Genomic DNA, 113,999 nt, shown 5'->3' on the forward strand with positions numbered 1-113,999 from the left:
CATCCTTTAAAGATAGCGTAACAGCTCACTGGTCTAAACAAGAGGTCCTGCGGCGAAGATGTAACGGGGCTCAAGCCACGAGCCGAAGCTCAGGGTGTGCACTTTGTGCACGCGGTAGCGGAGCGTTCTGTCTATAAACCCTATGTCTCTTCATGGTCCTGCAAGGGATCATGCGAAGACAGAGGGTTTGCGATGAAGCCGGCGCGTAAGCGATCCGGTGGAGCATTCAGAAGCGAGAATGTTGACATGAGTAGCGACAAAGAGTGTGAGAGACACTCTCGCCGAAAGTCCAAGGGTTCCTGCTTAAAGCTAATCTGAGCAGGGTGAGCCGACCCCTAAGGCGAGGCCGAAAGGCGTAGTCGATGGGAATCTGGTTAATATTCCAGAGCCAGGAGGAAGTGACGGATCGCGGCTGTTGTCTGATCTTATCGGATTGATCAGGCCTCGAAGTGGTTCCAGGAAATAGCCCTCCATAAGATCGTACCCGAAACCGACACAGGTGGACTGGTAGAGCATACCAAGGCGCTTGAGAGAACTGCATTGAAGGAACTCGGCAAAATGCCTCCGTAACTTCGGAAGAAGGAGGCCCCGTTGGCGCGCAAGCGTTGGCGGGGGGCACAGACCAGGGGGTGGCGACTGTTTACTAAAAACACAGGACTCTGCGAAGCCGCAAGGCGACGTATAGGGTCTGACGCCTGCCCGGTGCCGGAAGGTTAAAAGGAGATGTGCAAGCATTGAATTGAAGCCCCGGTAAACGGCGGCCGTAACTATAACGGTCCTAAGGTAGCGAAATTCCTTGTCGGGTAAGTTCCGACCTGCACGAATGGCGTAACGACTTCCCCGCTGTCTCCAATGCAGACTCAGCGAAATTGAATTCCCCGTGAAGATGCGGGGTTCCCGCGGTCAGACGGAAAGACCCCGTGCACCTTTACTACAGCTTCACACTGGCATCAGGCGCGCAATGTGCAGGATAGGTGGTAGGCTTCGAAGCGGGGACGCCAGTTCCCGTGGAGCCACCCTTGAGATACCACCCTTTGTTCGCTTGATGTCTAACCGCGGACCGTTATCCGGTTCCGGGACCCTGTGTGGCGGGTAGTTTGACTGGGGCGGTCGCCTCCCAAATAGTAACGGAGGCGCGCGATGGTGGGCTCAGAGCGGTCGGAAATCGCTCGTCGAGTGCAATGGCATAAGCCCGCCTGACTGCGAGACTGACAAGTCGAGCAGAGACGAAAGTCGGCCATAGTGATCCGGTGGTCCCGAGTGGAAGGGCCATCGCTCAACGGATAAAAGGTACGCCGGGGATAACAGGCTGATACTGCCCAAGAGTCCATATCGACGGCAGTGTTTGGCACCTCGATGTCGGCTCATCACATCCTGGGGCTGGAGAAGGTCCCAAGGGTACGGCTGTTCGCCGTTTAAAGTGGTACGTGAGCTGGGTTTAGAACGTCGTGAGACAGTTCGGTCCCTATCTGCCGTGGGTGTAGGAGACTTGAGAGGAGTTGCCCCTAGTACGAGAGGACCGGGGTGAACGCACCACTGGTGGACCTGTTGTCGTGCCAACGGCAGTGCAGGGTAGCTATGTGCGGACAGGATAACCGCTGAAGGCATCTAAGCGGGAAGCCCCCCTCAAAACCAGGTCTCCCTTGAGGGCCGTGGTAGACCACCACGTCGATAGGTCGGAGGTGTAAGTGCAGCAATGCACTCAGCTGACCGATACTAATCGCCCGACAGGCTTGATCCGATCCAGTGGAAGAGAGGCACGTGCCCCTTCCCGGACAGGAAGCCCTTGACCCGGAATACGACAGGAAAGACAGTCTCGTCTCACCGAAACGCAAGCCCGAAAGACTTGCGCATACGGTGCGTTTTACTGGCTTGGTGGCAACAGCTGCGAGCGAAACACCCGATCCCATCCCGAACTCGGCCGTTAAGCGCCACGGCGCCGATGGTACTGCGTCCCAAGACGTGGGAGAGTAGGTCACCGCCAGGCCTGTAAAACGCACCTTTCTCTCTCTTCACCATGCCCTGCCGCGGGGTGGAGCAGCCCGGTAGCTCGTCAGGCTCATAACCTGAAGGCCGCAGGTTCAAATCCTGCCCCCGCAACCAAAATCCCAAACGCGTTCCCAAACGCTCAAACGCCGCCCTTCGGGGCGGCGTTTGCGTTTGAACTGAAAGCGGAAGAATTCCAGCGCGATCGCCGCATACCTCGACCTCCACCAGGAGACCGTTCGGGGCCTCCGGGTTGCCCGTAAGGACGACCTTGTCGATCAGGCCTGCGAGCCTCTCGTGGGCGCGCCGGATGAGATTGTCGCAGACACCAGCCTCTCCGGCGCAGGGGTTGCCCGAAAGCTGAGCGCCCTGATCCGGGTCTACGGCAAGCCGGGTTGCATCGTCAGCGACAACGGGACCGAGTTCACCAGTCTGCCGGTGGACTTGCCCCTGTTTCACCGGACAGTCAGGCGGTTTCGGTTCTGGCCCTGATGAACTCGCGAGGCGAGCGCCACTTCAGGCCTGAGTGCGGGTGGTTGTCGTTGTAATCCTCGATCCAGTTTCCAATCAACGAGAGAGCGGTTGCGGCGTCAGGTAGTGGCGTGACGCGGACATAGTCGCGCTTCAGCGTCTTCACGAAGGCCTCCGAGATGCCGTTCGACTGGGGGCTGCCCACCGGCGTGAAACATGGCTTGAGGCCGAGTTTGCGGGCGAAGATGCGGGTTTCCTTCGCGGTGTAGGCGCTGCCGTTGTCGGAGAGAACCTCGATGATCTCGGGAGCGCGATGTGTCCCGAACCGGCGCTCCACGGCCTCGAGCAGCATGTCGCGCACATCCGATCCGCTGATCCCGGCTCCAGTGAGCGCGCGCCAGGCAATCACCTCGCGGTCATGGGCGTCGATAAGGAAGGCGGCCCGGATGATGTCACCGTTCCAACAGATGAATTCCAGTCCATCGGAACACCATCTGAGGTTCGAGCGCAGCATGATCACCTTGCCGTCATGGGTGCGCTCGGGACGAGGGAGGCCGCTGCGCTCCAGGAGCAAGGCGTTGTTCTTCATGATCCTGTAGATGCGCTTGTGGTTGGTGGGGGAAAGTCCCTCCGCCCGCAGCTCCCGGTTCAGAACCGCGGTGATGCGGCGATAGCCATAGGTCGGGCGCTCCGCCAACAGGCGTTTGATCCGGGGCAGCAGCGTCGCGTCGCCTGCCTTTCGGTAGGCGCTCCGCGGCTTCGCGCTTCCCGTCATCCGTTCATGCAGGTTCGAGCGGGACACGCCCAGCGTCTCGACCACCGCCTTCATCGTGAACCGTCCTTCGGCAAGGACAGCGCATGCAAGGTCGGTTTTTTTGACCTCGATTTTTCGAGGGCTTCCTTGAGGATCTCGGCCTCAAGCGTCTTGCGCCCGAGTTGCCGCTCCAGCTCCCGGATGCGCGTCTCCATCTCGCGAACGGTCTTGTTGCTGGTCACGTCATCGTCGCCGGTCACCGCGACACTCCCTCCCTCCAGCATCAGCTTCCGCCAACGATACAGGAGATTGGGGGCCACGCCATGGCGGCGGGCGACCGCCGATATGCTGTCGCGTCCATCCAGTGTTTCTTCAACAATCCGGAGCTTCTCCTCTGCAGACCGGCGCTGCCGCCGGCCTCCATCAGTGATGATCTCAAATTCAGACATAAGTACGTGCCCAGGCATATGCCTAAGCCTCCATGGCTATGCCTGACTGTCCGGTCGAAACAGGGGCCAGTTCAGCCGGTCCGGAAATGGGCCGACGAAAACGAGGGGCCACGAAACGACATCGATCCGGGCAGGTCCGGCGTCTCGAGGACATCCTTCGCGACCCCAGGTCAGCACAGGGATAGGTTCAACCATCCGATACGCAAGCAAGCGGGTAGCGGGATGCTGTCTCAAATCGACTTCGTGCGGCAGCAGAAGCGGGACAGGAAAGCGTTCATAAAAGACGGGGCTTTTCACCGTAGTTCGCAGAACGTCCCGATTTCGGGACTCCCGGATCGCCTCGGAACACTGTGCGGGCATGCGCGTTCACAATGCATTCAGTCAGCCATAGGTCAAAATGGGACTCATCCTGGACATCCGGCTCCCCGATCGTGGAAATCAGCAAGGCAGGAGATGATTGATGAAGGGCGGACGGATTGGCAGCCCGGGACGTTCGAATGTGGCACCAATGTCGGATGTTGGAGAAAGCCCCTTGCCGGAGAGAAGCCGGCGGGGCCTCGTGGGGCGGCTCGACCCTGAACTGTGGGAGATGTTGAGCGCGGCGTGTTCCGGGACACGACACCTCGACGCCCGCGAGGTGCTGTCCGAAGCGGGAGAGAGGCTCGAGGCGAGTGCGCTTCTGCTGGACGGGCTGATGGGCCGCTATGTCCGGGGGGCATTCGAGGGCCGGACGCAGCGCGGGATTGTTTCCATCAGCGTGCCGGGGGATTTCGTCGACCTGCATGCCCTCCCGCTGAAGCAGCTGGATCATGATATCGTGGCCTTGACGGACGTGCGCATCGCGCTGTTTCCCCACACGGCGCTGAACCGGATCATCGACCAGTCCCACCGGTACGCACGCCAACTGTGGCGGCTGACGATGATCGACGCCTCGATCCACCGGCACTGGATCTATCGCGGAAGCCGGTTGCGCGCGTTGGCGGCGGTGGCCGATTTCGTGAGCGAGATGGACATGCGGCTTCAGGAAGCTGGGGAAATCGAGGGCGACTGCCTTCCCTTGCGCCTTCTGCAGACCGACCTTGCCGAGATCGTCGGGCTGTCCCCGGTCCATATCAGTCGCGTTTGCAGGGAGCTTCGCGAGAGCGGAGCATGCACGATCCGCGACGGATTTGCGCAAATCCACGACCGGGCGCGTCTGCATCGCCTGGCGCAATTCGATCCGTCCTATTTCTACGGGCCTGAGGGCTGATCACCGCCGCACTCGAAGACCGCTGCGATCCAGGAGGTTGCGGCGTCGCGGCGAATGACGTGATCCGGCCAGGCGACAGCAAGTGCTGTCAGCAGGCGGGTTTCGACCTCGCGGGCGGTAAGCGCCGTTTCGGTCGGGCCGAGGTAGCCCGCGACGAGGCAGGCGCCGCCGGGGGCGAGGCTTTGGACGATCAGCCCGATTGTCTCGTCCAGCGTGTCCGGGGGGAGGTAGTAGAGCACTTCGGACAGCACGATCAGGTCCCATTCGCCTTCCGGCCAGCCTTCGGGCACGCCGGCCACCTCGAATTGCACCTTCGGGATGTTCCGCGCGCGGGCGCGGTCGATGGCGGTCGGCGCGAAGTCGAGGCCGAGAAGGCTGTCGCAGTGGCGCGCGATCGCTTCGCTCATCACGCCGATGGAGCAGCCGACCTCGAGCGCGCGGGCGAAGCGGCGCGCAGGAAGGAGGGCGAGGCAGCGGGCGTATTTCTCCGCCTCGTAGGCGCTGGTTTCGTAGTTCCAGGGGTCGCCTGTCTCGCGGTAGAGACGGTCGAAGGATGCGGCGTCGCGGGTCATGCGGGGATGAAGATCTCGTCGGCCGCCACGAAATGCGCGGCGAGGTCCTGCGGCATCCGGAAGCCCTCCGGGTCGTCGTCGATCAGCCCGGTCATCTGCGAGACATGGGCGGCAACGGCGCGCGCCTTGAGGTCGCGGACGGCGGTGGTCCGAAAGCGTCTGAGGCCCTCACTGGACGCTCCGGCCACGGGCGACTGCACCCGGCCCCAGACGGGGCAGCCGAACATGGGGCATTCGACCCGATCGGCGATGTGCCGGGCGAGCCGCCAGACGCGCTGGTGGTCAGGATGCGGATCGCCGTCCCAGGTGGTCCAGATCGCGGTGACGCCGTCGAAATGGCCGGCCAGCCGCGCCTCGACCTCGGCGAAGGTTTCGGGATCGTCGGGCGCGGCCAGATCCGGGTAGCCCAGCCAGATCGGCGCCTCCCGTCCGGCGGTGAGGATGTCGACCGCGGTCTCGACTTCGGACTTGCGCAGGGCGGCGAGGGCGGCGGCCGGATAGGCCTTCGAGTTCCGGTGCGACATCGACCCGTCGGTGATCACGGCCACGTGCACGCGGTGAGCCGCGGCGGAGGCTGCGGCGATGGCCCCGCCCATGGCGAGCGATTCATCGTCCGGGTGCGGCGCGAGGACCAGCACGGCGCCGGGGCCGGTGAGATCCTCCAGCCGGGCGTAGGGCGCGGTTCCGGACTGCGCGACGATGGCGGTGAAGGTTGTCATTCGGACCAGATCTCTCCGATGGGGGCGTCGGCGGCGCAGAGGGCCTCGGCCACTTGCCGCAGCTTGCCGTCGAGATCGGCCTGCCGCAGGAAGAAGCCGAGGTCGCGGCGGACGAGCTCGACCCGGTGGCCCTTGGCGAAGGACCGTGTGCCGAGGGCGCGGTCGGCCAACGCGATGCCTTCGAGGCAGGCCGCCTCGACCTCTTCGCGCGCCGCAAGGCTGAGCGCGACGGCCTCCGGCCCCGCGCCCGGCGCCTCTGCCCGGGCGGCGGCATCCTCGACCATCAGCCGTGCGCGGTGGGCGAGGCCGGCGATGTGGGCCAGGCGGTGGAGCTGAGCCTCGCCGGGGGACTCCGTTGCGCCGACCGCGCGGCGAACCTCTTCGGCCAGCGCCTCCAGCCCGCCGGTGTGCAGAGCGGCATAGCGCCAGACGCCGCCCTGGAAATGCGGCTCGCGCATGTAGTCACCGGCCGCACCGAGGGGCTCTGCCGCGGCGCCGTTGAAATCATGGGAGCCCGACGCCGTGGCCCGCATGCCGGAGGTGTCCCACGCGGCGGCATCTGCACGTTGGGGGTCGCGGACCTCCGCAATGGCGAGGCGAAGGCCATCGCTCCCGCCCGCCGTCACCACGGCATGGCTGACGGTGCCGAGCCCCGAGGCGAAACGCTTGCCGCCGGAGAGGCGGAGAAGGCCGCCGGTGTCGGCGTCGATGCGTACCGGAGGGTCACCGTCGGCCCCCCAAACGCCGTAGATCGCCCCCTCTCTCGCAGCGGCGGTGTGGCGTTTCACCTGAGAGGGCGTGCCGTAAAGGCTCACGAGCTTCAGCGCGTTCATATGTCCTTCGGCGAGGCGCCCGACCGACAGGCTGGCCCGGCCGATGCGGCGCAGCAACGTGGCCTGTGCCCGCACCTCCCGCGGCGTGGCGGGGAAGGTGCAGAGCCGGTCCAGCAGGCCGGATGTCACGAGAAGGTGCATGTCGCTCGATAGGTCGCGGCGGCCTGCATCGGCATCCAGCGCACCCGCCGCGACGGCGTCGAGGGCGGCGGCTTCGCTCAGGGGCGGCGACAATCTTGCGGGGGCCATCGTCATGCGGTGAGCCTTTCCGTATTCATTTGCGCTGATGACACCGCCGCAGACAGCAGGGGCAATTCGCGTACCACGTCCGACAGACGCATCCGGGTGCGCGGCAGCCCGCCCAGTTGCGCGTCGATCCCGGCCACCTGCGGCGCGTCCGGTCCGAACCGCGATATGGCCCTGCGCCGTGCCTGCCGAAGCTGCAGGCGCAGGGCGGTTTGGCCGGCAGGCTCGAGCGCGCTGTCCACCAGCGGATCGTCCTCGGAGATGCGACCCGCCAGCGCTTCGGCCATGCCATTCGGCGCGCGCCCGTCCAGCCGGCACGAGGTCGTGACCCGCGCCTTCGGACTGTGACGCACACGCCAGCCGCGATCCTCTGCAGTTTCGGCAAAGGCGCGATCCTCGCTGTTCGGCAGCGCCGGAATGCCGCCGGTATCGGCATAGAGCGGCATCCGGAACGCAAGGCTGGCGCCGGCCGCGCCAAGTCCGCAGGGGGCGGGGTCGTGCGCGAGGGGATAGATCAGCGCGCGGAGCGCGAGGGTGAGCGCGACATACTCGCCCTCCGCCACGCCGCGCTGCGAGATGATCGGCGGCAGGCGGGCGAACTCGCCGGCATCCGGGAAGACGGTGCCGCAGATCAGGTCGGCCTGTTTCAGCTCCGCCAGGTTGGCGTCGAGCCAGTCGGGAAAGACCCGGCTGTCCGCATCGGTGGTCAGCACGACGCCATCAGGGGCGAGCCGGGGCACGGCGGCGGTCACGGCCTGCCGCCGAACCGCGCCGACACCCCCCGGCGGGCTGTCGGCCAGGTCCAGCAAAAGACCGGCCGTGCCCGTCGCGTCGAACCAGGTTTGCGCGCTGGCAAAGGTCGCGTCGTCCGAGCCGTTGACGACCAGAACGATCCCGCCTCGACCCCGCAAGGCCGTGTGCGCCGCCTCGAGGCAGGGACCGATCCGCTCCGCCTCGTTGCGGGCAGGGACGGTGATCGCCGCGGGCCACGGTGTGTCCGGGCCGAAGGCGAGGCTGCGCCGGGCGGGGGCGTGGCGTGTCATGCCGCCCGTTCCCAGAAGCGCAGGTCCTTGCAGGCGGCGATGAAGTCGTCCGGCGCGCCGTCGAGGACGAAGACGCCGTCATCGGCCTCGTCCGGCACCGCAGCCGACCAGAAGGCGGATTTCGCTTCCGCCGTCAGGGCAATGAACTTCTTGTGCGCGAAGGCGTCGGCCAGGAAGCTGCGCGCGCCGTGCATGCCCGCCAGCTTGGCCGCGCCGTCCCCGGACGCGAGGATCGCCACCGCATCGAACAGGACAGACGGTGCGCCATCCAGCTTTTCGTCCGCCTCGATGGTCTTGCCGCGCGCGGTGGTCACCCCGCCGACCTTCTCGGCCACGACCGTCACCTGCGCGCCCTCCGCCTCGGCGGCCGCTTTCAGCGCATCGAAGGCCCCGCCGTCGATGCCGTCGGTGAGAAGCACGCCCAGCTTGCGGCCGGCAAAGCTCTCGGGCGGGTTGGCGAGGATGCTGAGCGCGGGGGATGGCTCGGTCTCGACCACCTTGCGCGCAGGCTCGGCCGGCGCCGGCATCTCGGCAAGGCCCAGCCCGTCGGCGACCATCCGGGCCAGACCCTCGTCGACGACGATCAGGTGCCCGACCATCCGCTGCCGGATCGCAAGGCGTTCGACCTTGGAAAGTTCGAAGATGAAGGCGTCGGCGATGTGCCCTTTCTCGATATCCGTCTGGCTGAGGTAGAACTGCCGCGCCTGGCTGTAGTGGTCCGCGAAGGTCTCCGACCGGATGCGCTGTTTCGGCCCGGACTCTTCCGCCGGATAGGACGTGAACCCGCGCTCGGGGTCCTCGCGCGGGCCCTCGCCGAAGCTGTTCGGCTCGTAGTTCACCCGGCCCTTCGGGTTGTGCATCGCCATGTGCCCGTCCTGCTGCAGGTGGGCGAAGGGGCATTTGGGCGCGTTGATCGGGATATGGCTGAAGTTCGGGCCGCCGAGACGCTTGAGCTGCGTATCGAGGTAGGAGAAGTTCCGCCCCTGCAGCAGCGGGTCGTTGGAATGGTCGATGCCGGGGACGATGTTGCCGGTCTGGAAGGCGACCTGCTCGGTCTCGGCGAAGAAGTTGTCGACCATGCGGTTCAGCGTCATGGTGCCGACGATCCGCACCGGGACCAGCTCTTCGGGGATGATCTTGGTGGCGTCCAGCACGTCGAAATCGAAGCTGTCGGCGAAGTCCTCGTCGAAGATCTGGAGACCGAGATCCCACTGGGGATTGTCGCCCTTCTGGATCGCGTCCCAGAGGTCGCGGCGGTGAAAGTCGGGGTCCGCGCCGTTGATCTTGACCGCCTCGTCCCAGAGGACGGACTGCATCCCCTGCCGGGGTTTCCAGTGGAACTTGACGAAGCTCGACTTGCCGTCGGCGTTCACCAGCCGGAAGGTGTGCACGCCGAAGCCTTCCATGAAGCGGAAGGAGCGCGGGATGGTCCGGTCGGACATGATCCACATCGCCATGTGCATGGCTTCCGGCATCAGCGAGATGAAGTCCCAGAAATTGTCATGGGCGGTCTGCGCTTGCGGAAAGCCGCGGTCGGGCTCCTGCTTGGCGGCGTGGATCAGGTCGGGGAACTTGATCGCGTCCTGGATGAAGAAGACGGGGATGTTGTTGCCGACGAGGTCCCAGTTGCCTTCCTTGGTGTAGAACTTCACCGCGAAGCCGCGCACGTCGCGGGCAAGGTCGGGCGAGCCCTTGTTGCCCGCGACGGTGGAGAAGCGCACGAACACGTCGGTCTTCTCGCCGACCTCGGTCAGGATCCTGGCACGGGTGAGGTCGCTGAGGTCCTCGCTCAACTCGAATGTCCCGTGGGCGCCGTAGCCACGGGCGTGGACCACCCGTTCGGGGATGCGTTCGTGGTCGAAATGGAACAGCTTCTCGCGGAAGACCTGGTCCTCGATCAGGTGCGGGCCGCGCTGCCCGACCTTCAGCGTGTTCTGGTCGTCCGAGATCGGCATGCCGGCCTGCGTCGTCATCGTCTCGTGACCGTCACCGGCGACCTGGTGGATTTCGCCGGCGTTGCCTTTGCGGGGGGCCTTGTCGTCGTTCATGGTCGATCTCTTCCCTTTTCAGTCTTGCATGGCGTGGGTGCGGGGCCGGTCGGCCGTTGCGGGATGAAGCAGGCCCGCCCATTCTTCGGCCACGCGCGACAGCCGGAACTCCGGCCGCGCGGTGGCGAGGGGGCGCAGGCCCGTGGCCTCGCGCCATTGCATGATCCGGGCCGCGATGGCTTTGGGGTCGGCGGTGTCGATGCACTGACAGGGATCCGAGGCGACCTCGTCATTCGCACCAAGGCCCCGGTGCAGGAGCGCCGGGCAGCCGACGGCATTGGCCTCCGCGATCACCAGCCCGAAGGTCTCGGCGAAGTGGTCCTGCGGGGAGAAGAGGCAGAGCGCCCGGCGCATCCAGCCGATGAGTTCGGGCTGGTCGAGCCGCCCGAGTGGGATGACGCCGTCCGGGACCGGCCCGGTCGGCCAGGCGAGATAGCCGGGATCCGCCACGGCAAGGCGCAGCGACGGCAGACGATCCTTCAGCGCCTCGAAGCGGCGGAAGACCTGTCCGAGCCCCTTGTGAGGGGAGGAGGCGAACAGCAGCAGGTCGCGATCGCGGGGCGTGTCGTCGGGTTGAAGATCGTCGGCGATCGGGTTGTGGATGTGACCGACGGCGGGCGCATCGGTGCCGAGAAACCGGCGCAGCCAGTCGACATGGGCGGCGGAGACGCAAAGCACCTCCACCCCTGCCGCGCGCAGCGAAGGCGCCAGTGCCCGGTTGTGGCGGCCGGGGAAGACGTGCTGCCAGACGATGACCCGCGCCCCGGGATGCAGTCGCGCCAGCCGGGGCGCGACCTTCCAGGAATTGACCACGACAATGGTCCCCGGCGCTTCGGGCAAGGGGCGCCTGACGTCGAACCCGCCATACCGGACGCCACCGGAGAGCGTGTCCGGCCCCTGCCGCGCGGACTGGCGCGCTGTGACGCGGATGCGGGGGGCGAGGCTCTCGGCGATGCGCACCAGGGTCGCCTCCGTCCCGCCAAGCCCTGCGAGCTCTCCCCGCACGCCGCTGTAGGCACGGGGCGCCAGCACATCGACGAAGGTGATCCCGCCGCTCATGCCACCCGGTCCTTAAGGGCCGTCATCCGGGCAAGCGCCCCGCGCTCGCAGAGGGCCGGGTTGGTGCAGGACCGGATGCCGACGCCCGTCAGATCGATCGGCACCGGATCGACTTCGCGCGTGGCGAACCAGCGGCCGACCGCGTCCCAGACCCGCTTGCGATCCGCGATGCGCCGGGGGCTGTCGTAATCCGTCTCGCCCGCCTGGGTCAGGCTGTCGGCCGTCTCGATCTTCGTCAGCAGGATCTCGGGGATGACCCAGAGCACCTCGCCCGCCATGATCAGCCGGTTGCGGAACTCCCGATCCTCCTCGATGCAGTCCGAGAACCCGCCCAGCCGGTCGAAGACCGAACGGTGGAACAGGCCGGAATTCACATGCGTCCAGTCCCCCGGCACCCCCGCGGCCATCTGCAGGTTCGGGAAGAAATCGTCGACAAGGCTGAGCGTGCGGCGGATCTCGACCCGCTCGCCGTCGGGCAGGATCAGCTCGTGATGGGTCAGCACGCCGCCCACCTGGATGCGCGTCTCGGGCTCGCGGCCCGACAGGCGCCAGTTGAGGCAGGGATGCGCGCTGATCGTTTCGTTCCGGATCACGCGTGCCTGCCGCATGACCTTGTCGCGGTGCGGCAGGTCGTCGGAATCGTGGAAGGTGATGGCATCCGCGGAGCTGAGCGCGATGCCCACGTTCTTCGCCTGCGCGGTGCCGACGTTGCCGGCGAGGCTGACGCCGACGAAACGGGGATGATCCGCATAGCGCGCGATGACCGATCCGGTGCCGTCGGTCGAGCCGTCATCGACGACCATCACCGTGGTGTCGGGATGCGACTGCCCGAGCGCCGCATCGATGGCCAGGGGCAGGGTGTGGGCGCGGTTGTAGGTCGGGATGACGATCGTGACGCTGGGTGTCATCGGGTCTCTCCTCAAGCAGGGTGAAGCGCGGTGCGGTAGGCCACCAGACGGCGACGTGTGGCGAGGGCCAGCGGATAGGGCAGCGCGATAAGCACGGCGCCCAGCATGGCAGCGGCCGGCAGGTGCGGGACGGCCAGCAGGGCAACGCCGCAAAGGGCGAGCGCAGGCAGCATCGGCCCGACGGCATCGGAGACCTCGGTCACATCCTTCGCGGTGCGCTGGAACCTGCCGGACCGGCCCATGAGGGCGTCCACCGTTCCGAGCGCCGACGGCAGGATCATCGCAGTCCGCGCCGCCAGAGCCGCGAGGCAGGCGTTCAGCGGCGGGTGACCGCGGACGATCATGCCGATGACCATCGGCAGGCAGACCGACAGGTAGACGAACGCCAGACCTATCCCCGACAGCGTCACCAGCAAGCGGCTCACCCCGGCGTGGTGGCCAAGCGAGAGCGCGATCCCGCCGCCGATCAGCCCGGCTGCAAGGGGAAGCGCGAGGTTGGCCCAGGCGGTAAGCTGCGCGAAGACCTGAAGTGTCGTGCGCGCCGGCAGACAGCCCAGACTGCCGCAGGCCGTGTCCATGTTGCCGGCTGCCCAGCGGTAGCGCTGCAAGCTCAGTCCGCCGAGGTCGAGAGGCAGCAGGCCCCGTCCGACGATCCGGTCCACGAAGCGCCCGCGATAGCCCATACGGTGCAGGCGCAGGCCAAGCTCCGCATCCTCGGTGATGGTCCGGCAGCTCCAGCCCCCGGCGGCCTCGAGCGCGTCCCGTCTGATCACGCTGAGCGTCCCGGTCAGCAGCATCGCGCCCGCCACGTTCGCATGACGCGCGTGGCGCAGGAAATAATCCGCCAGTTCAAGCGACAGCCCCTGCGCCGATCCGCCATCGCCGCGGTAGGCCTGCGGGAACTGGACGAAGTCCTCGCCGCCGCGCCGAAGCTCCTGCCAGGCGATGGCAAGGAAATCCGGCGCGACCTCGTAGTCGGCATCCACTATGACGACATGGGTGGCGGCAGGATCGGTGCGGGCCAGAGCAATCTGGAGCGCGCCCGCCTTTGCCCCGGTGACGCCCTCCTCGTGGTAAAACCGGAATGCAGGACCAAGGGTGTCGCAGAGCGCCTCGATCGGCCGCCAGAGGGCCGGATCGGCGGTATTGTTGTCCAGGACGATGACCTCGAACTCCGGCGCGCCGACCTGCGAGGCGAGGGCCCGAAGCGTGCGCGCGACAACGGCGGGAGGTTCGTCGTGGGTCGCCACGTGGACCGAGAACCGCCGCCGGCCCGTCGCCGCGCACCGCGACCGCGCGTCGGGCCTGCCAGCCTTCAGGCCAAGCCCGGAATGCAGGTTGAACCCCCCGAGCACGGCCTGAACCAGCACGGCCAGCGCGACCACCGGGACAGCCACGGCGGGCATCAGGACGGCAAGCGTCATCAGTCCGAGGAAGACGCCTCGTCCGTCAGGTGCTGGCATGATGTGCTTCCTTGAACAGCGGGCCGGTGTCGGGGACCGCAATGTCAGGTTAAATGCCGGTTCGGACCATTCGTTCCGGCAACATTTGTTATGCCGCCCGCGCCCTTTTCCGCTTTGGCGACACCGCCGGACCCATCAGAGCAGAGCATCGCCCCGCTCGTGCCCGATGCTATTCGACGCAGGTAACAGGCGGTCTTGTCGTCCCGCTCACCGCGGGGACAATGGATCGGGGGCCGGGCCGTCAGTAGGAGCTTGCAATTGTGGCCTTCGCCGCCGTGTAGCCGATGACCACAAGGCAGGGCCCGTCCCATTTCGTCTGGCAGCCGACGTTGCGAAAGACATCGGGAACGCCCTTGCCAGAGCAAGCCGTCAATCCATTCCTGCTCCCGCCCCTCCGGCGGGGTTTTGTCGTTTGAACGGAAAGCGCAGGAATTCCAGCGCGATCGCCGCGAACGTCGACCTCCACCTTTTCATCCACCAGTGCCACCACGATGCCCTCCAGCAGCGGAATGGCCATGAAATCAATCGAACAATACCTTTTAACACCTCGTAATAAATAGGTATTCAGCTTTCCCGGGCATCTCGGCCGGCATCACCGCGCGCCAAGCGCGTCGGCGACCTGCTGGGCGAATTTTGCCGTGGCAACCGGCAGGGTCCGGCCCCGGAGCTGGCCGATCAGCAGCAGGCCGGGGCCGATGTCGGCCGGATCGATCGGGCGGATGACCAGCCGGGGATCGACCGGCGGGACGACGCCGATGGGGATCTGGAAGCTGATGACGTCCTCGTAGAGCACGTATTGCCGCATGAGCTCGAAGCTGTCGGCCTCGATCACCGGGTTGAGGTTCAGCGAGCGGCCGCGCGTCGCCTTCTCGAGCAGGTGGCGCACGCCGTATTCCACCGAGGGCACCACATGGGGGTGGGCGAGGCAGTCGCGCAGGCGCAGGATCTCCTGCCCGGCGAGCGGGTGGCTTGCCGAAAGCACGGCGGCGACCGGCTGCTCCACCGCGCGGATCACCTCGAAATCCACCAGGTAGACCGGTTCGAAGACGATGGCGAGATCGGTGGCGAACTGGCCGAGATCCCGCTCCGCCTGGGCGCGGTCGCGAACCCTGATCGAGAAGGTCACCCGCGGATGCGCCTTGCGATAGCGCGCGACCTCGCGGGGCAGGAAGATCGGGTTCACCGCCTGGGAACAGGCGATGGCGACATGGCCGCGCCGCTCGCCGCTGAGATCCGCGACCTGTCCGCGGACGCGTTCGAGATCGCTCACCTGGGTGCGGATGTGCTGCATCAGCAGCTCGCCCGCCGGGTTGAGCCGCACCCCCTTCGGCAGCCGCTCGAAGATCGGCCCGCCGAATTCCGCCTCGAAGCGCTGGATCTGCCGGGTGAGCGCCGAGCTGGTGATGTTCATGTCCTCGGCGGCGCGGCGGATCGATCCGGCGCGCGCCACGTGGCGGATCATCTCGAAGATGCGCAGATGACGCATGGTCTGGCCTGGTGCTGCATTTTATGCAGCACATTGGTGAAATCATAGCAGTATGAGTCAACATCAATTTGCCGCATGCTCTGCCCGTGAGCGACATATCGTGTTGGGGGTGGCGTTGCGGGACCTGGAATTCACACTGTCATCCTTGCGAGAGGTCTATGCCGCGGGGGCCAGCCCGGCGGATGTGATCCGGGAGACATATCGCCGGATCGAGGCGCATGGTGATCCGGGCATCTTCATCCACCTCGCGCCCCTTGCCGAGAGCCTCGCGCGCGCCGGGGCGCTCGGCGCCTTCGATCCCGAGCGGCCGCTCTGGGGGATGCCCTTCGCGGTAAAGGACAATATCGACGTCGCGGGCATGCCGACCACCGCGGCCTGTCGCGCCTTCGCCTACGCCCCGCAGGAGGATGCCCATGTCGTGGCGCGGCTGGTGGCCGCCGGGGCGATCCCGATCGGCAAGACCAATCTTGACCAGTTCGCCACCGGCCTCGTCGGCGTCCGTTCGCCCTGGCCGGTGCCGCGCAATACGCTCGATCCGGAAATCGTGCCGGGTGGGTCCTCATCGGGCTCGGCGGTCGCAGTCGCGGCCGGGCTGGTGCCCTTCGCGCTCGGGACCGATACGGCCGGCTCCGGCCGGGTCCCCGCGGCGCTCAACAACATCGTCGGGCTGAAACCGAGCCTCGGGGCGCTCTCCACCCGGGGCGTCGTGCCCGCCTGCCGGACGCTTGATTGCGTGTCGATCTTCGCGCTCACCGTCGCCGATGCCTTCGCGGTCTTCGAGACGGCCGCCGCCTTCGATCCGGCCGATCCGTTTTCGCGGAAACTGCCCGTCGGGCCGCTTTCCCCCGTGCCGCCGGGATGCAGGGTCGGGGTGCCGACGCAGGGATCGCTGCGCTTCTTCGGCGATGCGCAGCAGGACGCGGCCTTCGCCTCGATGATCGCGGCGCTCGGGGCGATGGGCTTCGATCTCGTGCCGGTGGATCTTGCGCCGTTCCACGCGGTGGCGGAGCTGCTCTACGCCGGGCCCTGGGTGGCCGAGCGCGATACCGTCGTGGGCCCGGTGATGGCGCAGGATCCGGAGGCGGTGCTGCCGGTCATCCGCGAGATCGTCGGCAAGGCCGAAGGCCAGAGCGCCGCGGATGCCTTTCGCGGGCTCTATCGGCTGGAGGAGCTGCGCCGCGAAGTGGCGCCGGTGCTGGAGCGCATCGATGTCATCTGCCTGCCGTCGATGCCGGGTTTCTGCACCCTGGCGGAGCTCGACGCCGACCCGATCGGGCCGAATTCCCGGCTCGGGACCTATACCAATTTCGTGAACCTGCTCGGCCTTTGCGGGCTCGCCGTCCCGGCTCCGGCGCGGGGCGACGGCCGGCCGGGGGGCGTGACCCTGATCGCGCCTCCCGGCCGTGACGCTCTGCTCGCGAGCCTCGGGGAGCGGATCGAGCGGCTGGGCGAACGCCAGCTCGGCGCGACCGGCTGGCCGGTGCCGCCCGCACCGCCGCGCCTCGCGCGGGCCATGCCCGGAGAGATCGAGATCGCCGTCTGCGGGGCGCACATGTCCGGCCTGCCGCTCAATGGCGAGCTGACCACGCGGGGCGGGCGGTTCCTGCGCGCCGCCGAGACCTTGCCGGAATACCGGCTCTATCGCCTCGCCGGCGGGCCGCCCGAGCGTCCGGGCCTCGTGCGGGACGGGCAGGGGGCGGCCATTGCCCTCGAGGTCTGGGCGCTCCCCGAAGCCGGGGTCGGCAGCTTCCTCGCGGGCATTCCGAGCCCCCTCGGCATCGGAACCCTCGCGCTCGCCGATGGCACGACGCCCAAGGGCTTTCTCTGCGAGGTCGCGGGCCTTGCCGGTGCCGAGGAGGTGACCGCGCTCGGCTCCTGGCGCCGGGTCATCGCCGAGAGCGCGGCGTGATCGGGGGATCAGTCCTCCGGGCCGGGCGGCGGGGCGCCGAGGCTCACATGCGCCGAAACGATCCGCCATCCCTCGGGGCGGCGCATCCAGACCTGGCTTTGCGCGCCGCGGCGGCCCGATCCGGTGCGGCGGTATTCGCAGGTGGCGATGCCCCAGTCGGGGCCGAAGGCGATGATCCGCACCTCGGAGATCTCGCGCGTCAGATCGCCGGTGTCGCGCCCCTTCCGGAAGGCGCTGATCCGGTCGTGGCCATAGAGGCCGCCGTCGGGCCCGAGCCGCACCACCTGCGGGTCTTCCCAGAAGGCCGAGGCCAGCGCCTCCACGTCGTTCGCCCCGAGAGCCGCCTCATAGGCCTCGAAGGCCGCCCGGATCTCGGCCCCGACCGCATCCGCATCGAATTTTTCCATGCCGTCCCTCTCGCGTGTCTCGCCCGCAGAAAGGAATGCCAGAAATGAGCGAAGTGCAACTCCCCGCCGAACCGGCGCCGCTCGGGTTCGACCCGGCACGCACCGCCGTCGTCATCATCGACATGCAGCGCGACTTTCTCGAACCGGGCGGCTTCGGCGAGACGCTCGGCAACGATGTCTCGCTGCTCCAGGCCGCGGTCGTGCCCTGCCAGACGGTGCTGGCCGCGGCGCGCGCCGCCGGCATGCTCGTCATCCACACCCGCGAGGGGCACCGCGCGGATCTCTCGGACGCGCCGCCCGCCAAGATCGCCCGCGGCGCGCCCTCGAAGCGGATCGGCGATCCGGGGCCGATGGGCCGCATCCTCATCCGGGGCGAACCGGGCCACGACATCGTCGCAAGCCTCTATCCCGCCCCGGGCGAGGTGGTGCTCGACAAGCCCGGCAAGGGCGCCTTCCACCAGACCGACCTCGCCCAGATCCTGCAGAACGGCGGCATCGACACGCTCATGGTCTGTGGCGTGACCACCGAAGTCTGCGTGCATACCACGATCCGCGAAGGCAACGACCGCGGCTACCGCTGCGTGGCGATCGGCGATGCCTGCGCCTCCTACTTCCCGGAATTCCACCGCGTCGGGCTCGAGATGATCAAGGCCCAGGGCGGCATCTTCGGCTGGGTGAGCGACAGCGCGTGCCTCGCCGGAGCGCTCGCCGCAGCAAAGGCCGCCTGACGCATCCCCCCCAGGCCCGGCCGCTCGGGCCGGGGCGTTCCCGTTGAAAAGGACAGATGAAGATGCATGAGACCAGGACACCTTCCCTCTGGACCCCGGGCGACTGGAACGCCCTGTTCGGCCTGGGAACCAACGTGCTCGTCAACCTGCTGGTGATGACGGGGCTTCTGAAGTTCGTCGTCGGATTGCCGGACGAGCTCACCTTCGGGCGCATCCTGCCGGCGGTGGGCCTGATGCTCTTCCTCGGCAACATGTATTACGCCTGGATGGGCTGGAAGCTCGCCAAGAAGGAAGGCCGGGCGGATGTCTGTGCGCTGCCCTCCGGCCCGTCGGTGCCGCACATGTTCATCGTGGTCTTCGTCATCATGCTGCCGATCCTCGGCCGCACCAACGACCCGGTGAAGGCCTGGGAAGCGGGCCTCGCCTGGGTGTTCCTGCAGGGCTTCATCCTGATCGGCGGCTCGTTCGTCGCGCCCTTCATCCGCCGGATCACGCCGCGCGCCGCGCTCCTCGGCACGCTCGCGGGCGTCTCGATCGCCTTCATCGCCATGCGGCCGGCGACGGAGATCTTCATGACCTCCATCATCGGGCTCACCTGCCTCGCGATCATCCTCGTGAGCTGGTTCGGCGGGCTGAAATACCCCCGCGGCATTCCTGCGGGCCTCGTCGCGATCGTTGTCGGCATGGCCATCGCCTGGGGGGCCGCCGCGCTCGGCATGCCGGAAATCGGCGGCATGAGTGCCGCGAGGCTCAGCGAAAGCTTCGCGAATTTCGGCTTCTCCATCCCGCTGCCGGCGCTCAACCACGTGTTCTCGGGCTTCGAATTCCTCGGCTTCATCCTCGTGACCGCCATTCCCTTCGGCGTCTACGATCTCGTCGAGGCCATGGACAACGTGGAAAGTGCCGAGGCCGCGGGCGACACCTACTCGACCACCGAGGCGATTTCGGCCGAGGGCTGCATCTCGCTCATCGGCACCCTGCTGGGCTCGCCCTTCGCCAACGCCGTCTACATCGGCCACCCGGGCTGGAAGAGCATGGGCGGCCGCATCGGCTACTCGGTCGGGACGGGCATCTTCGTGCTCTGCCTCGCCTGGTTCGGCATCCTCGCGGTGTTCCTCAACCTGGTGCCGGTCGTCGCGATCTCGCCGATCCTGCTCTACATCGGCATGCTGATCGGCGCGCAGGCCTTCCAGACCACGCCGATGAAGCACGCGCCCGCCATCGTGCTCGGCCTCGTTCCGCATCTCGCGGCCTGGGCCAAGACGCTGATCGACGGCGCGCTGGGGGCGGCGGGCGCCCAGGTCACGCCGGAACTCATCGCCGGCATGGGCCAGAACGGCGTGCTCTACGAAGGGCTGGGCGTGCTCGGCAACGGGGCGATCCTCACCGGGCTGGTTCTGGCCGCGATCGGTGTCTTCATCATCGAGCGCAAATACGAATGGGCCGCGGGCTTTGCCGGGGCGGGCGCGATCCTCACCTTCTTCGGCTTCATGCACGGGCCCGCCGTCGGCATCGCGGTCACCCCCTCGATCTCGCTGGCCTATGCGATCGTGGCGGTCTTCCTCGTCGCCTGCACCCGGCTGGGCTGGACCCATGACACGGAGGCAGAGCCCGAAGCCGTCGTCGCACAGCCGGCGGAGTGAGCGCGGTGGATCTCGACAGATACGTGGACGTGGCGGCGGAGGTCATCGACCTCCCCGTCACGCCGGACTGGAAGCCCGGCGTCGTCCGGTTCCTCGGCCTCGCCGCGGAAATGGCACAGCTCCTCGAAACGGTGGCGCTTGATGACGCCGAGCTGGTGATGGCGCCGGTCTACAGCCCGGATGCCTTCGCGGGAGGGAAGGATGACTGATCTTCCCTGGGCCCAGGCCCACGAGATCGCCGAGGCTGTCCGGAGCGGCCGGCGGACGGCGGCAAGCGTCATCGAGGCGACACTCGGGCGGATTGCCGCGGTCGATCCGCGGATCAATGCCTTCACCGCCGTGACGGCGGAGCGCGCCCGCGCCGAAGCCGCGGCCCTCGACCGGGCCATCGCGGCGGGCGCGGCGCCGGGCCCGCTCGCAGGTGTCCCGTTCGCGGTCAAGAATCTCTTCGATATCAAGGGCCTTCCGACGCTCTGCGGATCGAAGATCAATCGCGACCGCACGCCCGCCAGCCGCGATGCCCTGCTCGTCGAGCGGCTGCGGGCGGCCGGGGCCATTCTCGTCGGCGCCCTCGGCATGGGCGAATATGCCTACGATTTCACCGGCGAGAATGCCCATGACGGCGCGGTCCGGAACCCCCATGATCCGGAGCGGATGAGCGGTGGCTCGTCCTCGGGCTCGGGCGCCGCGACCGCGGCCGGCATGGCGCCGATCTCGCTCGGCTCCGATACCAATGGCTCGCTCCGCGTCCCGGCCTCGCTCTGCGGCGTCTTCAGCCTGAAACCGACCTACGGCCGGCTGCCCCGGACGCGGACCTTTTCCTTCGTCGACAGTCTCGACCACCTCGGCCCCTTCGCCCGGTCCGTCAGGGATCTCGCGCTGGCCTATGACGCGATGCAGGGGCCGGACGGGGGCGATCATGCCTGCACCCGGCGCGGCGTGGAGCCCGCGCTGCCCGCGCTCGCCGACGGGCCGGGGCGGTTGCGGATCGGCGTTCCGGGCGGCTGGTTCGAGACCCGCTACGGGCCGGAGGCGCGGGAGGCCGTCGGCCGCGTGCTGCAAGGGCTGCCGGGTTCCGGCCAGATCATGCGGGTCGATCTCGATGCCGCCGAGGCCGGGCGCGCCGCCGCCTATCTCATCACCAATTCGGAAAGCGCGGCCTTTCACATCGAGCGGCTCCGCAGCCGGGCGCAGGACTATGACCCGGACACGCGGGACCGCTTTCTCGCCGGCGCGCTTCTGCCCGCCGCCTGGGTCGCGCGCGCGCAAAGGGTGCGGGCCTGGTGGCTGACACAGGCGCTGGCCGCCTTCAGCGTCGCCGATGTGCTGATCGTGCCCGCGACCCCCGTTCCGGCCCCGCGGCGCGGCGAGACGGTGCTCGATCTCGCCGGCCGGAAGCTGCCCCTGCGCCCGAGCCTCGGCCTGCTCTCGCAGCCCTTCTCCTGCATCGGCCTCCCGGTAGTCACCGTCCCCGTCTTCCGCCCGGGCGAGCTGCCCATCGGGGTTCAGATCATCGCGCCCCCCTGGCGCGAGGATCTCGCGCTGAAGGTCGGCCATGCGCTCGAGGCAAGAGGCGTCGCGACCGCCCACGCGCCCGGCGGCGTCCGCGCCCAGGCCGTCGCCTAGATCAATGCAGGGCGCAACGCTGCCGGTCTCCCTCTGGCCGATGTCATGCGCCCGGTCCCGGCGAAGTCGCTGGGGCAGGGCGGGATCATCCCTGGGCGAGCTCCTCCAGCATGGTCTTCGCCGCGAGCTGGCCGAGCGGATTGGCGGCCATCGGGCTGTCGCCGGTCAGCAGCCGGCCATCCCGATGCACCGCCCCCGAGATGTCGTCGTTCACGAGCTCGAAGCCCATGGACTGCAGCGCCTCCCCGAACTTCCAGGTCAGATGGCCGGGCATGTAGCCGATATCGGGGGTCTGGGCGTCCATCGCATCGGGGAAGGCGCAGATCTTGCGGCCCCGGTAGATGCCGCTCTCGCCCACCGCCAGGAAGGCCGCCGGACCGTGGCAGAGCGAGATCACGAAGCGATCCTCCTCCTCCGCCCATTCGAGCGCCGCGCCGACATCCCGGCTTTCGGGCAGGCCGATCAGCGCGCCATGCCCGCCCGGAATGAAGAGCGCGGCATAGTCGTCGAGCCCCCCGGCGACCAGATCGGCGAGCTTCAGCGGCTGCCGGAACTGCGGGCTGTAGCGCGCGAAGAGGCCCTTGATCTCCTCATCCTCGGAGGGCATCGCCCAGAACTCGAATTTCACCGGATTGCCCGAAACCGTGGCCACATCGAAGGCAAAGCCCGCCTTGTCGAGATGATACATCGGCAGGAGCGTCTCGACGGGATGGTTGCCGGTCGAGAAGAAACTGCCGTTGTCGGTCAGCAGATAGCGCTCGTCGGCGCCGATCATCAGGATCTTCCGGTTGCCCGTGTAGGGCTCCGGATAGTCCGCGCCGGAAAGATCGGATTTCGGCGCGGTGAACTGGCTCAGCGAATAGGGCGAGGGGAAAAACGCGTTCTCCTCGGCCGGATCGGGCTGTGGTTTCCTGTCGGTTTTGTCCGTGTCGGTCATGGGATTCTCCCCTCAATGTTGGTCCTGGACCCTGAAAGCTGGGGGCTCCTCCGCGGCGTTCAAGACGCCGGGCGCCCCTGGCTAGGGCCCGGGCGGCGCGAGCGGAGGAAGCCGCTCCAGCATCCCGTCGAGCGTCAGCGGATACTCCCGCAGCCGGATGCCCGTGGCGTTGTAGAGGGCGTTGGCGATCGCCGCGCCGACGCCGCAGAGCCCCAGCTCCCCGACCCCCTTGGCCTTCATCGGCGAGGAGAAGGCGTCGGGATGATCGAGGAAGATCACCTCCTGCTCCGGCAGGTCGGCATGGACCGGCACCTCGTAGCCGGCGAGATCGTGATTGACGAAAAAGCCCGCCCCGGCATCGACCGCGAGCTCCTCCATCAGCGCCGAGCCGATCCCCATGGTCATCGACCCGATCACCTGGCTCCGCGCCGTCTTCGGATTGAGGATCCGCCCGGCATCGCAGACCGAGAGCATCCGGCGGAGCCGCACCTCGCCCGTCCAGGCATTGACCGCCGCCTCCACGAAATGCGCCGCGAAGGTCGCCTGCTGATGGGTCTCGTCGAGATCGCCGTATTCGATGCGATCCTCGGCGCTGATCGCCTCATCGCGCACCAGTTCCGCGAGCTCCACCCTGCGCCCGGCCCCGGTCACCGCGCCATCGGCAAACTGCGCCTCGGCCTCCGGCATCTGCAGCATCTCGCAGATCATCGCCCGCAACCGGACACAGGCGGCATAAAGACCGGCGGTCGCGTTGTTGGCACCCCATTGCCCGCCCGAACCCACACTGAGCGGGAAATCCGAATCCCCCAGCCGGACAGCGACCCGCCCGAGCGGCACGCCCAGCATCTCGGCGGCGGTCTGGGCCAGGATGGTGTAGGAGCCGGTGCCGATATCCGTCATATCGGTCTCGACCGTCAGGCTGCCGTCCTGTTCCAGCCGGATGCGCGCCGCCGACTGCCGGACCAGGTTGTCGCGATAGCCCGCGGCCATCCCCATCCCGAGGAGCCAGTCGCCGTCGCGCCGCGTGCCGGGGGTCGTGCTGCGCTCCGACCAGCCGAACCGCTCGGCCCCCGTCCGCAGGCACTCGACCAGATGCCGCTCGGAAAACGGCCGCTCCGGGTCGGCCGGATCGCTCTGGGTGTCGTTCCGGATGCGGAGCTCGACCGGGTCCATCCCGAGCGCCTCCGCAAGTTCGTCCATCGCGACCTCGAGCGCCATCAGCCCCGGCGCCTCGCCAGGGGCGCGCATGTCGCTCGCCTTGGGCAGATCGAGGATCGCCATGTGCATCGCCGTGAGCCGGTTTGCCCCGGCATAGAGCAGCTTCGTCTGGGAGACCGCCGGCTCGTGCCGCCCCTCGGCCAGATTGCCCGAGATGCCCTGATGCGCGATCGCCGTCAGCCGCCCGTCGCGCTCGGCCCCCAGCCGCACGCGCTGGAGCGTGGCCGAGCGGTGGGTGGTGTTGTTCATCACCATCGGCCGCGTCAGCGCCACCTTGACCGGCCGGCCGACCTTGCGCGCGGCCATGGCCGCGAGCACGGCATCGGACTGGATCGCGAGCTTCGCCCCGAAACCGCCGCCGACATAGGGCGCGATCACCCGGACATCGCTCTTCTCGATCCCGAACAGCCGGGCCAGCGACCGCTGCGCCCAGCCGACCATCTGGGTCGCGGTCCAGAGCGTCAGCCGGCCATCGGCCCAATGCGCGATCGTGGCATGGGGCTCCATCATCGCGTGGCTCTCGTGGCTCGTCTGGTAGCGCTGCTCGATCCGCACCGGCGCCGCCGCGAAGGCCGCCTCGAAATCGCCGACCGTGTCGCTGTCGACGGGCTCGAGCCCCTCGCGCGCCTCGTCCGGCGCCGGCCAGTCGCCCTCGGCAAGGGAAGGCAGCGCATAGCGCCCCGGCGCGCGGTCATAGCTGATCTCGAGCAGGAAGGCGCCGTCGCGGGCCGCCTCGAAGCTCTCGGCCACCACCAGCGCCACCGCCTGATGGTAATGCTGGATCTCCGGCCCGGCGAGATAATCGGGCGTGCCGCCGCCGGGATAGGTCACATCGCCGGCATTTTCCCAGGTGATGACCTCGATCACCCCCGGCAGGTCGCGCGCCGCGCGGCTGTCGATGGCCCGGATCCGGCCCCGGGCGATGCCCGCGCCGACCAGATAGCCGTAGGTCTGATCCGGCACCACATCGTGCTGCTCATAGGCATAGCGGGCCTGCCCGGTCGTCTTCAGCGCGCCGTCGATGCGCGACGTCGGCTGCCCGACGACCGTCTGATCGTCGATGGGATTGCGCTCTGCGGGTCTGTCGAATTTCATCATCTCAGCCTTTCGCCTGCGCCATGACATACGCCAGCGTGCGGGTGGCAAGCGGCAGCTTGAAGGCGTTCCCGGCCGTCGGCCGCGCGTCGCGGAAGGCGCGGTCGGTCACGGCTCGCGCGCCCTGCGGGAGAAGCTCCTCGGCCTCTTCCACCCGCCACGGCCGCGGCGCGACGCCCCCGAAGGCCACCCGCCCGGTCCCGTCGGGCCGGAGGAGGGCGGCCACGGACACCAGCGCAAAGGCGTAGGAGGCCCGGTCGCGGACCTTCTGGTAGAACTGCCGGCCCTCCGGCGGTGGCCCAAGATGGACCGCGGTGATGAATTCGCCCTGTTCCAGCACGGTATCGCGCTCCGGCGTGGTGCCGGGCAGGCGATGGAACTCCGCCAGCGGGATCATCCGCACCGCGCCCTCGGCATCCACCGTTTCCACCACGGTCTCGAAGAGCCGCAGCGCGACGGCCATGTCCCCCGGATAGGTCGCGATGCAGTGCTCCGAGGTTCCGATCACCCCGAGGCCGCGTGAAAACCCCTCGATCGCCGCGCAGCCCGAGCCGGGCGCGCGCTTGTTGCAGCGCTGTGCCGTGTCATAGAAATAGGGGCAGCGCGTGCGCTGAAGCAGGTTCCCCGCCGTCGTCGCCTTGTTGCGCAACTGGCCGCTGGCACCGGCCATGATGGCCCGGGCGACCGCGCCGTAATCGCGCCGGATGCGTTCATCCGTCGCCAGCGCCGTGTTCGAGACCAGCGCGCCGATGCGCAGGCCGCCGTCCTCCTTCGCCTCGATCCGGTGCAGGTCGAGATCCTGCACGTCGACCAGATGGCGCGGCGCCTCGATCTGGAGCTTCATCAGGTCGATGAGATTGGTGCCCCCGGCGATGAAGCGGGCTTCGGGATTGGCGGCGACCACCGCCGCGGCCTGCTGCGGGCTCCGGGCGCGTTCGTAGCTGAAGGCCTTCATGCCGTCTCTCCCTCCGCGATCTCCAGAATGGCGGCGACGATGTTGGCATAGGCGCCGCAGCGGCAGATGTTGCCGCTCATCCGTTCGCGGATCTCGGCCTCGGTGATCCCGGCCTTCTGCAGGAGGTCCTCCTGGACATGGCTCGGCACGGCGCGGTCGATCTCCTCCAGCATCGCCAACGCCGAACAGATCTGGCCCGGCGTGCAATAGCCGCACTGATAGCCGTCGTGCTCGATGAACGCGGCCTGCAGCGGATGCAGCGCGTCGGGCTGGCCGATGCCCTCGATGGTGGTGATCTCGTCGCCCGCATGCATCACCGCGAGGCTGAGGCAGGCGTTGATCCGCGCCCCGTTCACGATCGTGGTGCAGGCGCCGCACTGGCCGTGATCGCAGCCCTTCTTTGCCCCGGTCAGGTGCAGATGCTCGCGGAGCGCATCGAGCAACGTGACGCGCGGATCGAGCTCCAGCTCCCGCGGCGTGCCGTTGACCCTGAACGAGACCTTCATCGAGGTGGTGGAACTTGCTGGTGCCATTGCACTCCCTTCCGTTGCAAACGCGTGCCCCGAAGGACCCCGCGCGCCACCGATCGGGACACGCCCGGCAGTAAGCTTTGCGGGTCAACCGCCGAAGGAGGGAGAGGTTCCGTCACGCCGCGACCAAATCCGGTTCGAAGGCCTCGGCCGCGCGGCGCTCTTGCCGCCATGCCCGTGTCGCGGCGGCGCGCAGACCGGCCGGCACCCCGTCGCGAAGGTCGTCGCCCCAGCCCTCGGGCAGCGCGCATTCATGATATGTTAACTACGAAAATTCAATGAAATCAAAGGCGGTTTTCCATTTTCACGGTGAAACGCCCCATTTTCACCGCCGCCACACCATGGACGGCCCCCGCCTGAGGGCCTTTCCGCTCCCTCTCACTCGAAGGGCTTGCGCGCGACCTTCCGCGCGATCTCGACGAACGTGCGGACATGGACGCCCCGCTCGTCGAGCCGGTAATTCAGCGAAAGCTCCGTCGTGCCGAGCGCGGGGTCGAAGGGGAGGTAGCGGATGCCGTTCCGCGTGGCGCTTCCCACCGATTCCGGCACGATGGCGATGCCTTCGCCGATGGCGACAAGGCTCAGCGCGGTCTGGAGATCCATGGTGAAGACCCGCTTCCTGACCTCCACGCCCTGCCGCTCGCAACACGACAGCACGAAGTCCGCATAGCTTGGGCGGGGATATTCCGGATAGAGGATGAAGTTCTGGTCGGCGAGCGTCGCGAGGCTCACGGTCTTGCGCATGCCGGTGTCGATCGTGTCGGGCGCCGCGAGGATCAGCGGCTCGTCCCGGAGCTTGAGCTTGGCCAGCTCGGCATCCACCAGCGCGGGCCGGGCGACGGCCACGTCGATTTCGCGGGCGACCAGCTTGCGGTGGAGCTGGGCATTGTTCATCGGAATGAGGCTCAGCGCGATCTGCGGGAAGTTCGCCCGGAACGACTTGATGATGTTGGGCAGGATCCCGTAGGTCGAGGAGCCCACGAACCCGATCCGGAGCCGCCCCTCCGCGCCCTGGCCGATACGGCGGACCTCGAGCCGGGTATCCTCGATCAGATCGAGAATGGTCTGGCCGCGCAGGCGGAGCCGTTCGCCTGCCTGGGTAAGCGTGATCGCGCTCCGGCCCCTGTCGAAGAGGACCGCCTGGAGCTCTTCCTCGAACTGCTTGATCTGGCGCGAGAGCGGCGGCTGGGCGATCCCCAGCCGTTCCGCGGCGCGCCCGAAATGCAGCTCCTCGGCAAGGGCCATGAAATATTTCAGCTGTTTGAAGTTCATCAGCGTCGCCCTCCCGGCATGGGGAAGCCTACACGAAAAAAAGGGCGCCCGACATGCAGGCGCCCCATAACCGGAGAGGAACGCGGGACTATTCCGCAGCGACCTCCTCCGCGACCTTCTGTTCCGTCTTCTCCGCCTTCAGGACGAAGTCGAACCGCACGTGCAGGTCGGTGTCGAGATCCTCGCCCGCAGGCTCGAATTCGCCCACGAGGCTGTCCTTCACCGCAAACACGGAGTCGTTGTCGAGCCACTCGGAAGAGCTGTCATAGATCTGGCTGATCAGCGGGCGGTGTCCGTCCTTGCTCAGGATGAAATGCATGTGGCCGGGGCGGTTCGGATGGTGCCCCATGAAGCGCAGAAGCTCGCCCGCGGTTTCGTTGTCCGGGATCGGATAGGGCACGGGCCGCAGCGCGCGGAAGGCATAGTGCCCGTCCGCGTCGGTCTCGAACCGGCCGCGGAGGTTGTAGTCCGGCTGGTCGGGGTCGTGGTTCTCGTAAAGGCCGTTCGGGGCGTCTTCCCAGACGTCGAGGATCACGCCCTGAAGCGGGCTGCCGTCCGCATCGCGCACATAGCCCTCGAAATAGACCGTTTCCTCGCCCTCGAAATGCTTCTGCACGACCGATGCGCCCTTGGGCAGCACCGGCGGATTGTGGCGGTAGAACGGGCCGAGCACCGTGCTTTCGCTCTCGTTGCCGGAGACCTCGTTTGAGAGCATGTCGACGAGCACTTCGAAGCCGAGGATATCGCCGAGGAGGATGAATTCCTGCCGCTTGTCCGAGCAGGTCTGGCCGGCGCGGGCGAGGTAGTCGCAGGCTGCCATGAACTCGTAATGCTGCAGCTTCACGTCCTTGGCAAAGCCGTGCAGGTGCCGGATGAGCGCCGTCATGATCTCCCGCTGGCGTTCGGTGATCTCACCGTTCTGGCCGAGAGAGCCGATGACGACATCGGTGATATTCTCGAGTGTGACCTTTGCCATCACATTTCCTCCGCTATCGAGCTCGCCACGATTCCTGCGGCGCAGCCTGTTGTTCTGTCCGTGGACCATCCGCCCATTGCCGCGCCCGACCAATGCCTTTCTCGGTATCGCGCAATACTCTGGAACCGCCGCGCCGCAGGGCGCCCGCGAAGGTATCGCGGCATACCGGCCGGGACATTGCCGCGGGCGCCCTGAAAGCGCAGGTTCGGGAAAAGCGGACACCCGATGCGCGGAGGAAACATGATCGACCAACTGGCCATGATGCAGGCCCGGCTCAACGCCACGCCGCACCTGCTGCGGCTCGGGCGTCTCTTCTGCGAGACCGTGCTCCTCTCCGTCGATGGCGACGAATACTACCTCACCTTCGAGAAGGGCCGCCTGGAGGCGATCACGCCGGGCCCAAGCCGCAAGACACCCTACCGCTTCGCGCTCCTCACCGATGCCGAGGCGCTTGCCGAATTCTGGCGTCCGGTCCCGAAGCCCGGGTTTCACGACCTGTTCGGTCTGGTGAAGATGGGCCGCGGACAGGTGGCGGGAGACATTCTCAGCCTCGTGAAGAACCTGCGCTTCTTCAAGGAATTCATGGCGCTGCCGCGCGAGATGGCGAAGGAGGCCGCATGATGGGCATCGAGGCGATCACCGGACGCTATGTCACCGTCGAGGTCGAGGGCCGCGCGCTCCGGATCTATTTCGAGGAAGCCGGGCAAGGGCGTCCCGTGCTCTGCCTCCATACCGCGGGTGCCGATACGCGGCAGTGGCGCCATCTGATGAACGATGCCGAGGTCACCGCGGCGAACCGTCTCATTGCCTTCGACATGCCCTGGCACGGCAAGTCACTGCCCCCCGAGGGCTTCCAGACCGAGGAATACCTGCTGACCACCGAGGCCTATATCGAGACGATCCTCGCCGTGATCGATGCGCTCGGGCTGGAGCGGCCCGTCCTTGCCGGCTGCTCGATGGGCGGGCGGATCGCGCTCCAGCTCGCCGCGCTGCATCCCGGCCGCTTCTCGGGTTTCATCGCGATCGAGGCATCGGATTTCCAGCCCGCCTGGTATGACATCGACTGGTTCCACCGCCCTGATGCCCATGGCGGCGAGATGGGCGCGGCCCTCGTCTCCGCCAATATCTCGCCCCATGCCCCGGACGTGGAGCGCTGGAACACGCTCTGGATGTTCATGGCGTCCGGGCCGGGTGTCTTCCGCGGCGATCTGAGCTTCTACACGAAGGACGACAGCCTGATCGGCCGGCTCGGCCGGATCGACACCGCCAAGACCCCGGTCCACATCATCGTCGGCGCCTATGATCTCACCTGCACGCCGGAGGATGCGCAGCGCACGGCGGATGCGATCCCCGGCGCGACCCTCGCGGTGATGGACGAGCTCGGCCATTTCCCGATGAGCGAGCACCCGGAGGGCTTCCGGCCGTTCTTCATCGAGGCGCTGGCGAAGATGCCGGCCGGGAAGGCTCGGGCCGAGGCTGCAGCCTGACGGATCACGACACCAGACACCAGATCACCGGAGGAAGGCCATGAGCGGCAGCAGGTCCGGCGCACCCTGCGAAGGGTGCGGGAATCGCGAGGCCGGTCGTTGTCCGGGCCTCCCGGGCTTCCTCACCCGAGCGGAGCCTGCCTCTCCCGAAGAAACGACCCGCGTCGCGGCGCAGAGCCGCGACCGGCGTGCCGCGCATCCATGAAGAAGGCCCGATCATGACCAAGCCGACCGAGAAACCCTGCATCATCTGCGTTGCGATCACCGGCAGCCTGCCAACCAAGGCGAACAATCCGGCCGTGCCGATCACGGTCGCGGAACAGGTCGAGAGCACGCAGGAAGCCTTCGAGGCGGGCGCCGCCATCGTCCACGCCCATGTCCGCAACGACGACGGCACGCCTTCCTCGGATCCCGAGCGGTTTGGCCGCCTGCTGGAAGAGCTTCGCCGCCACTGCCCCGGGATGATCGTGCAGTTCTCGACCGGTGGCCGTTCGGGGGCAGGGCGCTCGCGGGGCGGCATGCTCTCGCTGCGCCCGGACATGGCCTCGCTGTCGGTCGGGTCCAACAACTTCCCGACCCGCGTCTACGAGAACCCGCCCGATCTCGTCGATTGGCTCGCGGCCGAAATGCGGACCCATGGCGTGAAGCCCGAGATCGAGGCCTTCGATCTCAGCCATATTCATCAGGCGGTGGCGATGCGTCGCGACGGGCGCATACCGGCGGCGCTCTACATCCAGTTCGTGATGGGCGTGAAGAACGCGATGCCGGTCGACCGGGATGTCTTCGACTACTACATCCGCACCGTCGAGCGGCTGGCACCGGACGCGGAATGGTGTGCCGCCGGGATCGGACCGAACCAGATCGTGCTCAACGAATGGTGCGTGGCGAGCGGTGGGCATGCGCGCACCGGGCTCGAGGATAACGTGCGCCTCGACCGCGACAGGCTTGCGCCCTCCAATGCCGCGCTCGTTTCCCGGGTCACCGCGCTTTGCGAGAAATACGAGCGCCCGGTTGCCACCTGGCAGCAGGCCCGCAGGCTTCTGGGCCTGCCGATCGCCGCACTCGCCGATGCGTGAGGACGTTGTCGGGGTGCCGGCCGGTCCGGGGCTGAACGGCGCCTCCCGGCTCCTTCGGGATGCGTCCGCGCCCGTGATTGCCGCCCGCTCGGCACCGTCGGGCCGGGCCTGCCGATGTCGGGCGTGGTTGCGGCCTGTATCGTTTCGGCGCCCGTCATTCGCGCGGTGGGCCTGACCGGGCATTTCGACAGGCTGCTCGCACGTGTCCCGAAGGCGGTTGCGAGCGGATGAGGGCGGGCGTCCGCTTCGGCACGGGCGCCCTTGGCGGGCCCGCCCGTGGGCCCGGATTGCTGCTCAGATCGCCTTGACGGGGATGCTGACGGGGGCGACGCGGCCGCGGGTGTAATGGGCAATCTTGTCCTCATCGAGGGCGACCCCGAGACCGGGCCCTGCGGGAAGGTGGACCTGGAAATCGGCGTATCGGAGCGGCTCGGCCAGGATCTCGTCCTTGAAAAGCAACGGCCCGAAGAGTTCCGTGCCCCAGAACATCGTCTCGACGGTCGAGAAGAGCTGGAGAGCAGCGGCCGTGCCGATCCCTGCCTCGAGCATCGTGCCGCCATAAAGGCCGATCCCGGCGGCTGCGGCAATCGAGATGACCTCGGAGGCCCGCGCCAGCCCGCCGGACTGCGCGATCTTCACCGCGAAGGCGTCGGTGCGGTGCCCCGCGGCATGCCGCATGGCATCGACCGGCCCCTGAAGCGCCTCGTCGGCCATGACGGCGATCTCGTAGGTGTCCGAGAGCATCCTGAGGCTTTCGCCCATGCGCGCGTCGATCGGCTGTTCGACCATCGCCACGCCGATCTCCTGCAACCCCTTGAGGCCCCATCGTGCCTGATGCAGATCCCAGGCTTGGTTCACATCGACGGTGATGCGGGCGCGATCGCCGATTGCGGCGCAGATGCGGCCGACATGGGCGATGTCCTCGCGCACCTCGCGCTTGCCGATCTTGAGCTTGAACTGGCGATGCCGGCGGCGGGCGAGCATCTCCTCGGCTTCGGCGACGTCACGGTCGGAATTGCCCGAGGCAAGGGTCCAGGCGACATCCATCGCGGGGTGGACGGTGCCGCCGAAGAGCTGGGCCACCGGAACCCCGAGGCGGCGCCCGAGCCCATCCCAGAGCGCGATCTCGACGGCGCATCGCGCGATCGGATTGCCGCGCACCGCCTTCTCGATCCGGCCGCGGGCGGCATTGATATTGTCGGCATCCATGCCCTCGAGGAGCGGGGCGATGTAGGTGTCGATCGCCGACTTGATGCTCTCGGCGCTTTCCGCACCATAGCTGAGCCCGCCGATCGACGTGCCCTCGCCAAGGCCCACGGAGCCGTCCGAGAACCGCACCCGCACGAGGACGATGGACTGGGAGACCATGGTGGTCATCGACAGCACGTGCCCGCGGATGGTCGGCAGGTCGATGATTTGCGTCTCTATCCGCTCGATCTTTGTCATCCGGATCACCTGAAATGTGCCTCGTGTCGGTATGGAAGTTGCCTGCCGCAAGCCGGTCGCGTCGATGACTGTTATGGTCTCACGCCATACCGGGGCCGGATCTCGAGGACGGCGCAGCCTGAGGAGCGGCTTCCCTCCGGGCCATCTTCCCAGGGTCGCCGGTGCGTGCCCGGCGCGGCGGGGTTGAGCGTGAAAAGGGGGCGTTTCACCGTGAAAATCCGGAAAGCGCATTGATTTTAATGGATTTTGGCAGTTAACATATCATGAATGCCCGCGGTTTCACGCCGCTGCCGGCTTGGCTGGCCCCTCGGTATCAACTCCCGGCCCGAGGGGCAGGCGCGCCTCGCCCCCACCGCTCAGGATGGGGCGGCGGGCGGTTCGGGGGCGTCCTCTCCGGCCTCGGCCGGGAGAGTGAGACCGGCGCGGCGGGCGATGCTTGCGAGGTAGCTCCGATAATCGGGTGTCGCTTCAACGGCGTAGTGGAAGTTCCTGAAATCGCTTGTCAACGCGGTGAAGAACGTGCGCGCCTCCGCCTTGTCCCGGAAGGTGAACGGCTTGTTGATGATCTCCCGCACCAGATCGAAGGTCAGCTTCTGCCGCGGGAGCGGGACGCAGGCATCCACCCTGTCGAAGGCATCCTGCTGGAGATAGACCATGTCGAGGAAGAGCGCCTTCTGCTGCGTCACGAAATCCTCCATCGTGATCCCTTCCTCGCCCGTGACCTGCATCATCTGGCCGACCTGGTTGCCGTGGACCAGAAGCTCCTGCATCCGGCGCACCCAGTCGGTCCAGCCGGGCGCGACCTCGCTCTCGTACCAGGGGCGGAGCTGGTCGAGATAGCGCGACCAGCTGAGCAGCGGATCGACGGCCGGATAAAAGCGCCGGTAGGCCCGCTCGGCCGAGAGGCCAAGGAAGCACTTCACGGTCGAGAGCGTCGCCTGGGTGACAGGTTCGTCGAAATTGCCGCCCGCGGGCGAGACCGTCCCGATCATGGTGAGGCTGCCGGTCGCGCCGGCATTCGTGGTGATGACGCCCGCGCGCTCGTAGACGCCCTTGATCCGGCTTTCGAGATAGGCGGGGAAGCCCTCGTCGCCGGGAATCTCCTCGAGCCTGCCGGAGGTCTCGCGCATCGCCTGGGCCCAGCGGGAGGTGGAATCGGCGATCAGCAGCGCGTGATAGCCCATCTGCCGGTAGTATTCCCCGAGCGTCAGCCCGGTGAAGATCGAGGCCTCGCGGGCCGCAACCGGCATCGAGGAGGTGTTGCAGATGATGATGGTGCGGTCCATCAGGCTGCCGCCGGTGGCCGGATCGCTCATCTTGGGAAATTCGGCGATGGTCTCGACCACCTCGCCGGCGCGCTCGCCGCAGGCCACCACGATGACGATATCGACCTGCGCGTTGCGGGCGATCAGGTTCTGCAGCACCGTCTTGCCGGCGCCGAAGGGGCCGGGAATGCAGGCGGTGCCGCCACGGGCGATCGGGAAGAAGGTGTCGATGATCCGCTGCGAGGTGAGCATCGGCTCGGACGGATAGTCGCGCCGGGAGAGCGCCTGCTTCAGGAGCGCCTCGGGCAGCGCGCGGCGCACCGGCCAGCGCTGGCTGAGCGTGATCTCGCGCCGGGTGCCCTCGTCATCGATCAGGCGCGCCACCGGGTCATGCACGCGCGCCGCGCCCTTCTGGATCCAGTCGACGGTCCAGCGGCCGCGCCAGTTGAAGGGCACCATGATCCTGTGGGCGATATGCCCTTCGGGCACCGTGCCGAGCACGTCACCCGCACGGAGGCTTTCGCCGCGGGTGACGGCCGGATCGAAGGACCACCTCGCCTCAGGATTGAGTGCGGCCACCTCGGCGCCGCGCGGCAGGAAGATGCCGAACTCGTTGGCGAGCGTCTTGAGCGGCGCTTGCAGCCCGTCATAGACCGCGCCGAGAAGCCCCGGCCCGAGCTCGACCGACAGCAGCTCGCCCGACTGCTCCACCGGATCGCCGGCCGCGACGCCCTGCGTCGATTCATAGACCTGTGCCTTGGCGCGCCGGCCGTCGATCCGCAGGATCTCGGCCTTGAGCCGCTCCTGCCGGCCGCCCGGGCCGGGGCGGGTGGGCAGGATGAAGATGACCTCGTTCATCACCAGCGGGTGCGGCGCGCCGTCGGGGCCGTCGAGGGCTTCGATTTCGACAAGGTCGTCCTGGACCGCGACAATCCGGGCCATGGGCGTGCCAAGCATGATCCTATCTCTCCGCGAAGATGTCTGTGCGCGCCCCGAGGGCGGCATCGGCCAGCGCATGGAACCGGCGGGCAGCGGCCGCGGCATTGGCCCGTGCCCAGCGATCGTGGATGTTCCAGATCAGCACATAGGCCGCGACGGCGATGAAATCGAAGTAGTGGCCTTCGGCCCGGCGCCGGGTGATCGCGCGGGATTCGGTCAGGACGAGCCGCTCGAAGCCCAACGCATCGCCACGCTCGAGCAGCCCCGCCGCCTCGCTGAGCCAGGGGTAGGGGCGCTCGAGGCCGAAGGCGGGCTCCTGCCAGTTGGCCGCGATCCGCCGGGCGATCCCGCCGAAACCCCATTGCGCCGGGGGTGGGCCGCCGCCCGCCTTCCTGCGGCGCAGGGCGGCAATCAGGGTGCGCATCTGCAGCCGGTCGCGCAGGATGCTCCGCAGCTCGGGCTGCGGCACGGCGTCCAGCGCCGCCCGGCCGCGGGCGAAGGCCTCCGCCTCGGTCGTCTCGAGCCCATAGGCGGGCCAGCTCAGGCAATGCTCGAGCGTCGCGAGGGTCGCGGCATCCTCCACCGACAAGGCCTTCAGGCGCATCTCCAGGCGGAGGCGGGAGAGGGGCGGCTGCTTCGCGACGAAAAGCTCCTCGTGGCGCGGAAGGCTGGTGATGAGGGCGACATAGGCATCCGGATCGGCCACGGCATCAGCCCCGGATCACGCCTTCGAGCACGGCGCGGAACCGCGGCTGCATATGCGCGAGCAGCAGCGCCGCGACCGCCTCGTCGGTCAGGTCGAGTTCGATGTCGCCCTCCTGGAACCGCACCCGGATGCCGCCCTGCCGGCCGTCGGCGGCGAGAAGCGTGACGCCGTCCCGCAGCATGTCGCTCGTCAGCCCCAGGACATAGCCGGTAAGACGGTCGGACTGGATGTCGCCGGCATTCTCGCGGATCTGTTCGGCGCCGACGACAGCGGCGGGGAGGATCACCTCCGCCGCCCCGCGGGTGTCCAGGCTGTCGCGGGCCCGGCCGACGATCTCCAGTATCATGGCCTTCAGCATCTCCTCGTCGGCGAGCTTCTCGCTCACGAGGCGCTGCATCTCGTCGCGGAAGCGCCCCGCCATCCCGGCCCTGAGGCGCAGCACCGCATCGCGGATCGAGGTTTCCAGCGCCTGCTCGCCGGCGGCGCGATAGGCATCGGCCTCCTTCTTCGCCTTGACCAGATAGCTGTCGGCCTCGGCGCGGGCCCTGGCCAGAAGGCGCGCGGCCTCGGCCTCGGCGTCGGATTTCAGGCGCGCGGCCTCGTCCCTGCCGGCGGCGACGCCGTCGTCCCTGAGCTTCGCGATCAGCTTGTCGACACCGCGCGATGTGATCCTCGAGGTCTCGGTCATTGGATCCCGCCGCTGATGACGAGGGCAAAGACGAAGGCAAAGACCGCGAAACCCTCGATGATCGCGGCCGGTGCGAGCGAGAGCCCGAAGATCTCGGGCTTTTCCTTGGCGGCATTGACGGCGCTGGCGCAGGCCCGGCCCTGCCAGACCCCGGTGACGAAGAAGGCGATCCCGGCCATGAAGCCGATCCCGAAGAGCGCGCCGGCGTTTTCGGGCGTCACCGCGCGGTTGAGCGAGAACATGATGACGATGCCGTAGATCACCATCGTCGAGGGGAGCGCCGACATGCCGACGAAGCGGCCGTAGCCGCCTTCCGTCTCGACCATGGCGCCGATGGCGGCCTGACCGGCGATGGCGCAGCCGATGGCGCTGCCGCAGGCGCCGAGCGCCACGGGGCTGTAGATCCCCAGCCAGCCCAGGGCCAGGACAAGCTCGTTCATTCCTGAACCTCCTTCCGGGTGAAGGGCCGGAAGGCCATGCCTTCGCCCGACAATCCCCAGTTGAAAAACTCGATGTAATTGAGCCGCAGCCCATGGACGACGCCGCTCATGATCGCGAGCGCGAAATTGAGCCCGTGACCGACCAGCAGGATCAGCAGCGCAAGCAGCAGGCCGAGCCCGTGCACCGCGTCGCGCGCCTGTCCGGCCAGATCGTTGAAGGTGAGTGCGAGCGAGGCCGAGGCGAGGCCGAGGGCGAAGAGCCGCATGTAGCTCAGCACGTCGCCAAACGCGCCCATGGCGCCGGCAAGCCCCTGCACCCCGCCGGCCAGCCGCCAGAGCGCGTCCGTGCGCGTGGTGAGAGGGCGGTCGCTGCTGAAGGCGAAGACGGCGGCGAGACCGAGCCCCATCAGCGTCCCGCCCGCCGCGGGTGCCCCGAGCCAGAGCACCAGCCCGCCGATCAGGGCGGCACACCAGCCGAGGCTCGCGAAGGCGGTGGTCCTGCCGCGGCGCATCCGCGCGGTCATCGCGTTGGCGAGCACCAGATGCAGCACGCCCACCCCCACCGAGAGCCGCATCATGGTGGCGAAATCGTCGATCGACATGAGCTGAAGGCTGGCAAGCGGGCTGCCCTTGGGCGGGCTCGCACCGAAATAGCTTCCGAGCAGCATGCCGAAGAGAATTGTCGCCCCGGAAATTGCCACCACAAGCCGCCGCCAGGACCGGCTGTGGGCGGAGCCCGCGAGCCGGCGCCAGAGCAGGAGCACGATCAGCGCGATGACGAGCCCGTAGCCGGCATCGGCGAGGATCATCGCAAAGAAGATCACGAAGGAGGCGGTGACCACCACGGAAGGATCCCAGTCGTCATAGCCCGGGATCTGGTAGAAGAGCCCGAGATCGACATCGGCCGCGCGTGTCTCCGGCTGCACGAGCAGGGTGGGCGGCCTGTCGTCCGGTGCGGGGTCTTCGACGAGCACGGCGCAGTCGAGGCCTTCGGCGGCTTGCGCGACCGCCGCCGCCTGGTCCGCCGGCACCCAGCCCTGCACCGCGAAGAGCGCATCGTCCGAGAGCACCTGCTGGCGGGCGAAGTCGAGCTCCGCCTTCGTCTCGGCCGCCGACATGCTGAGCCGCATCAGGTCGAGATAGCGCGTCAGCGCCTGGCGCTCGGCCTCGATCTCCTCGAGCGCGACCCGCGTGTCCTCGAGCTCCGCCTCGAGCTCGGTGATCGGGCTTGCACCCACATGCGTCCGCGGTACCGGCAGGAGATCGCGCGGCGGCTCGGCGGGCGAGAGCACGACCACATAGGCGAATTTCGTGTCGGTATGGACGATCTCCCAGGGCAGCTCGACCCGTTCGAGCGCCTCGCGATGCCGGACCGGCAGCCGGTAGAACCAGAGGTGATAGCCGGCGAGCTCTTCCTTCGGCGGAAAGACCAGATCGCCCCAGGGTCGCACCGCCTCGATCCGGTGTTCGAGGAAATCGCAGCGGTCGAGGGTTTCGCGCAGCCGCGCCCGGATCTCGAGAACCTGCGGCACGAAGGCGTGAATGTCGAAGCCCGCATCGCGCCGCACCTGCCGCCGCCGCTCCGGCGCATCGGCGAGAAACCGCAGCGCGACATAGGCGTCCTTCGCGGTCCGGTCCCGCGCCTCCTCGACATGCGCGGGCGGCGGGCCGAGCGGCAGGAGATGCATGCAGCCGAGCTCCTGCAGCGCCGAAAGCACCTCGGTTTCCTGCTGCGTCCGGCCGAGAACGGAGATCTTCTTCTGCCGCGCGATGCTCATGCCGCGGAGGCCTTCTTGCGCTTGGCGATCTTCGAGCGGACCACGGCCTGCATCTCCTCCTCGCCAAGCGCGGTGCGGATCTTCTTGATGTTGGCCTGCGCGGTCGGGATCAGGACATGTTCGAAGAGGTTGACGCGCTGGGTGATCGTGGTCACGGCGCGGTCGAGCAGCCGTACGCGTTCCTGCGCGATCTGCACCTTCAACCGGGCTTCCAGCATGTCGTGCAGAAGGGCTGCGACCGCGTCGACCCATTGCGGCCGGGCGAAGGCGGAATAGTCCCGCACCTGAACCTCGATGCGCCGGAGCGTCGGCAGCTTCGTCCCGACGACATTCTCGCTTCCGAGCTCGAAATCCGCGAGCTGCACCAGCCCGTCGAGTTCGACATCCTCGAGCGCCAGCATCGGCACCTCGCGGCCCACGCGCCGGGCCAGCGCCTCGACCGCCCCCTCGGCCTGCGCGGCTTCGGCGCGCGCCGCGGCGCGCGCGGCCAGGAGCTGCTGGCGCTTGAGATCCAGCGAGGGCAGGAAGCGCCGGAAGGTCGCAAGCTGCGTCCGTTCACGCGCGAGCGCGGACTTATTGAGCTGCAGGCGCGGCATCGGCAACCTTCGGGGCATCTCCGGGAAAATACTTGTCGACGAGCGCCTGACGCATCAGCAACTGGCCCGGCTGAAAGCACTCCGCCAGCGTCTGCCAGCAGAGGTCGAGCGCCTCCTCGAGCGGCAGGGAGACGTTGATGTCCATGAAGCGGCCTCGGAACAGATCGCCGAAGCGCAGGAGCTGGTGGTCGTAATCCGACAGCTCAAAGGCCATGGTCTGTTTCTGCGCGGCCTCGCGGCTTTCGGAATAGAAGCGGATCATGGTGTTCATGATCTGGCCGTGATCCTCCCGCGTCACCTTGCCGATCACGTTCTGCTTCAGGCGCGAGAGGCTGCCGAACGGGTCGATCACGCCGTCATGGAGGTAGAACTGGCCCTCGGTGATGTAGCCGGTGTTGTCCGGCACCGGATGGGTGACATCGTCGCCCGGCATGGTCGTCACCGTGAGGATCGTCACCGAGCCTCCCTTGGCGAAGTTGCAGGCCTTCTCGTAGCGGCGTGCGAGCTGCGAGTAGAGATCGCCCATGTAGCCGCGGTTGGAGGGCACCCGCTCCTGGCTGATGCCGACCTCCTTCATCGCATCGGCAAAGGCGGTCATGTCGGTCATCAGGACCAGCACCCGCCTGCCTTCCTCCACGGCGAATTTCTCGGCCACCGCCAGCGCCATGTCGGGGACCATGAGCCGTTCGACCAGAGGGTCGGAAGCCTGGTTCACGAACATCACCGTGCGGGCGAAGACGCCCGCGTCCTCGAAGGCCTGCCGGAAGAGGTAGTAGTCGTCAAAGATCAGCCCCAGCCCGGCGAAAACCACGACATCGGCATCGGCCTGAATGCCGATCCGTGCGAGGAACGGATTGTAAGGCTCTCCGGAAACAGAGAAAATCGGTATCTTCTGGCTCTCCACGAGGCAGTTGAAGACATCGATCATCGGCACATCGGTCCGGATCATGCGGGCCGGCACCGTGCGTTCGACCGGGTTCACCGAAGGGCCGCCGATGACCGCCTTCGGTTCGTCCGAAAGCTCCGGGCCTCCGTCGATCGTCCGACCCGAGCCATCCATCACCCGGCCGAGGATGTTTTCGGAATAGGGCACCTGCATGGGGTGGCCGAGAAACGTCGCCGAGGCTCCTGTCGAGATCCCCTTGGTGCCGGAAAAGATCTGCAACGTCACGGCGGTGTCGTCGATATTGATCGTCTGCGCCAGCGATTGCGTGCCGTCGACGCCCCGGACCGTTGCCAGATCGCCGAGCCGGACGGCCGCGGCGCCTCCGGCGGCCTCGGGCACACCCACCTTCAGCGTGTCGCCGACGATCTCTATCACGCGCCTGTAGCGGAGAAGACTCTGAGCCATGATCTCTTTCGCCGTCCGGCGCCTGCAATTCCATCCAGCCGGCGGAAAGTGCCGGGGTCACAAGGAGCACGGGGCGCAACCGGAAGCACGCGCCCGGCTCCGGGGCAAGGCTAGTCCAGCCGCCTCGGGCGGACAATCCGGAACGGGAGGTTTTTCCTTCTCTCCTGCCGGTTGAGGGGCGCCTGCCGGACACAGTTCGGTGATCCGATGCGGCTGCGACCGCGTGCGAGAGCCGGCTCGCCGAGACCGGCGGCATGGGGTGGCGGTATAGGCCACCGCCCGACTCGCGGCCACAAGCGCCGGGCTGGCTGCGGCCGCGTCAGTCGCGCAGCTGGCCGTTCCGGGCCAGAGCAGAGATCAGCGCGATCACGTTGCCCGCCCGCACATCGACCGTGCCCTTGACCACGAAGCCCATCTCGCCGCCGCCGAAATCGCGGAAGCCGCCGCTCCGGAGCCGCGTGTCGATGATGCGGAACTCCTCGGGCAGGTCGAGGCAGGCGAGCTTCTCCTCGATCGCGGCATTGACGCCCTCCCGCGCCCGCTCGGCAATCCGTCTGGTCAGGCCGGTGACATTGAGGATACGTGACCCGAAACCGCCTGGTTCCAGCGTCAGCTCCTCGAGCGATGCCTCGAGGCAGTTCTCCACGATCTGTCCGTCAAAGAGCGCATCGAAGCCGCTGGTGGTGCTGAAAAGGCGCTGCCGGGTCGCGAAATCCTCGGGATCCCTGCAGCGATAGGCGAGGATCTGGATCCGCCCGTGCAGCCGCACCTGATCGCCCTCGGCGCGCACCTGCTGCACCTCGAGGCCCACCCGGCGCTTGCAGGTGTTCTCCAGCACGCTCGAGAACATCGAGGGCAACGCGGCCTGCAGCGCGCCGAGGTTCCCGGCCACCTTCACCGCGATGACGGTGTCGCTCAACGCCGCCATGTAGAGTTCGCTCGCCACCGGCACATTGCGCCCTCCGGCTTCCACGACGTGCGTAAAGCGGATCGGCGTTTCGCCCTTCGCGCCGGATATCCCCGGCGCGACCAAGAGCGCAGTTGCGAGCAGAGCAGCTCTTCCGAAACGCAGCATCCGGGCCCCGTCAGCGGCATGACGACACGAAGCGTCTGCCATAGAATGCCCGCGGGGACCGCACCGATCAACGCCTGCCGCGCCGGGCGGCCTTGCGAAATTCCGCCGGAACCCGATCCGGCCTGCTGCGTTGGAAATTCGGACGGTCATAGAAGCGGGGATGGACAAGGCTCCCGGCCGCATGATTGTTTCGGCCATTGTCCCTCAGACGGAGCTTCGCCCCCGGCGTCGCTGATAGCTTGCTAGACACCCTCAAGAGATCCATCATTCCCATTGCCGCGGCGCTTATCGGGATCGCGGCCCTTGCCTCCGGGGCAGTGCTGCTCGCGCTCTTCTGCCTCGCCGTGGTCCTGCTCGGCGTCTACGACCGGATGCAGACCCACTGGACCATCACCCGGAACTACCCGGTCGCCGGGCGGATCCGCTGGCTCTTCTACAAGCTGCGCCCCTATCTGCGCGCCTATATCGTCGAGGACGACCTGCACGGCACGCCGTTCCCCTTCGAGGCGCGCAACCTCGTCCATGCCCGCGCCCGCGGCGAGACCGACACCCAGCCCTTCGGCACCGAGCGCGACCCGGATGACGAGGAATACCACTGGATCGGCCATTCGATCGCCCCGGAACCCGAGCCGGAGACCGATCCGCGGGTGATGGTCGGCGGCAGTCAGTGCACGAAACCCTACTCGGCCTCGCTGCTCAACATCTCGGCGATGAGCTTCGGCGCGCTCTCGGCCAATGCGGTGAAGGCGCTCAACCTTGGCGCCCTGAAGGGCAATTTCTACCACGATACCGGCGAGGGCGGCCTCAGCGACCACCATCTCGAGCATGGCGGCGATCTGGTCTGGGAACTTGGCTCGGGCTATTTCGGCGCCCGCGACCGTGACGGGCATTTCGACCCGGAGCGCTTCCGCGATGGCGCGGGCCGCGATGCCGTGAAGATGACCGAGATCAAGCTCAGCCAGGGCGCGAAGCCCGGCCATGGCGGGCTGCTGCCCGCCGCCAAGGTCACCGAGGAAATCGCCCGGATCCGCAACGTCCCCGCCCACAAGGACTGCCTCTCGCCCCGCGGCCATTCCGCTTTCTCGACGCCGGTTGAGATGCTCGAGTTCGCCGCGCGGATGCGCGAGCTTTCGGGCGGCAAGCCGGTCGGCCTCAAGCTCTGCATCGGCCTGCCGCACGAGCCCTTCGCCATCGTGAAGGCGATGCTCGAAACCGGCATCCACCCGGATTTCATCGTCGTCGATGGCGGCGAGGGCGGCACCGGCGCGGCCCCGCTCGAACTCTCGGACTGGGTCGGGATGCCGCTCTCCGAGGGGCTTGTGCTCATGCGCAACGCCCTCGTCGGCGCCGGGCTCAAGGGCGAGATCCGGCTGGCCGCGAGCGGCAAGGTCTATTCCGGCATGGGGCTTGCCCGCAACATTGCCCAGGGCGCGGACTGGTGCAACGCCGCCCGCGCCTTCATGTTCTCGATCGGCTGCATCCAGGCGCAGCGCTGCCATCTTGGCACCTGTCCGACCGGGGTCACGACACAGAACCCGGCCCGTCAGCGCGGTCTCATCCCGGAGGTGCAGGGCGAACGCGCCGCGCGCTTCCATGCCAAGACGCTCGAGGCACTTTCCGAGATCATCGCCTCGGTCGGCCTCAAGCACCCGCGTGAGCTCGAGGCCCATCACCTGATGCACCGGGCAGGGCCCGAGAAGGCCGTGGCAATGGACCGCGTCCACACCTTCCTCCCCGAGGGCATCCTGCTCGATGCGCCGGAGGAGACCCTCTACGCCGACTGGTGGAAGGCGGCCCGCGCCGACAGCTTCCGCCCGGCGATCGATCTCGTTTCAGCCCGTGCCAGGGCAAGGCCGGAAATCCCGACCACAGGATAACGGAGAGACTGCATGTCCAAGACCGTGGCAGACATCGTCACCGAAACGCTCTACGAGGCCGGCGCCCGCCGGTGCTGGGGCATCGTGGGCGACACGATCAACCATTTCACCGACGCGGTGCGGCGCTCCGACCTGCGCTGGCTCCATGTCCGGCACGAGGAGGCCGGGGCGCTTGCCGCCGGGGGCGAGGCCTACATGACGGGCGAGCTCGCGCTTTGCGCCGGCACCTGCGGCCCCGGCAGCCTGCATTTCGTCAACGGCATCTTCGAGAGCCACCGAAACGGCGCGCCGGTCGTGCTGATCGCCTCCGATGTGGCGCGCACCGAAACCGGGCTCAACTTCCCGCAGGAGGTGGATCAGCGGCGCATCTACGAACAGTGCAGTGTCTTCTGCGAATACATCTCGCACCCCTCGCAGGCCCGGCGCATCACCACGCTGGCGGCGCAGGCCGCGCTCACCAGGGGCGGCGTCGCTGTGGTGATCGTCAACGGCGACATGTTCTCCGAGACGGTTTCCGACGATCTGGCCTGGGCGGTCCACCGCCCGCAGCCGGTCCTCCGCCCGTCCGAGGCGGAGCTCGACGCGCTTGCCGCGCTGCTCAACGAGGCCGGGTCGGTGACGATCTATGCCGGCATCGGCGCCCGCGCCGCGCATGACGAGGTGGTGGCACTAGCCGGACGGCTGCAGGCGCCCGTCGCGCACAGCAGCCGCGCCAAGGAGTTCATCGAGCCCGCCAATCCCTTCAACGTCGGCATGACCGGCATCCTCGGCAACCGCGCCGGAGCGGATGCGATCGACGCCGCCGACATCATGCTCTGCCTCGGTACCGATTTCGCCTGGACGCAATACTACCCCGAAGGCAAGCATGTCATCCAGATCGACCGGGATCCGACCCATATCGGCCGCCGCGCGCCGGTGCGCATGGGCCTCGTCGGCGATGTCGGCGCGACGATCGCGGCGCTTCTTCCGCGGCTCGCCGAACGCAGCGACGACAGCCACCTGCAGAAGGCGCTCGCGCGCTGGAAGACCGATCGCGAGGGCTATGCCGACGAGGCGGAGGAAAGCGATGCCTCGCTCATCCACCCGCAATTCGTGACGCAGATGCTCGACCGTCTCGCGGCGGAGGATGCGATCTTCACCGCCGACGGCGGCTCGCCCATGGTCTGGCTGCTGCGCCATCTGACCGCCCGCGGCGAGCGGCGCTTCCTCACGAGCCTGCTCCACGGCACCATGGCCAATGCCTATCCCCAGGCGATGGGCATCACCGCGGCCTATCCCGGCCGTCAGGTCGTGGCGCTCTGCGGCGATGGCGGCATGACCATGCTCATGGGCGACCTGCTGACGCTGGTGCAGGAGGAGCTGCCGGTGAAGCTCCTCGTCTTCAACAACGGCTCGCTCGGCTTCGTCGAGATGGAGCAGCGCGTCGAGGGCCTTCTCGATGCCTTCACCGGCCTCACCAATCCCGATTTCAGCCACCTCGCGGAGGTCTGCGGCCTGCGCGGCTGGCGGGTGGAGAGCGCGGACGGGCTCGAGACCGCGATGCGCAGCTGGCTCGACGCCGAGGGGCCGGCGCTCCTCGACGTGAAGGTCAACCGGATGGAGCTCGTCATGCCGCCGAAGATCGAGGCCTCCCAGGTCGCCTCCACCGCGCTCTTCGGCATGAGGGCCGTGCTCGGCGGGCGGGGCAAGGAGGTCGTGGCGCTGCTCCGCAACAATTTCCTGAAGTAAGCCGATGCCGCAGAGCCTCGTCCTCGTATCGTGGCTCTCAATTGCCACTGCCCTGATCTGCGCGCTCTGGATCGCACAGGACTGCCTCCGCCGCCCGCAGCACATGGCGATCATGAACGCGGTCTGGCCGCTCTGCGCGCTCTTCGGCGCGCTCCCGCTGCTGTGGTTCTACCTCCGGCACGGCCGCGCGCCGCGGCCTCGGGACCACGGGCACATGCAGGGTCACGGTCAGGAAACGCCGTTTCCCATCGCGGTCGCCAAGGGGGCGCTCCACTGCGGCTCGGGCTGCACGCTGGGTGACGTCCTGGCCGAAACCCTCGCCGCCATGGCGCCCGCGGTCCTTCTCGCCTTCGGCTGGCAGACGGTGTTTTCCGAACGCATCTTCGCCGTCTGGATGCTCGATTTCGTCTTCGCCTTCGTGATCGGCATCGTGTTCCAGTATTTCAGCATCGCCCCGATGCGGGGCCTCGGCCTCCGCGACGGGCTCAAGGCCGCGCTCAAGGCCGATACGCTCTCGCTCACAGCCTGGCAGGTCGGCATGTACGGGCTCATGGCCATCGCGGTCTTCGGCGTCTATCGTCCGATCTTCGGCACCGAGCCCGGCGCGGCCTCGCCGGTCTTCTGGTTCACCATGCAGCTCGCGATGATCGCGGGTTTCGCAACGGCCTATCCGATGAACTGGTGGCTGATCCGCAAGGGCCTGAAGGAAAGGATGTGACATGACCGGAACCACGCGCGGGGAAGGACAGCGCTGATGTGTGAACTCTTCGCCATGAGCGCCTCGCGCCCCGCGGTCGTCGAATACACGCTCGACCGGTTCGCGCGCGAGGGCGGCGAGCGCCACCGCAACCGCGACGGCTGGGGCATCATGTTCGCCGAGGATCGCGACGCCCATGTCTTCCGCGAGGCGCGGCCCGCGTCCGACAGCGCGCTCGCCCGCATGGTGGTCGACCGCGAGCTCCCCTGCCGCCACCTCATCGCCCATGTCCGGCGCGCCTCGCGCGGGCATCCGCATCTCGCCAACACCCACCCCTTCGGCCGGGTGCAGAACGGGCGGATGCAGCATTTCGCCCATAACGGCACGCTGGCGGGGATCGACGAGCGCGCCGCGGAACTCCGCGCCGAATGCGTCGGCGACACCGATTCCGAGCTCGCCTTCCTGATCCTCCTGCGCAGCCTCGAGGGCGTGGGGCACGGGGAGGATGCGACGGCCGAACGCTTCGCGCGCTTCCGGGCGTTCTGCGCCGAGATGGTCGGGCTCGGCTCCGCAAATTTCCTCTTCCACGATGGCGAGACGCTGTTTGCCCACGCCCATCGCCGGATCTACGAGACCCCTGAGGGCCTCACCCCGCCGCGCCCGCCCGGGCTCTGCATGCGCCATTTCGGCCGCGAGCCCGGCCGCCCGCACTGGCATGCCGAGGGCGCCCATATCGAAGACCTGCCGCGCAGCACCATCCTGCTTGCGAGCGTGCCGCTCAACGGCGAGGGTTGGGTGGAGCTTCCTGAAGGCCACGCCATGGCCCTGCGGGACGGCATGATCCTCCACGAAGCCTCCACCCTGGCCTGAGCGGGCGAGGGGGGGGGGCGCCCCGCTCAGGCTGTCAGCAACGCCTCGGCCAGCACCGCGTCCACCACCATGTGATCGACATAGCCGCCGCGGAGCGCGGCGGCTGTGGCGTGGAGCTTGGCCAGGCCGCTCACGACGAGAAACCCCGTCATCGCCCGCAGCGTGGCATGGCCCGCACCGATCAGCCGGTCGTCGAGCTCGCCGAGGATCGGCGCGCCCTCGGCATCGATGAAGCGGCCCGCGATGATCCCCACCGCGCCCCGGGCGACGTAATCGGCGATGTCCTGCACCGAGGCGATCTTGAACTGCACCACATGCGTGTCGGGCGTGCAGGGGCTCAGCGAATAGATCGCCTTGTTGCAGCGGTCGAGATTGGCAAGCTGCTCGGCGATGATCGGCTCGGCCATCAGGGCCGCAGCCAGCTCCGCCGTCGAACAGACCGCCGGGGCGTTGAGGTTGACGCAGAAGGCCGAGAGGCGCCGGGCGATCTCGGTCGAGCAGCTCTCGGAGGTCGGCAGCACCGGGTTCGCCATCGAGCCGATGAGCTGGCGGATCACCAGATCGCCCACCGGCCAGCGCGGCACGCTCTCGGAGACGAACCAGACCGTCTGGCCCCAGCTCACCCCCAGCTCGTCGCCCGGCGCGACGAAATCGGGGAGCGCCTGCGCCGCCGCCTCGCAGACCTGCCGGGCCAAGGGCTCGCCCGTGAGCCCGTTGTCCGGGATCACCTGCACCGTCTCGAGGCCGAAGCGCGACTTGAGGCTGTCGGCCAGCGAGTTGATCCTGAAATGCTCGCCCGCGATCTTGATGCAGACGATCTCGCGCTCCTTGGCGAGCCGGAGGTAGCTGATGATGGTCGGGCGCGACAGGCCGAGCGTCTTTGCAATCTCGCCCTGCGTCATGTTCTTGACGAAATAGAGCCAGGCGACTTCGGCCACCGCCCTGTCGGAGGGATGATTGATGCGTGTCATTCTGACTCCCGGCTTGCTGCGCCCGGCCTGGAAATCAGGCCGCCTTGGCTGCAGGGCGGAGAACATCTTCGGTGACGCGCAGGTCAGCGTCCAGTTCGCGATCGGGCGTGAGGCCGCGTTTCGCGAGATCGCCGTGATAGCCGCGCACCGCCTCCGCGGGATCCGCCTCGCCATCGGCCACCCGGCGCATCCAGTCGATGAAGGCGGGCTGATCCTCGGCGCTGTTGATCTTGCGGCCGAAGAGCGCGATGCGCGCGCCATGGCGTTCGGCCTGGGCCACGAGCTCGAAGGTGTCGCGATGCGTCCCGCTGCCGCCCCCGAGCACCCCGACGACCATGCTGGTGTCGTGCGCGGCAAGCTCCTCGAGCGCCTCCGGCCCGTTGTAGGCGACCTTGAGGAATTCCGGCCGCTCCGCGCGGGTGAGGCTCGCGAGCCCCCGCAGGATGCAGTCGTTCACATAGGCCCCGGTTTCGGCCGCACCGAAGCCGAGGTCGAGATTGGGATTGAAGACCTCGAGGAAATGCATCACGCCCGCCGCCCGCGCCTCGGCCCGGAAGGCGGCATAGGTCTCGAGGGCCGCCGCATCGCGTTCGGCATCGTTGTTGAAGGTGACGGAGTAGAGGCAGAGGGGCGCGGGGGCGAAGGCCAGGTTCGCGCCACGGTGCGGCCGCGAGGGGGCCTCGCGATAGCGTCCGCCGCGGATGTTGCCCCAGACATCGGTCGCCTCGTTGGCGCGGAAGGCGGGCAGGATGCCGGTGCCCTCGAAGGCCCGCTCGGCGTTCAGCACCTCGATGTTCCCGGCGGAGGCGAGCAGGATGTCCACCTTGTCCTGGGTGACGAGGCCGCGGATCTGGTCGAGAAACTCCTGGCGCGTGCGGTTGCCCGTCACCCGGCCCGCGGCATCGCGGCGGCGGCCGGCGGTCACGACGCCGCCCGAGAGATCGGCGTCCTTGGCGTCGGCGATCATGAAATCGCCCTTGCGGTAGTTTCCGGCGCGGATGCGGGTGATCTTGTCGAGATAGCGGGTGCCGTCCAGCGGCGTCATTGCGGTCATGGTATCAGAGTCCATCGTTCAGGAGTGACCGGCCCGAGGCCCGGTCGAAGACATGCACATGTTCGGGGCGGATCGCGAAGCGCACGCGGTCGCCGGGCCGGACGGAGCGGAAATCCTTGGTGACGAAGGACATCTCGGTTCCGTGCACATCGGCGATCACCTGGCCCTCGCTGCCCATGTTCTCGATGAGCACGACCCGGCCCTCGAGCAGGTTGGCGCTGCCCTCCGGGGCGAGATCCATCCGCGCCGGACGGAGGCCGAGCTCGACCTGCTGACCGGTCTTGAGGCCTGAAAACCGCTCCGGCGGCAGGCTGATGTGGATCGGCCCCGCCGCGGCGGTGAGCGCCTCGCCCATCCGCTCGATCGAGGCGGGCAGGAAGTTCATCGTGGGCGAGCCTATGAAATCGGCCACGAAGCGCGTCGCGGGCCGGTCGAAGATCTCGTCGGGCGTGCCCTGCTGCTCGATCTGGCCGGCGCGCATCAGCACGATCCGGTCGGCGATGGTCATCGCCTCGAGCTGGTCATGGGTGACGAAGATCGTCGTGGTCTTGAGCGCCAGATGCATCTTGCGGATCTCGGTGCGGAGCTTCTCGCGCAGCTTCGCGTCAAGGTTGGAGAGCGGCTCGTCGAAGAGAAAGACCTTGGGCGTCTTGATCATCGCCCGCGCCATCGCGACCCGCTGCTGCTGGCCGCCCGAAAGGTTCTTCGGCCTGCGCTCGAGAAACGGTTCGAGACCGAGGAGTTGCGCCACGTCCTTCAGCCGCCGTGCGATCTCGGGCTTCGGCACGCCCTGGCGGCGCACCCCGAAGGTGATGTTCTCCGCCACCGTCATGTGCGGATAGAGCGCATAGGACTGGAAGACCATCGCCACCCCCCGCGCACCGGGCGCGAGGTGGGTGACATCGGTTCCGTCGATCACCACGTTGCCCGAGGTCACCTCCTCGAGCCCCGCGATCATCCGCAGCATTGTGGACTTGCCGCAGCCCGAGGGGCCGAGGAAGACGACGAACTCGTGGTCGGGAATGGAGAGGTCGAGCCCTTCGATCACCGTATGCGTGCCGTAGGCCTTGGTGATGCTGGAACAGGAGATATTCGCCATGAGTGACTGTCCTATTTCGGCCCGCCGCCGCGAACCATGGAATTGATGACGCCCATGAGAAGGCCGATGAAGACGAGGGGCGGGAGCACGAGCACGACCGTTGCCGCGTTGATGACCCCCCAGGGCACTTCCTTGCCGAGCGAGGTGATCGAGGCCGCCACCACCGGCAGCGTCGCGTTCTGGGCCGCAAGGGTGAGCGCAAGCAGGAGCTCGTTCCAGACCAGGACGAAGGTGAAGACCAGCGCCCCGAAGAGCGAGGGTGCCGCGATGGGGAGCGAGAAGCGCCAGAAGATCTCGGCGTCCGAGCAGCCCTCCATCGCCGCGGCTTCCTCGATCTCGCGCGGCACCCGCTCGAAGGCCGGCACCGCGAGCCAGATCGTCGTCGAGACGGTGGTGACGAGATAGACGAGGATGAGCCCGAAGAGCGTGTCGTAGATCCCGAGGTCGAGATAGATCACGATGAACGGGATCGCGATCGCCACCGGCGGCATGAAGCGCAGCGAGAGCACGAAGAACTGCATGTCCGGGCCCCAACGCCGCGCGTGGCGGGCAAGGGTGTGGGCCGCCGGGATGCCGAGGATCGCGCCGAGCGCCACCGCGATCGAGACGACGATCACCGAATGCAGCAGCCCGTCACGGATCGTCGGGTTGTGCAGGATGGTGGCGAAATTCTCGAGCGTCGGCGTGAAGAAGAGCTTCGGCACCGGCGTCACGATGTCGCGCAGCGACTTGAAGGCCCCGAGCAGCGTCCAGAGGATCGGCATCTGCGCCACGAGCACGACGAGCACGAGTACGGTCCGCGCCAGGTTTTTTGAGATCAGCCGGCCCATTTCTTCCCCGCACGCCAGATGATGGTGAAGGCGATGGTGGTGACGATCAGCAGCAGGATCGACATCGCCGAGGCATAGGAAACCCGCCCACCGAGATTGATGCCGCTCTGGTAGGCGTAGAGATCGAGCGTCTCGGTCGCCTTGCCGGGGCCGCCGCCGGTCATCACGAAGATGAGGTCGAAGGAGCGGAGCGATTCCACCGCCTTGACCAGCACCAGCGAGATGAGCGGCGCCTTGAGCATCGGCAGCGTCACATAGGCATGGATCTGCCAGAGGCTCGCGTTGTCGAGCATCGCCGCCTCGATCGGATCCTTCGGCAGTGTCTCGAGCAGCTTCACCAGGATCACGGTGAAGAAGAGCCCCCACTGCCAGATATCGACCACCGCCACCGAGAGGAGCGCGATCGAGGGATCGGCCAGGAACTCGATCGGCCCGAGGCCCAGAAGACCGGCAAGATAGTTCAGCAGGCCCAGCGACGGCGAGTAGAGAAAGCGCCAGATGAAGGCCGCGGCCACGCGCGGCAGCAACACCGGGGCGAGAAAGGCAAAGCAGATGAGGTTGCGCCGGAGCGGGCTCTTCACCGTTTCATGCACGAGCACCGCCAGCACGATCGCGAGCGCCAGCGTGCCGGTGACGGTGACGATCTCCCAGATCGCCGAGATCTGCAGCGCGTTGAAGAAACGGCTGTCCCGCAGCAGGCGCAGGTAGTTGTAGGCGCCGACGAACTCGTAGTCCGGCGAGCGCAGGGTCCGGTTCATCAGCGAGAACCAGACGGCACCGGCAATGGAGACGAGCGCCAGCGAGGCCAGCACCACGGTCGCAGGCGCCAGCGTCCAGAAGACGAAGTGCTTTCGGGTCATTGCCCCTCCAGGAATATGCGGTCCCGGCCCGCCCCCCGCGGGGAGCAGGCCGGGCAGGCGGTCACTTGACGCGGGCGAGGCTGTCCTCGGCGTCGAAGGCGGCTTCGTCGAGCGCGCCCTGGATGTCGGTGCGCGTGCCGGTGAAGAGCTCCTCGAGGGCAAGCCCGAGCGTGTCGCCGATCTCCGGCCAGGCGGGGTTTGCCATGATGAGCAGGCTGGTGCGCGGCCCGGTCGCGAGCAGCGCGTCGATGTAGTCCTGCGGCACCGCGGCGCGGAAGGCCTCGCTCTGGAGCGTCGAGGTGCGGCCGATGTCGGAGGCGATGCCCGCCTCGAGACGGCGCATCTCCATGTCCTTCGACGTGGCCCATCCGACGAAATCACCTGCCACGGCCCTGGTGCAGTCGTCCTTGGCGCCCGCGGTCGAGACCGCCCAGCCATGCGCCCAGCCCGCCGAGGGCAGCGGCTCGGGGGGCGGGGCATAGCCCACCTTGCCCGCGACCTGCGATTTCTCCGGATCTTCCATCCAGGGGCCGAAGACGTCGGATTCGATCACCAGCGCGACCTGGCCGCCCCGGAAGGCCTCGACCGAGTCCGACCAGTTGAACGTGCCCACGCCCGGCGGCCCGTAGCTCATCAGGTCCATGTAGACCTCGGTCGCCTCCACGCCCTTCTCGGAGTTGAAGGCGGGCATGTCGCCGTCGAGCCACTCGCCGCCGAGGCCGCGGAAGAACGGGGTCCAGCGCCAGACGTTCATGCCCGAGCCACGCTGGCCGCGGGCGGTCCAGCCATAGATGCCCGCCTCGGGATCGGTGGTGGCCTTCACCGCGGCGACGAGCTCGTCGAGGGTCTGCGGCACCGCGATGCCCTTCTCCTCGAGAATGTCCTTGCGATAGATCATCACGTCGCCGCCGCCGACGAAGGGGGCGAAATACTGCACGCCGTCATAGGAGGAGACATTGGCGAGATCGACGCGGAAATCGGCGAGATCGTAGTCGGCGGGCACCACGTCCGCCAGCGGATAGACCCAGCCCGCAGTCGCATATTCGGCGAGGTTCGCCTCGTCGATGTAGAGCACCTGATAGGCGCCCGCGCCGGTCGAGGCATCGAGGCGCGACTTCGCCCGGCGCTCGTTCTCGCCGAGCAGGGTGATCTTCACCTCCGTGCCCCATTTCTCGTCGAATTCCGGCAGGAACTTGTCGAGCGCCGTGACCGAGGGCATGCCCTGGCCGATCACGTTGAGCGTCGGCACCTTGCCCTTGCATTCGGCCGCGTCCTGGGCCAGCGCCATCGCGGGCAGGAGCGCGAGGCAGGCCGTCCCCAGGAGGAAGTTTCGTGACGTCATGGTTGATCTCTCCCTGTGCAGGTTTTCTTTTGTCCGGAGCCTCGGCGCACTTCAGCCGCCGGGCCGCGCGAGCAGGGCCATCATGCCCTTGTCGAGCCTCAGGAATTCCCTGAACCGCTCCTCGTAGAAATCGGCGTGGCGCGCGTCGGGCAGATGCCGGCGGCGCACGCGGGTCATCGCCTGCGCGGCGGTGACGAGATCGGGGTGGAGCCCGCCCGCGACGGCGGCGCAGATCGCGGCGCCAAGCGTGCCGACCTCCTCGGCCTCCGAGACCTCCACCGGACGCTGGCAGATGTCGGCGAAGATCTGCGCCCAGGGCTCGGAGCGCGCCGCGCCGCCCGCGAGCCGGATCGTCTCGGGCCAGACCCCGCCGACATGCGGCAGGATCTCCTCGGCATGCACCCGGTGCTGGAAGGCGACGCCCTCGCAGATCGCCCGGAGCATCGTGCCGTCGTCATCGGTCGCGCCGAGATCGACGAAGGCGCCCCGCCGCGGCGCCGGCCCGTGGACGAAGGGCAGGAACTGGCAGCGCCGCGCCTCGACCGGGCTTTGCGCCACGCGCGCGCTGGCCTCCGCCGGCGAGATCGCCCGGCCCATCGCGCGGTCGAGATACCAGCCGAGATTGGCGGCCGAGCTCGGGCTCCCCTCCGCCACAAGCCGGCAGGCGCGGTCGCGGTGAAGCATGTTGAGGATCGGCGGCGCGCCGCGGTCCTCGGCATCGGTCTCGACGCAGTTGATCGACCAGGTGCCGGCGATCATCACCAGCGCGCTCTGGTCGATGAGCCCGGCGCCGAGCGCGCAGGCGGCGACATCCATCATCGAGCCCGCGACCGGCGTGCCGGCCCGGAGCCCGGTTTCGGCCGCGCCCCGCGCACTCACCCGCCCGCCGATGGCGGAGTTCTCCACGATCGGCGGCAGCTTCTCCCAGACATCGCCCATCTCGAGCCCGTCGAAGAGCGCCCGGCCGTAGGTGCCCTCGGCAAGCGCCATGAGCCCGCCGCCGCTCGCATCCGTCGGATCGGTGAAGGCCTCGCCCGTGAGGCGCAGGCGGATGAAATCCTTGCAGGCAAGCGCCCAGCGGGTCCGCGCCATCACCTCCGGTTCGGCATGGCGGAGATGCGCGATCTGGGTGAGCGTCTGTCCGCCCCAGAGCCGATGGCGGCTGATCGCGGCGAGCGCATCGGCCCGCCCCTCGGCCGCAAGCCGGTCCACCAGCCCCTGCGCCCGGTGATCGACCGAGACGATGCCCGGCCGCGTGCCCCGGCCATCGGCATCGGTGAGGAAGACGCCGTTGCCGAAGCCGGTGCAGCCGATGGCGGCGATCCGGTCGGGATCGGTGGTGTCGACCGCGGCGCGGATCGCCTTGGCCGTCGCGGTCCAGAAGGCTTCCGGATCGCGCTCGACCCGCCCGTCCGGCAGGAAATCCGTCCGCACATCCGCGGCCTTGCCGGCCACGATCCGGCCGGCCGTGTCGATGAGCGAGACCTTGACGGCCGTGCCGCCCGCATCGATGGCGAGAACGAGGGGGAGAGCCGCGGCGGTCATTGCGCCGCCTCCGGGCCCATGATGCGCGGATCGGCGAGCGCCCGGCCGATTTCCGCCGCGCGCCACTCCGCATCCCGGCCGAGCGTCCCCGCGAGGATCGCGCCCAGATCGCGGACGGTCTCGGCGGCGAGCCTGCCCGAATAGACAAGGCGGGTGCGGCGCAGGAGAAGATCCTCGAGCGTCCGCGCCGCGCGGCACCGGATCAGCCATTCGACCTCGCGGAGGCTCAGCTCCGGCGCGCCCTCGACCGGCCGGTCCGGCCCGGCGGCGCAATGCAGCGCCACCTCGCGGGCGACGCCGCCATAGCGCGCGAGGAGCGCCCTGGCGCGGGCCTCGGCCAGCCCCGTCTCCTGTGCCAGCGCCTTGGGCGGCACGGGCTTCGCGCCCGGATAGGAGAGGCTGCGGGTCGAGACATGCCGCGGCTTTTCGAGCAGCGCCAGCGCCCGGTCGGCGGCATGCTCGGCGAAAGAGCGGAAGGTCGTCCACTTGCCACCGATGAGCGAGAGCACCGGTGCCCCGGCCGCGCCCGGCATCCGGTCCTCGGTCATGGCATGGTCGCGCGCGGCCTGGGTCGCATTGGCGCCGCCCCCGGCCTGCAGCGGCCGGATGCCGGTCGTCACCGCCGCGACATCCTCGGGCCCGAGCGGAATGTCCTCGAAGAGGCCGCCGAGCGCCCGCAGGAGATAGCCGATCTCGTCGCCCGCGACCTCACGGTCGTCGGGGTTGCGCGTCTCGACCTCGGTCGTCCCGATCAGGATCGTCTCGCCCACCGGCAGGCAGATCACCATCCGTCCGCTGCCGTCATCGAAATAGAACGCGCGCCCCGCCATCCGCGCCCGCAGGCGCTCGTTGCGGATCACCAGATGCGCGCCCTTCACCCCGCGCACATACGCCGTCTCGAGCCCCAGCCGCCCGTTCACCGCGTCGATCCAGGCCCCGGCGGCGTTGATGACGACCTTCGGCCGCACGATGGCGCTCCGTCCGGTCTCGCGGTCCCTGAGCTCGAACGCCCCGTCGGGCAGCACTGCCCAGTCCATGTGATTGAGCGCCGCGGCGTCTCCGGCCCGCGTGGCGTCGGCGAGGATCTCGAAGACCAGCCCCTCGGGGTTGAGGATCTGGCCATCGTAATAGCTCACCACCGCCCGCGTCTCGCGCGCGAGCCCGGCCGGGAAGCGGCGGCGGCGCAGGAGGGTGCGGAACCGCGGCAGCGTCCGGTCGAGCCGTCCGAAGATCTCGTAGAGCACCAGCGCGCCCTCGAGCGCGGCAAGGCTCAGCGGCCCCGCCTGCCGCGAGAGCCCGAGAAACCGCATCACGGCGCGGAAGAAGCCGCCGGTGAGCGTGCGCAGCGGCACGACGATCTCCAGCGGATGCACCAGATGCGGCGCCTGGCGCAGCAGCAGGTTCCGCTCGTGCGCGGCTTCGGCCACCAGCCGGAACTCGCGGCCCTCGAGATAGCGCAGGCCCCCATGGGCCATCCGGCTCGAGGCGCTGCTCGCGCCCCCGCAGAAATCCCCGCTGTCGATCAGCACTGCCGAGACGCCGTTGAGCGCGAGATCGCGCAGCGTGCCCGCCCCGTTCACCCCGCCGCCGAGGATCAGCACGTCGGCCGCACCAAGGCGCGCAAGCCGGTCGAACGCCGCGTCGCGCGCATCGGGCAGGGAAGGGGTGGTCTCGTGTCTGATCATCGCGCTCGGGCTTTCCGTAAGCAGGTCCCGCGACAATGCATCGGAATTTACTTTTGTCAACATAGGGTATCACAAATAAAGCTACCTGCACGGACTGCGACAGGGCCGATCCGGCGAGAAAAGGCGCGGAAAGAGGCTACCGCGCACTGCAAACACGACGCGGGTTCCCGGAACAAAAAGGAGAAATTATGTTATTTTCCAGTGTGATAGTTTTATATCTTCAGATGGGTATGACGCCCAGATACGCCCGGCGAGCGGCCGACGCGGGCCGCCCCACAGCCATCGGAGCGCACTCAACCGGAAGGGTCAGAGGCTTCCTGCCCCGGAGGGGGCCGCATCGCCGGCGAGCGGCATCCGGAGGCGTGCCTCGAAGCCCGAGGCGCGGCCCGGGCGGGGCGATTCCAGCGCGAGCGGGCTGCCGATCCGCCCGGCGATGGCCGCGACGATGGCAAGCCCCAGCCCGCTGCCCTCCGCACCGCCGGCCGCGCGCTCGAACCGCCCGGTGAGCCGCGCCAGCATCTCCGGCGACACCACCGGCCCGTCATTGGCAACCGTGAGCAGGCCGTCGGCGTCGAGCCGCACCTCGACCGGCCCCGCCGCCGCGCCATGGCGCAGGGCATTGTCGATGAGGTTGCGGCAGAGGATCGCGAAGGCGTCCGGGTCGAGATCCGAGACCACCGGCGCCTCGGGGAGCGCGAGCTCCACCCGCCCGCCCGGCGCGGCCCGCGCAATATCCTCCGCCACCACCCTGAGCACGCCACGGAGATCCGTGGTGCCGTCGAGCCGCAGCCGCCCGCCTTCGGCGCGCGCAAGCTGCATCAGCCGCTCCGAGACATGGGTGAGGCGCTTCAGCGTGGCCTCGATATCCGCCGCGCGCCGCTCCACCGCATCGTCGGCGGTCTCGACCCGCAGCCGCTGGGCCTGGGCGATCGCGCCCGCCAGCGGCGTCCGGAGCTCGTGCGCGGCGTTGGCGGCAAAGCTGCGCTCGGCATCGAAGGCCGACTTGAGCCGGGCGAGCAGCGAGTTGAGGGTCGCTGCCACCGGCGCGATCTCGGCCGGCAGATCCCCGGCCGGAACCGGCGAGAGGTCCCGCGCGGTGCGCGCCGCCAGCCGCTCGCGAAACCGCCGGAGCGGCGCGAAACTTCTCCGCACCGCGAGGGCGATCACCGCAAGCGCCACCGGAAGGACGACGAGAAGCGGCAACCCGAGCCCCATGCGGATCTCGCGCGCCAGCGCCGCCCGATGCGCCAGCGGTTCGGCCACGGTGATCCGCACCGTCCCCCGGAGCGCCTCGTCGCTATAGAGCCGGAAGGCCCCTGTCTGGCGAAAGCCGCGGCCGTCGTAGGGTGGGAAATCCGCCGGATCCGCGGCATGGGACTGCAGCAGGATCCGCCCCTCGGCATCACGCACCACATAGGTGAAGAACTCGTCATGCTCCCGGATCGCGGCGAGCCGCTGGGTGACGCCATCCTCCTCGCGATCGACGATATCGAGCACGGCGAGCGGCAGGATGCGCTCCGCCGTCTCCTGCAGCGCGGAATCGAACACCCGGTTCATCTCGCCGCGCAGCAACAGCGCCGTCACCGTCGCCGCCCCGAGCCAGAGCAGCGTCAGCAGCAGGCCGAGCGTGAGCCCGAGCCGGGCCTGAAGGCTGCGCGGCCCCCTCACGGCGCGCCGAGCCGGTAGCCGAGGCCGCGCTCGGTCTCGATGACGCCCGTGCCGAGCTTCTTGCGCAACCGGCTCACATGCACCTCGATCGTGTTGCTCTCGACCTCGACATCGAAGGAATAGAGCTTTTCCTCGAGCTGCGGCTTGGAGAGGAGCTGGCCGGGGCGGGCGAGAAAGGCCTCGAAGAGCGCCCATTCCCGCGCGGTGAGCTGGACCGGCCGGCCGTCGCGGCGGATGCTGCGGGCGGCGAGGTCGATCTCGAGCCCGCCATGGGTGATGATCGGGTTCGGATTGCCGCTGTAGCGCCGCGCCACCGAGCCGATCCGGGCCGAAAGCTCGGCGAGATCGAAGGGCTTGACGAGGTAATCGTCCGCCCCGGCATTGAGCCCCTCGATCCGGTCCGAGACCTGATCGAGCGCGGTGAGAATGATCACCGGCGTCACGCTCCCCCGCGCCCGCAGCGCCTTGAGAAACCCGATGCCCCGGCCGTCGGGCAGCATGAGATCGAGCAGGATCAGGTCATGCGCGGCACCCGCCATCGCATCCGCAGCGGCATCGAGCCGGGTGACCCAGTCCACCGAATGCCCGTCGCCCGCGATCTGGTCGCGCACGGCGCCCCCCAGCACGGTATCGTCCTCGATCAGCAGGATGCGCATCTTGTCCCGTTCCTTCCGGCCGTTTCGTTCTTGTCGCCTCCGGGACTGACGCGATGCTGACGGAGGCAGCCTCCGGGCTTCAGGCTCCCGTCAGCTTCACCGCGCAAGGTCCGCGCAACACTGGCCGCAACCCGGAGATTGGCCCATGAAGACGACGACCGCAATTCTGTGCGTTCTCGCCGCCCTGCCGGCGGCCGCAGCGCTTGCCGATGACGACTGTTTCGTGCCGATGGCCGACTGGCAGCCACGGAGCGCGGTTGCCCGGCTCGCCGAGGAAAACGGCTGGACGGTGCGCCGGATCAAGATCGACGACGGCTGCTACGAGATCGACGGGAGCGATGCCACCGGCCGCCCGATCGAGGTGACGGTCCATCCCGAGACGCTCCAGGTGATCGAGCTGGAATACGAGGACGCGCACTCCGGCCACCACTGAGGCCGGCCCGTTCCTGACGGGAGGCTGAAGCGGAAACCGCGCGCCCGTCAGCAAACCCTCAGGTGGCCGCTCCAGTCTCTCCGCATCGAAAGCCAAGGGAGACCCCGCCATGATGAAGAAGATCACCATCCTCGCCGCGACGACCGCGCTCACCGCCGCCATCGCCATTCCCGCCTGGAGCCTCGCGCAGCGCCCGGCCGATCCCGCCGGTCATGCGCTCGCCGCCCTCGAGGACGAGCTCCGCGAGCTTCGCCTCCTCCTCGCCAGCGCCGATGACGATGACGACACCCATCACCGCCGCGGCCACGACGATGACGACGACGATGATGATGACGACGATGACGACGATTGCCGCGGCACCGCCTGCCGTGGCGGCGGCAATCCCGCTCCGGCCGGCACGGTCGCCCCGCCGCAGAACGGCCTCTTCGCCCCCGGTGCCGCACCGAAGGCGCAGGTGAACTGAGGCCCGGCCCGCACCCCGTCCGCTTTCCCGATGAAAGGCAGTTCCCGATGAAATCCGTTCTCGCAGCGCTCGCGCTCACCACCGCCCTCACGCTTCCCGCCGTCGCCGTCTCCGCCCGTCCGGTCACGCTCACCACGACGCTCAACGCCTATGGCGGCGACGGCGCCTATCTCGTGCTCTACGTCACCGATCCGCAGGGCGCCTATGCCGGCAGCCTCTGGATGGCGGGCGGCAAGTCGAAATACTACAAGCACCTCACCGACTGGTTCCGCGCCACCGGCGGCGATCCGGCCCAGATCAACGGCATCACCGGCGCGAGCGTCGGGGCCGGGCGCACGCTCGAGATCACCCTCGATCTCGCCGACGCGCTCTTCGATGCGGGCTACACGCTCCACATCGACGCCGCCGTCGAGGACATGCGCGACAGCCCCAACGAGATCGCGGTGCCGCTGACGCGCGAGGGCGCAGGCACGCCGGTCCCCGGCCGCCGCTACATCGCCAGCTTCGAATACGGCATGTGAGGGGGGAGGGGGCGATGATCCGCGCGCTTCACCGCTGGCCGGGGCTTCTCGCACTGGCCCTCGTCCTGGTGCTCTCCCTGAGCGGGGCCGCGCTCTCGCTCTTTCCCGCCGCCGAGCGCCTTGCCGCACCGGGGGGCGCGGCGGAGATGAGCGTGGCGGAGCTCGTCCCGCGCATCGAGGCCGCGATCCCCGGCCTCGAACAGGTCCGGCGCGCGCCCTCGGGCCGGATCACCGCCTTCTGGTTCGAGGATGGCACGCCGGGCGCGGCCGTGATCGACCCCGCGACCGGCGCACCCGTCGCCTCCGCCGATCCCGACCCGCTGCTCCGCTGGCTCACCAACCTCCACCGCTCGCTCTTCCTCGGCGATGCCGGGCGGCTCGCGATGGCGGCGGGGGCGGCGGCGCTGCTCGTCCTCGCAGCCTCGGGCGCCAGCCTCGTCGCCCGCCGCGCCGGGGGATGGCGGCACTGGTTCGCGCCCCTCCGCGGGCCGCTGGCCGCCCGGCTCCACATCGAGATCGCGCGCTTCAGCGTCGCGGGTCTCGCCTTCTCCGCGCTCACCGCGCTCTGGATGACCGCCTCCACCTTCGGCCTCCTGCCCGACGCGGCCTCCGAGCCCGCCTTTCCCGCGGCGGTGAGCGGCCAGACCGGCGCCCCCGTCGCCGGGATGGCGCGGCTCGCCGCCACGCCGGTCTCCGACCTTCGCGAGCTCTCCTTCCCCTATCCGGGCGATGCGACCGATGTCTTCACCCTGCGCACCGACAGCGGCACCGGCTATATCGACCAGGGCACCGGCGCCGAGCTCGCCTGGGCGGGCCTCTCCGGCTGGGAGCGCGTCTCCGAGACGATCTACCGGCTTCACACCGGCCAGGGCGCGGCGGCGCTCGGTCTCGTCCTCGGGCTGATGGCGCTCGGCGTGCCGGTGATGGCCGCGACCGGCGTCCTGCTCTGGCAGGCGGGCCGCCGCGGCCGCCCCCGCCTCCGCGGCAACCAGCCCGCCTCCCGCGCCGGCACCATCCTCCTTGTCGGCAGCGAAGGCGGCAGCACCTGGGGCTTTGCCGCAACGCTGCGCGCGGCGCTGACGTCGGCGGGCGAAACCGTCCACATCGCGCCGATGTCGGCCTTCGATCCGGCCCGCTACACCCAGGCCCGCCGCATCCTCCTCCTCACCGCCACCTACGGCGACGGCGCGGCGCCCGCCTCCGCCAGGGGCTTCCTCGCGCGCCTCGCCCGCGCCGAAGCGCGGCCCGGGATCCCGCTCGCCGTGCTCGGGTTCGGCGACCGCAGCTTCCCGGCCTATTGCGGCTTTGCCCGCAGCGTGTCGGAGGCCGCCGCCGCGCAGGGCTGGCCGGAGCTCCTGCCGCCCGCCACCGTCGACCGCCAGTCGCCGCAGGATTTCGCCCGCTGGGGCCGCGATCTCGGCGCGGCACTCGGCTTCCCGCTCGAGCTCGCCCACCAGCCGGAGCGCCCCGCGGCAGCGGCGCTCACCCTCGTCTCGCGCCGCGACTACGGCACCGAGGTCGGCGCGCCCACCGCCATCCTGCGCTTCGCCCTGCCGCAGGTGCCGCTCCGCCAGCGCCTCACCGGCCGCGGCTTCGGCCGCTTCCATGCGGGCGACCTCCTCGGGATCCTGCCCGACGGCGCGGCGGTGCCCCGCTTCTACTCGCTCGCCTCCGGCCGCCGCGACGGCTTCATCGAGATCGTCGTGCGCAAGCACCCCGGCGGCCTCTGCTCGGGCCAGCTCCACGCGCTCGCGCCGGGCGACAGCCTGCCGGGCTTCCTCCGGCCCAACCCGGGCTTCCGCACCGGCCGCGGCACAGCACCCCTCATCCTCATCGGTGCCGGCACCGGCATCGGCCCGCTCGCGGGCTTCATCCGCGGCAATGCCGGGCGGCGCGCCGTCCACCTCTTCTTCGGCATGCGCCATCCCGGCAGCGACTTCCTCTACGGCGGCGAGCTCCCCGGCTGGCAGGCCGACGGCCGCCTCGCCCGGATCGTCACCGCCGTCTCGCGCCGCCCCGGCCCGCGCTATGTCCAGGACGCGCTCCGCGCCGAAGGGCTCGAGGTCGCCCGGCTGATCCGGGAGGGCGCGCGCATCATGGTCTGCGGCGGGCGGGACATGGCCGCGGGCGTGACCGAGGCGCTCACCGAAATCCTCGCGCCCTCCGGCCTCTCGCCGGTCGCGCTCAAGGCAGAGGGACGTTATGTCGAAGACATCTACTGAAACCGCCGGCCTCCGGCGCATCGCGCTCAACGGCCCCACCATGGGCACCCGCTGGTCCGCGCTCTTCCACGCAGACCCCGGCCTCGATCCCGAACCGGTCCGCGCCGCGCTTCAGGCCGCGGTGGCGGAGGTCGATGCCCAGATGTCGACCTGGAAGCCGGAAAGCGATCTCATGCGCCTCAATGCCGCCGCCCCCGGCGCTTGGGTGCCGGTGCCCGCGCGGCTTCTCGCCGTGCTCGGCCTCGGGCTCGAGATCGGCCGCGCCTCCGAAGGCGCCTTTGACATCGCGATGGGCGATGCCGTCACCGCCTGGGGCTTCGGCCCCGACGCGGCCGACCCCGCCCGGATCCGTGCCGCGATGGCCGGGCCGCGCTGGCCCGCCGCCGATGCGCTGGAGATCGATGTCGCAGCCGCCCGCGTGCGCAAGCATGCGCCCCTCCGCCTCGATCTCAACGGCATCGCCAAGGGCTACGGCGCCGACCGCCTGATCGAGGTGCTCGCGGGCTTCGGTATCCGGGCCGCGCTGGCGGGCATCGACGGCGAGATGCGCGCCACGGGCCTCCGCCCCGACGGCACCCCCTGGACCATTGCCGTCGAGGCCCCCGACCCGGAGCGCCGCGCGCCCCATGCCATCCTCGCGCTCGAGAATGCCGCCGTCGCCACCTCGGGCGATTACCGGCACTGGGTCGAGGTGCGCGGCCGCCGACTGTCGCACAGCATGGACCCCCGCCGCGGCGCGCCGCTCGTCGATGCTCCGGCCTCGGTCACCGTCGTCGCCCGCACCTGCGCCGAAGCCGATGCCTGGGCCACCGCCCTCATGGTGATGGGGGCGGAGCGTGGGTCCGCCTGCGCCCGCGCCCGCGGGCTCGACGCGCTCTTCCTGCTCCGGGATGCCGAAGGCCGGATCGAGGCCCGCGGCATCGGCCCGCTCTTTGCCGAAGACCTGCCCCCGGCCGCACCCTCCGGTGCCATGCCGGCGCACCCCGCGGCCTGAACCGGGGCGCGCGCTCAGCCCGCCCAGTGCCGGAAGGCGGGCCAGTCCCAGATCCGCGCGGCGAGGGCGGCATAGCCCGCGCCATCGGGGTGCGTGCCATCGCCCGCCGCAGCACTCTGGCGCCAGGCCGCATCCTGCCGCAGGGCCTCGAAGACCGGCAGGAACGGCACGCCATGGCGCCCCGCCACCGTGGCAAGCTCCGGTTCGAGCCGCGCGATGCGCGCATCCGCGGCCGGATCGTCGAGCACCGGCGGCGGCCCGATCAGCAGGGTGGGCGCCATCCGGGCGGCGCGGGCGAGGATCGCATCGGCATGGCCCAGGCTCTCGGCCATCGGCACCCGCGCCGCGCCCGTCCCGTCATCGGCGCAATCGTTGGTCCCGAAAGAGAAGACGAGCCGGTGCCGGAACCCCGCCGCCAGCCGCGCCAAGGCCTCCGCTTCCCAGCGCCTGCGAATATCGCCGCTGGTGTCGCGCCGGATACCGAGATCATAGGCGGTCAGGTCCGGCACCCCGGCCTGCATCCGCGCGACGACCCGCCCGCGCCAGCCGAGCCCCGCGGCATCGCCCACGCCATGCGTGAAGCTGTCGCCGATGAAACAGGCCCGCATGCCCGGCTCCTCCCTCTTCTGTCGCCTTTGGCGGGCCCGGCCCGCGTCCTGCGTGCAAGCCCGCCGATTCATGATTTGTTTACTGAAATATTCAACAATTCCAACGCGAAAATCCGGTTTTCACGGTGAAACGCCCTGTTTTCACACCCCCGACGCCCCGGCGTCAGGCCGTTTTTTGGGCCTCAGACCGCCATATCCGGCACCGCTTCCCGCACCAGCGCGCCCGGGTGCCGGATCACGATCCGGCTCACCTCATGGGCCTGCCGGATCGCCTCGTCGATCTCCGCGCCGCGCTCGCGGGCGGCGAGATAGCCCGCATTGAAACTGTCGCCCGCCGAGGTCGTATCGACCGGCACCGCGCGTTCGAGCCCCTCGACCAGCCCCGTGCCCTCGGCCCCGCCGAAACGGACCGGATCGCCGCCGTTCTTCACCACCACCTGCCGCGCCCCGAGATCCAGATAGCGCGCCACCGTGGCCCCGGTATCGGCATCGCCGAAATGGGTCCGCTCGTCATCGAAGCTCGGCAGCATGATGTCCGTGAGCGCCGCCATCGCCTCGACCTCGCGACGCATGGTCGCCGCATCGGCCCAGAGCCGCGGCCGAAGGTTCGGATCGAAGACCACCCGCGTCCCCGCCGCCCGCGCCCCGGCGAGCGCCGCCCGCAGGGCCTCGCGCCCCGCCTGCGGCAGGATCGCGAGCGTGATCCCGGAGAGCAGCGCGACCGTCGCGCCCTCGAGCCCCGCGGCCAGCGCCACCGGATCGTCGGCGAGCCCGCGGGCGGCCGAACTGTCGCGCCAGTAGCTGAAGCTCCGCTCGCCATCCCTGAGCGCGATCGCATAGAGCCCGATCTCGCGCGCGGGATCGCGCCCGACATGTGCGCTCTCGATGCCTTCCTCGGCAAGGAAGGCCAGCATCCGGTCGGAAAACTCGCCCGTGCCGACCCGGCTGAAATAGCCCACCCGCCAGTCCCGCGGCAGAAGCCGCCGCAGATACCAGGCGGCGTTGAGCGTGTCGCCCGCGATCCCCAGCCGCCAGAGGCTGGCATCGCTCCCCGCCGCGCGGGAAAGCTCGACCATGGCTTCGCCGATCGAGAGGATCAGGGGGCGGGTCATGCGGCGTCGTCCCGTGCAAGCGCCGCCCCGAGCCCCTCGCGGCGGATCAGGGCAAGGCGGGCAATGACGGCTTCGGCAAAGGCCGGGGCCTCCACGAGTTCCGCAGGCGCAAGACCGGGAAGGCCGAGAACCGACCGCACAAGCGCCGCATCATCCGCCCCTGCGGCGCGGGCAAGGTCGCGCAACACCGCGCCGCGGGGATCGTCCGGTGTCTCCTCGCGCGCCGCCAGCCGCCCGAGCCAGGCCAGCCAGATCGCGCTCGCCATCGCATGGGGCCGGAGATCCCCGCCCGCGCGCAGGATCCCGGCGGCGGGCGCGAACCAGCGCTGGGGCAGTTTCTCGGTGCCGTCCATGGCGATCTGTCGGGTCCGGTGGTCGATGGCAGGGTTTGCGAAACGCTCCATCAGTGCCCGCCCGTAGGCGTCCGGGTCAAGGCCGGCATTGCCCGGCAGGGTGGTCCCCGCCGCCGCCATGAGCCGCACGATCTGGGCGGCCAGCGGCCGGTCGGCGACCGCCTGCCGCACGAACTCGAGCCCGAGCAGCTGCCCGGCATAGGCGATGAGCGAATGCGACCCGTTGAGCAGCCGGAGCTTCATCGCCTCATGCGGCCGCACATCGGCCACGAATTCGGCGCCGCCCGCTTCCCAGAGCGGCCGGCCTTGCGGGAACTGTTCCTCGATCACCCACTGGCTGAAGGGCTCGGTCTCGACCGCGGCCGGATCGCTGCGGCCGGTGAGCGCCTCGGCATCGGCCAGGGTGCGGGCCGTGGTCGCGGGCGTGATCCGGTCGACCATGGTGGCCGGAAAGGCGACGTTCTCCGCGATCCAGTCCGCCAGCGCCGGATCTCTCCGCCGGGCAAAGCCCAGCACGCCCGCGCGCAGGAGCGGGCCGTTGTCGGGCAGGTTGTCGCAGCTCAGCGCGGTGAAGGGCGCAATCCCCGCCGCGCGGCGCGCGGCAAGGGCCGCGGTGATGAGCCCGAGCACGCCGGTGGGGGCCTCGGGCGCCCTGAGGTCGGCGGCAACAGCCGGATGGGTCTCGTCAGCATCCATCGCCGCGCGGTCGATGCCGTAGGCCTTTTCCGAGACGGTGAGCGAGAGGATGCGGATCGCGGGGTCGCAGGCCGCCTCGAGGATCGCCGCCGGATCGCCGCCGAGGGTCGGGCCGTGGGCGCCGATCACCCGGGCGCGGTTTTCCGGCCCGCGGACCAGCACGGTATAGAGACCGTTCTGGGCCGCCATCGCGTCGGGGATCTCGCGGCTCCGGAGGTTCGCCCCCAGGATCCGCCAGTCGCCGCCGCCCGAGGCGAGGGCATCATCCGTCGCCACCGCCTGATGCGCGCGGTGGAAGGCTCCGAGGCCGAGATGCAGGATCCCGACCCCGTGCGCCGCGCGATCGTAGCGCGGAACCTCGACACCGGAGGGCAGATCCTCCGTGCCACTGAGGCGCGGGTTCATGCCACGCCCCGGTGCAGCAGCGCGGCCTCGACCCCGCGCAGTTCGGCAAGCCCCTTCAGGCGGCCGATCGCGGGGTACCCCGGCTGGCCGCCGCGACCAATGTCGTCGAGGATGTCCTGGCCATGGTCGGGGCGCATCGGGATCTCGGCATCGGCCCGTCCCGCCTCTCGCCGCCGTGCTTCCTCCCTGAGCACCGCGGCGACGAGCGCGACCATGTCGGTCTGGCCGCCCAGATGCTCGTCCTCGAAGAACGAGCCGCGGATCGCATCGCCATCGCGCCGGACGTTGCGCAGGTGCAGGAAATGCACCCGGTCCCCGAGCCGCTCCATCATGCCGGGCAGATCATTGTCGGGGCGCGCCCCGAGCGAGCCCGAGCAGAGGGTGATGCCGTTGGCCGGCAGATCGACCGCCGCCACGCGTTCGGCATAGTCGGTCTCGGTCGACATGATGCGCGGCAGGCCGAGCAGACCGAAGGGCGGATCGTCGGGATGGCAGCAGAGCCGGAGCCCGAGCTCCTCCGCGGCCGGCACGACCATCTCGAGGAAATCGTGGAAATTGCGCCGCAGCACCGCCTCCGTCACCGGCGCATAGCTTTCGAGCAGCGCGCGCACATCCTCGAGGCTGAAGCGCTCCGCCGCACCCGGCAGGCCGAAGACGACATTGCCCGCCAGCGCCTCGCGGCGCGCATCGTCCATCTCGGCGAACCGGCGGGCGGCTTCCTCGCGGATCTCCTCGGGGAAATCCTCCGCAGCACCCTTCCGCTGCAGGATATGGATGTCGAAGGCCGCGAAATCGGTGAAGTCGAAGCGCATGCAGGTCGCCCCGTTCGGGCGACGCCAGGCAAGATCGGTGCGGGTCCAGTCGAGCACCGGCATGAAGTTGTAGCAGATGACTTCGATGCCCGCCGCCTTGAGGTGGCCGAGCGAGGTGATCCAGTTCGCGACATGCTCGCGCCACGGACCGCTCTGTGTCTTGATCGCCTCGCTGACGGGCAGGCTCTCGACGACCTCCCATCCGAGCCCCGAGGGGCTGCCGTCGTGCATCACCGCGAGCTGCTGCTGCCGCCGGGCGATCTCCTCGGGCGACCAGACCTCGCCGGTGGGCAGGTGGTGGAGCGCGGTGACCACGCCCCGGACGCCTGCCTGAAGCATGTCGTCGACGGAAACCCGGTCGTTCGGGCCGAACCAGCGCCATGTATGCCGCATCGTAACCTCCTTGCGCGCGCCGGTCAGGCCGCGAAATCCAGTTGCACCTTGACCGCCTGCGCGCGGTCCCCGGCAAGATCGAAGGCCCGGACCGCCTCGCGGGCAGGCAGAACCTGCGTGACCATCGGTGCAAGGTCGATCTCACCCGCCCCGATCATGCGCACGGCTTCGGCAAATTCGGTGTCGAACCTGTGGGTGCCGAGGAGCCGCAGCTCCTTGCCGACGATCTGGTTGAGGGGCAGGGGCGTCGGCCCTGCGACGCCGATCTGCACGAGGGTTCCCTGCGGACGGGTGACGCCGACGGCCTGGGCGATGGCATGGGCATTGGCCGAGCATTCGAGCACGATGTCGATCCGGCCCTTGCCCTCGGTGAGATCCGAGAGGCCATCGGCGTCGCGCGCGACGTTCACCACCCGGTCCGCGCCGAGGCGTTCGGCGATCCCGAGGGTGAAATCCTGCACATCGGTCACCACGATCTCCGCCGCACCGCGCAGCCGGGCGAGCGCGGTGCAGATCGCCCCGATCGGCCCGGCGCCCGTCACCAGCACCCGTGCCCCCTCGAGCGGCGGGGCGACGTTGAGCGCATGCAGGCAGACCGAGAGCGGCTCGGCGCCCGCCGCGGCCTCCGCCCCGATGCCTTCGGGCAGGGGGAGGCATTGCGCGACGGGATGGGCGATCCGGGTGCGGAAGAGGCCGTTCTCGTGCGGCACCCGCAGGGCGGAGCCGTTGAAGCGCATGTGGAGACAGTGTCGCTCGAGGCCCGCACGGCAGAATTCGCAGGTGCCGCAGGGCCGGGAGGGGCAGAGCGCGACGAGCTGGCCCGGGCGCAGGCCGGAACCGTCCGGCGCGGTCTCGATCACGCCGGCGGCCTCGTGGCCGAGGATGATCGGCTCGCTGACCCGGATCGGGCCGAAGCCGCCGTCGTGGTAGTAGTGCAGGTCAGAGCCGCAGATGCCGCCGCGGGCGACGCGGACGATGGCGGTGTCGGGGGATGTCTCAGGATCGGGCAGATCCTCGATCCGCAGGTCATGGGCCGCATAGAGGCGGCAGGCGAGATCGCTCATGTCACTTGTCCATCAGGGAAGGCAGGAAGGTGCTGATCGCCGGGATGTAGGAGACGAGGAGCAGCACGAAGATGTTGGTCGCGAGGTAGGGCACCAGGGCGCGGATCACCGGGGCAAGCGGCAGCCGGGCAATATTGGCGCAGACGAACATGCAGACGCCGACCGGCGGGGTGGTGAGCCCGATCATGAGGTTCAGGACCGCGAAGACCGCGAAATGCAGCGGCTCGATCCCGACGCCCTGCGCCAGGGTCATCAGCGGCACGAAGAGGATGATGAGCGCCGCGATCGTCTCCATGAACATGCCGACGACGAGCAGGATCAGGTTGATGAGCAGGATCACCAGGAACTTGTTGTCGGTGACCGAAAGCACCGCATCGGCGATCATCTGCGGAATGCGCTCGCTGACGAGGATCCAGCCGAAGACATTCGCGGTGCCCACGAGGACGAGGATGCCCGCGGAGGAGACCGCGCTGTTGACGAGAATGCGTGGCACCGCGCGCAGCGGCAGCTCGCGGTAGATGAAGGCGCCGACGACGATGGCGTAGATCGAGGCGACGACCGCGGTTTCGGTGGGCGTGACAAAGCCCGAGAGCATCCCGCCGACGATGAGCCCTGTCATCGCCAGCGCCCAGAACGCGCCGAGAAAGGCCGAGCCCAGCTCGCCCCAGCCCTGCCAGGGCTGGCGCGGGAAATCGCGCCGGAGCGCGATGATGTAGGTGGTGACCATCATCGCTCCGCCGAGCAGCAGGCCGGGCACGGCGCCCGCGATGAACATCTTGCCGACCGAGATGCCCGCGAGCGAGCCGACGATGATCATCGGCACGGAGGGTGGTATGATCGGCCCGACGGTCGAGGAGGCCGCGGTGACGGCGGCCGAGAAATCAGCGGGATAACCGGCCTTCTTCATGCCGGGGATCATCATCCCGCCGATGGAGGCGGCGTCGGCGACCGCGGTGCCGGAGATGCCGCCGAAGAGCATCGAGGAGGCGACATTGGTCTGGGCGAGGCCGCCGCGGATCCAGCCGACCATGGCTTGCGCGAAGCGAATGATCCGGCCGGTGATGCCGCCGCCGTTCATGAGGTTGCCGGCCAGGATGAAGCCCGGGATGCAGAGCAGCACGAAGCTGTCGATGCCCGCATACATCTTCTGCGGGATCACCACGAGCGGCATGCCGGTCCAGAGCAGGTAGGCCAGCGACGAGAGGCCGAGCGTGATCGCCACGGGCATGCCGATCACCAGTCCGAAAAGGAAGGTGAGGCCGAGAACGGCGAGGCTCATTCGATGTCTCCCTCGGATTTTTCGGGGCGGCCGTCGGCGGCGCCGGAAAGCATGCCCGCAACGCGCAGAAGGGCGGCGAGCGCAAGGGCTGCAAGCAGCAGCAGGACGCTGCCGTGGACCCAGTTCATCGGCAGGCCCATCGCGGGCGAGGTCTGCATCGTGCCGATCCGGGTGAAGCGCGCGGCCGGGGCGATCAGCAGGGCGCAAAAGCCGAGGACGAGCACGGCCGAGAGCAGCCGGAAGCGCCAGGGCCAGGCGCCGGGCGCGCTTTCGCTGGCGAGATCGACATTGACGAGATCCCCGGTGAAGAGCGCGAGCCCCGAGCCGAAGGCGGCGAGATAGAGCAGGGCAAAGCGCGAGAGCTCTTCCGTCCAGACCGGAGAGCTGCCGACGAATCCCCGCCCGATGACCTGGATGGTGACGGCGGCGATCAGGACCGAGAACGCCACGCCGGTGCCCAGTCTCAGGAATGTCTGCAACGCACGGATCAGTGCGGCCATGACTCCTCCTTGACGCGCGGCGGCCGGTCGGCCGGGCGTCCCTTGCGAGGTTGGATGTTGCTGATGGGAGCGGCCGGGGCGGGCCCGGCCGCGGGGGCTGGGGATCAGCCCTGAGCGGCGAAGAGCTGCTCGACGATGGGGCGGATCTCAGCGTCGACATTCGCGATCACCGCGTCCTTCGCCTTGCTGGCGAAGGCGGCCTTGTCGCTGTCGACGAAGGTCATGCCCTTTTCCTCGAGCACGCCCACGAGGCTCTGCTCGTCGGCGAGGAAGAGTTCGCGCTCATAGGCCTGCGCGGTCTGCGCGGCCTGCATCACGGCCTTCTTGTCGGCGTCCGAAAGGCGCGACCAGGTCATCTCCGAGATGGTGAGGTAGATCCAGGAGCGCACGTGCTCGGTCTTGTTCACGAATTTCTGGACTTCGTAGAAATTCGCGGAATCGATCAGCGCGAGCGGATTTTCCTGTGCGTCGATCGTGCCGTTCTGGAGCGAGGTGAAGACCTCGCTGAAGGCCATCGGCGTCGGAGCGGCGCCGAGTGCCTCCCAGGTCTTGACGAAGAGCGGCACGTTCGGGACGCGGAGCTTGAGGCCGTTGAGGTCGTCGGGCGTATGGATCTCGCGGTTGGATGTGAGATCGCGCGGCCCGCGCGCGAAATAGGCAATCGGGCGGATCTGGGCGCGGGCGAGGATTTCGGCCTCGACCTTTTTGCCGATGTCGCCCGAGGCGACCGCGTCCATCGATTCCAGGGTGGGATAGGCATAGGGCACCGCGAGCAAGGCCGCCATCGGCGCCCAGTTCTGCAGGCTCTCGCCGGTGATCGTCATGTCGGCCGTGCCGAGCTGCATGCCGTTGATCAGGTCGATTTCCTTGCCGAGCGACTCGTTGGGGAAGACCTGGACCTCGACGCGGCCATCGGTCAGGCGCGCGACTTCCTCGCCGAATTTCAGCGAAGCCTTGTGCCAGCTGTTCTGTTCATTGGCGAGATGGCCGAGCTTCAGCGTGATCTCCGCAGCGGATGCGCGGATCGCGGGCGCGGCCAGAAGGCTTGCCCCGGCGAGAACGGTGAAGTGGCGGCGGTTGAGTTTCATCATCTGTTTCCTCCCGATGACGTGCTTATTTCGTGAAGAATTCCGGTTTGCTGCGGGCGATCTCAGGCAGATCGTTCAGCAGCTCGCGCAGGTGCAGTCGCATTGCCTGTTCGGCCTGCTCCGGATCGTGGTGGCGGAGCGAGTCCACGATCGCCGTATGCTGGTCGATCAGCTTCTGCTGATCGAAGACCCGCGCCGTGATGTAGCGCAGGCGGTTCATCTGAGACTTGAGCCCCTCGAGCACGTTCCAGACGTCCTCGTGCCCGGCGGCGATGGCGAGACTGCGGTGGAAGAGATCATCGAGCTCGATGAAACGCTCGACATCCTGCCGGGCCGAGGCCTCGCGCTGCGCGGCGAGCTGGGCATCGAGCTCGGCGATCGCGGCATCGGGCGCGGCAGACGAGACGATCCGGATCAGGTCGCTTTCCACCGCCTCGCGGATCAGCCGCGCCGAAAGCACCGCCTTGAGCGAGATGCGCCCGATGAAGGTGCCGCGCTGGGGCCGGACCTCGGCAAGCCCGTTGGCCGTCAGGCGGATGAAGGCCTCGCGCACCGGCTGGCGGCTGACGCCGATCTGCCCCGCGATCTCGGTCTCGCTGATGCGCTCGCCCGGAGCAAGGTCGCCGCGCAGAACCCGGCCGTGCAGCCAGTCGTAGACCTGCTGTGCCGTCGAATGCGCCGGCACGATGAACGATGCCTGATCCAATGCTCAAATCCTCCCTTCCCCCTGCTATACCATACTTCCATACAAGTCAACATTGGCCGGTATTGGGGGACCATGGCACAAGAGTGCGATTGCCGCGGCTTCTGCACCGGATTTCTCTCCGACTGGTCACGTAACTGTCGCAAAGGCGCGGTAACCGGGGAGCCTCAATCCTCAACGACGCGCAAAGCATTCCGTTGCAGCGTCCCTGCCTCAAGAGGTCCGTCATGTTCGCCAGGAAACTGGTTCTGCTCGCCACGACGGCTGTCGTCGGCTCGCTGACCGCCGCCCACGCCGACAGCATCGAATTCTCGCCCGTCCCGTTTCCGGATACCGATGCCGCGAAGCGCCAAGTCGTCGCCACCGACAGCGTGACCGTCGACGGCACGCAGAACGCCATCGGCTATCACATCCTCGCCCGCAGCGGCGACGAGATCGGCGGAAACATCTTCGCGGAGCTCACTGACGAGAACGGCAAGCCGGTGATGAACACCGACGGCTCGACCCATGTCTCCGCCGATGCCGATTTCAGCTCGCTCCTGCCGGTGGGCGACAAGCTCTTCTCGATCAGCCACTTCGAATCCCGCCCCGGCGCGATGTATGTCTCCGAGCTCAGCCAGGATCCCGACACCGGCCTGCTGACAGCGGTCTCGACGCGCCCGGTGGACTTCTCCTCCGTCGGCGGCCTCTGGGTGCCCTGCGCCGGGTCGGTCACGCCCTGGGGTTCGCATCTCGGCTCCGAGGAATACGAGCCCGACGCCCGCGAGGTGCAGGACGCGGCAGCGCTCGAGGATATCGACGACTATTTCTATCCGATGGCCCGCTATTTCGGCGTCGACCCGTCAAAGATGACGCTCGACGAGTTCCGCGCCGTCTTCAATCCCTACGCCTATGGCTGGCTGACGGAAGTCGCGGTGACCAACGAGGCAGGAGACACTGCGGTTTCCAAGCATTACGCCATGGGCCGCCTCGCGCATGAGCTCGGCTACGTGATGCCGGATGGCAAGACCGCCTATCTTTCCGACGACGGCACGAATGTCGGCCTCTTCATGTATGTGGGCGATGCCGAGGGCAATCTCGACTCCGGCTCGCTCTATGCGCTGAAGTGGAACCAGACCTCGGGCGAGGGCGCCGGCGCGGCGGATGTCGAGTGGGTCGATCTCGGCCACGCAACTTCCGAGGAAATCAAGACGATCGTCGACGAGAAACCGTCCTTCAGCGACATCTTCGAGGCCGCGGCGCCGGGCGAAGACGGCAGCTGCGCCGAGGGCTTCACCTCGATCAATACCTCGCCCGGCCAGGAATGTCTCAAGCTCAAGGACGGCATGGAGCTCGCCGCCTCGCGTCTTGAAACCCGCCGCTATGCTGCGATGAAGGGAGCCACAACCGAGCTCCGCAAGGAAGAGGGCATCACTTTCGATCCGGCGTCCAGCACGCTCTTCGTCGCCATCTCGGAAGTCGAGAAGGGCATGGGCGCGGGCAGCAAGAACGACATCGGCGGCCCGGACCACATCCAGGTTGCGGAAAACCCCTGCGGTGCGGTCTACGGCCTCGACGTCTCCTCCGACGAGAACATCGGCTCCGACTACGTCGCCAAGACCATGAAGGCGCTCGTGGAAGGCAAGCCGGTGAGCGAGGCCGACATGTCTGCCGCCTCGGATCCGAGCTGCGATCCGTCGCATTCCATGTGCGGGGCCGCGGCCGAAGCCAATACCTGCGACATCAACGGCATCGCCAACCCCGACAACGTGACCTTCATCACCGGGACGCGCACGCTCGTCATCGGCGAGGACACCGGCGATGGGCATCAGAACGACGCGATCTGGGCCTACAACCTCGACAGCGGCGAACTGACGCGGATCTTCACCACGCCCTACGGCTCGGAGACGACCTCGCCCTATTTCTACCCCGACATCAACGGCTGGTCCTACCTGATGGCCGTGGTGCAGCATCCATATGGCGAATCCGACGAGGACAAGCTCGCGGAACCGTCCGACGCTGCCGCCTATGTCGGCTATATCGGCCCGATGAAGGCCTGGCAGTAAGGCACGCGCCCCTGAAGCCGACGTGGAAGGCGCCCTTGGGCGCCTTTCGCACGCCCGCGACACCGATGCCCTTCCGACGACGGAGAACCTGCCCCATGCGCCCGGCCCTGATCCTTCTGCCCGCCGTCCTTCTTGCCGGACCCGGCCTTGCGCAGGATCTCACAAGCACGGTTCTGAAGAACCGCACGGCCTACATCCCGCCGCAATGCTACACGGAGACCGAGGATGCCGCCGCCGGCCGGGCCTACAATCCCTGCTACACCTGTCACGTCCGGGGGCGGGCCCCGAATTACGTCAACGACAGCGATCTCCAGCTCGACTACGCCTTTCCGGCGCCTGCGCTCGAAAACCCGTGGACCAATCTCTTCGTGGACCGGAGCGCGGCCATCGCCGCAACGCGCGATGCCGAGATCGACGCCTACGTTGCGGAGGACAACTATTTCGACGCGGACGGCGGCATCACGCTCGCGCGCAGGCTCGCCGATCTGCCCCCCGAATGGGACTACGAGAAGGACGGCGCCTGGGCGGGATACATTCCCGACAGCTACTTCCGTTTCGATGACGAGGGCTTCGACCATGCGCCCGACGGCACGCCGACGGGCTGGCGCGCCTTTGCCTACATGCCGCTGCCCTCGACCTTCTGGCCTGCCAACGGCTCGACCGACGATGTGCTGATCCGTCTGCCGGAGATCTACCGGCAGGATGCCGCGGGCACCTATGACCCCGAGATCTACAAGATCAACCTCGCGATCGCCGAAGCGCTCATCAAGCGCGAGGACGTGGCGATCGATCCGGCGGACGAACGCCGGCTCGGGCTCGATCTTGACAAGGACGGAACGCTCGGCACTGCGCGGCAGATCACCTACGCCTGGGCGCCGCTCGAGGGGATCGAGATGTCCTGGGCGGGTGCCGCGCAGGCGGCGCAGGTTGCGGGCAAGGCGCCGCTCGCGGCCGGACTCTTCCCGCTCGAGACCGAATTCCTGCACACGGTGCGCTATATCGATGTCGCGTCCGGCACGGTGAGCCTCGCTCCCCGGATCAAGGAAGTCCGCTACGGCCGCAAGACGCGCTGGCAGACCTATGCCGATCTGGAGGATGGCGCGCTGGCCGAGGCCAAGGAGACCGTGGCCTTCCCCGACCGCACGGCGCAGTTCTTCGGCAATCTCGAGACCGGCCTCGGCAACGGCGCGGGCTGGCGCTACCAGGGTTTCATCGAGGATGCCGATGGCGCGCTCCGGCCGCAGACTTTCGAGGAAACGGTCTTCTGCATGGGCTGTCATGGCGGGGTCGGCGTGACCGATGATTCCGCCTTTGCCTTCCCGCGCAAGTTCGCCGCAGAGACCACCCATGCGCGCAGCTGGTATCACTGGAGCCAGAAGAGCCTCACGGGCACGCCGGACCAGCTCCGCTCGGACGGGCGGCGCGAGATCCTGTTCTATCTGGCCGAGGCCGGGGCGGGCGACGAATTCCGCAGCAATGACGAGATCATGTCGCGGGCCTTCACGCCCGGGGGCGAGATCGATCCGGCCTTTGCCGAGGCGGTCGAGAAGGATGTGACCGTTGCGCTTTACCCCTCGGCGGAGCGGGCGCGCGCGCTCAATGTGGCGTATCGCGAGATCGTCCGGGAACAGAGCTACACCGAAGGGCGCGACGCGGTGATCCGGCCTGCCCGCAACGTGCATGAGCGTGCGGAGCAGGATGCCCCGACAGGCGTCGCCAGGCCCGTCGCGGCGACGCACTGGTAGCCACCATCCGCCACCGAGCCCTGGCGCCGATGTGTTGCCATGAGCGGCGCAGCGTGGTCCTGCAACACGCCGGGCTGGCGGGGCCCCCCGGCTCAGAGACCGCGAAGAGGCTGACCGGAACCGGTTCGCGCCTGAACCACCTGACGCATCTGCGGCCGGTTTCACAGCGTGGCACTGTGAGCGGGACCCGTTCGCGACCGGCGCACTGACGCTGGCCCGGATCCGCGGAGGCGGGTCTCCGGAAGTTTGCGCTACGACAACGTTTGTCTTTTCGTTTTTAAATATCCCCGCATGCAGCGTTCTGCATGTCGCCAGGACGGATCATCCGCCTCGAGCGAGAACAGACTATGGGATACTTACATTCTATAAGAAGAATGTATTCGTTTCTTCGGAACTGGATCACATACGGCATTTCCTGTGCTTGCTGGCTGATCTTCGCGTTGTTCTTCCTGATCTCCGCTCCGGTCCAAGCCGACAGCATCCTTCAGAGCTACCTGCCGGATCTCGATCCCGCAGCACTCGTGCCTGGCGCCGATGCCCTCGGTCCGGTGCGCGATGACATTGCCGTTGCTCCGGCACTGAGGAACGGCACGCGGGTGGGATGGGTCTTTCTTACCTCAGACTGGGTGCCCACCACAGGATACTCCGGCAAGCCGATCCACATTGCCGCGGGCGTATCGGACGCGGCGATGATCACCGGCGTCACCCTTGTAAAGCACTCCGAGCCGATCGTGCTGGTCGGCATCCCCGAAGCCCGCATCCGCGCGGTGACCGAAAAATACGCCGGGCTCGATCTGCGCCAGGCGGAGGAAAGCCATACCGCCGAGGATGTCGACATCGTCTCGGGGGCGACCGTCACGATCATGGTGATCGACGATTCCATCCTGAGGGCGGGGATCAAGGTCTCCCGCGCGCTCGGCCTCGGCGGCTTCACCGAACCCGCAGCCACAGGCCCGCGACGGGAGGTCGACCGCACGGCCGGTGAGATCACCGACTGGGCAACGCTGGCAGGCAACGGTGCGCTCCGGCATTTCCTGCTCGACGTTGATGCCGTCAACGCCGATTTTGCCGCACTTGGCGATCCCCGCACGGAAAAGGAAGCCGAGCCCGCACCGGGCTCGGATGCCTATGTCGATCTCTGGGTCGCACTCGTAAGCCAGCCCGCCATCGGCAAGAGTCTCCTCGGGGAAAGCGCCTACGCCAATCTGTCCGCGAGGCTCGAACCCGGTGACGAGGCGATCGCAGTCTTCGGCGCAGGGCGCTGGTCCTTCAAGGGATCCGGTTATGTGCGCGGCGGCATTTTCGACCGCATCCAGGTCATTCAGGGCGAGATCTCCCATCGCTTTCGCGACAAGGAGCATTCCCGGCTCGTGAGGGTGGCGGCGGATGGCGCGCCACATCTCACCGAGATGGACCTCTTCGTGATCCCGGCGGCCGCAGGTTTCGACCCCGCCGCGCCCTGGCGACTCCAGATTCTGGTTCACCGCCCCGTCGGCCCGATCGAGAAGGTCTTCCGCACCTACGAGATCGCCTATGACCTGCCGGGCGTCTATACACGCGAGATCGCCCCGCCGCCCGCCGCCGAACCTGCAGCGCAGAGCGCAGTACCTGCCACCGCGGGGGCGGAGCGCAACGCGCTCTGGGAACGGATCTGGCAGGCGAAGCAGCCGCAGCTTGTCGCGATCTCGGCCGCGCTCGCGGTTCTCTCGCTCATCTTCTTCTTCCAGCAGTTCGCCACGCGCAACGCGCGCGCCTTCGCCTGGATCCGCACGGCCTATCTCGTCTTCACGCTGGTCTATGTCGGCTGGTACGCGAACGCCCAGCTCTCGGTCGTGAACGTGCTCGCGGTCTTCTCCGCCATGTTCAGCGATTTCCGCTGGGAAACCTTCCTGATGGATCCGCTGATCTTTCTGCTCTGGTTCGCGGTGGCGGCGGCACTGCTCTTCTGGGGCAGGGGGGCCTATTGCGGCTGGCTCTGCCCGTTCGGCGCGCTGCAGGAGCTCTCGAACAAGCTCGCCCGTCTCGTTCGCCTGCCACAGGTCGATCTGCCCTGGGGGCTGCATGAACGCCTCTGGGCGCTGAAATACGTGCTCTTCCTCGGGCTATTCGGCATGTCGCTCTACTCCCTCGACATGGCCGAACACTATGCCGAGGTCGAGCCCTTCAAGACGGCGATCATCCTCAAGTTCGCGCGGCCGCTGCCCTATGTGCTCTTCGCCCTCGCGATGCTGCTGCCCGGCCTCTTCATCGAGCGCTTCTATTGCCGCTATGTCTGCCCGCTCGGCGGCGGGCTCGCGATCCCCGCCCGGCTGCACATGTTCCGCTGGCTGAAGCGCTATCGCGAATGCGGCAATCCCTGCCAGCGCTGTGCCGCCGACTGCCCGGTCGATGCGATCCATCCGACCGGCGAGATCAACCCCAACGAATGCATCTCCTGCCTGAACTGCCAGGTCCTCTATCAGGACCATGCCCGCTGTCCCGTCGTCATCGCGAAGGACCGCCGCAGGGATCGGGATGCCCGTGCGGCCGCCGAGCTCGCAGCCAAGACACCCGCCCGCGACCTGGGCGGTCATCCGAATGCCAAGTCCAGACCGGAAAAGGAGGCTCTGTCATGAGCGACGGGAAGGAAAACCAACAGGAAAAGGCGAACCTCACGCGCAGGGGGCTGTTCTCGGGAACGGCCGGCGCCGCGCTCACGGCAGGTGTCGTTGGCGCCGGCGGGCTCGCGGGCCTCGTCGGAACACCACGGCCCGCGCGGGCCCAGACCACCCCGACGGAGCTGAAGCCGGGGGAGCTCGACAGCTACTACGGCTTCTGGTCCTCAGGCCAGTGCGGCGAGATGCGCATTCTCGGCATTCCCTCCATGCGCGAGCTCATGCGCGTGCCGGTCTTCAACCGCTGCTCCGCAACGGGATGGGGCTCCACCAACGAGAGCCTCAAGATCCTGACCGAAGGACTGCTGCCGGAAACCAGGGATTTTCTCGCCAAGCGCGGGATGAAGACCTACGAGAACGGCGACCTGCACCACCCGCACATGTCCTTCACCGAAGGCACCTATGACGGGCGCTATATCTTCATGAACGACAAGGCCAACACCCGCGTGGCCCGCGTCCGCTGCGACATCATGAAGTGCGACAAGATCATCGAGATCCCGAACACGTCCGACATCCATGGCCTGCGCCCGCAGAAATGGCCGCGCACGGGGTATGTCTTTGCCAATGGCGAACACCGGATCCCGCTGCCCAATGACGGCATGGTGCTCGACGAGCCCGGCAAATACGTCTCGCTCTTCACCGCGATCGACGGCGATACGATGGAAATCGCATGGCAGGTGATCGTGGATGGAAACCTCGACAACTGCGATGCGGATTACGAGGGCAAGTATGCCTTCTCGACCTGCTACAATTCCGAGGGCGGCGTGACGCTCGCAGAAATGACCGCGAACGAGCAGGACTGGGCCGTCGTCTTCAACATCAAGCGGATCGAGGAAGGCATCGCCAGCGGCGATTTCAAGGAATACCAGGGGGTGAAGGTCGTCGATGGTCGGCACGGCTCGCCCTACACCGCCTATATCCCGGTCTCGAATAGCCCGCATGGCTGCAACATGGCGCCCGACAAGGTGCATCTCTGTATCAACGGCAAACTCTCGCCCACGGTGACTGTAATCGACGTCACGAAACTCGATGCGGTCTTCGACGGCGGCGAGCCCCGCAGCGCCGTCGTTGCCGAGCCGGAACTGGGCCTCGGACCGCTTCATACCGCCTTCGACGGCAGGGGATTTGCCTACACGACCCTCTTCCTCGACAGCCAGGTCGTGAAATGGGACATGGCCAAGGCGATCGAGAAGTTCAACGGCGCCGATGCCGATCCGATCGTCGAGAAGATCGACGTGCAGTACCAGCCCGGCCACAACCACACGACGATGGGCGAGACGCTCGAAGCCGACGGGCAGTTCCTCATCTCGCTCAACAAGTTCTCGAAGGATCGTTATCTCAACGTCGGCCCCCTCAAGCCCGAGAACGAGCAGCTCATCGTCATCTCCGGCGACAAGATGGACCTGGTGCACGACGGCCCGACCTTCGCCGAGCCGCATGACTGCATCCTCGTGCGCGCCGACAAGGTCAATCCGGCCTCGATCTACACCCGCGACGATCCGATGTGGGAAGACGCCCGGTTGCAGGCCGAGAAGGACGGCGTTGACCTCGACTGGGGAGAAGATGTCATCCGCGACGGCAACAAGGTGCGCGTTTACATGCATTCAGTGGCACCCACGTTCAGCCTCGAGAAGTTCGAGGTGAACCAGGGCGATGAGGTGACGATCTACATCACCAACATGGATGATGTGGACGATCTGACCCACGGGTTCACGCTCGGAAACCACGGCATCGCGATGGAGATCAGCCCGCAGGCGACGGCTTCCGTGACCTTCACGGCCGACCGGCCCGGCGTGCACTGGTACTACTGCCAGTGGTTCTGCCATGCGCTCCACATGGAGATGCGCGGACGGATGCTCGTACATCCGACCGCAGCCTGAGAGCGGGTTTAGGGGATGCGCTTCCGGGTTCTGCTCCTCGCCGCGCTGGCGATGCTGCTGCCGCTCTTCGCGGAGGCCGGCACCCTGCGCGTCGCGGCGGAGCCCGGGGCGCTTGCCGCGGCAATCCGCGAGGCCCGGCCGGGCGATACGCTTCTTCTCGCCAAGGGCACCCATGCCGGGCCGGTCACGATCAAGAAGCCCCTCGTCCTCGCGGGCGAGGCCGGCGCCCGGATCAACGGGCCGGGAGAAGGCACGGTCATCGCGGTGCGGGCGCCCGGCGTCACGATCCGGGGGCTTGCGATCAGCGGCTCGGGCCTGCGCCTCGACCGGCTCGATGCGGGGATCGCGCTTGATGCAGCCGCCGCCGATGCCGTGATCGAAGGCAATCGGCTCGAAGGCAACCTGATCGGGATCGACGTCCAGGGCGCGCCCGACGCCACCCTGCGTGGCAACGTGATCCGCGGCCGTGACGATCTTCGCGTGCCGGAGCGAGGGCCGGGCATCTACGTCTGGAACGCGCCGGGCCTGCTCGTGGAAGGCAACGACATCGCACTCGGGCGCGACGGCATCTTCATCACCACTTCCGATGTCGCCGTCTATCGCGGCAATCGCTTCAGCGATCTCCGCTACGCCTTCCACTCCATGTATGCCAACCGCATCGAGGTGCTCGACAACGTCTCGGTCGGCAACGAGATCGGTTATGCCTTCATGTATTCGACGCGGGTCATCGCGCGCGGCAATATCTCGCAGGGCGACCGCAGCCACGGCATCTTCATGAATTTCGCCAACCGCTCGGAAATCGAGCAGAACGCCGTTATCGACGGCGGCGAGAAATGCCTCTTCGTCTACAACGCCAATCGCAACAGCTTTCGCGGCAACCGCTTCGAGGGGTGCGACATCGGCATCCATTTCACCGCAGGCTCGGAAGGCAACGTGCTGACCCGCAACGCCTTCGCAAACAACCGGACACAGGTGAAGTATGTCGGCTCGCGCTGGCTCGAATGGTCAGAGGACGGCACCGGAAACTACTGGTCCGATCACGTCGCCTTCGATCTCGATGCCGACAACCGCGCCGACAGCCCCTACCGGCCGAATGACGCCGTCGACCAGGTCGTCTGGCGCCAGCCGATGGCGAAACTCCTGCTCGGCGCACCGGCGCTGCAGTTGGTCCGCTGGTCGCAGTCACGGTTTCCCGGCCTGCTGCCCGGCGGCGTGGCAGACAGCTTTCCCCTTCTGGATCCCGGGGCCGCCGGCCCGGCCGGAGCTCCGTCATGACAGCCATGCTCGAAACCCGCGCCCTGACCGTCCGCTATGGGCGCCACACCGCGATTACGGGAGTGGATCTTGCCGTGGTCAATGGCGAGCGGCTTGCGCTCCTCGGTCACAACGGGGCGGGAAAATCCACGCTTTTCAAAGCGGTGCTCGGCTTCATTACGCCAGCTTCCGGCACGATCTCCATCGCCGGTCACGCTCCCGGAGACAGAGGCGCGCGGTGCGCCGTGAGCTACCTTCCGGAAAACGTCGCGTTTCATGGCGCGCTGACGGGCCGGGAGATCCTGCGGCATTTTGCCCGGCTCCGGGGCGAGCGCGCCACGGTCGCAGACCCGCTTCTCGAAAAGGTTGGCCTCGCCCATGCCGCGGAGCGCGCAGTCGGCACCTGGTCGAAGGGAATGCGCCAACGGCTTGGCCTCGCGCAGGCGCTCATCGGCGCGCCGCAGCTTCTGCTGCTCGACGAACCGACCTCGGGCCTCGATCCGGTGTCGCGGCGCGACTTCTACGCGCTGGTCGACGAGGTTGCGGCCCGAGGCGCCGCGGTGGTGCTTTCCTCGCACGGGCTCGAGGAAGTCCAGAACCGCACCGATCGTGTGGCGATCCTCTCGAACGGGCGTCTCGTTGCGGACGGTGCCCTTGCGGCCCTTGCCGCCGAAGCCGCGCTTCAGGCGCAGATCCGGGTCACCGCGCGACAGGGCGAGGCAGATGCACTTCAGGGGCGCATTGGCGGCAGGCGCTGCAACGGTATCGCCGTGGAGGTGAGCTGCCCTGTTCCCGACAAGTTCGAACTCGTCCGGCGGCTCGCGTCTGACGAGGCGGTGCGCGACATAGATGTCCGGCTGCCAACGCTCGATGACGTCTACCGGCATTTCTCGGAACGGGGGAGGACAGAAGAATGAGCGCCGTCGTCCGCATCGCCGCGACCACATTGCAGGAGATCCGTATTGCCCGGCGCAACCGATGGGCGATCCTCGCAACCCTGCTCCTGACCGCCTTCTCGCTCTCGCTCGCACTTTTCGCCGCCGGCCAGTCTGGTCAGGTGAAAGCCGATACGCTGACCCTGACCGCCGCGAGCCTCGCGACACTCTCGGTCTATCTCATCCCGCTGATCGCGCTCCTCATCTCGTATGATGCCTTCTCGGGCGAGATGGAACGCGGCACGCTGGCGCTCGCTTTGGCGACACCGCTCACACGGAGCGAACTCTGTCTTGCCAAGTTCCTCGCTCAGATCGCGGTGGTCGGGGGAGCAATCCTCGTGGGCTATGGCGTTGCGGCGCTTGCCGTTGCCCTGCCGGCGCGCGGCGCCACCGCCGCAGGCTTAGCTGCCTGGATGCGCCTCACCGCAACGAGCCTGCTGCTCGGCGCAGTCTTCGTCAGCCTCGGCATCTTTATTTCCGCCCTTGCCCGGCGCACCGGCACCTCGGCGGCCCTTGCCGTCGGCCTCTGGCTCCTGCTGGTCGTTCTCTACGATATCGCGCTGCTCGGAGCGCTCGTCGCGGGCGGTGACGGCCTCTTCGCGACCCGGATCTTCCCATGGCTCGTGCTCGCCAACCCGGCCGACGCGTTTCGTCTCTTCAATCTCGTCCTGCTCGACAGCGCGCCTGTCGCCGGGCTCGACGGGCTGGCCCGAAATCTGCCCGTGCCGCCCACGGCCGTGCTGGCAATTCTGATCGGCTGGTTGCTCGCCGCGGTTGCCGGCGGCATCGCGGCGGCCCGGAGGCTCAAGCCATGAAACCCCTCCTGATCCTGGCTGCCATTCTCGCCCTTGCCGCCTGCAAGGATGAGGATGCGGCACCGCCGGCCCCTTCGCTCATGACGGACGAGGCACTCGGGCACTACTGCCAGATGTTCATCGCCGATCATCCCGGCCCGAAGGCTCAGGTTCATCTGGACGGTTATCAGGAGCCCGTCTGGTTCAGCCAGGTTTCCGACGCCATCGCCTATCTCCATGATCCCGAAAAGGTCGCCCCGATCAGCGTGATCTATGTCTCGGACATGGCCGCCGCCGATGACTGGGCGCTACCCGGCGCGTCGAACTGGATCGCAGCGGACGACGCGCTCTTCGTCATCGAAAGCCGCCGGCTGGGGGGGATGGGCGTGCCGGAGGCGATCCCCTTCGGGACGAAGACGGCGGCCGAGGACTTCATCGCGACGGAAGGTGGCCGCATCGTCGGCTGGAACGATGTTCCGGAAGCCTACGTGCGGCCGCAGTTCGGCGCGCCGGCGGAGGAAGACCCCATGACGGCGCCCGGTGAAACGCCCCATCACCATGGCGCCGGGGAGGATGTCAAATGAGCCGGCTGACACGCCGCAGGGCGCTCTTCATCGCCGCCGCAGCCACAGCGATGCCGCTCTTTGGCAGAGCCGGGCCTGCAGCGGAAGCCCGCTGGCAGGGCGCTGCCCTGGGCGCGCATGCCGAAATGCGGATCCGGGATCTCGATCCGGCGGAGGCGGCACCGGTTTTCGCGGCGGTGGAAGCCGAGCTCGCACGTCTCGAGCGGATTTTCTCGCTCTACAAATCCGATAGTGCGATTTCGACGCTCAATGCGACCGGAAGGCTTCAGGACCCGCCGCCCGAGTTGCTCGAGGTGCTCGGACTGGCAGGGGCCGTGCATGCCGAAACCGGCGGGTTGTTCGATCCGAGCGTGCAGCCGCTCTTCAGGCTCTATGCCGAGGCCGGGGCGGCGGGCCGGCCGGTTATGGAGAATGACCTGCAAACCATTGCCGGCGTTGTCGATTTCCAGTCCGTCACATTCGACGCATCGGCTGTCGAATTTACGCGGGCGGGGATGGCGCTGACATTGAACGGGGTCGCGCAAGGGTATGTGACGGACCGGATCGCAGCACTTCTGAGGCGGGAAGGGCTTTCGAACGTGCTGGTGGATATCGGCGAGATCGCCGCAGTCGGCACCGCGGCGGACGGGCAGGGATGGCCGGTGCGGATCGCCAATGGCGGGCCGCGGCTTCGACTGTCGGACCGGGCCGTCGCCACGTCCATGCCACTCGGCACCAGGCTCTACGCTTCGGAAAACATTGGACATATCTTTCATCCGTCGCGCGGCTGGATCGTGCCGCAGCAGCGGCAGGTCTCGGTGGTGGCCGAGACGGCAGCACTTGCCGACGCGGTTTCGACCGCGGCCGTGCTGATGCCGGACGAGGCGCTCGACGTGCTTCGAAGGCGCGGCTTCGAGATCTTCAGCGTCTGAGTCCGAGCCCTCTGCGCGTCGGGAAAAGCATATGGAATCCGTATGGAATCGATATGGAATCCATATGGCACCCCGGTCGTATTTGCCGCAGCGCGGCAAGGGCAGACTTCTTCACGTTCAGTGCACCCGCACAAATTTTCCTGAAAAATGCCAGTTTCATGATGCGATTGTCATGAAGAGAGCCTAGATAGCGAATATTACGGCAGCTCCCATTCCGCGGCGCACCAAATTTGGCTCAGTCTCCGGTGGCCGTCTGCCACATTTGCCCGGCATCCGCTTCGGAGGCCGGCATGATTACGATCGGAGGGACCATGACCGAACATGAGATGAAACAACCCAGAACAGAGCACAGCGTCCCGTTCTTCTGGCCGATGGCGGCCGGGATCGAGCTGGGCGAGGCGGGGTTGGACCTGTTTCGGCAGAACCTGAAGTTTCTTGAGGAAGCCGCCGAGATCACCCGGCCGCCGAGCCCGGAGTGGGCCACGCCCAACCGCATTCTCCTCGATCTCGACACCATGCGGCTGCGCGACTTCTGCCGTGACGGCGCGTGCACCGATGCCGTGCCGGTGATCGTTGATGCTCCCTATGCCGGGCACAGCTCGACCATTGCCGACTATGCGCCCGGCCAGAGCCTCGTCGAGGTGCTGCTCGATCAGGGCGCGGGGCGGGTCCTCGTCACCGACTGGAAGACCGCCACCCCGGCGATGCGGGATTTCGACATCGACAAGTATCTCGCCGAGATCAATGTGGTGGTGGACGAACTGGGCGGACGCGCGAACTTCGTCGGCCTCTGCCAGGGGGGCTGGATGGCGGCGATGTATGCCGCACGCTTTCCCGAAAAGGTCGCATCGCTCGTGCTCGCAGGCTCGCCGATCGACACGAACGCGGGCAACGGGCCCATCCGCAAGATGGCGCACGAGACACCGCTTTCCTTCTACCGCGAGATGGTCGAGGCGGGCGAGGACCGGATGCGCGGGAAGTTCATGCTGGCGGGCTGGAAGAACATGCACCCCGAGAAGCAGTATTTCGAGAAGTATCTCGACCTCTACGCCCATCTCGACGACAAGAACTACATCGAGCGGACCGAGCGCTTCGAGAGCTGGTACGAAAATCCGGTCGACCTGCCTGGCGCCTATTATCTCCAGGCCATCGAGCTTCTCTTCAAGGAGAACCTGTTCGCGAAGGGCGCGTTCGTGGGGCTCGGCCGCAAGCTCACGCTCAAGGATGTGACCTGCCCGGCCTTCCTGCTCGCGGGCGAGGGCGATGACATCACGACGCGCGAACAGGTCTTCGCCGCGCGCGGCCTGCTCGGAACGCCGGATGCGGAGATCGTCGAGAAGCTCGTGCCCGGCGGCCATATCGGGCTCTTCATGGGCTCGCACACGCTCAAAGACGCCTGGCCAGGCATCGCGGACTGGCTCATTGAAAAAGGGGGCGCGTGATGGCCGGCAAACCGGCGGCGGTGCCCGCCCCGCAGGCGAAGGACGCGCTCCAGACCCTGCCACTGCCCGAGCTCGAGACACAGCTCGGCACCAGCCCGGAGGGGCTTTCCGGCGAGGAAGCCGCGCGGCGGCTGTCGCAATACGGACCCAACGAGATCCCCGAGAAGACGATCAGTCCGCTGCGGAAGTTTCTCGGCTATTTCTGGGGGCCCATCCCCTGGATGATCGAGATCGCGGTGGTGCTCTCGGCGGTGAACCGGCACTGGCCCGATTTCTTCATCATTCTCGTGCTGCTCCTTGCCAATGCGCTCGTGGGCTTTCTCGAGGAACATCAGGCCGGCAATGCCATTGCCGCCCTGAAGAGCCAGCTTGCAGCCAAGGCGCGCGTGCGCCGCGGCGGCGGCTGGCAGGACATCGCGGCGCGGGATCTGGTGCCGGGTGATGTGGTCCATCTGCGGCTCGGCGATATCGTTCCGGCGGACGTGCGCATTCTCGATGGCGCGGAGGCCGAGCTCGACCAGTCGGCGCTGACCGGGGAATCGCTGCCAGTGGCACGCCACAAGGGTGATGCGGCGTTCTCGGGCTCGATCATCCGCACCGGGGAGTTCGCCGGTCTCGTCTATGCCACCGGCGCCAACACCTTCTTCGGCCATACCGCACAGCTCGTCGGGGAAACCGGGGCGCGAAGCCATTTCCAGCGCGCCGTCCAGCAGATCGGCAACTATCTCATCATGCTGGCGCTCGCGCTGGTGTCGATCATCATCCTGGTCTCGCTCTTCCGGGGCGATCCCTTCCTCGGCACGCTGCAGTTCGCGCTGGTGCTGACGGTCGCGGCGATCCCGGTGGCGCTGCCGACGGTGCTGTCGGTCACCATGGCGGTGGGGGCAAAGCTGCTGGCGGGCAAGCAGGCGATCGTGAGCCGGCTTGCCGCGATCGAGGAGCTTGCCGGCGCCGATGTGCTCTGCTCCGACAAGACCGGCACGCTGACCATGAACCAGCTCACGCTCGGCGAGCCGTTCTGTCTCGGCAAGGTCGCGCGGGACGATGTGATCCTCGCCGGTGCGCTTGCCTCCCGCGAGGACGGGGTCGATGCGATCGACAAGGCGGTGATCGGCGGGCTTGCCGATCCCGCCGTGCTGAAGGGCTGGGCGGTTGACGACTTCAAGCCCTTCGATCCCGTGGGCAAGCATACCGAAGCCGCGGTGCGCGGCGCGGATGGCCGCAAGCTTCGCGCGGCAAAGGGTGCGCCGCAGGTGATCGTCGCCATGTGTTCGCTCACGGAGGCCGAGACGGCAGAGGTCGGGGCGGCGGTCGACGCCTTCGCGGCCAAGGGCTATCGCTCGCTCGGGGTGGCGCGGGCCGAAGCGGAGGGGCCATGGACCTTCCTCGGCGTGCTGCCGCTCTTCGATCCGCCGCGCGATACCGCCAAGGACACCATCGCCCGGGCGCGCGCCATGGGCATCGACGTGAAGATGGTGACAGGCGACCAGCTCGCCATCGCGCGCGAGACCTCGCGGGTGCTGGGTCTCGGGGCCGAGATCCTTGATGCCGAGACCCTGGGCGACACGAAGCATCACGAGGGCGCAAAGGCCGACGATGCCATCGAGCGCGCCGACGGCTTCGCGCAGGTCTTTCCCGAGCACAAGTATCACATCGTCGATGTGTTGCAGCGGGGCGGGCATATCGTCGCGATGACCGGGGACGGGGTGAACGACGCGCCCGCACTCAAGAAGGCCGATTGCGGCATCGCCGTTTCCGGCGCCACCGACGCGGCGCGCGCCGCGGCCGACATCGTTCTGACGACACCGGGGCTTTCGGTGATCGTCGATGCGGTGACGGAGGCGCGCAAGATCTTCCAGCGCATGAATTCCTACGCCATCTACCGCATCGCCGAGACGCTCAGGGTGCTGCTCTTCATGGCGCTCTCGATCATGGTCTTCAACTTCTACCCGCTCACCGCGGTGATGATCGTGATGCTGGCGCTGCTGAACGACGGGGCGATCCTCTCGATCGCCTATGACAACGTGACCGGCAGCGCGGCGCCGGAGCGGTGGAACATGCACCGGGTGCTGGGGATCGCGACGGTGCTGGGGATCGTCGGGCCGATTGCCTCCTTCGGGCTCTTCTACATTGCCGACCGTGTGGTGCAGATGCCGCGGGACCAGATCCAGTCGCTGATGTATCTACTGCTCTCGGTGGCCGGGCACCTGACGGTGTTCCTGGCGCGGACGCGCGGGCCGTTCTGGTCGAGCCGGCCGGCAACCGCGCTTCTGGTCGCGGTGACGGGCACGCAGGTCATTGCGACGCTGATCGCCGTCTACGGGCTCTTCATGACGCCCCTCGGCTGGGGCTGGGCTCTGGTCGTCTGGGGCTACGCCCTGGCCTGGTTCCTTGTCACGGACCTGCTCAAGGTGATGGCCTACCGCGTCGTCGACCCGGGCGGCCGCGTGGTCTGACCGGGGCAGACATGCAGGTGACGGGCGCTTCGGCAGATTGCCGGGGCGCCCGTTGCCGTTTCGGGGACCGCCCCGGAAAAATGCCGGTGGCCTCACAAGGATCTGTCTTTCCGGGCGGGGATGATCTATAAATCACTTCGCATGAATAATCTCAGAAGCCCGGTCGGGCCGCGTCTCGCGCGGGCGGCACGGGCGCACATCCCGGAGGAAAGCCCATGTCCCGATATGTCGTTGCCCGGATCGAAGCCTCGCCCGGCGAGGAGGCGCTGCTCACCACGCTGATCGAGGCTCTGGCGCAGGATGTGCGGAGCGAGGCCGGCAATCGGCGTTTCGAGGTCTATGCCGAGACCGCGGCGCCGGGGCGGCTCACGATCCTCGAGGAATATGCCGACGAGGCGGCCTTTGCCGCGCATCTCCAGATGCCGCACACCCGCGCCTTCAACGAGAAGCTCAAGGGCATTGCGCGGGACGGCGCCTCGGAGGTGATCGACCTCACGCCGATCGCCGAATAGGCACAGCTCAGCGCAGGGTTGCGTCGAACTCGACGAGGTTGCGACCGGATTCCGGCATGGGCGAGGCGACGATCTTGGCGTTGCCGATGCCTTCGCCGGAGAATTCGATCGCACCCTCGAGCAGCTCGTCCGTGCCCTGTTCGATCACGTAGCCATTCTCCTTCAGGGCCTGTTCCCATGTGTCGAGTAGCGCCCCGGTATCCTCGGCGGTGCTGAAGGAGAACATGCGCACGGTGGAGCCGATCTCGCGGTCCGAGAGCACTTCGGCATCCGCGGGCATCTCGAGCACGCCGGGCACCCATGCCTGCGGCGCCTCGCCGGCGACGGCGATGGCGGCAAGACTGAGCGCGGCGAGGCCCGCGAGCGCGTGCCGGAGCGACGGCAGGATCGCGGGCAGGCGGACACGGAACGCGGCGGCGGGTCCCGGAAACGGGGGGCAAGCGGCACAGATCATGAGATACACCTAGTTTCTCGAACAAACGGTCTCAACGTTTCCGGCCCCGACAACAGGGCCGGGGTGGGACGATGCGCGGAAATACGCTCGCCCCCCCCACGAAGAGGGGCACGACAGCGGCCCGGCTCAGGCACCGCTCACCCGCCAGATCACGTCGCCGACGTCATCCGCCATCAGCAGGGACTTGCCGTCCGGGCCCACCGCAACGCCGACCGGGCGGCCGTAGGAGAATTTCTCGTCCTCCGAGAGAAAGCCGGTCAGGATGTCGCGCGGCGGGCCGGAGGGGCGACCATCGGCGAACGGCACGAAGATCATCCGGTAGCCGCTCAGCTTCGAGCGGTTCCACGACCCGTGCTGGCCGATCACCATGCCATCGGAAAAGCAGGGAAGCGTGCCTTCGGGCATCCAGCAGAGGCCGAGCGAGGCGGTGTGGCCGCCGAGCGCATAGTCGGGCCGGATCGCGGCGGAAACGAGGGCGGCGTCCTGGAGCACGCGGTCATCGACCGTCTGGCCCCAGTAGCAGTAGGGCCAGCCGTAGAAGCCGCCCTCGCGCACGGAGGTGAGGTAATCCGGCGGGGTCTCGTCGCCGAGGCCGTCGCGCTCGTTCACCACCGTCCAGAGCGTGCCGCTGCCGGGCTCCCAGGCCATGCCGACCGGATTGCGCAGGCCCGAGGCGAAGATCCGCGCCCCGCCGGTGGCGAGGTCGATCTCCCAGATCGCGGCGCGACCCTCTTCGGCCTCGAACCCCTCGTCGGCGATGTTGGTGAGCGATCCGACCCCGGCATAGATCCGCGTGCGGTCGGGCGAGACGATGAGGCTGCGGGTCCAGTGGCCCCCCGGCTTGAAGTCGACGATCTTCCGGCCGGGGCCGGTCAGGCGGGTCGCGCCCTCGCCGTAGGGAAAGGCGACGATGCCGTCGGTGTTGCCGACATAGAAGGTGCCGTCGACCAGAGCCATGCCGAAGGGCTGGTTCTGGCCTTCGAGAAAGGTCTCGCGGATCTCGGCGGTGCCGTCACCATCGGCATCGCGCCAGAGGGAGATGCGGTTGGCGCTTTCCCCCAGGGCATGCGCCCGACGCATGGTGGCCTGCATGGCGCGCTGCATCATGCCCTTGGGTGGGCTCGCCTGTTCGCGGGCCTCCGCGACCAGCACGTCGCCATTGGGGAGCACCTCGATCCAGCGGGGGTGCAACAGGCCGGAGGCGAAGGCGTTTACCCTGAGACCGGCGGCGGCGACCGGGGTCTGGCCTGGAGACCAGCCGCGCGCGGTCGGCATCTTGAGGGTCATGATCCCCTGCTTCTTCGCTTCCGGAATGTCGGGTGCCGTGCCCACCGCCTGCACCCGCGGGGCACCTGCCCGCCGCAGGGCGACCATCGCCCCGCCGACGATCGTGGCCGCCTTTTCGAAGAAATCCATGCTCCCTCCCTCTCGTTCGCAACGCCCGCGTTCCCCGCCCCAACCGCCGGGGAGGAGAGACTGTTCCGGTCTCGCCCGGACCGGGCCGGGCCCTCGCATTTCCGGACTGTCGGGGCGATCAGACAGCACTTTAGCAGGCATCCGCGCCGGTGCAGCGCCCTTTGCCGGTAATTTTTTCGGGGGGTGACCAAAAGCCCGCTTGGCCGCCCGGACGCAGAGATCAGGCCCCGGAGCCTTGACCGTGAAAACGGGGCGTTTCACCGTGAAAATCCGAAAATCGCATTGATTTAACTGGATTTTTTGGTTAACATATCATGAATGCGCCGCGAGGCGCCTCCGCTGGTCGGGCGCGGACCCGCGTCCCGGGATGCGTCAGGTCGGGCGGGCACGGGCGCGGGAGCTGATGTTGCCGCCGTCGATGCGGCGGAGCGAGATCTCCAGCCGGGCTTCGGCGGCCGCGATCTCGGTCATCACCCGGCGGGTGTAGCTCATGTGATCCTCCGAGGCCTGGCCGGCCGCGACGGGATCGTGGGCCATGATCGCATCGAAGATCGCCCGGTGCTGCTCGCGGAGCACCTCGCGGACCTCGGCGCGGGCATAGAGCTTCTCGCGGTTGTGGAAGACGCCCTTGCGCAGCATCCCCGAGAGCGCCCGCATGATCTGGAGCAGCACGATGTTGTGGCTCGCCTCGTAGATCGCGACGTGCAGATCGACATCGGCATCGGCCTCGTCATGCGGATCGGCCATCTCGTGGGCGGCGTCGATCCGCGCCATGCAGCTCTGGAGCGTCTGGCGGTCGACATCGTTGGCGCGGGTGGCGGCGAGGCTCGCGGCAAGACGCTCCATCGTGGCGCGCAGCTCGAGATAATCGCCGACCACCTCTGCCCGGCTCGACATGAGCTCGAGCAGCGGATCGGTGATGCTGGTGGCGAGCGGCGCCACGACACGGCCGCCGCCGGCCTCGGCCACGAGCAGGCCGCGGTCCTCGAGGATCTTCATGCCCTGGCGCAGGGTCGGGCGGGACACATTGAGCCGCACCGCCATCTCGCGTTCGGGCAGCAGCGGCTCTCCCGGACGCAGCGAGCCCTCGAGAATCAGATCCTCGATGTGACGCGCGGTCGATTCCGCCGCGCTGCTTCCCTTGATCCCGTCCATGCGACTCTCCCGGGTTTTCCGAACGCCTCGACTTTTCAACTGGTTGCCTGCGAGGCCTCGGACAAGGGGAGAGTAACCGCAAGCGGCACCAAGGTGAAGTCGATTTCGCACTTGACGTGCGTGGTAAAATTATATTACCAATGAAAATATAGAGGTCACAACAAAGAACCATAATTGACCGCGGAGGAGCCGGTCCCGGACGGCACGGGGCCGGGTGTGGTATGGCCAGAGGGGCCTGCCGCGCCGGCGGTCAAGCCGTTGCAAAAAACAAGGCATGCACGCGATCGGCGTCCGCGACAGGCGTGACGCAGGCGATGTGACGTGCCCGGAGGAGACTTGTCCGATGGAACAGACCGAAACCGGCGCCCGCGCCGCGCAGTCCGAAGCCACACGCCCCGAAAACGGGGCAGGGCGGCTCACCCCGCCGCGCGACGTGCTGGTCGCCGAGCTTCGCCGCATCGTGGGCGCATCCCATGTGCTGACCGCCGAGCGCGACACGCGGCGCTTCACCCGCGGCTTCCGCTATGGCAGCGGCCCGGTCGCGGCCGTGGTCCGCCCCGGCAGCCTCATCGAGCAGTGGCGCGTCCTGACGGCCAGCATCGCCGCGGGCCGGGCCGTGATCTTCCAGGCCGCAAACACCGGGCTCACCGGCGGATCGACCCCCTGGGGCGACGATTACGGCCGCGAGATCGTGCTGGTGAGCGTCATGCGCCTCAAGGGCGTGCATCTGATCGAGGGCGGCAAGCAGGTGCTCTGCCTGCCCGGCGCGACGCTCGATGCGCTCGAGAAGCGGCTCCGCCCGCTTGGCCGCGAGCCGCATTCGGTGATCGGCTCGTCCTGCATCGGCGCCTCCGTGCTCGGCGGGGTCTGCAACAATTCGGGCGGCGCGCTGATCCAGCGCGGCCCGGCCTACACCGAGATGAGCCTTTTTGCCGAGGTGCGCGCCGATGGCTCGGTCGCGCTCGTCAACCATCTGGGGCTGGCGCTCGGCAACGATCCCGAGGAGATCCTCGCCCGCGTCGAGCGCGGCGATCTGCCGGAGCCGGACCCGACAAACGCCTGGGCCTCGGACCACGAATACGTGAGCCATGTGCGCGACGTGGAGGCGGAGACGCCCGCGCGCTTCAACGCCGATGCCCGGCGGCTGCGCGAGGCGGCGGGCTGTGCGGGCAAGCTCGCGGTCTTCGCGGTGCGGCTCGACACGTTCGAGGCCGAGAAGGACACCGCGGTCTTCTATGTCGGCACCAACGATCCGGGCGAGCTCACCGGCATCCGCCGCCATATCCTCGCGCATTTCGAGAGCCTGCCGATCGCGGGCGAGTATATCCACCGCGACGCCTATGACATTGCCGCGCGCTACGGCAAGGACACGTTCCTCTTCATCCAGAAGGCCGGGACCGACCGGATGCCCGCCTTCTTCGCCGCGAAGGCCAAGGTCGATGCGCTGACCGAACGGCTCGGGCTCGGCACCACGCTCTCCGACCGGGTGGCGCAGGCGGTGAGCGCGCTGGCGCCGCAGCACCTGCCGAAGCGGATGAACGATTTCCGCGACCGCTACGAGCATCACCTGCTGCTCCGGATGGGCGGCACGGGGATCGCCGAGGCGCGGGAGTATCTCGCGACGCTCTTTCCCTCGGCGACGGGGGATGTCTTCGAATGCACGGCCGCCGAGGGCAAGGCCGCCTTCCTGCACCGTTTCGCGGTGGCGGGGGCGGCGGTGCGCTACCGGGCGGTGCATGCGAAGGAGGTCGAGGACATCGTTGCCCTCGACATCGCGCTCCGGCGCAACGACCGCGACTGGCTCGAGCGCCTGCCGCCCGAGATCGACGCCGCGATCGAGAAGAAGCTCTACTACGGCCATTTCTTCTGCCACGTGTTCCATCAGGACTATGTGGTGAAGAAGGGTCACGACTGTCTCGCGCTCGAGCATGCCATGTGGGACCTGCTCGATCAGCGCGGGGCGGAATATCCGGCCGAGCACAACGTCGGCCATCTCTACAAGGCCAAGCCCGCGCTCGCGGACTTCTACCGGTCGATCGATCCGACCAACAGCCTGAACCCGGGCATCGGCCAGACCTCGAAATGTGCCCACTGGCACTGACCGCGGTCCGGCCAGCACATCCAATCACCTGATCCAACACCGAACCGGGCGGCGTGACAGCCGCCCAGCCCGAAGGGGGGACACATGCCTGCCGCAGTCAGTTTTCTTCTGGCGCTGTTGCCGATCGCAACAGTGTTCATATTGCTGGTCGTGCTCGCGCGATCGGCGAAATTCTCGATGATGGTCGCCTATGTGGTGACGGCGCTCACCGCGCTCGTGATCTGGGGCACCGCGCCCGAGAAGGTCATGGGCGCGACGGTCAACGGGCTCGTCTCCGCCGTCAGCCTGCTCTACATCGTCTTCGGCGCCATCCTGATGCTCTACACGCTCGAGGAAAGCGGCGGCATCCGGGCGATCCGCGGCGGCTTCACCCGCATCTCGCCCGACCGGCGGGTGCAGGCGATCATCATCGCCTGGCTGTTCGGCTCGCTCATCGAGGGCGCCTCGGGCTTCGGCACGCCGGCCGCCATCGGCGCGCCGCTGCTCGTTGCCATCGGCTTCCCGGCGATGGCCGCGGTCATGGTGACGCTCATCATCCAGAGCACGCCGGTTTCCTTCGGCGCGGTCGGCACGCCGATCCTCGTCGGGGTCAAGACCGGGCTCGCGGACCAGCCGCTCGTCGAGCAGACCATCGGGCAGGTGCCGTTCATGGATTACCTCATGGGCATCGCGACCCATGTGGCGATGATGCATGCGCTCATCGGCTTCCTCATCCCGATCATCATGGTCGGCATGCTCACCCGTTTCTTCGGGGCCAACCGCTCGTTCCGCGAAGGTCTCCGCATCTGGCGCTTCGCCCTGTTCGCAGGCATCGCCTTCACCGTGCCCTATTTCCTGATCGCCGCGATCCTCGGGCCGGAATTCCCCTCGCTGCTCGGCGGCCTCATCGGCCTGGCGATCGTCATTCCGGTGGCGCGGCGCGGCTGGCTGATCCCGACCGAGAGCTTCGATTTCCCGGCCCGCAATGCCTGGGATGAAAGCTGGACCGGCAAGCTCGACGACCTCGAGGATCATCGCGCCGGGCTGCCCGTCATGCCGCTGATGAAGGCATGGGCGCCCTATGTCATCGTGATCCTGCTGCTCGTGCTCACCCGCACCGTCGCGCCGGTGAAGGCGATGCTGACCGATCCCGGCGTCTCGATCGTCTTCGAGAACCTGTTCGGCTCGGGCATCAAGGCCAGCGTGCAGCCGCTCTACCTGCCCGGCACGGTGCTGATCGTCGCCTCGCTCGTCACCTTCTTCCTGCACCGGATGTCGGTCGGCGACTACACCAAGGCGCTCCGCTCCTCGGGCTCGACCATGCTCGCCGCGGCGCCGACGCTGATGCTGGCCGTGCCGATGGTGCAGGTCTTCCTCAACTCGGCCTCCGAAAGCTATTCGAGCATGCCGATCGTCCTGGCCGAAGGTGTCGCCTCGGTGACCGGGCAGGCCTGGCCGTTCTTCGCGCCGATGATCGGGGCCATGGGCGCCTTCGTCGCGGGCTCCAACACCATCAGCAACATGATGTTCTCGCTCTTCCAGTTCTCGGCGGCGGAGCAGATCGGGCTCGGCGCGGGCGGTGCGGCGCTGGTTGTCGCCCTTCAGGCGATCGGCGGGGCTGCGGGCAACATGATCTGCGTGCACAACGTCGTCGCGGCTTCGGCCACGGTGGGGCTGATCGGGCGCGAAGGCGCGATCATCCGCAAGACGCTGATCCCCATGGGCTACTATGTGGTGCAGGGCGGGCTGATCGGCACCGCGCTCATCGCCGGAGGCTTGAATGTCTGGTGGATTGCGGCAATCGTCTGGGCGGCGGGTGTGCTGACGGTCATGGCCATGAACCGGGGCCGACCGGCGCTCGCAGCAGCAAAGGCTCAGTGAGGCCGACATGACACCGACCGGACCGACCGTGGGGCTCTTCGTCACCTGCCTGGTGGATGCGATCCGCCCCCGCATCGGCTTCGCCACGCTCCGCCTCCTCGAGGAGGCGGGGTGCCGGGTGGAGGTGCCGCCGCAGCAGACATGCTGCGGCCAGCCCGCCTTCAACAGCGGCGACGATGCCGATACCGCCGCGCTCGCGCGGCAGGTCATCGCGGCTTTCGAGCCCTATGACTACGTGGTTCTGCCCTCCGGCTCCTGCGCCGGCACGATCCGCCACGGCTATCCCGAGCTTCTGGCGAACGATCCCGACTGGGGGCCGCGCGCCCGGGCGCTCTCGGCGAAGACCCACGAGATCCTGAGCTTTCTCGTCGACGTGCTCGGCCATGTGCCCCAGGGGCGCAGGCTCGAGGCGAGTGCGACCTATCACGACAGCTGCTCGGGGCTGCGCGAGCTCGGGATCTCGGCCCAGCCGCGGCGGCTCCTCGCGGATGTCGAGGGGCTCGAGATGCGCCCGCTCGAGGGCAACGACGTCTGCTGCGGCTTCGGCGGCACGTTCTGTGTCAAGTATTCCGACATTTCCGGCGCCATCGTCGACGAGAAGGCGGAGGCCATCGAACGGACCGGGGCAGACCTCCTGCTTGCGGGCGATCTCGGCTGCCTGATGAACATGGCGGGCAAACTCAAGCGGCGGGGCTCGAGCGTGCGCTGCTTCCACACGGTCGAGGTCGTGGCGGGCTGCGCCGACGGCCCGGCGATCGGAGAAGAGACATGAGCGCCCCCGCACCCCAGGCCGGCTTCAAGGCGCGCGCGGCGGCGGCGATCGCCGACCCGACACTCAAGATCGCGATCGACCGCACCACCGGCACGGCGGAGCGCAAGCGCGCCGCCGCCGTCGCGGCCTTCTCCGAATTCGAAGCGGCCCGGGCCCGCGGCAAGGCGATCAAGGATCACGTGATCGCCCATCTCGACCACTATCTCGAGACCTTCGAGCGCAACGCCACCGCCGCCGGGGCAAAGGTCCACTGGGCCGCGAGCGATGCGGAGGCCTGCGCCATCGTCGTACGGATCTGCCGCGAGGCGGATGCCAAGCTCGTCACCCGCTCGAAATCCATGCTCGGCGAGGAGATCGGCCTGCCGCACGCGCTGGCCGATGCCGGGATCGAGCGGGCCGAGACCGATCTTGCCGAGCACATCATCCAGCTTGCGGGCGAGCGGCCCTCGCATATCGTCTGGCCCGCGATGCACCGCACGCGGGAGCAGGTGGCGGAGCTCTTCGCCGAGGGCCACCACCCGCCGCCCACGGCCTTCGATCCGGCCACCATGGTGCAGAGCGCGCGGCACGAGCTGCGCACGAAATTCCTCAGCGCGGATGTCGGGATCTCGGGGGCGAACTTTCTCGTGGCCGACACCGGGGCGACCTGCACCGTCACCAACGAGGGCAATGCCGAGCTCACCACCACGCCGCCGCGGGTGCATATCGTGACCGCCGGGATCGAGAAGCTGGTGCCGAGCACGGCGCATGCCTTCGCGCTTCTGCGGCTGCTCGTGCGCTCGGCGACGGGGGGCGAGCTCACGCAATACACCACCTTCCATTGCGGGCCGAAGCGGCCGGGCGATGCCGACGGGCCGGAGGAGATGCATATCGTTCTGGTCGACAACGGCCGGTCGCGGATGCTGAAGGACGAGTTCCGCGAGATGCTGCGCTGCATCCGCTGCGGGGCCTGCATGAACCATTGCGTGGTCTACCGCCAGATCGGCGGACATGCCTATGGCGGGGTCTATCCCGGCCCGATGGGCGCTGTGCTGACGCCGGTGCTGGCGGGGCTCGAGCGCTCGCGCGATCTGCCCTCGGCCTGCACGATGAACGGCCGCTGCGCCGAGGTCTGCCCGGTGCAGATCCCGCTGCCGACACTGCTCCGGGCCTGGCGCGGGCGGAGCTGGCGCGAGCGGCTGGAGCCCAGCGGCCTGCGCTACGGCATCGGGCTCTGGGCGGCGGTGGCGCGGCGGCCGCGGCTCTACCGGTTTGCGAGCGGCGCCGGGGTGCGGCTGCTGCGTCGGCTCGGGAAGGGCGGATGGATCAGCCGGTTGCCGCTTGCCGGCGGCTGGACCGGCAGCCGCGATTTCCCGAAGCCCGCGGGCCGGACCTTCATGGAGCTCTATCGCGCCGAGCAATCGGGCAAGGGAGGACCGTCATGAGCGCACGCGACCGCATCCTTGGCGCCATTCGCGAGAGCCTCGGGTCAACGCCGCGGGACACCGCGGCCATCGCGGCGGAGGCGGCGGCGCTGCTGGCCGATCCGGACGCCATCCGGCCCGAGCTTGCCGGCCCGAGCCTGACGGAGAGCTTCGCGGCGAAGGCCTGGGGCCTCGGCACCACGCTCGACACCGTGGCCGACATGGCGGAGGTTCCGGCGGCCGTGTCGCGCTATCTCGCGCAGTACGGGCTCGGACCGGGACTCGCCATGCAACAGGCGCCCGAGCTGACCGGCCTCGACTGGAGCGCTCTCGCCCCGCACGACACGGTTGCGCCCGACGAGCCGGTGGCCCTTGGCCTCGCGCGGCACGGCATTGCGGAAAGCGGTTCGCTGGTGATCCATTCGGCGCCCGACAATCCGATCCTGCTGGGCTTCCTGCCGCTCCATCACATCCTGGTGCTGGAGCGGCGGCGGATGCTGCCGCATCTCGAGGATTACGCAGCCCTGCTTGGCCGCGAGGACGGCATTCCGCGGAATGCGATCCTCATCACCGGGCCGAGCGGGACGACGGATATCGAGGGGAGCTACGTGCGCGGCGCCCACGGGCCGGGCTTCCTGCATGTGATCCTCGTCGGGGACGAGGAATGAGGCGCGCCGCGGGGCTCAGGGCTCCGCGGCGACGCGGGCGCGGAAGCGGGCGAGCTCGCGCTCTTCCGGGCAGCGGCCGGTGAAGATCTCGACATAGGCCGGGACGCGCGCGATCCGCGTGGCGAGGCTCTCCTCGGTCTGCATCGAGATATAGCCGATCTGGGTGAGGTAGATCGTCCGGGCCCGCACATCGGCGTCCTCGGGGGCGTGGCCCCAGCTCTCGAGCATGGCCGAGAGCGCCGCCAGACGTTGCGTGTCCGCCGCGCGGAGCCGCGCCATCACCGCCGGATCGCCGAGCGCCCAGCTGCGCACGGCGAACTCGAGCCGGACATCGAAGGCGCCGGGCTGCAGGAAGCAGGCGATGACATTCAGCATCGCCTCGGTTTCCGTCTCGGCGTAGCTCGCCGCCGCGGCGACGAGCGGGGCGGTGGTCCGCTCCTCCCAGCGCTCGGCCAGCGCCTCGAGCAGTGCGCCGCGATTGGCAAAGAACCAGTAGAAGCTCGTGCGCGAGAGCTGGAGCCGCGCCGCGAGCGGCAGGATCTTCACCGCATCGATCCCCTCGCGCACCAGCGCGTCATAGGCGGCCTCGAGCCAGCCTTCGCGCGAGCCGCGCCATCCTGTCGCCATGTCTGCCGTTTGCGTCATGCCCGGAGCCTAGCCGCAACGCGGACCGGCGGCAATCGGAATGGTCATCCTTGAACTGAAACTTGACACAAGTGCACATTCATGGCTCGATCCGGGGATCCGCCGCCCCGTTCCGGAGACCGCCCGATGTCCAGCGATCCGCTGCTCCAGCCCTACCGCCTCAAGCATCTCACCCTGCGCAACCGCTTCATGATCACGAGCCACGAACCGGCCTATGCCGAGGACGGGATGCCGAAGGAGCGCTATCGCGCCTATCACGTGGAGCGCGCCCGCGCGGGCGTTGCGCTGACGATGACGGCGGGCTCGGCCTCGGTGGCGCGCGACAGCCCGCCGGCCTTCAACAACATTCTCGCCTGGAAGGACGAGGTGGTGGGCTGGATGAAGCGGCTGGCGGATGCCTGCCATGACGAGGGCTGCGCGGTGATGATCCAGCTCACCCATCTCGGCCGACGCACGCGCTGGGATACCGGCGACTGGCTGCCCTCGATCGCGCCGGGGCCCGCGCGCGAGACGGCGCACCGGGCGTTTCCCAAGGTGGCCGAGGACTGGGACATCGCGCGGATCATCGAGGATTACGCCGATGCCGCGGAGCGGATGCAGGCGGCGGGGCTCGACGGGATCGAGCTCGAGGCCTACGGCCATCTGATGGACCAGTTCTGGTCGCCGCTCACCAATACGCTCGGGGCGCCCTGGGGCGGCACACTGGACAACCGGCTGCGCTTTGCCTTCGAGGTGCTCCGCGCGATCCGCGCCCGCGTCGGCGCCGACTTCATCGTCGGCATCCGCTATTCGGGCGACGAATGCCTGCCGGGCGGCATCGCGCGGGAGGAGGGGCTCGAGATCTCGCGGCGGCTCCGCGACAGCGGCCTCGTCGATTTCCTCAATGTCATCCGGGGCCATATCGACACGGATCCGGGGCTTACCGAGGTGATCCCGATCCAGGGGATGCGCAGCGCGCCGCATCTCGATTTCGCGGGCGAGATCCGTGCGGCGACGGGGTTTCCCACCTTTCACGCCGCGCGCATTCCCGATGTGGCCACCGCACGGCACGCGATCGCGGCGGGCAAGCTCGACATGGTCGGCATGACGCGGGCGCACATGGCCGACCCGCATCTGGTGCGCAAGGTGATCGAGGGCCGGGAGGACGACATCCGGCCCTGCGTCGGCGCGAACTATTGCCTCGACCGGATCTATCAGGGCGGCGCGGCCTTCTGCATCCACAATCCGGCGACCGGCCGCGAGCTGTCGGAGCCGCAGGAGATCGCGCGCGCCGCGGCGCCGCGCCGGGTTGCGATCGTCGGGGCAGGGCCCGCGGGGCTCGAGGCCGCACGGGTCGCGGCGCTGCGCGGGCATGACGTCACCGTCTTCGAGGCGGCCGGCCAGCCGGGCGGCCAGGTGCGCCTCACGGCGCTCCAGAGCCGCCGGCGCGAGATGATCTCGATCATCGACTGGCGCATGGCCCAGTGCGAGAAACATGGCGTCCGGTTCCACTTCAACACCTTCGCCGATGCCGAGACCGTGCTGGCCGAACGCCCCGAGGTGGTGATCGTCGCGACCGGGGGCCTGCCCGCGGTGGAGGGGCTCGAGGCGGGCGAGAATCTGGTCTGCACCGCCTGGGACATTCTCTCCGGCGACGTGAAGCCCGGCCGCGACGTGCTGATCCATGACGACGCGGGCGATCACGCAGGGCTGCAGGCCGCCGATCTGATCGCGGCGACGGGGGCGCGCGTCGAGATCGTCACGCCGGAGCGCAGCCTTGCGCCGGAGGTGATGGCGATGAACCTCGTGCCCTATGTCCGCGCGCTCCAGCAGCGGGAGGTGACGCTCACGCCGACCTGGCGGCTCCGTGCCGTCAACCGCGAGGGCAACCGGCTGCGCGCGGAGCTCGGCAGCGACTACGGCGATGCGACCCGCGCGCGGAGCGTCGATCAGGTGGTGGTGAACTGTGGCACCCGCCCGCTCGACGAGCTCTATTTCGAGCTGAAGCCGCTCTCCTCCAATCTCGGCGCGGTCGATCACGAGGCGCTCGTCGCGGGCGAGCGGCAGACCCTTTCGGGCAATCCGGCCGGAGGGTTCGCGCTCTTCCGCATCGGCGATGCCGTCGCGGCGCGCAACACGCACGCGGCGATCTACGACGCGCTGCGGCTCGTCAAGGCGCTCTGACCCCGGTCCGGGCGGGGCAACACCCGCCCCCCGGAGCCGAAATGTATCGCCTGACACAATTCCGTACAATTTCCTCAAACTAGGGCAACATCTCTGGGTTTGAGTGGGCTCCGCCGGCGGAGACCTCGAAGACATCACCGGCACGACGAAACGGAAGAGACGCGAGACCGGGCCCGCCCGGCCCGTCTCGTGCTGGTCATGCTCTGCCGGGCGAGGCGTCTCCCCCGGCCAGCCAGACAGCGTCCATCGAATACCGCACCTGCCCGCTCCCGCGGGACGGGCCAGGAGAGCCGTGCGCCGGCGGGGACGGCGCGCGCCTGCGGATCAGGCAACCCTGCCGTCGCCGGACGGCGGACAGAGACAAGAAGATTGGAGGACACGCCTAATGCAGATCTATCACCGCAGGGATGGGGAGGAGCAGCCGTTCTGGCCCGTCGGGCCGTTCCATGTGCGCCTGCCCCTCGTCCATTACCGGCTCGAGCTCGCGGAGACGGTGCAGGGGCTCATCATGTTCGTCGTGTCGCTCGCGATGATCCCGCTGCTGGAAAAATATCTCGGCATGCCCTACGAGGCCGCGCTCGCGGGCTGCGTGATCGCGGGCATCGGCTACATGCTGCCCGCGCTGCTCGGCGTGCCGCTGGTGCCGGGCTGGATCACCCCGGCGATTCCGGTCGTGCTGCTCTTCCTCGGCGGCTTCGAGCCCGGACCGGAGGCGGTTCAGGCGATGATCGCGCTGCAGATCCTCGTCTTCGTGATCTTCGTGATCCTCGGCGTGACGCGGCTCGGCACCAAGCTCGTGGACATCATTCCCAACTCGCTCAAGTCAGGCATCATCATCGGCGCGGGCATCGCGGCGCTGATGGGCGAGCTCAAGGAAGGCGGCCGGATCGAGGCGACGCCGATCTCGCTCATCGCGGGCTCGCTGCTCGCGGCGTATCTGATGTTCTCCCTCTCCTTCAAGGCGCAATGCGCCCGCCATCCGATCGCGAAGAAGATCGCCGATTTCGGCATGGTTCCGGCCATGGTCGCGGCGATGATCATCGGCGTCATCGTCGGTGAATACCAGGTTCCGGCGGTCGAATGGGGCATCACGCGGCCCGATTTCGGGCTCCTGCTCGAGTATTCGCCGCTCGGTGTCGGCCTGCCGGGCTACGAGGTGTTCCTGCTCGCGATCCCCACCGCGATCATCGCCTATGTGATCGCCTTCGGCGACATCATCGTCGGCTTCTCGCTGATCGAGCGTGTGGACCATATCCGCACCGACGAGGCGATCAACGACGACGTGGACCGCATCCATCTCGTCACCGCGATCCGCAACGGCCTGCACGCGCTCTTCGCGCCCTGGCCGGGGCTCGCCGGGCCGCTCTGGACCGCAGCGCATGCCACCGTCGCCGAGCGCTACGGCATGAACCGCAAGGCGATGCAGTCGATCTACTCGGGCGGCGGCACGTTCTGGATCGCGGGCTTCATCGCGCTCTTCATCCTGCCGCTCGTCACGCTCTTCAAGCCGGTGCTGCCGATCGCGCTGTCGCTGACGCTCGTCATCACCGGCTACATCTGCATCATGGTCGGGATCGAGCAGCTCCGGAACTCGACGGAGCGCGGGGTCGCGGGGATCGTCGCGGTGGTGCTCGCGATGCCCGATCCGAAGTCGACGGTCTACGCTGTGGTGATCGGCATCGTGCTCTACCTGCTGGTCGAACGCCGCGGCAAGACCAAGGCTTCCGAAGCGGAAGCCGCCGGCGCTGAGCCGCCATTGCGGGCGCAACCGGAGACATGACGACCGGCCGGTCCGCCGCTCCTGCGCGGACCGGCCTCCGGAGCGATGGGGCGGCGGGGCATTGCGGTGCCCCGCCGCCCGCCTTACCGATGGGCCAGACACTTCAGCCGGCCGGGTCAGGCGCCCGGCCCGCACCTTACGGAAGGATCCGTCCCATGCGCCTTGCCTCCTTTTTCGCCGATGATGGCCCCAGCTATGGCATCGTGGAGGAGGGCGGCCTGCGCCCCGCCTCGCCCGATCTGCGCGCGCGCCACCCGGATCTCCGCGCGCTGCTCGCCGCCGACGCGACCGGGATGCTGGCAGCGGAGGCCGGGGAGGCCGTGCCGCTCGACGGCCTGTCTCTGCTGCCCCCGGTGCCGAACCCGGACAAGATCATCTGCATCGGGCTCAACTATGCCGCCCATATCCGGGAAATGGGGCGCAAGGCTGCGGATTACCCGTCGATCTTCACGCGCTATCCGAGCTCGATGCGAGGGTCCGGCGCGGTGCTGGTCCGGCCGCGGGCCTCCGCCGAGTATGATTTCGAGGGCGAGCTCGCGGTGGTGATCGGCCGGGGCGGGCGCACCATCCCGGAGGCGCAGGCGCTCGATCATGTCGCGGGCTATACCTGCTTCATGGATGGCTCGATCCGCGACTTCCAGCGCCACACGACGCAGTTCTGGCCCGGCAAGAACTTTGTCGCCACGGGCGCTATGGGGCCCTGGATCGTGACGGCGGACGAGATCGCCGATCCCGCGGCGCTGAAGCTCGCGACCCGGCTCAACGGAGACGAGGTGCAGGCAAGCCCGGTGAGCGACCTGGCCTTTTCGGTGCCGCAGATCATCGCCTATCTCTCGACGGTGACCGAACTCCTGCCGGGCGATGTGATCGCGACCGGCACGCCCGCGGGCGTGGGCGCCGGGCGCACGCCGCCGCTCTTTCTCAAGGCAGGCGACCGGATCGAGGTCGAGATCACCGGCATCGGCACGCTCTCGAACCCGGTCGCCGACGAGGCCTAGGCGCGGAGAGGCCGCCTCAGTCCGGCGGCTCCTCGCTCCATGGGGCGGTGTCCGCCGGCGGCACCGCGCGGCGGAAGGCGGCGGGGCTCTCGCCGGTCCATTTGCGGAAGGCGCGATGGAAGGCGCTCGGCTCGGTGAAGCCGACATCGGCCGCGATGGCGGCCACGCTGCGCGGGCTGTCGCGCAGCAGGCGCACCGCGGTGGCGCGGCGGATCTCGTCCTTGAGCGAGCGGAAGCTCTGACCCTCGGCCCGGAGCCTGCGGCGGAGCGTTGCGGGCGGCATCCGCATGCCACGGGCGAGCGTCTCGAAATCCGGCCAGTCGGCGGGGTCGGTGCGGCGCAGCTCGGCCCGGATCCCCGAGACGAGCCCGGCCTCGTGGCGGTAGTGGACGAGGATATTGGCCGGCGCCCCGCGCAGGAACACCCGCAGCGCGCGTTCGGAGCGGATCGTCGGCAGCGCGAGATGGGCCGCATCGAAGGAGAGGCGGCTCACCGGCTGGTGGAAATGCACCGGCGCACCGAAGAAGGAGCCGTAATCGGCCCGGTGCTCGGGCGGCGCACAGGCGAGATCGACCCGGTGCAGTGGAATGCGGCGCCCGACGAGCCAGCAGGCGATGCCGTGCAGGATCAGCCAGAAGGTGCGGTAGGCGAAGGCCGTGCGCGGCGGCCCGTCGTTGACGAGCTCGATCACCGCCTCGCGCTCCTGCACGAGGAGCACGCCATGCGGATCGTCGAGCACCACGCGCAGGAAGCGGAGCGCGCGGCGGAGCGCGCGTTCGAGCGTGCCGGCATGCAGCACGCAATGCCCGAGCAGGGTGAAGCTGCCCGGCCGCATCGGCCGCGCGCCCAGGCCGAAGAACTCGTCATCGGCGGCGACCGCCATCGCAAGCCAGAGCGTGCCGTACTGTTCGGCCGACACGGGCTCGGTGACCGTTTCGGGCAGACCCGCCTCGCGCAGAAGCGGCTTTACCGCGATTCCCTGCCGCCGGAGGCAATCCAGCGCATCCTCCACGAAGCCCGGAGAGATCATTCGCCGCTCCATCGGCGCGGGCCTCCTCGAAACATGGCAAAACCGATCAAAAAATTAGATTGATCCCGTCCTCGTCTGCAACAGCGGAAAGGACTACATCTGTGGGCAATGAGCCCTCACCCGGAGCGGCAAGGGGGCCCTGTTCAGGGAGGAAATCGATGACGGACACCCTTACGGTCGACCGGACCGAGACCTATGCGGCCGCCGTGGCGGCCTTCCGGCGCGAAGCGGTCGAGGCTCTGCTCGCGGGCAATCTGGAAACCGGCGTGAATGCCTGCGTCGAATGCTGCGACCGCCACGTGGCGGCGGGCGGCACCGCGCTCGACTGGATCGGCAGCGACGGCCGGCAGGAAAGCTACAGCTTTGCGCAGATGCAGGCGCTTTCGGCGCAGGTCGCGAACCTGCTGGCGGACCAGGGCGTCGGGCCCGGCGATGTGGTGGCCGGGATGCTCCCGCGCCGGCCGGAGCTGCTGGCGCTCATCCTCGGGACCTGGCGGGCCGGGGCGGTCTACCAGCCGCTCTTCACCGCCTTCGGGCCGAAGGCGATCGAGCACCGGCTCGCGACCAGCGGCGCGAAGCTCCTGGTGACCGACACCGCCAACCGCGACAAGCTCGACGAGATCCCCGCGCGGCCGAAGACCGCAGTGGTGCGCGCCGCCTATGATGCGCCGCTGACACCCGGCGATCTCGATTTCGCCTCCGAGCTGGCCAGCCAGCCGGACACCTTCGAGCCGGTGATGCGCAAGGGCAGCGATCTCTTCCTGATGATGTCGACCTCGGGCACGACGGGGCTTCCGAAGGGGGTGCCGGTGCCGCTCAACGCGCTGCTTTCCTTCGGCGTCTACATGCGCGATGCGATCGACCTGCGCCCCGGCGACCGGTTCTGGAACATCGCGGACCCGGGCTGGGCCTATGGGCTCTATTACGCGGTGACCGGGCCGCTCATGCTCGGCCATGCCACGACCTTCCATGACGGGCCGTTCACGGTCGAAAGCACCTACGACATCATCGAGAAGCTCGGGATCTCCAATCTGGCCGGGGCACCGACGGCGTTCCGCCTGCTGATTGCGGCGGGACCGGAGGCGGCGGAGCGGGTGAAGGGGCGGCTGCGCGTGGTCAGCAGCGCGGGCGAGCCGCTCAATCCGGAAGTGATCCGCTGGTTTGCCGAGCATCTCGGCGCGCCGATCCATGACCATTACGGCCAGACGGAACTCGGAATGGTGGTGAACAACCATCACCGTCTCACCCATGCCGTCCATCCCGGCTCGGCGGGCTTCGCCATGCCCGGCTACCGCGTCGCGGTGCTCGATGACGAGGGCCACGAGCTCGGGCCGAACGAGCCCGGCGTGCTCGCCATCGATCTCGCCCGGTCGCCGCTCCTCTGGTTTACCGGCTACTGGCAGAAGGACACGCCGGCGCTTGCGGGCGGCTACTACCGCACCGGCGACACCGTGGAGCTCGAGGAAGACGGCAGCGTGAGCTTCGTCGGGCGCAGCGATGATGTCATCACTTCCTCGGGCTACCGCATCGGGCCGTTCGATGTCGAAAGCGCGCTGATCGAGCATCCCGCGGTGATGGAGACGGCCGTGATCGGCGTGCCCGATCCCGAGCGCACCGAAATCGTGAAGGCCTATGTCGTGCTCTCGAAGGGGTATGAGCCTTCCGACGAACTGGAGGAGGAGCTGAAGCTCCATGTCCGCCACCGGCTCTCGGCGCATGCCTATCCGCGCGCGATAGAGTTCATGGACGAGCTGCCGAAGACGCCGAGCGGCAAGCTGCAGCGCTTCATGCTCCGGCGGATGGAAGCGGCGCGGGCCGACGGCGCGGAGGACTGAGGCCATGCAGATCAGCGACAGGGTGTTTCTCGTCACCGGCGCCGGATCGGGGTTGGGGGCGGCGGTGGCGCGCATGCTGGCGGCCAACGGCGGCCGGGTGGCGCTACTCGACGTGAACCGCGCGGCGGGCGACGCGATGGCCGAAGAGCTCGGTGCGGCCGCGCTCTTCTGCCCAACGGATGTCACCAGCGCCGCGGATGGCGAGGCGGCGGTTGCGGCGGCGCGCGCGGCCTTCGGGCGGGTCGATGGCCTCGTGAACTGTGCGGGCATCGCGCCGGGCGAGAAGATCGTCGGGCGCGAGGGGCCGCACAAGCTCGAGAGCTTTGCCCGCGCGGTCTCGATCAACCTCATCGGCACCTTCAACATGCTGCGCCTCGCGGCGGACGCCATTGCCAAGCAGGCGCCAGACGAGAGCGGCGAGCGGGGCGTGATCGTCAACACCGCCTCGATCGCGGCCTTCGACGGGCAGATCGGCCAGGCGGCCTATGCGGCCTCGAAGGGCGGCGTTGCCGCGCTCACCCTGCCTGCGGCACGCGAGCTTGCCCGCCTCGGCATCCGGGTCGTCACCATCGCGCCCGGGATCTTCGGCACACCGATGATGTCGGGCCTGCCGCAGGAGGTGCAGGATTCGCTCGGGGCGAGTGTGCCCTTCCCGCCGCGGCTCGGCCGGCCGGAGGAATATGCCGGGCTCGTGCAGCACATTCTCGGCAACCAGATGCTGAACGGCGAGGTCATCCGCATCGACGGCGCGCTCAGGATGGCGCCGAAATAGCGCTTGTGGCCCGCCCAGATGCGAAGCCGGGTGGCGGCGCCTCGGACGTGTGCCCGCCGGCTCCTTGAAATTCAGGAGGAAGAACCATGACAGCAGAAGATCCCGTCGTCATCGTCGGGGCTGCACGCACGCCCATGGGCGGCTTTCAGGGCGATCTGGCCGGGGCCCGCGCGAGCGAGCTTGGCGCCGCCGCGATCGGCGCGGCGCTGGAGCGCGCGGGCGTTGCGGCCGAGACCGTCGAGGAGATCGTCTTCGGCTGCGTCCTGCCCGCGGGCCAGGGCCAGGCGCCCGCCCGGCAGGCAGCGCTCAAGGCGGGGCTCCCCCTTGGCGCCGGGGCCACGACCGTCAACAAGATGTGCGGCTCGGGCATGAAGGCCGCGATGCTCGCCCACGACATGATCCGCGCGGGCTCGGGGGACGTGATGGTCGCCGGCGGCATGGAGAGCATGACCAACGCGCCCTATCTCCTTGAAAAGGCGCGTGGCGGCTACCGGATGGGGCATGGGCAGATCCTCGATCACATGTTCCTCGACGGGCTGGAGGACGCCTATGACAAGGGCCGCCTGATGGGGACTTTCGCCGAGGATTGCGCCGAGGCCTACCAGTTCACCCGCGAGGCGCAGGACGCCTATGCGATCACCTCGCTCCGGCGCGCCCAGAAGGCGATCGAGGACGGGAGCTTCGCGGCCGAGGTCGCGCCCGTCACCGTGCGCGCCCGCCGCGCCGAGACCGTGGTCTCGATCGACGAGCAGCCGGGCAAGGCGCGGATCGACAAGATCCCGAGCCTGAAACCCGCCTTCCGCGAGGGCGGCACGGTGACGGCGGCCAATTCGAGCTCGATCTCGGACGGGGCGGCGGCCATGGTGCTGATGCGCCGCTCGGAGGCCGAGAAGCGCGGGCTCACGCCCAGGGCGGTGATCGTCGGCCACGCGACCCATGCCGACAAGCCGAACCTCTTCCCGACCGCTCCGATCGGCTCGGTGCGCAAGCTCGCGGCGAAGACCGGATGGAATCTCGCCGATGTCGATCTCTTCGAGGTGAACGAGGCCTTCGCGGTGGTCGCCATGGCGGCGATGCGCGATCTCGACCTGCCGCACGACAAGGTGAACGTCCACGGCGGCGCCTGTGCTCTCGGCCATCCGATCGGCGCCTCGGGCGCGCGGGTGATGGTGACGCTGCTTGCCGCGCTGGAGAAATACGATCTCAGGCGCGGGATCGCCTCGCTCTGCATCGGCGGCGGCGAAGCGACCGCCGTTGCGCTCGAACGGGTGTCGTGATGCTGCTCACGGAGACCCAGACCCAGATCCGCGATGCGGCGCGCGATTTCGCACAGGAGCGCCTTGCGCCGGGGGCGGCGGCGCGCGACGCACAGCACGCCTTCCCGCGCGAGGAGTTGCGCGAGATGGGGGCCCTCGGCTTTCTCGGCATGCTCGTGCCGGAGGAGCACGGCGGCTCGGAGACCGGCATGATCGCTTATGCGCTGGCGCTCGAGGAGATCGCCGCCGGCGATGGCGCCTGCTCGACCATCGTCTCGGTCCACAGCTCGGTCGGCTGCGTGCCGATCCTGCGCTTCGGCACCGAGGATCAGAAGGCACGCTTCCTGCCGAAGATGGCCGCGGGCGAATGGATCGGGGGGTTTGCCCTCACCGAGCCGCAGGCAGGCTCGGACGCCTCGGCGCTGAAGACCCGCGCCCGGCGCGATGGCGATGCCTATGTGATCGACGGCGCCAAGCAGTTCATCACCTCGGGTCAGAACGGCAAGGTGATCATCGTCTTCGCGGCAACCGATCCGGCGGCGGGCAAGAAGGGCATCTCGGCCTTCATCGTGCCGACGGACACGCCCGGCTACGAGGTGGTGCGCGTCGAGGACAAGCTCGGCCAGCATTCCTCCGACACCTGCGCGCTCGCCTTCACGGACATGCGCGTGCCGGTCGAGAACCGGCTCGGGGCGGAGGGCGAGGGCTACCGGATCGCGCTCGCCAATCTCGAGGGCGGCCGGATCGGCATCGCGGCCCAGTCGGTCGGCATGGCACGGGCGGCCTTCGAGGCGGCGCGGGACTATGCCCGCGAGCGGGTGACTTTCGGGCGGCCGATCATCGAGCATCAGGCCATTGCCTTCCGGCTTGCCGACATGGCGACGCGGATCGAGGCGGCGCGCCAGATGGTGCTCCATGCCGCGGCGCTGCGCGAGGCGGGCCAGCCCTGTCTGCAGGAGGCTTCGATGGCCAAGCTCTTCGCGTCGGAAACCGCCGAGGCCGTCTGTTCGGCGGCGATCCAGATCCACGGCGGCTACGGCTATCTCGCCGACTATCCGGTCGAGCGGATCTACCGCGACGTGCGGGTCTGCCAGATCTACGAGGGCACGAGCGACGTCCAGAGGATCGTCATCGCGCGGGGGCTCTGAGATGGGCCGGGCCGGACCGCTCGCCGGGGTGCGGGTGATCGATCTCTCGCGCCTCGCGCCGGGGCCCTACTGCACCATGCTGCTGGCCGACATGGGCGCGGAGGTGATCGCGGTCGGCGGCGGGCGCACCGGGGTTGCCATTCCGGAGTTCGGCCGCGGCAAGCGGCAGATCCGCCTCGATCTCAAGAGCGCGGCGGGCCGCGAGGCGCTGCACCGGCTGGTCGAAGGCGCCGATGTGGTGGTCGAGGGCTTCCGGCCCGGCGCCGCGGCGCGGATCGGCGCCGACCGGGAGACGCTCGCCGCGCTCAATCCGCGCCTCGTCTACTGCTCGCTGACCGGCTATGGCCAGACCGGGCCACGGGCCCAGGAGGCGGGGCATGACATCAACTACCTCGCGCTTTCGGGTGTGCTCGGAGCGATGGGGCCGAGCGGGGAGCCGCCGATACCGCCGCTCAACCTCGTGGCGGATTTCGCGGGCGGCAGCCTGATGGCCGCCCTCGGCATTCTCGCCGCCCTGCTGGAGGCACGCGCGACGGGCCGGGGCCGGCATGTGGATGCGGCAATGATCGACGGATCGCTCTCGCTCATGGCGATGCATCTGCCGCTCTGGCACAGCCCCTGGTGGCCGGAGCGAGGCGAGGGCCTGCTTGGCGGCGGCGCGCCCTTCTACCGCAGCTATGCCTGTGCGGACGGGAAGTTCGTGGCGGTCGGCGCCATCGAGCCGCCGTTCTTCGCGGCGCTCTGGGGCGGGCTCGGCCTGGGAACGGCGCCCGATCACATGGACAAGGACGCCTGGCCCGCGATCGAGGCGGCGCTTGCCGAGGCCTTCGCGCAGCGCCCGCGCGACGACTGGACAGAGGTCTTTGCCGGGACCGACGCCTGTGTCACGCCGGTACTCGCCCCCGACGAGGTCTGGCGCGAGCCGCATTTCGCCGCGCGCCATCCGGGCTGGCCGGCGGGGACCGTGCCGCCGGCGCCACGCTTCGGCACGGCTCCGCCCGAGCCGCCCGAAGCCCTGGCGGCTGATTGCACCGAGGCGGTGCTGGCCGGGCTCGGCCTCGACCCCGACGAGATCCGGGCGGCGATCGGCGCAACGGCCGGGGTCCGCCCGGGGCTCGACTGGCCGCCCGCGTTCAGCGGGGGCGGGGCAGACTGACCGCCGCGCTCAGGGCTCCTGACGCGCGCGGCGGGGTGCGGGCCGGAGGCTCGTGGCCAGCGGCACGATCGCGAGCGCGAGCACGGCGATCAACCCGAAGGCATGGGTGAGCGAGGTCATCGCCGCAATGAAGCCGATGGCGGGCGGACCCACCAGCATGCCACCATAGGCCAGTGTCGCGACACTTGCGATAGCGCTGCCCGGCGGGATCTCGCCATCATTGGCCGCGCGCGAGAAGGCGAGCGGGAAGACGATGGCATAGCCCACCCCCATGAGCCCGAAGCCTGCGAGAGCGACGCCGAAGCTTCCGCCCAGCAGCGCCGTCAGCGCGCCGCCCGCGGCGAGCAGGCCGCTGATCCGCGCGCTCGTCACCGGGCCGAGACGGCGCACGACCTGATCCCCGGCGAGACGGGCCAGCACCATCGCCGCGGAAAAGACGGCATAGCCAAGCGCCGCCTGTGCCTCGCTCGCGCCGACCACGGTGGCGAGGAAGACCGCGCTCCAGTCGGCCATCGCCCCTTCGCCGAGCGCGGAGGCCAGTGCGATCAGGCCGACGAGGGCGAGCGCGCCGCGGGGAAGCGCGAAGACGCTGCCGCCCTCGACCCGCGCGGACGCCCAGGAGATCGTGGCAAACGCCAGCACCAGGCCGCTGAGCACGAGGCTCACCAGCGGGAAATGCAGCGCAGGCGACAGGCCCGCACTGGCCGCGAGCGCGCCCGAGCCCGCGCCGATCCCGGCGCCGAGACTGAATACGGCATGGAAGGAGGACATGACCGGCCGGCCCATGTGGCGCTCGACCTCCGCCGCCCAAGCGTTCATCGCGACGTCCATGCCACCCTGCGCTGCCCCGAAGAAGACCATGCCGACGGCGAGCAGCGGCACGGCGGGAGCAAACGGCAGGAGCGCGACCACGACGGCCGAGAAGAGCGCGAGGCGCAGGCTGAGCGGCGCAGCACCCCGCCGGTCGGCCATGCGGCCGGCGAGCGGGAAGCAGAGGATCGAGCCGAAGGCCATGCAGAGGAGCAGGAGGCCGAGGCGATCCGCCGTGAGGTCGAAGCGCTCCACGAAGACCGGAATGCGCGAGGCCCAGGCGCCGAAAAGGCCGCCGTTGAGGAAGAAGACGGCGGCGACGGCAAGCCATGGCGTGCGCCGCGCGCGGAGGATGTCAGGCAAGGGAAATCTCCAGTCCCTGCGCCGCGAAGGGCGCGGTGGTTTCGGGGGATGCATCGGTGACGAGCACGTCAAGCTCGGATGGCGCAAGGGTGCGGTGGCGGGCCCGGCGGCCGAGCTTCTCGCCGCCCGTCAGCACCAGCGCGAGGCGGGCGGCGCGCGCCATGGCGCGCTTGGCGACGCTCTCCTCGAGATCGTCGGAGGAAAGGCCGAAGGCCGCATCGAGCCCGCAGGCGCCAAGCACCGCGACATCCGCTGCGACCTCGGCGAGCATCGCCTCGCAGGGCGCGCCGACCGCGATGCCGCCGGGGGCGCTGATCCGGCCGGGCAGGGTGATGGTCTCGATGCCGGACTGATGCGTTGCCGCGGCGACGAAGGGCGAGGGGGTCACGACGACGAGCCCCGGCGCCGGCCGGAGCGCACGGGCGAGCGCCAGAACGGTGGTGCCCCCGTCGAGGAGGAGCGTTGCCGCCCCCTCGAGCCGGGCCAGCGCACAGGCCACGAGCGCGGACGGCACCGGCGCCTCGAGCCTCTCGCGAAGCGCCACGGCCGGCGCGCCCATCGGCACCGCGCCCCCGCGCACCCGCTGCGCCGCGCCAAGGCGCTCGAGCGCAATCAGGTCGCGCCGGACGGTATCGACCGAGATGGCGAACTCGTCGGCGAGCGCGCTCGCCACCAGCGGCGCGCCGTCGGCAAGGCGCCGGCGGAGGATGGAGAGCCGGATTTCGGGGTTGTTGAGATCCATCTTGTCTTCCGCAGAATCATGCACAAACCTGCAATATCCTGCATATTCCCTCGGGTCAATGCACGCTCCGCCCGCCGAGCCGGGTTGAAATCCCCCGCCGGTCAGGACAGATGTGCGGTGACAGCGTGCGGGCGGGACCCGGCGCAGAAACACAAGACGGGGGAGGCGATGGCTTCGATCGTATCGGCCAGAGGCGTCCGCAAGACCTACGGCTCGGGATTCGAGGCGCTGAAAGGCGTCGATCTCGAGATCGAGCAGGGCGAAATCCTTGCCCTGCTCGGACCGAACGGCGCGGGCAAGACC

Annotated in this window: 97 protein-coding genes, 1 tRNA gene, 2 rRNA genes and 1 pseudogene (2 of these 101 only partly in view); 48 read left to right on the forward strand and 53 right to left on the reverse strand. The window is 68.4% G+C overall.

Going from position 1 to position 113,999, the window contains the following annotated elements; translation table 11 throughout:
* The 4 genes and pseudogenes from ACF66B_RS19360 to ACF66B_RS19375 form a co-directional block, all read left to right on the forward strand.
* A 23S ribosomal RNA gene (locus ACF66B_RS19360) occupies positions 1-1,741 on the forward strand; it begins 1,096 nt to the left of the window's first position.
* A 130-nt stretch (positions 1,742-1,871) separates the two neighbouring features.
* Positions 1,872-1,987: ribosomal RNA gene (gene rrf, locus ACF66B_RS19365) — 5S ribosomal RNA — on the forward strand.
* Positions 1,988-2,026: 39 nt separating this feature from the next.
* Positions 2,027-2,103 (forward strand) — tRNA-Met (locus ACF66B_RS19370).
* A 198-nt stretch (positions 2,104-2,301) separates the two neighbouring features.
* A pseudogene (locus tag ACF66B_RS19375) lies at positions 2,302-2,418 on the forward strand (IS3 family transposase); the annotation flags it as partial.
* 34 nt (positions 2,419-2,452) lie between these two features.
* Here ACF66B_RS19375 and ACF66B_RS19380 read toward each other — a convergent pair.
* A protein-coding gene (locus ACF66B_RS19380; RefSeq protein WP_111432149.1) for an IS3 family transposase occupies positions 2,453-3,678 on the reverse strand; the annotation gives its coding sequence in 2 pieces (ribosomal slippage) (positions 2,453-3,336 and positions 3,336-3,678; 1,227 coding nt in all).
* Between the two features lie 541 nt (positions 3,679-4,219).
* On the opposite strand from ACF66B_RS19380, the gene ACF66B_RS19385 reads away from it, so the two are divergent.
* Positions 4,220-4,909: a Crp/Fnr family transcriptional regulator gene (locus ACF66B_RS19385; RefSeq protein ID WP_162683324.1), complete on the forward strand. Its 690-nt coding sequence runs from the start codon at positions 4,220-4,222 to the stop codon at positions 4,907-4,909.
* Here the strand turns inward: ACF66B_RS19385 and ACF66B_RS19390 are convergent.
* From ACF66B_RS19390 to ACF66B_RS19435, 10 genes are all read right to left on the reverse strand, one after another.
* Complete coding sequence (locus ACF66B_RS19390) at positions 4,891-5,481, reverse strand: SAM-dependent methyltransferase (protein WP_111430533.1); 591 nt, start codon at positions 5,479-5,481, stop codon at positions 4,891-4,893. The two genes, ACF66B_RS19385 and ACF66B_RS19390, sit on opposite strands and share 19 nt — an antisense overlap.
* Positions 5,478-6,200 (reverse strand): PIG-L family deacetylase, encoded by a 723-nt coding sequence (locus ACF66B_RS19395; RefSeq protein WP_111430534.1) that lies wholly within the window; start codon positions 6,198-6,200, stop codon positions 5,478-5,480. Before ACF66B_RS19395 ends, ACF66B_RS19390 begins: the two co-directional genes overlap by 4 nt.
* On the reverse strand, positions 6,197-7,288 hold the full coding sequence (locus tag ACF66B_RS19400) for an acyl-CoA dehydrogenase family protein (protein WP_111430535.1): 1,092 nt from the start codon (positions 7,286-7,288) through the stop codon (positions 6,197-6,199). Before ACF66B_RS19400 ends, ACF66B_RS19395 begins: the two co-directional genes overlap by 4 nt.
* Positions 7,285-8,322, reverse strand: coding sequence for a glycosyltransferase (locus ACF66B_RS19405; RefSeq protein WP_111430536.1), 1,038 nt, complete (start codon positions 8,320-8,322; stop codon positions 7,285-7,287). Before ACF66B_RS19405 ends, ACF66B_RS19400 begins: the two co-directional genes overlap by 4 nt.
* The gene (locus ACF66B_RS19410) at positions 8,319-10,370 is read right to left on the reverse strand and encodes a catalase (protein WP_111430537.1); all 2,052 of its coding nucleotides are present in this window, start codon (positions 10,368-10,370) and stop codon (positions 8,319-8,321) included. Before ACF66B_RS19410 ends, ACF66B_RS19405 begins: the two co-directional genes overlap by 4 nt.
* 18 nt (positions 10,371-10,388) lie before the next feature.
* The gene (locus ACF66B_RS19415; RefSeq protein ID WP_111430538.1) at positions 10,389-11,429 is read right to left on the reverse strand and encodes a glycosyltransferase family 4 protein; all 1,041 of its coding nucleotides are present in this window, start codon (positions 11,427-11,429) and stop codon (positions 10,389-10,391) included.
* The gene (locus ACF66B_RS19420; RefSeq protein ID WP_111430539.1) at positions 11,426-12,337 is read right to left on the reverse strand and encodes a glycosyltransferase; all 912 of its coding nucleotides are present in this window, start codon (positions 12,335-12,337) and stop codon (positions 11,426-11,428) included. The genes ACF66B_RS19415 and ACF66B_RS19420 overlap by 4 nt, the downstream gene beginning before the upstream one ends.
* Before the next feature lie 11 nt (positions 12,338-12,348).
* Complete coding sequence (locus tag ACF66B_RS19425) at positions 12,349-13,800, reverse strand: glycosyltransferase family 2 protein (RefSeq protein WP_111430540.1); 1,452 nt, start codon at positions 13,798-13,800, stop codon at positions 12,349-12,351.
* A 241-nt stretch (positions 13,801-14,041) separates the two neighbouring features.
* The gene (locus ACF66B_RS19430) at positions 14,042-14,317 is read right to left on the reverse strand and encodes a hypothetical protein (protein ID WP_162683325.1); all 276 of its coding nucleotides are present in this window, start codon (positions 14,315-14,317) and stop codon (positions 14,042-14,044) included.
* Positions 14,318-14,392: 75 nt separating this feature from the next.
* Entirely contained in the window at positions 14,393-15,286 is an 894-nt protein-coding gene (locus tag ACF66B_RS19435) for a LysR family transcriptional regulator (RefSeq protein ID WP_111430541.1), read from the reverse strand.
* 52 nt (positions 15,287-15,338) lie between these two features.
* Here ACF66B_RS19435 and atzF point away from each other — a divergent pair, with 52 nt between their 5' ends.
* A complete protein-coding gene (gene atzF, locus ACF66B_RS19440; RefSeq protein WP_111430542.1) occupies positions 15,339-17,195 on the forward strand; it encodes an allophanate hydrolase in 1,857 nt (618 codons plus the stop codon).
* Between the two features lie 8 nt (positions 17,196-17,203).
* Here atzF and ACF66B_RS19445 read toward each other — a convergent pair whose 3' ends face one another.
* A complete protein-coding gene (locus tag ACF66B_RS19445; protein ID WP_111430543.1) occupies positions 17,204-17,602 on the reverse strand; it encodes an AtzH-like domain-containing protein in 399 nt (132 codons plus the stop codon).
* 44 nt (positions 17,603-17,646) lie between these two features.
* Between ACF66B_RS19445 and ACF66B_RS19450 the strand changes: the two genes are divergently transcribed.
* The 4 genes from ACF66B_RS19450 to ACF66B_RS19465 are packed head-to-tail and all read left to right on the forward strand — an operon-like array spanning position 17,647 to position 21,599.
* A complete protein-coding gene (locus ACF66B_RS19450) occupies positions 17,647-18,330 on the forward strand; it encodes a cysteine hydrolase (RefSeq protein WP_111430544.1) in 684 nt (227 codons plus the stop codon).
* A 56-nt stretch (positions 18,331-18,386) separates the two neighbouring features.
* Positions 18,387-19,973, forward strand: a complete 1,587-nt coding sequence (locus ACF66B_RS19455; RefSeq protein ID WP_111430545.1) for a regulator — start codon at positions 18,387-18,389, stop codon at positions 19,971-19,973.
* A gap of 5 nt (positions 19,974-19,978) precedes the next feature.
* On the forward strand, positions 19,979-20,182 hold the full coding sequence (locus ACF66B_RS19460) for a DUF4089 domain-containing protein (RefSeq protein WP_162683326.1): 204 nt from the start codon (positions 19,979-19,981) through the stop codon (positions 20,180-20,182).
* Positions 20,175-21,599: an AtzE family amidohydrolase gene (locus ACF66B_RS19465; protein ID WP_111430547.1), complete on the forward strand. Its 1,425-nt coding sequence runs from the start codon at positions 20,175-20,177 to the stop codon at positions 21,597-21,599. The genes ACF66B_RS19460 and ACF66B_RS19465 overlap by 8 nt, the downstream gene beginning before the upstream one ends.
* A gap of 85 nt (positions 21,600-21,684) precedes the next feature.
* On the opposite strand, the gene hchA is transcribed toward ACF66B_RS19465, so the two are convergent.
* The 6 genes from hchA to ACF66B_RS19495 all read right to left on the reverse strand — a co-directional run bounded on the left by hchA (position 21,685) and on the right by ACF66B_RS19495 (position 28,582).
* A complete protein-coding gene (hchA, locus tag ACF66B_RS19470; RefSeq protein ID WP_111430548.1) occupies positions 21,685-22,536 on the reverse strand; it encodes a glyoxalase III HchA in 852 nt (283 codons plus the stop codon).
* 81 nt (positions 22,537-22,617) lie between these two features.
* Positions 22,618-24,849 (reverse strand): aldehyde oxidoreductase molybdenum-binding subunit PaoC, encoded by a 2,232-nt coding sequence (gene paoC, locus ACF66B_RS19475; RefSeq protein WP_111430719.1) that lies wholly within the window; start codon positions 24,847-24,849, stop codon positions 22,618-22,620.
* Positions 24,850-24,853: 4 nt separating this feature from the next.
* A complete protein-coding gene (locus ACF66B_RS19480) occupies positions 24,854-25,804 on the reverse strand; it encodes a xanthine dehydrogenase family protein subunit M (protein ID WP_111430549.1) in 951 nt (316 codons plus the stop codon).
* Positions 25,801-26,391: an aldehyde dehydrogenase iron-sulfur subunit PaoA gene (gene paoA, locus ACF66B_RS19485; RefSeq protein ID WP_392665100.1), complete on the reverse strand. Its 591-nt coding sequence runs from the start codon at positions 26,389-26,391 to the stop codon at positions 25,801-25,803. Before paoA ends, ACF66B_RS19480 begins: the two co-directional genes overlap by 4 nt.
* 321 nt (positions 26,392-26,712) lie before the next feature.
* Entirely contained in the window at positions 26,713-27,606 is an 894-nt protein-coding gene (locus tag ACF66B_RS19490) for a LysR family transcriptional regulator (protein ID WP_111430551.1), read from the reverse strand.
* Positions 27,607-27,694: 88 nt separating this feature from the next.
* Positions 27,695-28,582: a dioxygenase gene (locus ACF66B_RS19495; RefSeq protein WP_111430552.1), complete on the reverse strand. Its 888-nt coding sequence runs from the start codon at positions 28,580-28,582 to the stop codon at positions 27,695-27,697.
* 240 nt (positions 28,583-28,822) lie between these two features.
* On the opposite strand from ACF66B_RS19495, the gene ACF66B_RS19500 reads away from it, so the two are divergent.
* The 3 genes from ACF66B_RS19500 (at position 28,823) to ACF66B_RS19510 (ending at position 31,145) form a co-directional block, all read left to right on the forward strand.
* Positions 28,823-29,203, forward strand: coding sequence for a hypothetical protein (locus ACF66B_RS19500; RefSeq protein WP_111430720.1), 381 nt, complete (start codon positions 28,823-28,825; stop codon positions 29,201-29,203).
* Positions 29,203-30,069 (forward strand): alpha/beta fold hydrolase, encoded by an 867-nt coding sequence (locus tag ACF66B_RS19505; protein ID WP_111430553.1) that lies wholly within the window; start codon positions 29,203-29,205, stop codon positions 30,067-30,069. The genes ACF66B_RS19500 and ACF66B_RS19505 overlap by 1 nt, the downstream gene beginning before the upstream one ends.
* A 218-nt stretch (positions 30,070-30,287) precedes the next feature.
* Positions 30,288-31,145 (forward strand): 3-keto-5-aminohexanoate cleavage protein, encoded by an 858-nt coding sequence (locus ACF66B_RS19510; protein ID WP_111430721.1) that lies wholly within the window; start codon positions 30,288-30,290, stop codon positions 31,143-31,145.
* A 294-nt stretch (positions 31,146-31,439) separates the two neighbouring features.
* On the opposite strand, the gene ACF66B_RS19515 is transcribed toward ACF66B_RS19510, so the two are convergent.
* The 9 genes from ACF66B_RS19515 to ACF66B_RS19555 all read right to left on the reverse strand — a co-directional run bounded on the left by ACF66B_RS19515 (position 31,440) and on the right by ACF66B_RS19555 (position 41,429).
* Positions 31,440-32,591, reverse strand: a complete 1,152-nt coding sequence (locus ACF66B_RS19515) for a muconate/chloromuconate family cycloisomerase (RefSeq protein WP_111430722.1) — start codon at positions 32,589-32,591, stop codon at positions 31,440-31,442.
* Between the two features lie 356 nt (positions 32,592-32,947).
* On the reverse strand, positions 32,948-34,813 hold the full coding sequence (locus ACF66B_RS19520; RefSeq protein WP_111430555.1) for a V-type ATP synthase subunit A: 1,866 nt from the start codon (positions 34,811-34,813) through the stop codon (positions 32,948-32,950).
* Between the two features lie 4 nt (positions 34,814-34,817).
* A complete protein-coding gene (locus ACF66B_RS19525) occupies positions 34,818-35,501 on the reverse strand; it encodes a hypothetical protein (protein WP_111430556.1) in 684 nt (227 codons plus the stop codon).
* Between the two features lie 4 nt (positions 35,502-35,505).
* Positions 35,506-36,189: a hypothetical protein gene (locus ACF66B_RS19530; protein WP_111430557.1), complete on the reverse strand. Its 684-nt coding sequence runs from the start codon at positions 36,187-36,189 to the stop codon at positions 35,506-35,508.
* A complete protein-coding gene (locus tag ACF66B_RS19535) occupies positions 36,186-36,629 on the reverse strand; it encodes an ATP synthase subunit C (RefSeq protein ID WP_111430558.1) in 444 nt (147 codons plus the stop codon). Before ACF66B_RS19535 ends, ACF66B_RS19530 begins: the two co-directional genes overlap by 4 nt.
* The gene (locus ACF66B_RS19540) at positions 36,626-38,407 is read right to left on the reverse strand and encodes a V-type ATP synthase subunit I (RefSeq protein WP_111430559.1); all 1,782 of its coding nucleotides are present in this window, start codon (positions 38,405-38,407) and stop codon (positions 36,626-36,628) included. Before ACF66B_RS19540 ends, ACF66B_RS19535 begins: the two co-directional genes overlap by 4 nt.
* A complete protein-coding gene (locus tag ACF66B_RS19545; protein WP_111430560.1) occupies positions 38,404-39,003 on the reverse strand; it encodes a V-type ATP synthase subunit D in 600 nt (199 codons plus the stop codon). The genes ACF66B_RS19540 and ACF66B_RS19545 overlap by 4 nt, the downstream gene beginning before the upstream one ends.
* Positions 38,981-40,354, reverse strand: coding sequence for a V-type ATP synthase subunit B (locus ACF66B_RS19550; RefSeq protein ID WP_111430561.1), 1,374 nt, complete (start codon positions 40,352-40,354; stop codon positions 38,981-38,983). The genes ACF66B_RS19545 and ACF66B_RS19550 overlap by 23 nt, the downstream gene beginning before the upstream one ends.
* Before the next feature lie 319 nt (positions 40,355-40,673).
* Positions 40,674-41,429: a hypothetical protein gene (locus ACF66B_RS19555; protein ID WP_162683327.1), complete on the reverse strand. Its 756-nt coding sequence runs from the start codon at positions 41,427-41,429 to the stop codon at positions 40,674-40,676.
* Positions 41,430-41,668: 239 nt separating this feature from the next.
* On the opposite strand from ACF66B_RS19555, the gene ACF66B_RS19560 reads away from it, so the two are divergent.
* The 4 genes from ACF66B_RS19560 to ACF66B_RS19575 are packed head-to-tail and all read left to right on the forward strand — an operon-like array spanning position 41,669 to position 46,601.
* On the forward strand, positions 41,669-43,306 hold the full coding sequence (locus tag ACF66B_RS19560) for an FMN-binding glutamate synthase family protein (protein ID WP_111430563.1): 1,638 nt from the start codon (positions 41,669-41,671) through the stop codon (positions 43,304-43,306).
* A 12-nt stretch (positions 43,307-43,318) separates the two neighbouring features.
* The gene (locus tag ACF66B_RS19565; protein ID WP_111430564.1) at positions 43,319-45,034 is read left to right on the forward strand and encodes a thiamine pyrophosphate-dependent enzyme; all 1,716 of its coding nucleotides are present in this window, start codon (positions 43,319-43,321) and stop codon (positions 45,032-45,034) included.
* A gap of 4 nt (positions 45,035-45,038) precedes the next feature.
* Entirely contained in the window at positions 45,039-45,752 is a 714-nt protein-coding gene (locus ACF66B_RS19570) for a DUF4396 domain-containing protein (RefSeq protein WP_111430565.1), read from the forward strand.
* Positions 45,753-45,788: 36 nt separating this feature from the next.
* Positions 45,789-46,601 (forward strand): class II glutamine amidotransferase, encoded by an 813-nt coding sequence (locus ACF66B_RS19575; protein WP_111430566.1) that lies wholly within the window; start codon positions 45,789-45,791, stop codon positions 46,599-46,601.
* Positions 46,602-46,627: 26 nt separating this feature from the next.
* Here the strand turns inward: ACF66B_RS19575 and ACF66B_RS19580 are convergent, their stop codons facing one another.
* The 10 genes from ACF66B_RS19580 to ACF66B_RS19625 all read right to left on the reverse strand — a co-directional run bounded on the left by ACF66B_RS19580 (position 46,628) and on the right by ACF66B_RS19625 (position 58,311).
* On the reverse strand, positions 46,628-47,572 hold the full coding sequence (locus tag ACF66B_RS19580) for a sugar-binding domain-containing protein (protein ID WP_111430567.1): 945 nt from the start codon (positions 47,570-47,572) through the stop codon (positions 46,628-46,630).
* Positions 47,573-47,606: 34 nt separating this feature from the next.
* Complete coding sequence (locus tag ACF66B_RS19585; RefSeq protein WP_392664959.1) at positions 47,607-48,626, reverse strand: hypothetical protein; 1,020 nt, start codon at positions 48,624-48,626, stop codon at positions 47,607-47,609.
* A 4-nt stretch (positions 48,627-48,630) separates the two neighbouring features.
* A complete protein-coding gene (locus ACF66B_RS19590; protein WP_111430568.1) occupies positions 48,631-49,725 on the reverse strand; it encodes a sn-glycerol-3-phosphate ABC transporter ATP-binding protein UgpC in 1,095 nt (364 codons plus the stop codon).
* Between the two features lie 11 nt (positions 49,726-49,736).
* Positions 49,737-50,555, reverse strand: a complete 819-nt coding sequence (locus tag ACF66B_RS19595) for a carbohydrate ABC transporter permease (RefSeq protein WP_111430569.1) — start codon at positions 50,553-50,555, stop codon at positions 49,737-49,739.
* Positions 50,543-51,415, reverse strand: coding sequence for a carbohydrate ABC transporter permease (locus tag ACF66B_RS19600; protein ID WP_111430570.1), 873 nt, complete (start codon positions 51,413-51,415; stop codon positions 50,543-50,545). Before ACF66B_RS19600 ends, ACF66B_RS19595 begins: the two co-directional genes overlap by 13 nt.
* 61 nt (positions 51,416-51,476) lie before the next feature.
* On the reverse strand, positions 51,477-52,757 hold the full coding sequence (locus ACF66B_RS19605) for a sugar ABC transporter substrate-binding protein (protein WP_111430571.1): 1,281 nt from the start codon (positions 52,755-52,757) through the stop codon (positions 51,477-51,479).
* Positions 52,758-52,808: 51 nt separating this feature from the next.
* Positions 52,809-54,302 (reverse strand): FGGY-family carbohydrate kinase, encoded by a 1,494-nt coding sequence (locus ACF66B_RS19610; RefSeq protein ID WP_111430572.1) that lies wholly within the window; start codon positions 54,300-54,302, stop codon positions 52,809-52,811.
* Positions 54,299-55,987, reverse strand: coding sequence for a glycerol-3-phosphate dehydrogenase/oxidase (locus tag ACF66B_RS19615; RefSeq protein WP_111430573.1), 1,689 nt, complete (start codon positions 55,985-55,987; stop codon positions 54,299-54,301). Before ACF66B_RS19615 ends, ACF66B_RS19610 begins: the two co-directional genes overlap by 4 nt.
* 306 nt (positions 55,988-56,293) lie before the next feature.
* Positions 56,294-57,655, reverse strand: a complete 1,362-nt coding sequence (locus ACF66B_RS19620; RefSeq protein WP_111430574.1) for an ATP-binding protein — start codon at positions 57,653-57,655, stop codon at positions 56,294-56,296.
* The gene (locus tag ACF66B_RS19625) at positions 57,652-58,311 is read right to left on the reverse strand and encodes a response regulator transcription factor (RefSeq protein WP_111430575.1); all 660 of its coding nucleotides are present in this window, start codon (positions 58,309-58,311) and stop codon (positions 57,652-57,654) included. The genes ACF66B_RS19620 and ACF66B_RS19625 overlap by 4 nt, the downstream gene beginning before the upstream one ends.
* A gap of 145 nt (positions 58,312-58,456) precedes the next feature.
* Here ACF66B_RS19625 and ACF66B_RS19630 point away from each other — a divergent pair, with 145 nt between their 5' ends.
* The 5 genes from ACF66B_RS19630 (at position 58,457) to ACF66B_RS19650 (ending at position 62,944) form a co-directional block, all read left to right on the forward strand.
* Positions 58,457-58,744, forward strand: a complete 288-nt coding sequence (locus ACF66B_RS19630; protein ID WP_111430576.1) for a PepSY domain-containing protein — start codon at positions 58,457-58,459, stop codon at positions 58,742-58,744.
* A 109-nt stretch (positions 58,745-58,853) separates the two neighbouring features.
* Positions 58,854-59,207: a hypothetical protein gene (locus tag ACF66B_RS19635; protein ID WP_111430577.1), complete on the forward strand. Its 354-nt coding sequence runs from the start codon at positions 58,854-58,856 to the stop codon at positions 59,205-59,207.
* 47 nt (positions 59,208-59,254) lie between these two features.
* Entirely contained in the window at positions 59,255-59,728 is a 474-nt protein-coding gene (locus tag ACF66B_RS19640) for a DUF2271 domain-containing protein (RefSeq protein ID WP_111430578.1), read from the forward strand.
* 14 nt (positions 59,729-59,742) lie between these two features.
* Positions 59,743-61,950 carry a PepSY domain-containing protein gene (locus tag ACF66B_RS19645; RefSeq protein WP_111430579.1) on the forward strand — a complete coding sequence of 736 codons (2,208 nt, stop codon included), beginning with the start codon at positions 59,743-59,745 and terminating at the stop codon, positions 61,948-61,950.
* Complete coding sequence (locus ACF66B_RS19650) at positions 61,931-62,944, forward strand: FAD:protein FMN transferase (protein ID WP_111430580.1); 1,014 nt, start codon at positions 61,931-61,933, stop codon at positions 62,942-62,944. Before ACF66B_RS19645 ends, ACF66B_RS19650 begins: the two co-directional genes overlap by 20 nt.
* A 14-nt stretch (positions 62,945-62,958) precedes the next feature.
* Here the strand turns inward: ACF66B_RS19650 and ACF66B_RS19655 are convergent, their stop codons facing one another.
* The 9 genes from ACF66B_RS19655 to ACF66B_RS19695 all read right to left on the reverse strand — a co-directional run bounded on the left by ACF66B_RS19655 (position 62,959) and on the right by ACF66B_RS19695 (position 71,960).
* On the reverse strand, positions 62,959-63,552 hold the full coding sequence (locus ACF66B_RS19655; protein WP_111430581.1) for a GDSL-type esterase/lipase family protein: 594 nt from the start codon (positions 63,550-63,552) through the stop codon (positions 62,959-62,961).
* A gap of 182 nt (positions 63,553-63,734) precedes the next feature.
* Positions 63,735-64,664: a sugar kinase gene (locus ACF66B_RS19660; RefSeq protein ID WP_111430582.1), complete on the reverse strand. Its 930-nt coding sequence runs from the start codon at positions 64,662-64,664 to the stop codon at positions 63,735-63,737.
* Positions 64,661-66,118, reverse strand: a complete 1,458-nt coding sequence (locus ACF66B_RS19665; protein WP_111430583.1) for a mannitol dehydrogenase family protein — start codon at positions 66,116-66,118, stop codon at positions 64,661-64,663. Before ACF66B_RS19665 ends, ACF66B_RS19660 begins: the two co-directional genes overlap by 4 nt.
* Positions 66,115-67,323 carry a mannonate dehydratase gene (uxuA, locus tag ACF66B_RS19670; protein WP_111430584.1) on the reverse strand — a complete coding sequence of 403 codons (1,209 nt, stop codon included), beginning with the start codon at positions 67,321-67,323 and terminating at the stop codon, positions 66,115-66,117. The genes ACF66B_RS19665 and uxuA overlap by 4 nt, the downstream gene beginning before the upstream one ends.
* A 23-nt stretch (positions 67,324-67,346) precedes the next feature.
* Complete coding sequence (locus ACF66B_RS19675) at positions 67,347-68,387, reverse strand: L-idonate 5-dehydrogenase (RefSeq protein ID WP_111430585.1); 1,041 nt, start codon at positions 68,385-68,387, stop codon at positions 67,347-67,349.
* Position 68,388: 1 nt separating this feature from the next.
* Positions 68,389-69,666 carry a TRAP transporter large permease gene (locus ACF66B_RS19680; RefSeq protein ID WP_111430586.1) on the reverse strand — a complete coding sequence of 426 codons (1,278 nt, stop codon included), beginning with the start codon at positions 69,664-69,666 and terminating at the stop codon, positions 68,389-68,391.
* Positions 69,663-70,166, reverse strand: coding sequence for a TRAP transporter small permease (locus tag ACF66B_RS19685; protein WP_111430587.1), 504 nt, complete (start codon positions 70,164-70,166; stop codon positions 69,663-69,665). The genes ACF66B_RS19680 and ACF66B_RS19685 overlap by 4 nt, the downstream gene beginning before the upstream one ends.
* A 104-nt stretch (positions 70,167-70,270) precedes the next feature.
* A complete protein-coding gene (locus tag ACF66B_RS19690; RefSeq protein ID WP_392664973.1) occupies positions 70,271-71,257 on the reverse strand; it encodes a TRAP transporter substrate-binding protein in 987 nt (328 codons plus the stop codon).
* Between the two features lie 22 nt (positions 71,258-71,279).
* Complete coding sequence (locus tag ACF66B_RS19695) at positions 71,280-71,960, reverse strand: GntR family transcriptional regulator (protein ID WP_111430588.1); 681 nt, start codon at positions 71,958-71,960, stop codon at positions 71,280-71,282.
* 224 nt (positions 71,961-72,184) lie between these two features.
* On the opposite strand from ACF66B_RS19695, the gene ACF66B_RS19700 reads away from it, so the two are divergent.
* The 12 genes from ACF66B_RS19700 (at position 72,185) to ACF66B_RS19755 (ending at position 89,169) form a co-directional block, all read left to right on the forward strand.
* Complete coding sequence (locus tag ACF66B_RS19700; RefSeq protein ID WP_111430589.1) at positions 72,185-74,002, forward strand: alkaline phosphatase PhoX; 1,818 nt, start codon at positions 72,185-72,187, stop codon at positions 74,000-74,002.
* A gap of 95 nt (positions 74,003-74,097) precedes the next feature.
* Positions 74,098-75,747, forward strand: a complete 1,650-nt coding sequence (locus ACF66B_RS19705; RefSeq protein WP_111430590.1) for a hypothetical protein — start codon at positions 74,098-74,100, stop codon at positions 75,745-75,747.
* 374 nt (positions 75,748-76,121) lie between these two features.
* A complete protein-coding gene (locus tag ACF66B_RS19710) occupies positions 76,122-78,362 on the forward strand; it encodes a regulatory protein NosR (protein ID WP_111430591.1) in 2,241 nt (746 codons plus the stop codon).
* On the forward strand, positions 78,359-80,281 hold the full coding sequence (gene nosZ / locus ACF66B_RS19715) for a TAT-dependent nitrous-oxide reductase (protein WP_111430592.1): 1,923 nt from the start codon (positions 78,359-78,361) through the stop codon (positions 80,279-80,281). Before ACF66B_RS19710 ends, nosZ begins: the two co-directional genes overlap by 4 nt.
* A 15-nt stretch (positions 80,282-80,296) precedes the next feature.
* The gene (locus ACF66B_RS19720) at positions 80,297-81,556 is read left to right on the forward strand and encodes a nitrous oxide reductase family maturation protein NosD (RefSeq protein ID WP_111430593.1); all 1,260 of its coding nucleotides are present in this window, start codon (positions 80,297-80,299) and stop codon (positions 81,554-81,556) included.
* Positions 81,557-81,561: 5 nt separating this feature from the next.
* A complete protein-coding gene (locus tag ACF66B_RS19725; RefSeq protein ID WP_111430725.1) occupies positions 81,562-82,452 on the forward strand; it encodes an ABC transporter ATP-binding protein in 891 nt (296 codons plus the stop codon).
* Positions 82,449-83,285: an ABC transporter permease subunit gene (locus ACF66B_RS19730; protein ID WP_111430594.1), complete on the forward strand. Its 837-nt coding sequence runs from the start codon at positions 82,449-82,451 to the stop codon at positions 83,283-83,285. The genes ACF66B_RS19725 and ACF66B_RS19730 overlap by 4 nt, the downstream gene beginning before the upstream one ends.
* Positions 83,282-83,848, forward strand: coding sequence for a nitrous oxide reductase accessory protein NosL (locus ACF66B_RS19735; RefSeq protein ID WP_111430595.1), 567 nt, complete (start codon positions 83,282-83,284; stop codon positions 83,846-83,848). Before ACF66B_RS19730 ends, ACF66B_RS19735 begins: the two co-directional genes overlap by 4 nt.
* A complete protein-coding gene (locus tag ACF66B_RS19740; RefSeq protein ID WP_111430596.1) occupies positions 83,845-84,759 on the forward strand; it encodes an FAD:protein FMN transferase in 915 nt (304 codons plus the stop codon). Before ACF66B_RS19735 ends, ACF66B_RS19740 begins: the two co-directional genes overlap by 4 nt.
* A gap of 311 nt (positions 84,760-85,070) precedes the next feature.
* On the forward strand, positions 85,071-86,201 hold the full coding sequence (locus ACF66B_RS19745) for an alpha/beta fold hydrolase (RefSeq protein ID WP_392664980.1): 1,131 nt from the start codon (positions 85,071-85,073) through the stop codon (positions 86,199-86,201).
* Positions 86,201-88,657 (forward strand): plasma-membrane proton-efflux P-type ATPase, encoded by a 2,457-nt coding sequence (locus tag ACF66B_RS19750; protein ID WP_111430597.1) that lies wholly within the window; start codon positions 86,201-86,203, stop codon positions 88,655-88,657. The genes ACF66B_RS19745 and ACF66B_RS19750 overlap by 1 nt, the downstream gene beginning before the upstream one ends.
* Positions 88,658-88,872: 215 nt before the next feature.
* Positions 88,873-89,169 carry a putative quinol monooxygenase gene (locus ACF66B_RS19755; RefSeq protein WP_111430598.1) on the forward strand — a complete coding sequence of 99 codons (297 nt, stop codon included), beginning with the start codon at positions 88,873-88,875 and terminating at the stop codon, positions 89,167-89,169.
* 7 nt (positions 89,170-89,176) lie between these two features.
* Here ACF66B_RS19755 and ACF66B_RS19760 read toward each other — a convergent pair whose 3' ends face one another.
* From ACF66B_RS19760 to ACF66B_RS19770, 3 genes are all read right to left on the reverse strand, one after another.
* Positions 89,177-89,623: a hypothetical protein gene (locus ACF66B_RS19760; RefSeq protein WP_162683328.1), complete on the reverse strand. Its 447-nt coding sequence runs from the start codon at positions 89,621-89,623 to the stop codon at positions 89,177-89,179.
* A gap of 126 nt (positions 89,624-89,749) precedes the next feature.
* Positions 89,750-91,039, reverse strand: coding sequence for a sorbosone dehydrogenase family protein (locus ACF66B_RS19765; protein WP_111430600.1), 1,290 nt, complete (start codon positions 91,037-91,039; stop codon positions 89,750-89,752).
* Between the two features lie 372 nt (positions 91,040-91,411).
* Positions 91,412-92,194, reverse strand: a complete 783-nt coding sequence (locus ACF66B_RS19770; RefSeq protein WP_111430601.1) for an FCD domain-containing protein — start codon at positions 92,192-92,194, stop codon at positions 91,412-91,414.
* 343 nt (positions 92,195-92,537) lie between these two features.
* Here ACF66B_RS19770 and dld point away from each other — a divergent pair, with 343 nt between their 5' ends.
* The 5 genes from dld (at position 92,538) to ACF66B_RS19795 (ending at position 98,998) form a co-directional block, all read left to right on the forward strand.
* A complete protein-coding gene (gene dld, locus ACF66B_RS19775; RefSeq protein WP_111430602.1) occupies positions 92,538-94,295 on the forward strand; it encodes a D-lactate dehydrogenase in 1,758 nt (585 codons plus the stop codon).
* Positions 94,296-94,379: 84 nt separating this feature from the next.
* On the forward strand, positions 94,380-96,155 hold the full coding sequence (locus tag ACF66B_RS19780; RefSeq protein WP_111430603.1) for an L-lactate permease: 1,776 nt from the start codon (positions 94,380-94,382) through the stop codon (positions 96,153-96,155).
* Between the two features lie 7 nt (positions 96,156-96,162).
* On the forward strand, positions 96,163-96,927 hold the full coding sequence (locus tag ACF66B_RS19785) for a (Fe-S)-binding protein (protein WP_111430604.1): 765 nt from the start codon (positions 96,163-96,165) through the stop codon (positions 96,925-96,927).
* A complete protein-coding gene (locus ACF66B_RS19790; RefSeq protein WP_111430605.1) occupies positions 96,924-98,351 on the forward strand; it encodes a lactate utilization protein B in 1,428 nt (475 codons plus the stop codon). Before ACF66B_RS19785 ends, ACF66B_RS19790 begins: the two co-directional genes overlap by 4 nt.
* Positions 98,348-98,998 carry an LUD domain-containing protein gene (locus ACF66B_RS19795; RefSeq protein ID WP_111430606.1) on the forward strand — a complete coding sequence of 217 codons (651 nt, stop codon included), beginning with the start codon at positions 98,348-98,350 and terminating at the stop codon, positions 98,996-98,998. Before ACF66B_RS19790 ends, ACF66B_RS19795 begins: the two co-directional genes overlap by 4 nt.
* 15 nt (positions 98,999-99,013) lie before the next feature.
* On the opposite strand, the gene ACF66B_RS19800 is transcribed toward ACF66B_RS19795, so the two are convergent.
* Positions 99,014-99,643, reverse strand: a complete 630-nt coding sequence (locus ACF66B_RS19800; RefSeq protein WP_111430607.1) for a TetR/AcrR family transcriptional regulator — start codon at positions 99,641-99,643, stop codon at positions 99,014-99,016.
* Between the two features lie 126 nt (positions 99,644-99,769).
* Between ACF66B_RS19800 and ACF66B_RS19805 the strand changes: the two genes are divergently transcribed.
* The 3 genes from ACF66B_RS19805 to ACF66B_RS19815 all read left to right on the forward strand — a co-directional run bounded on the left by ACF66B_RS19805 (position 99,770) and on the right by ACF66B_RS19815 (position 104,584).
* Positions 99,770-101,806: an NADH:flavin oxidoreductase gene (locus tag ACF66B_RS19805; RefSeq protein WP_111430608.1), complete on the forward strand. Its 2,037-nt coding sequence runs from the start codon at positions 99,770-99,772 to the stop codon at positions 101,804-101,806.
* 385 nt (positions 101,807-102,191) lie between these two features.
* Positions 102,192-103,586, forward strand: a complete 1,395-nt coding sequence (locus tag ACF66B_RS19810; RefSeq protein WP_111430609.1) for a solute carrier family 23 protein — start codon at positions 102,192-102,194, stop codon at positions 103,584-103,586.
* Positions 103,587-103,741: 155 nt separating this feature from the next.
* A complete protein-coding gene (locus ACF66B_RS19815) occupies positions 103,742-104,584 on the forward strand; it encodes a fumarylacetoacetate hydrolase family protein (protein ID WP_111430610.1) in 843 nt (280 codons plus the stop codon).
* Between the two features lie 16 nt (positions 104,585-104,600).
* Here ACF66B_RS19815 and ACF66B_RS19820 read toward each other — a convergent pair whose 3' ends face one another.
* Positions 104,601-105,626: an AraC family transcriptional regulator gene (locus ACF66B_RS19820; protein ID WP_111430611.1), complete on the reverse strand. Its 1,026-nt coding sequence runs from the start codon at positions 105,624-105,626 to the stop codon at positions 104,601-104,603.
* Positions 105,627-105,772: 146 nt separating this feature from the next.
* On the opposite strand from ACF66B_RS19820, the gene ACF66B_RS19825 reads away from it, so the two are divergent.
* The 5 genes from ACF66B_RS19825 to ACF66B_RS19845 all read left to right on the forward strand — a co-directional run bounded on the left by ACF66B_RS19825 (position 105,773) and on the right by ACF66B_RS19845 (position 111,781).
* The gene (locus ACF66B_RS19825) at positions 105,773-107,449 is read left to right on the forward strand and encodes an acyl-CoA synthetase (protein WP_111430612.1); all 1,677 of its coding nucleotides are present in this window, start codon (positions 105,773-105,775) and stop codon (positions 107,447-107,449) included.
* Between the two features lie 4 nt (positions 107,450-107,453).
* Positions 107,454-108,221 (forward strand): 3-hydroxyacyl-CoA dehydrogenase, encoded by a 768-nt coding sequence (locus tag ACF66B_RS19830; protein WP_111430613.1) that lies wholly within the window; start codon positions 107,454-107,456, stop codon positions 108,219-108,221.
* 86 nt (positions 108,222-108,307) lie between these two features.
* Complete coding sequence (locus ACF66B_RS19835; protein WP_111430614.1) at positions 108,308-109,498, forward strand: acetyl-CoA C-acyltransferase; 1,191 nt, start codon at positions 108,308-108,310, stop codon at positions 109,496-109,498.
* Positions 109,498-110,625 carry an acyl-CoA dehydrogenase family protein gene (locus ACF66B_RS19840; protein WP_111430615.1) on the forward strand — a complete coding sequence of 376 codons (1,128 nt, stop codon included), beginning with the start codon at positions 109,498-109,500 and terminating at the stop codon, positions 110,623-110,625. Before ACF66B_RS19835 ends, ACF66B_RS19840 begins: the two co-directional genes overlap by 1 nt.
* 1 nt (position 110,626) lies before the next feature.
* The gene (locus ACF66B_RS19845; RefSeq protein WP_111430616.1) at positions 110,627-111,781 is read left to right on the forward strand and encodes a CaiB/BaiF CoA-transferase family protein; all 1,155 of its coding nucleotides are present in this window, start codon (positions 110,627-110,629) and stop codon (positions 111,779-111,781) included.
* 9 nt (positions 111,782-111,790) lie between these two features.
* Here ACF66B_RS19845 and ACF66B_RS19850 read toward each other — a convergent pair whose 3' ends face one another.
* Together ACF66B_RS19850 and ACF66B_RS19855 are read right to left on the reverse strand one after the other, a co-directional pair.
* Positions 111,791-112,954 (reverse strand): MFS transporter, encoded by a 1,164-nt coding sequence (locus ACF66B_RS19850; RefSeq protein WP_392664989.1) that lies wholly within the window; start codon positions 112,952-112,954, stop codon positions 111,791-111,793.
* Positions 112,947-113,696 carry a DeoR/GlpR family DNA-binding transcription regulator gene (locus ACF66B_RS19855; RefSeq protein WP_111430618.1) on the reverse strand — a complete coding sequence of 250 codons (750 nt, stop codon included), beginning with the start codon at positions 113,694-113,696 and terminating at the stop codon, positions 112,947-112,949. Before ACF66B_RS19855 ends, ACF66B_RS19850 begins: the two co-directional genes overlap by 8 nt.
* Before the next feature lie 168 nt (positions 113,697-113,864).
* On the opposite strand from ACF66B_RS19855, the gene ACF66B_RS19860 reads away from it, so the two are divergent.
* Positions 113,865-113,999, forward strand: the 5' portion of a protein-coding gene (locus ACF66B_RS19860) for an ABC transporter ATP-binding protein (protein WP_111430619.1). Its footprint extends 792 nt past the window's final position; the window shows 135 of its 927 coding nt (coding positions 1-135); the start codon lies at positions 113,865-113,867; the stop codon falls past the right edge of the window.

It is taken from the genome of Amaricoccus sp. B4 (genome assembly GCF_043226085.1).
Taxonomy (GTDB): domain Bacteria; phylum Pseudomonadota; class Alphaproteobacteria; order Rhodobacterales; family Rhodobacteraceae; genus Amaricoccus.

Excerpts from the sequence above, each read along its gene's own strand:
- ACF66B_RS19770 (WP_111430601.1), bottom strand. The coding sequence starts at position 92,194 with ATGGACGGGATCAAGGGAAGCAGCGCGGCGGAATCGACCGCGCGTCAC.
- ACF66B_RS19400 (WP_111430535.1), bottom strand. The coding sequence starts at position 7,288 with ATGACGATGGCCCCCGCAAGATTGTCGCCGCCCCTGAGCGAAGCCGCC.
- ACF66B_RS19725 (WP_111430725.1), top strand. The coding sequence starts at position 81,562 with ATGCTCGAAACCCGCGCCCTGACCGTCCGCTATGGGCGCCACACCGCG.
- ACF66B_RS19490 (WP_111430551.1), bottom strand. The coding sequence starts at position 27,606 with ATGAACTTCAAACAGCTGAAATATTTCATGGCCCTTGCCGAGGAGCTG.
- ACF66B_RS19425 (WP_111430540.1), bottom strand. The coding sequence starts at position 13,800 with ATGCCAGCACCTGACGGACGAGGCGTCTTCCTCGGACTGATGACGCTT.
- ACF66B_RS19415 (WP_111430538.1), bottom strand. The coding sequence starts at position 11,429 with ATGAGCGGCGGGATCACCTTCGTCGATGTGCTGGCGCCCCGTGCCTAC.
- ACF66B_RS19755 (WP_111430598.1), top strand. The coding sequence starts at position 88,873 with ATGTCCCGATATGTCGTTGCCCGGATCGAAGCCTCGCCCGGCGAGGAG.
- ACF66B_RS19445 (WP_111430543.1), bottom strand. The coding sequence starts at position 17,602 with ATGGAAAAATTCGATGCGGATGCGGTCGGGGCCGAGATCCGGGCGGCC.
- ACF66B_RS19610 (WP_111430572.1), bottom strand. The coding sequence starts at position 54,302 with ATGACCGCCGCGGCTCTCCCCCTCGTTCTCGCCATCGATGCGGGCGGC.
- ACF66B_RS19765 (WP_111430600.1), bottom strand. The coding sequence starts at position 91,039 with ATGGATTTCTTCGAAAAGGCGGCCACGATCGTCGGCGGGGCGATGGTC.
- ACF66B_RS19680 (WP_111430586.1), bottom strand. The coding sequence starts at position 69,666 with ATGAGCCTCGCCGTTCTCGGCCTCACCTTCCTTTTCGGACTGGTGATC.
- ACF66B_RS19555 (WP_162683327.1), bottom strand. The coding sequence starts at position 41,429 with ATGCTGCGTTTCGGAAGAGCTGCTCTGCTCGCAACTGCGCTCTTGGTC.
- ACF66B_RS19600 (WP_111430570.1), bottom strand. The coding sequence starts at position 51,415 with ATGACCCGAAAGCACTTCGTCTTCTGGACGCTGGCGCCTGCGACCGTG.
- ACF66B_RS19510 (WP_111430721.1), top strand. The coding sequence starts at position 30,288 with ATGACCAAGCCGACCGAGAAACCCTGCATCATCTGCGTTGCGATCACC.
- ACF66B_RS19660 (WP_111430582.1), bottom strand. The coding sequence starts at position 64,664 with ATGACCCGCCCCCTGATCCTCTCGATCGGCGAAGCCATGGTCGAGCTT.
- ACF66B_RS19495 (WP_111430552.1), bottom strand. The coding sequence starts at position 28,582 with ATGGCAAAGGTCACACTCGAGAATATCACCGATGTCGTCATCGGCTCT.
- ACF66B_RS19480 (WP_111430549.1), bottom strand. The coding sequence starts at position 25,804 with ATGAAGGCCTTCAGCTACGAACGCGCCCGGAGCCCGCAGCAGGCCGCG.
- ACF66B_RS19395 (WP_111430534.1), bottom strand. The coding sequence starts at position 6,200 with ATGACAACCTTCACCGCCATCGTCGCGCAGTCCGGAACCGCGCCCTAC.
- ACF66B_RS19780 (WP_111430603.1), top strand. The coding sequence starts at position 94,380 with ATGCCTGCCGCAGTCAGTTTTCTTCTGGCGCTGTTGCCGATCGCAACA.
- ACF66B_RS19750 (WP_111430597.1), top strand. The coding sequence starts at position 86,201 with ATGGCCGGCAAACCGGCGGCGGTGCCCGCCCCGCAGGCGAAGGACGCG.
- ACF66B_RS19550 (WP_111430561.1), bottom strand. The coding sequence starts at position 40,354 with ATGGCTCAGAGTCTTCTCCGCTACAGGCGCGTGATAGAGATCGTCGGC.
- ACF66B_RS19535 (WP_111430558.1), bottom strand. The coding sequence starts at position 36,629 with ATGAACGAGCTTGTCCTGGCCCTGGGCTGGCTGGGGATCTACAGCCCC.
- ACF66B_RS19705 (WP_111430590.1), top strand. The coding sequence starts at position 74,098 with ATGCGCCCGGCCCTGATCCTTCTGCCCGCCGTCCTTCTTGCCGGACCC.
- ACF66B_RS19540 (WP_111430559.1), bottom strand. The coding sequence starts at position 38,407 with ATGAGCATCGCGCGGCAGAAGAAGATCTCCGTTCTCGGCCGGACGCAG.
- ACF66B_RS19615 (WP_111430573.1), bottom strand. The coding sequence starts at position 55,987 with ATGATCAGACACGAGACCACCCCTTCCCTGCCCGATGCGCGCGACGCG.
- uxuA (WP_111430584.1), bottom strand. The coding sequence starts at position 67,323 with ATGCGGCATACATGGCGCTGGTTCGGCCCGAACGACCGGGTTTCCGTC.
- ACF66B_RS19665 (WP_111430583.1), bottom strand. The coding sequence starts at position 66,118 with ATGAACCCGCGCCTCAGTGGCACGGAGGATCTGCCCTCCGGTGTCGAG.
- ACF66B_RS19570 (WP_111430565.1), top strand. The coding sequence starts at position 45,039 with ATGCCGCAGAGCCTCGTCCTCGTATCGTGGCTCTCAATTGCCACTGCC.
- ACF66B_RS19645 (WP_111430579.1), top strand. The coding sequence starts at position 59,743 with ATGATCCGCGCGCTTCACCGCTGGCCGGGGCTTCTCGCACTGGCCCTC.
- ACF66B_RS19735 (WP_111430595.1), top strand. The coding sequence starts at position 83,282 with ATGAAACCCCTCCTGATCCTGGCTGCCATTCTCGCCCTTGCCGCCTGC.
- ACF66B_RS19825 (WP_111430612.1), top strand. The coding sequence starts at position 105,773 with ATGACGGACACCCTTACGGTCGACCGGACCGAGACCTATGCGGCCGCC.
- ACF66B_RS19450 (WP_111430544.1), top strand. The coding sequence starts at position 17,647 with ATGAGCGAAGTGCAACTCCCCGCCGAACCGGCGCCGCTCGGGTTCGAC.
- ACF66B_RS19465 (WP_111430547.1), top strand. The coding sequence starts at position 20,175 with ATGACTGATCTTCCCTGGGCCCAGGCCCACGAGATCGCCGAGGCTGTC.
- ACF66B_RS19760 (WP_162683328.1), bottom strand. The coding sequence starts at position 89,623 with ATGATCTGTGCCGCTTGCCCCCCGTTTCCGGGACCCGCCGCCGCGTTC.
- ACF66B_RS19595 (WP_111430569.1), bottom strand. The coding sequence starts at position 50,555 with ATGGGCCGGCTGATCTCAAAAAACCTGGCGCGGACCGTACTCGTGCTC.
- ACF66B_RS19840 (WP_111430615.1), top strand. The coding sequence starts at position 109,498 with ATGCTGCTCACGGAGACCCAGACCCAGATCCGCGATGCGGCGCGCGAT.
- ACF66B_RS19710 (WP_111430591.1), top strand. The coding sequence starts at position 76,122 with ATGTATTCGTTTCTTCGGAACTGGATCACATACGGCATTTCCTGTGCT.
- ACF66B_RS19685 (WP_111430587.1), bottom strand. The coding sequence starts at position 70,166 with ATGGCCGCACTGATCCGTGCGTTGCAGACATTCCTGAGACTGGGCACC.
- ACF66B_RS19730 (WP_111430594.1), top strand. The coding sequence starts at position 82,449 with ATGAGCGCCGTCGTCCGCATCGCCGCGACCACATTGCAGGAGATCCGT.
- ACF66B_RS19410 (WP_111430537.1), bottom strand. The coding sequence starts at position 10,370 with ATGAACGACGACAAGGCCCCCCGCAAAGGCAACGCCGGCGAAATCCAC.
- ACF66B_RS19650 (WP_111430580.1), top strand. The coding sequence starts at position 61,931 with ATGTCGAAGACATCTACTGAAACCGCCGGCCTCCGGCGCATCGCGCTC.
- ACF66B_RS19655 (WP_111430581.1), bottom strand. The coding sequence starts at position 63,552 with ATGCGGGCCTGTTTCATCGGCGACAGCTTCACGCATGGCGTGGGCGAT.
- ACF66B_RS19630 (WP_111430576.1), top strand. The coding sequence starts at position 58,457 with ATGAAGACGACGACCGCAATTCTGTGCGTTCTCGCCGCCCTGCCGGCG.
- ACF66B_RS19810 (WP_111430609.1), top strand. The coding sequence starts at position 102,192 with ATGCAGATCTATCACCGCAGGGATGGGGAGGAGCAGCCGTTCTGGCCC.
- ACF66B_RS19390 (WP_111430533.1), bottom strand. The coding sequence starts at position 5,481 with ATGACCCGCGACGCCGCATCCTTCGACCGTCTCTACCGCGAGACAGGC.
- ACF66B_RS19435 (WP_111430541.1), bottom strand. The coding sequence starts at position 15,286 with ATGCGTCATCTGCGCATCTTCGAGATGATCCGCCACGTGGCGCGCGCC.
- ACF66B_RS19720 (WP_111430593.1), top strand. The coding sequence starts at position 80,297 with ATGCGCTTCCGGGTTCTGCTCCTCGCCGCGCTGGCGATGCTGCTGCCG.
- ACF66B_RS19785 (WP_111430604.1), top strand. The coding sequence starts at position 96,163 with ATGACACCGACCGGACCGACCGTGGGGCTCTTCGTCACCTGCCTGGTG.
- ACF66B_RS19845 (WP_111430616.1), top strand. The coding sequence starts at position 110,627 with ATGGGCCGGGCCGGACCGCTCGCCGGGGTGCGGGTGATCGATCTCTCG.
- ACF66B_RS19855 (WP_111430618.1), bottom strand. The coding sequence starts at position 113,696 with ATGGATCTCAACAACCCCGAAATCCGGCTCTCCATCCTCCGCCGGCGC.
- ACF66B_RS19585 (WP_392664959.1), bottom strand. The coding sequence starts at position 48,626 with ATGACCGCAATGACGCCGCTGGACGGCACCCGCTATCTCGACAAGATC.
- ACF66B_RS19815 (WP_111430610.1), top strand. The coding sequence starts at position 103,742 with ATGCGCCTTGCCTCCTTTTTCGCCGATGATGGCCCCAGCTATGGCATC.
- atzF (WP_111430542.1), top strand. The coding sequence starts at position 15,339 with ATGAGTCAACATCAATTTGCCGCATGCTCTGCCCGTGAGCGACATATC.
- ACF66B_RS19430 (WP_162683325.1), bottom strand. The coding sequence starts at position 14,317 with ATGGCCATTCCGCTGCTGGAGGGCATCGTGGTGGCACTGGTGGATGAA.
- ACF66B_RS19820 (WP_111430611.1), bottom strand. The coding sequence starts at position 105,626 with ATGGAGCGGCGAATGATCTCTCCGGGCTTCGTGGAGGATGCGCTGGAT.
- ACF66B_RS19625 (WP_111430575.1), bottom strand. The coding sequence starts at position 58,311 with ATGCGCATCCTGCTGATCGAGGACGATACCGTGCTGGGGGGCGCCGTG.
- ACF66B_RS19420 (WP_111430539.1), bottom strand. The coding sequence starts at position 12,337 with ATGACACCCAGCGTCACGATCGTCATCCCGACCTACAACCGCGCCCAC.
- nosZ (WP_111430592.1), top strand. The coding sequence starts at position 78,359 with ATGAGCGACGGGAAGGAAAACCAACAGGAAAAGGCGAACCTCACGCGC.
- ACF66B_RS19740 (WP_111430596.1), top strand. The coding sequence starts at position 83,845 with ATGAGCCGGCTGACACGCCGCAGGGCGCTCTTCATCGCCGCCGCAGCC.
- ACF66B_RS19580 (WP_111430567.1), bottom strand. The coding sequence starts at position 47,572 with ATGACACGCATCAATCATCCCTCCGACAGGGCGGTGGCCGAAGTCGCC.
- ACF66B_RS19830 (WP_111430613.1), top strand. The coding sequence starts at position 107,454 with ATGCAGATCAGCGACAGGGTGTTTCTCGTCACCGGCGCCGGATCGGGG.
- ACF66B_RS19520 (WP_111430555.1), bottom strand. The coding sequence starts at position 34,813 with ATGCTTGGCACGCCCATGGCCCGGATTGTCGCGGTCCAGGACGACCTT.
- ACF66B_RS19545 (WP_111430560.1), bottom strand. The coding sequence starts at position 39,003 with ATGCCGCGCCTGCAGCTCAATAAGTCCGCGCTCGCGCGTGAACGGACG.
- ACF66B_RS19835 (WP_111430614.1), top strand. The coding sequence starts at position 108,308 with ATGACAGCAGAAGATCCCGTCGTCATCGTCGGGGCTGCACGCACGCCC.
- ACF66B_RS19590 (WP_111430568.1), bottom strand. The coding sequence starts at position 49,725 with ATGGCGAATATCTCCTGTTCCAGCATCACCAAGGCCTACGGCACGCAT.
- ACF66B_RS19605 (WP_111430571.1), bottom strand. The coding sequence starts at position 52,757 with ATGACGTCACGAAACTTCCTCCTGGGGACGGCCTGCCTCGCGCTCCTG.
- paoC (WP_111430719.1), bottom strand. The coding sequence starts at position 24,849 with ATGAAATTCGACAGACCCGCAGAGCGCAATCCCATCGACGATCAGACG.
- ACF66B_RS19790 (WP_111430605.1), top strand. The coding sequence starts at position 96,924 with ATGAGCGCCCCCGCACCCCAGGCCGGCTTCAAGGCGCGCGCGGCGGCG.
- ACF66B_RS19690 (WP_392664973.1), bottom strand. The coding sequence starts at position 71,257 with ATGATGAAACTCAACCGCCGCCACTTCACCGTTCTCGCCGGGGCAAGC.
- ACF66B_RS19565 (WP_111430564.1), top strand. The coding sequence starts at position 43,319 with ATGTCCAAGACCGTGGCAGACATCGTCACCGAAACGCTCTACGAGGCC.
- ACF66B_RS19640 (WP_111430578.1), top strand. The coding sequence starts at position 59,255 with ATGAAATCCGTTCTCGCAGCGCTCGCGCTCACCACCGCCCTCACGCTT.
- ACF66B_RS19745 (WP_392664980.1), top strand. The coding sequence starts at position 85,071 with ATGACCGAACATGAGATGAAACAACCCAGAACAGAGCACAGCGTCCCG.
- ACF66B_RS19500 (WP_111430720.1), top strand. The coding sequence starts at position 28,823 with ATGATCGACCAACTGGCCATGATGCAGGCCCGGCTCAACGCCACGCCG.
- dld (WP_111430602.1), top strand. The coding sequence starts at position 92,538 with ATGGAACAGACCGAAACCGGCGCCCGCGCCGCGCAGTCCGAAGCCACA.
- ACF66B_RS19805 (WP_111430608.1), top strand. The coding sequence starts at position 99,770 with ATGTCCAGCGATCCGCTGCTCCAGCCCTACCGCCTCAAGCATCTCACC.
- ACF66B_RS19455 (WP_111430545.1), top strand. The coding sequence starts at position 18,387 with ATGAAGATGCATGAGACCAGGACACCTTCCCTCTGGACCCCGGGCGAC.
- ACF66B_RS19700 (WP_111430589.1), top strand. The coding sequence starts at position 72,185 with ATGTTCGCCAGGAAACTGGTTCTGCTCGCCACGACGGCTGTCGTCGGC.
- ACF66B_RS19530 (WP_111430557.1), bottom strand. The coding sequence starts at position 36,189 with ATGACCGAGACCTCGAGGATCACATCGCGCGGTGTCGACAAGCTGATC.
- ACF66B_RS19505 (WP_111430553.1), top strand. The coding sequence starts at position 29,203 with ATGGGCATCGAGGCGATCACCGGACGCTATGTCACCGTCGAGGTCGAG.
- ACF66B_RS19800 (WP_111430607.1), bottom strand. The coding sequence starts at position 99,643 with ATGACGCAAACGGCAGACATGGCGACAGGATGGCGCGGCTCGCGCGAA.
- ACF66B_RS19515 (WP_111430722.1), bottom strand. The coding sequence starts at position 32,591 with ATGACAAAGATCGAGCGGATAGAGACGCAAATCATCGACCTGCCGACC.
- hchA (WP_111430548.1), bottom strand. The coding sequence starts at position 22,536 with ATGACCGACACGGACAAAACCGACAGGAAACCACAGCCCGATCCGGCC.
- ACF66B_RS19795 (WP_111430606.1), top strand. The coding sequence starts at position 98,348 with ATGAGCGCACGCGACCGCATCCTTGGCGCCATTCGCGAGAGCCTCGGG.
- ACF66B_RS19575 (WP_111430566.1), top strand. The coding sequence starts at position 45,789 with ATGTGTGAACTCTTCGCCATGAGCGCCTCGCGCCCCGCGGTCGTCGAA.
- ACF66B_RS19675 (WP_111430585.1), bottom strand. The coding sequence starts at position 68,387 with ATGAGCGATCTCGCCTGCCGCCTCTATGCGGCCCATGACCTGCGGATC.
- ACF66B_RS19635 (WP_111430577.1), top strand. The coding sequence starts at position 58,854 with ATGATGAAGAAGATCACCATCCTCGCCGCGACGACCGCGCTCACCGCC.
- ACF66B_RS19405 (WP_111430536.1), bottom strand. The coding sequence starts at position 8,322 with ATGACACGCCACGCCCCCGCCCGGCGCAGCCTCGCCTTCGGCCCGGAC.